109 protein-coding genes and 1 pseudogene (1 of these 110 cut by a window edge) are annotated in these 110,596 nt (G+C 59.9%); 52 read left to right on the forward strand and 58 right to left on the reverse strand.

Annotated features, from left to right (window positions below; translation table 11 throughout):
- Positions 1-107 precede the first annotated feature (107 nt).
- Positions 108-1,232, reverse strand: a complete 1,125-nt coding sequence (aroB, locus tag NW808_RS07985; protein ID WP_414420849.1) for a 3-dehydroquinate synthase — start codon at positions 1,230-1,232, stop codon at positions 108-110.
- 167 nt (positions 1,233-1,399) lie between these two features.
- Between aroB and psbE the strand changes: the two genes are divergently transcribed.
- The 6 genes from psbE to NW808_RS08015 all read left to right on the forward strand — a co-directional run bounded on the left by psbE (position 1,400) and on the right by NW808_RS08015 (position 3,343).
- Positions 1,400-1,645: a cytochrome b559 subunit alpha gene (gene psbE / locus NW808_RS07990; protein WP_414360519.1), complete on the forward strand. Its 246-nt coding sequence runs from the start codon at positions 1,400-1,402 to the stop codon at positions 1,643-1,645.
- Between the two features lie 62 nt (positions 1,646-1,707).
- On the forward strand, positions 1,708-1,857 hold the full coding sequence (psbF, locus tag NW808_RS07995; RefSeq protein ID WP_414395558.1) for a cytochrome b559 subunit beta: 150 nt from the start codon (positions 1,708-1,710) through the stop codon (positions 1,855-1,857).
- A 6-nt stretch (positions 1,858-1,863) separates the two neighbouring features.
- On the forward strand, positions 1,864-1,989 hold the full coding sequence (locus NW808_RS08000; RefSeq protein ID WP_414395556.1) for a photosystem II reaction center protein L: 126 nt from the start codon (positions 1,864-1,866) through the stop codon (positions 1,987-1,989).
- 118 nt (positions 1,990-2,107) lie between these two features.
- Complete coding sequence (locus tag NW808_RS08005; protein ID WP_414410832.1) at positions 2,108-2,227, forward strand: photosystem II reaction center protein J; 120 nt, start codon at positions 2,108-2,110, stop codon at positions 2,225-2,227.
- A gap of 493 nt (positions 2,228-2,720) precedes the next feature.
- The gene (locus NW808_RS08010) at positions 2,721-3,191 is read left to right on the forward strand and encodes a photosystem I reaction center protein subunit XI (RefSeq protein WP_414395552.1); all 471 of its coding nucleotides are present in this window, start codon (positions 2,721-2,723) and stop codon (positions 3,189-3,191) included.
- 38 nt (positions 3,192-3,229) lie between these two features.
- Positions 3,230-3,343 carry a photosystem I reaction center subunit VIII gene (locus NW808_RS08015; RefSeq protein ID WP_414395550.1) on the forward strand — a complete coding sequence of 38 codons (114 nt, stop codon included), beginning with the start codon at positions 3,230-3,232 and terminating at the stop codon, positions 3,341-3,343.
- Positions 3,344-3,617: 274 nt separating this feature from the next.
- On the opposite strand, the gene NW808_RS08020 is transcribed toward NW808_RS08015, so the two are convergent.
- From NW808_RS08020 to NW808_RS08030, 3 genes are read right to left on the reverse strand one after another with little or no spacing between them, the layout of a single operon-like run.
- Positions 3,618-5,183 (reverse strand): Hsp70 family protein, encoded by a 1,566-nt coding sequence (locus tag NW808_RS08020; protein ID WP_414420850.1) that lies wholly within the window; start codon positions 5,181-5,183, stop codon positions 3,618-3,620.
- The gene (locus tag NW808_RS08025) at positions 5,183-5,746 is read right to left on the reverse strand and encodes a helix-turn-helix domain-containing protein (protein ID WP_414420851.1); all 564 of its coding nucleotides are present in this window, start codon (positions 5,744-5,746) and stop codon (positions 5,183-5,185) included. Before NW808_RS08025 ends, NW808_RS08020 begins: the two co-directional genes overlap by 1 nt.
- A 49-nt stretch (positions 5,747-5,795) precedes the next feature.
- Positions 5,796-6,080, reverse strand: coding sequence for a hypothetical protein (locus NW808_RS08030; protein ID WP_414420852.1), 285 nt, complete (start codon positions 6,078-6,080; stop codon positions 5,796-5,798).
- A gap of 418 nt (positions 6,081-6,498) precedes the next feature.
- Here NW808_RS08030 and trpB point away from each other — a divergent pair, with 418 nt between their 5' ends.
- The 8 genes from trpB to NW808_RS08070 all read left to right on the forward strand — a co-directional run bounded on the left by trpB (position 6,499) and on the right by NW808_RS08070 (position 16,038).
- Complete coding sequence (trpB, locus tag NW808_RS08035; RefSeq protein ID WP_414420853.1) at positions 6,499-7,761, forward strand: tryptophan synthase subunit beta; 1,263 nt, start codon at positions 6,499-6,501, stop codon at positions 7,759-7,761.
- A 74-nt stretch (positions 7,762-7,835) separates the two neighbouring features.
- On the forward strand, positions 7,836-8,576 hold the full coding sequence (locus NW808_RS08040; protein WP_414420854.1) for a pantothenate kinase: 741 nt from the start codon (positions 7,836-7,838) through the stop codon (positions 8,574-8,576).
- Positions 8,577-8,611: 35 nt separating this feature from the next.
- The gene (gene aroC / locus NW808_RS08045) at positions 8,612-9,748 is read left to right on the forward strand and encodes a chorismate synthase (protein WP_414410827.1); all 1,137 of its coding nucleotides are present in this window, start codon (positions 8,612-8,614) and stop codon (positions 9,746-9,748) included.
- 12 nt (positions 9,749-9,760) lie between these two features.
- Positions 9,761-11,197 (forward strand): DNA repair protein RadA, encoded by a 1,437-nt coding sequence (radA, locus tag NW808_RS08050; protein WP_414420855.1) that lies wholly within the window; start codon positions 9,761-9,763, stop codon positions 11,195-11,197.
- 374 nt (positions 11,198-11,571) lie between these two features.
- On the forward strand, positions 11,572-12,642 hold the full coding sequence (plsX, locus tag NW808_RS08055; RefSeq protein WP_414420856.1) for a phosphate acyltransferase PlsX: 1,071 nt from the start codon (positions 11,572-11,574) through the stop codon (positions 12,640-12,642).
- 5 nt (positions 12,643-12,647) lie between these two features.
- A complete protein-coding gene (locus tag NW808_RS08060; RefSeq protein ID WP_414420857.1) occupies positions 12,648-13,655 on the forward strand; it encodes a beta-ketoacyl-ACP synthase III in 1,008 nt (335 codons plus the stop codon).
- Positions 13,656-13,672: 17 nt separating this feature from the next.
- A complete protein-coding gene (fabD, locus tag NW808_RS08065) occupies positions 13,673-14,554 on the forward strand; it encodes an ACP S-malonyltransferase (RefSeq protein WP_414406145.1) in 882 nt (293 codons plus the stop codon).
- A 71-nt stretch (positions 14,555-14,625) separates the two neighbouring features.
- A complete protein-coding gene (locus NW808_RS08070; RefSeq protein ID WP_414420858.1) occupies positions 14,626-16,038 on the forward strand; it encodes a phosphoglucomutase/phosphomannomutase family protein in 1,413 nt (470 codons plus the stop codon).
- A 41-nt stretch (positions 16,039-16,079) separates the two neighbouring features.
- Here NW808_RS08070 and NW808_RS08075 read toward each other — a convergent pair whose 3' ends face one another.
- The 10 genes from NW808_RS08075 to NW808_RS08120 form a co-directional block, all read right to left on the reverse strand.
- A complete protein-coding gene (locus tag NW808_RS08075) occupies positions 16,080-16,472 on the reverse strand; it encodes a VOC family protein (protein ID WP_414406132.1) in 393 nt (130 codons plus the stop codon).
- Positions 16,473-16,595: 123 nt separating this feature from the next.
- Positions 16,596-17,963: a phosphomethylpyrimidine synthase gene (gene thiC / locus NW808_RS08080; protein WP_414395526.1), complete on the reverse strand. Its 1,368-nt coding sequence runs from the start codon at positions 17,961-17,963 to the stop codon at positions 16,596-16,598.
- A 160-nt stretch (positions 17,964-18,123) separates the two neighbouring features.
- Positions 18,124-19,452, reverse strand: coding sequence for a nitrate/sulfonate/bicarbonate ABC transporter ATP-binding protein (locus NW808_RS08085; RefSeq protein ID WP_414406133.1), 1,329 nt, complete (start codon positions 19,450-19,452; stop codon positions 18,124-18,126).
- 25 nt (positions 19,453-19,477) lie between these two features.
- Complete coding sequence (locus NW808_RS08090; RefSeq protein ID WP_414420859.1) at positions 19,478-21,205, reverse strand: ABC transporter permease; 1,728 nt, start codon at positions 21,203-21,205, stop codon at positions 19,478-19,480.
- Between the two features lie 79 nt (positions 21,206-21,284).
- Positions 21,285-22,079, reverse strand: a complete 795-nt coding sequence (cobM, locus tag NW808_RS08095) for a precorrin-4 C(11)-methyltransferase (protein WP_414420860.1) — start codon at positions 22,077-22,079, stop codon at positions 21,285-21,287.
- 46 nt (positions 22,080-22,125) lie between these two features.
- Positions 22,126-22,833, reverse strand: coding sequence for a 2-C-methyl-D-erythritol 4-phosphate cytidylyltransferase (ispD, locus tag NW808_RS08100; protein ID WP_414420861.1), 708 nt, complete (start codon positions 22,831-22,833; stop codon positions 22,126-22,128).
- A 99-nt stretch (positions 22,834-22,932) separates the two neighbouring features.
- Positions 22,933-24,339, reverse strand: a complete 1,407-nt coding sequence (locus tag NW808_RS08105) for an ammonium transporter (protein WP_414420862.1) — start codon at positions 24,337-24,339, stop codon at positions 22,933-22,935.
- Positions 24,340-24,458: 119 nt separating this feature from the next.
- Positions 24,459-24,797, reverse strand: a complete 339-nt coding sequence (locus NW808_RS08110; protein ID WP_414420863.1) for a P-II family nitrogen regulator — start codon at positions 24,795-24,797, stop codon at positions 24,459-24,461.
- Positions 24,798-24,862: 65 nt separating this feature from the next.
- The gene (locus tag NW808_RS08115; RefSeq protein ID WP_414420864.1) at positions 24,863-26,287 is read right to left on the reverse strand and encodes an IctB family putative bicarbonate transporter; all 1,425 of its coding nucleotides are present in this window, start codon (positions 26,285-26,287) and stop codon (positions 24,863-24,865) included.
- 252 nt (positions 26,288-26,539) lie between these two features.
- Positions 26,540-26,710: a hypothetical protein gene (locus NW808_RS08120; protein ID WP_414420865.1), complete on the reverse strand. Its 171-nt coding sequence runs from the start codon at positions 26,708-26,710 to the stop codon at positions 26,540-26,542.
- A gap of 258 nt (positions 26,711-26,968) precedes the next feature.
- On the opposite strand from NW808_RS08120, the gene holA reads away from it, so the two are divergent.
- Positions 26,969-27,946, forward strand: coding sequence for a DNA polymerase III subunit delta (gene holA, locus NW808_RS08125; RefSeq protein ID WP_414420866.1), 978 nt, complete (start codon positions 26,969-26,971; stop codon positions 27,944-27,946).
- Positions 27,947-28,007: 61 nt separating this feature from the next.
- On the opposite strand, the gene NW808_RS08130 is transcribed toward holA, so the two are convergent.
- From NW808_RS08130 to NW808_RS08140, 3 genes are all read right to left on the reverse strand, one after another.
- The gene (locus NW808_RS08130) at positions 28,008-28,619 is read right to left on the reverse strand and encodes a cytochrome c oxidase subunit 3 (RefSeq protein WP_414410814.1); all 612 of its coding nucleotides are present in this window, start codon (positions 28,617-28,619) and stop codon (positions 28,008-28,010) included.
- 128 nt (positions 28,620-28,747) lie between these two features.
- Positions 28,748-30,454 carry a cytochrome c oxidase subunit I gene (gene ctaD / locus NW808_RS08135; protein ID WP_414420867.1) on the reverse strand — a complete coding sequence of 569 codons (1,707 nt, stop codon included), beginning with the start codon at positions 30,452-30,454 and terminating at the stop codon, positions 28,748-28,750.
- Between the two features lie 19 nt (positions 30,455-30,473).
- Positions 30,474-31,487, reverse strand: coding sequence for a cytochrome c oxidase subunit II (locus NW808_RS08140; protein ID WP_414420868.1), 1,014 nt, complete (start codon positions 31,485-31,487; stop codon positions 30,474-30,476).
- 423 nt (positions 31,488-31,910) lie between these two features.
- Here NW808_RS08140 and NW808_RS08145 point away from each other — a divergent pair, with 423 nt between their 5' ends.
- The 3 genes from NW808_RS08145 (at position 31,911) to NW808_RS08155 (ending at position 35,659) form a co-directional block, all read left to right on the forward strand.
- Positions 31,911-32,960, forward strand: a complete 1,050-nt coding sequence (locus NW808_RS08145) for a COX15/CtaA family protein (protein ID WP_414420869.1) — start codon at positions 31,911-31,913, stop codon at positions 32,958-32,960.
- A gap of 4 nt (positions 32,961-32,964) precedes the next feature.
- Positions 32,965-33,981: a heme o synthase gene (locus NW808_RS08150; protein WP_414420870.1), complete on the forward strand. Its 1,017-nt coding sequence runs from the start codon at positions 32,965-32,967 to the stop codon at positions 33,979-33,981.
- Positions 33,982-34,405: 424 nt separating this feature from the next.
- A complete protein-coding gene (locus NW808_RS08155; protein WP_414420871.1) occupies positions 34,406-35,659 on the forward strand; it encodes a TolC family protein in 1,254 nt (417 codons plus the stop codon).
- Between the two features lie 6 nt (positions 35,660-35,665).
- Here NW808_RS08155 and rpsD read toward each other — a convergent pair whose 3' ends face one another.
- The 3 genes from rpsD to NW808_RS08170 form a co-directional block, all read right to left on the reverse strand.
- Positions 35,666-36,277 (reverse strand): 30S ribosomal protein S4, encoded by a 612-nt coding sequence (gene rpsD, locus NW808_RS08160; RefSeq protein WP_414395495.1) that lies wholly within the window; start codon positions 36,275-36,277, stop codon positions 35,666-35,668.
- Between the two features lie 109 nt (positions 36,278-36,386).
- Positions 36,387-37,523: a GDP-mannose 4,6-dehydratase gene (gene gmd, locus NW808_RS08165; RefSeq protein ID WP_414395493.1), complete on the reverse strand. Its 1,137-nt coding sequence runs from the start codon at positions 37,521-37,523 to the stop codon at positions 36,387-36,389.
- A 103-nt stretch (positions 37,524-37,626) separates the two neighbouring features.
- On the reverse strand, positions 37,627-38,991 hold the full coding sequence (locus NW808_RS08170; RefSeq protein ID WP_414420872.1) for a nicotinate phosphoribosyltransferase: 1,365 nt from the start codon (positions 38,989-38,991) through the stop codon (positions 37,627-37,629).
- 110 nt (positions 38,992-39,101) lie between these two features.
- On the opposite strand from NW808_RS08170, the gene NW808_RS08175 reads away from it, so the two are divergent.
- Together NW808_RS08175 and NW808_RS08180 are read left to right on the forward strand one after the other, a co-directional pair.
- Positions 39,102-40,175, forward strand: a complete 1,074-nt coding sequence (locus NW808_RS08175) for an isochorismatase (RefSeq protein ID WP_414420963.1) — start codon at positions 39,102-39,104, stop codon at positions 40,173-40,175.
- A 1-nt stretch (position 40,176) separates the two neighbouring features.
- On the forward strand, positions 40,177-41,406 hold the full coding sequence (locus NW808_RS08180; protein ID WP_414410807.1) for an ATP phosphoribosyltransferase regulatory subunit: 1,230 nt from the start codon (positions 40,177-40,179) through the stop codon (positions 41,404-41,406).
- On the opposite strand, the gene gyrB is transcribed toward NW808_RS08180, so the two are convergent.
- From gyrB to menA, 8 genes are all read right to left on the reverse strand, one after another.
- Positions 41,403-43,331, reverse strand: a complete 1,929-nt coding sequence (gene gyrB, locus NW808_RS08185; RefSeq protein ID WP_414411600.1) for a DNA topoisomerase (ATP-hydrolyzing) subunit B — start codon at positions 43,329-43,331, stop codon at positions 41,403-41,405. The genes NW808_RS08180 and gyrB overlap by 4 nt on opposite strands.
- Positions 43,332-43,488: 157 nt before the next feature.
- Positions 43,489-44,034, reverse strand: coding sequence for a ribosome maturation factor RimM (rimM, locus tag NW808_RS08190; protein ID WP_414420873.1), 546 nt, complete (start codon positions 44,032-44,034; stop codon positions 43,489-43,491).
- 33 nt (positions 44,035-44,067) lie between these two features.
- Positions 44,068-45,075, reverse strand: a complete 1,008-nt coding sequence (locus NW808_RS08195; RefSeq protein ID WP_414420874.1) for a Gfo/Idh/MocA family protein — start codon at positions 45,073-45,075, stop codon at positions 44,068-44,070.
- 82 nt (positions 45,076-45,157) lie between these two features.
- On the reverse strand, positions 45,158-46,393 hold the full coding sequence (locus NW808_RS08200; protein WP_414395482.1) for an LL-diaminopimelate aminotransferase: 1,236 nt from the start codon (positions 46,391-46,393) through the stop codon (positions 45,158-45,160).
- 71 nt (positions 46,394-46,464) lie between these two features.
- On the reverse strand, positions 46,465-49,557 hold the full coding sequence (locus NW808_RS08205; RefSeq protein ID WP_414420875.1) for a hypothetical protein: 3,093 nt from the start codon (positions 49,555-49,557) through the stop codon (positions 46,465-46,467).
- 74 nt (positions 49,558-49,631) lie between these two features.
- Positions 49,632-50,810, reverse strand: coding sequence for an LptF/LptG family permease (locus NW808_RS08210; RefSeq protein ID WP_414420876.1), 1,179 nt, complete (start codon positions 50,808-50,810; stop codon positions 49,632-49,634).
- A gap of 81 nt (positions 50,811-50,891) precedes the next feature.
- Entirely contained in the window at positions 50,892-52,634 is a 1,743-nt protein-coding gene (locus NW808_RS08215) for a hypothetical protein (RefSeq protein ID WP_414420877.1), read from the reverse strand.
- A 169-nt stretch (positions 52,635-52,803) separates the two neighbouring features.
- On the reverse strand, positions 52,804-53,670 hold the full coding sequence (gene menA, locus NW808_RS08220; protein ID WP_414410834.1) for a 2-carboxy-1,4-naphthoquinone phytyltransferase: 867 nt from the start codon (positions 53,668-53,670) through the stop codon (positions 52,804-52,806).
- A gap of 329 nt (positions 53,671-53,999) precedes the next feature.
- Here menA and NW808_RS08225 point away from each other — a divergent pair, with 329 nt between their 5' ends.
- On the forward strand, positions 54,000-55,499 hold the full coding sequence (locus NW808_RS08225; protein WP_414420878.1) for an isochorismate synthase: 1,500 nt from the start codon (positions 54,000-54,002) through the stop codon (positions 55,497-55,499).
- Positions 55,500-55,584: 85 nt separating this feature from the next.
- The gene (gene thrC, locus NW808_RS08230) at positions 55,585-56,697 is read left to right on the forward strand and encodes a threonine synthase (protein ID WP_414410798.1); all 1,113 of its coding nucleotides are present in this window, start codon (positions 55,585-55,587) and stop codon (positions 56,695-56,697) included.
- A gap of 86 nt (positions 56,698-56,783) precedes the next feature.
- Here thrC and NW808_RS08235 read toward each other — a convergent pair whose 3' ends face one another.
- From NW808_RS08235 to NW808_RS08245, 3 genes are all read right to left on the reverse strand, one after another.
- On the reverse strand, positions 56,784-57,434 hold the full coding sequence (locus NW808_RS08235) for a (2Fe-2S) ferredoxin domain-containing protein (protein ID WP_414410797.1): 651 nt from the start codon (positions 57,432-57,434) through the stop codon (positions 56,784-56,786).
- Entirely contained in the window at positions 57,418-57,690 is a 273-nt protein-coding gene (locus NW808_RS08240) for an Asr1405/Asl0597 family protein (protein WP_414410796.1), read from the reverse strand. The genes NW808_RS08235 and NW808_RS08240 overlap by 17 nt, the downstream gene beginning before the upstream one ends.
- A gap of 140 nt (positions 57,691-57,830) precedes the next feature.
- The gene (locus NW808_RS08245; protein ID WP_414410795.1) at positions 57,831-58,382 is read right to left on the reverse strand and encodes a Dps family protein; all 552 of its coding nucleotides are present in this window, start codon (positions 58,380-58,382) and stop codon (positions 57,831-57,833) included.
- Between the two features lie 257 nt (positions 58,383-58,639).
- Here NW808_RS08245 and NW808_RS08250 point away from each other — a divergent pair, with 257 nt between their 5' ends.
- Positions 58,640-59,845, forward strand: a complete 1,206-nt coding sequence (locus NW808_RS08250; protein ID WP_414420879.1) for a YcjF family protein — start codon at positions 58,640-58,642, stop codon at positions 59,843-59,845.
- 9 nt (positions 59,846-59,854) lie between these two features.
- Here NW808_RS08250 and NW808_RS08255 read toward each other — a convergent pair whose 3' ends face one another.
- Complete coding sequence (locus tag NW808_RS08255; protein WP_414420880.1) at positions 59,855-60,862, reverse strand: glycosyltransferase family 2 protein; 1,008 nt, start codon at positions 60,860-60,862, stop codon at positions 59,855-59,857.
- Positions 60,863-61,075: 213 nt separating this feature from the next.
- Positions 61,076-62,035, reverse strand: coding sequence for an Hsp33 family molecular chaperone HslO (gene hslO / locus NW808_RS08260; RefSeq protein WP_414410793.1), 960 nt, complete (start codon positions 62,033-62,035; stop codon positions 61,076-61,078).
- Between the two features lie 219 nt (positions 62,036-62,254).
- Between hslO and NW808_RS08265 the strand changes: the two genes are divergently transcribed.
- From NW808_RS08265 to NW808_RS08290, 6 genes and pseudogenes are all read left to right on the forward strand, one after another.
- Complete coding sequence (locus tag NW808_RS08265; RefSeq protein ID WP_414395459.1) at positions 62,255-62,542, forward strand: DUF6464 family protein; 288 nt, start codon at positions 62,255-62,257, stop codon at positions 62,540-62,542.
- A 137-nt stretch (positions 62,543-62,679) separates the two neighbouring features.
- A complete protein-coding gene (locus NW808_RS08270) occupies positions 62,680-63,153 on the forward strand; it encodes a M67 family metallopeptidase (RefSeq protein WP_414420881.1) in 474 nt (157 codons plus the stop codon).
- Between the two features lie 111 nt (positions 63,154-63,264).
- On the forward strand, positions 63,265-63,546 hold the full coding sequence (locus NW808_RS08275) for a MoaD/ThiS family protein (protein ID WP_414395455.1): 282 nt from the start codon (positions 63,265-63,267) through the stop codon (positions 63,544-63,546).
- A 2-nt stretch (positions 63,547-63,548) separates the two neighbouring features.
- Complete coding sequence (moeB, locus tag NW808_RS08280) at positions 63,549-64,709, forward strand: molybdopterin-synthase adenylyltransferase MoeB (RefSeq protein WP_414405129.1); 1,161 nt, start codon at positions 63,549-63,551, stop codon at positions 64,707-64,709.
- A gap of 66 nt (positions 64,710-64,775) precedes the next feature.
- Positions 64,776-65,939, forward strand: a pseudogene (gene ribB / locus NW808_RS08285) (3,4-dihydroxy-2-butanone-4-phosphate synthase); the annotation flags it as partial.
- Between the two features lie 391 nt (positions 65,940-66,330).
- Entirely contained in the window at positions 66,331-66,912 is a 582-nt protein-coding gene (locus NW808_RS08290; protein ID WP_414395451.1) for a DoxX family protein, read from the forward strand.
- 33 nt (positions 66,913-66,945) lie between these two features.
- On the opposite strand, the gene NW808_RS08295 is transcribed toward NW808_RS08290, so the two are convergent.
- Genes NW808_RS08295 through NW808_RS08305 form a run of 3 tightly spaced genes read right to left on the reverse strand, consistent with a single transcriptional unit; the run spans position 66,946 to position 70,975 of the window.
- Positions 66,946-69,117, reverse strand: a complete 2,172-nt coding sequence (locus tag NW808_RS08295) for an RNA degradosome polyphosphate kinase (protein WP_414420882.1) — start codon at positions 69,115-69,117, stop codon at positions 66,946-66,948.
- Positions 69,118-69,152: 35 nt separating this feature from the next.
- On the reverse strand, positions 69,153-70,130 hold the full coding sequence (locus tag NW808_RS08300) for a branched-chain amino acid ABC transporter permease (RefSeq protein WP_414395449.1): 978 nt from the start codon (positions 70,128-70,130) through the stop codon (positions 69,153-69,155).
- Complete coding sequence (locus tag NW808_RS08305) at positions 70,130-70,975, reverse strand: branched-chain amino acid ABC transporter permease (protein WP_414420883.1); 846 nt, start codon at positions 70,973-70,975, stop codon at positions 70,130-70,132. Before NW808_RS08305 ends, NW808_RS08300 begins: the two co-directional genes overlap by 1 nt.
- Before the next feature lie 123 nt (positions 70,976-71,098).
- Between NW808_RS08305 and lptC the strand changes: the two genes are divergently transcribed.
- A complete protein-coding gene (gene lptC, locus NW808_RS08310; protein WP_414420884.1) occupies positions 71,099-72,049 on the forward strand; it encodes an LPS export ABC transporter periplasmic protein LptC in 951 nt (316 codons plus the stop codon).
- A gap of 76 nt (positions 72,050-72,125) precedes the next feature.
- Positions 72,126-73,787, forward strand: coding sequence for a sulfatase (locus NW808_RS08315; RefSeq protein WP_414420885.1), 1,662 nt, complete (start codon positions 72,126-72,128; stop codon positions 73,785-73,787).
- A 3-nt stretch (positions 73,788-73,790) separates the two neighbouring features.
- Here the strand turns inward: NW808_RS08315 and NW808_RS08320 are convergent, their stop codons facing one another.
- Positions 73,791-74,276 carry a DUF3531 family protein gene (locus NW808_RS08320; RefSeq protein WP_414395441.1) on the reverse strand — a complete coding sequence of 162 codons (486 nt, stop codon included), beginning with the start codon at positions 74,274-74,276 and terminating at the stop codon, positions 73,791-73,793.
- 227 nt (positions 74,277-74,503) lie between these two features.
- Here NW808_RS08320 and fabG point away from each other — a divergent pair, with 227 nt between their 5' ends.
- Positions 74,504-75,247 (forward strand): 3-oxoacyl-[acyl-carrier-protein] reductase, encoded by a 744-nt coding sequence (gene fabG, locus NW808_RS08325; RefSeq protein WP_414395568.1) that lies wholly within the window; start codon positions 74,504-74,506, stop codon positions 75,245-75,247.
- A 44-nt stretch (positions 75,248-75,291) separates the two neighbouring features.
- Here the strand turns inward: fabG and NW808_RS08330 are convergent, their stop codons facing one another.
- The 7 genes from NW808_RS08330 to NW808_RS08360 form a co-directional block, all read right to left on the reverse strand.
- Entirely contained in the window at positions 75,292-75,990 is a 699-nt protein-coding gene (locus NW808_RS08330; RefSeq protein ID WP_414411581.1) for an HAD family hydrolase, read from the reverse strand.
- Between the two features lie 38 nt (positions 75,991-76,028).
- Positions 76,029-76,691: a YqiA/YcfP family alpha/beta fold hydrolase gene (locus NW808_RS08335; RefSeq protein ID WP_414395435.1), complete on the reverse strand. Its 663-nt coding sequence runs from the start codon at positions 76,689-76,691 to the stop codon at positions 76,029-76,031.
- Positions 76,692-76,696: 5 nt separating this feature from the next.
- Entirely contained in the window at positions 76,697-76,936 is a 240-nt protein-coding gene (secG, locus tag NW808_RS08340; protein ID WP_414395434.1) for a preprotein translocase subunit SecG, read from the reverse strand.
- Positions 76,937-77,014: 78 nt separating this feature from the next.
- Positions 77,015-77,323 carry a hypothetical protein gene (locus tag NW808_RS08345; protein WP_414410076.1) on the reverse strand — a complete coding sequence of 103 codons (309 nt, stop codon included), beginning with the start codon at positions 77,321-77,323 and terminating at the stop codon, positions 77,015-77,017.
- A gap of 154 nt (positions 77,324-77,477) precedes the next feature.
- Positions 77,478-77,609, reverse strand: coding sequence for a hypothetical protein (locus tag NW808_RS08350; RefSeq protein WP_414420886.1), 132 nt, complete (start codon positions 77,607-77,609; stop codon positions 77,478-77,480).
- Between the two features lie 44 nt (positions 77,610-77,653).
- Positions 77,654-78,193, reverse strand: coding sequence for a hypothetical protein (locus NW808_RS08355; protein ID WP_414420887.1), 540 nt, complete (start codon positions 78,191-78,193; stop codon positions 77,654-77,656).
- A 45-nt stretch (positions 78,194-78,238) separates the two neighbouring features.
- Entirely contained in the window at positions 78,239-79,537 is a 1,299-nt protein-coding gene (locus NW808_RS08360) for an FAD-dependent oxidoreductase (RefSeq protein ID WP_414420888.1), read from the reverse strand.
- Between the two features lie 173 nt (positions 79,538-79,710).
- Between NW808_RS08360 and NW808_RS08365 the strand changes: the two genes are divergently transcribed.
- Positions 79,711-80,064, forward strand: a complete 354-nt coding sequence (locus NW808_RS08365) for a DUF6464 family protein (RefSeq protein WP_414420889.1) — start codon at positions 79,711-79,713, stop codon at positions 80,062-80,064.
- Here NW808_RS08365 and NW808_RS08370 read toward each other — a convergent pair.
- Complete coding sequence (locus tag NW808_RS08370) at positions 80,061-81,515, reverse strand: BCD family MFS transporter (protein WP_414410079.1); 1,455 nt, start codon at positions 81,513-81,515, stop codon at positions 80,061-80,063. The genes NW808_RS08365 and NW808_RS08370 overlap by 4 nt on opposite strands.
- Positions 81,516-81,685: 170 nt before the next feature.
- Here NW808_RS08370 and NW808_RS08375 point away from each other — a divergent pair, with 170 nt between their 5' ends.
- Together NW808_RS08375 and NW808_RS08380 are read left to right on the forward strand one after the other, a co-directional pair.
- Positions 81,686-83,056, forward strand: a complete 1,371-nt coding sequence (locus NW808_RS08375; RefSeq protein WP_414420890.1) for a hypothetical protein — start codon at positions 81,686-81,688, stop codon at positions 83,054-83,056.
- Positions 83,057-83,291: 235 nt separating this feature from the next.
- Positions 83,292-84,758 carry a hypothetical protein gene (locus NW808_RS08380; RefSeq protein ID WP_414420891.1) on the forward strand — a complete coding sequence of 489 codons (1,467 nt, stop codon included), beginning with the start codon at positions 83,292-83,294 and terminating at the stop codon, positions 84,756-84,758.
- Here NW808_RS08380 and NW808_RS08385 read toward each other — a convergent pair.
- The 7 genes from NW808_RS08385 to NW808_RS08415 all read right to left on the reverse strand — a co-directional run bounded on the left by NW808_RS08385 (position 84,755) and on the right by NW808_RS08415 (position 90,834).
- Positions 84,755-85,474, reverse strand: a complete 720-nt coding sequence (locus NW808_RS08385; protein WP_414405111.1) for a class I SAM-dependent methyltransferase — start codon at positions 85,472-85,474, stop codon at positions 84,755-84,757. The genes NW808_RS08380 and NW808_RS08385 overlap by 4 nt on opposite strands.
- A gap of 108 nt (positions 85,475-85,582) precedes the next feature.
- Complete coding sequence (gene thyX / locus NW808_RS08390) at positions 85,583-86,314, reverse strand: FAD-dependent thymidylate synthase (RefSeq protein ID WP_414420892.1); 732 nt, start codon at positions 86,312-86,314, stop codon at positions 85,583-85,585.
- 31 nt (positions 86,315-86,345) lie between these two features.
- A complete protein-coding gene (locus NW808_RS08395; protein WP_414420893.1) occupies positions 86,346-87,059 on the reverse strand; it encodes a DUF4397 domain-containing protein in 714 nt (237 codons plus the stop codon).
- A gap of 176 nt (positions 87,060-87,235) precedes the next feature.
- On the reverse strand, positions 87,236-88,501 hold the full coding sequence (locus tag NW808_RS08400; protein WP_414420894.1) for a bifunctional sterol desaturase/short chain dehydrogenase: 1,266 nt from the start codon (positions 88,499-88,501) through the stop codon (positions 87,236-87,238).
- A 124-nt stretch (positions 88,502-88,625) separates the two neighbouring features.
- Complete coding sequence (locus NW808_RS08405) at positions 88,626-89,195, reverse strand: DUF192 domain-containing protein (protein WP_414420895.1); 570 nt, start codon at positions 89,193-89,195, stop codon at positions 88,626-88,628.
- Positions 89,196-89,568: 373 nt separating this feature from the next.
- Positions 89,569-89,931, reverse strand: coding sequence for an FHA domain-containing protein (locus tag NW808_RS08410; RefSeq protein ID WP_414395404.1), 363 nt, complete (start codon positions 89,929-89,931; stop codon positions 89,569-89,571).
- 84 nt (positions 89,932-90,015) lie between these two features.
- Positions 90,016-90,834, reverse strand: coding sequence for an SDR family oxidoreductase (locus NW808_RS08415; protein ID WP_414420896.1), 819 nt, complete (start codon positions 90,832-90,834; stop codon positions 90,016-90,018).
- A 119-nt stretch (positions 90,835-90,953) separates the two neighbouring features.
- On the opposite strand from NW808_RS08415, the gene NW808_RS08420 reads away from it, so the two are divergent.
- Both NW808_RS08420 and NW808_RS08425 read left to right on the forward strand, forming a co-directional pair.
- Positions 90,954-91,445, forward strand: a complete 492-nt coding sequence (locus tag NW808_RS08420) for a YajQ family cyclic di-GMP-binding protein (protein WP_414395400.1) — start codon at positions 90,954-90,956, stop codon at positions 91,443-91,445.
- A gap of 133 nt (positions 91,446-91,578) precedes the next feature.
- Positions 91,579-92,259, forward strand: a complete 681-nt coding sequence (locus NW808_RS08425; RefSeq protein ID WP_414420897.1) for a DUF3318 domain-containing protein — start codon at positions 91,579-91,581, stop codon at positions 92,257-92,259.
- A gap of 4 nt (positions 92,260-92,263) precedes the next feature.
- Here NW808_RS08425 and NW808_RS08430 read toward each other — a convergent pair whose 3' ends face one another.
- Positions 92,264-93,217, reverse strand: coding sequence for an asparaginase (locus tag NW808_RS08430; RefSeq protein WP_414395391.1), 954 nt, complete (start codon positions 93,215-93,217; stop codon positions 92,264-92,266).
- 136 nt (positions 93,218-93,353) lie between these two features.
- On the opposite strand from NW808_RS08430, the gene NW808_RS08435 reads away from it, so the two are divergent.
- The 4 genes from NW808_RS08435 (at position 93,354) to NW808_RS08450 (ending at position 96,512) form a co-directional block, all read left to right on the forward strand.
- A complete protein-coding gene (locus NW808_RS08435; protein WP_414395389.1) occupies positions 93,354-94,112 on the forward strand; it encodes a sirohydrochlorin chelatase in 759 nt (252 codons plus the stop codon).
- A 66-nt stretch (positions 94,113-94,178) separates the two neighbouring features.
- Positions 94,179-94,943, forward strand: a complete 765-nt coding sequence (gene cobA / locus NW808_RS08440) for a uroporphyrinogen-III C-methyltransferase (protein ID WP_414420898.1) — start codon at positions 94,179-94,181, stop codon at positions 94,941-94,943.
- Complete coding sequence (locus NW808_RS08445) at positions 94,940-95,728, forward strand: ABC transporter permease (protein WP_414420899.1); 789 nt, start codon at positions 94,940-94,942, stop codon at positions 95,726-95,728. The genes cobA and NW808_RS08445 overlap by 4 nt, the downstream gene beginning before the upstream one ends.
- Before the next feature lie 85 nt (positions 95,729-95,813).
- Positions 95,814-96,512 (forward strand): response regulator transcription factor, encoded by a 699-nt coding sequence (locus NW808_RS08450; RefSeq protein WP_414420900.1) that lies wholly within the window; start codon positions 95,814-95,816, stop codon positions 96,510-96,512.
- On the opposite strand, the gene NW808_RS08455 is transcribed toward NW808_RS08450, so the two are convergent.
- Positions 96,492-96,755, reverse strand: a complete 264-nt coding sequence (locus NW808_RS08455; protein ID WP_414420901.1) for a sulfiredoxin — start codon at positions 96,753-96,755, stop codon at positions 96,492-96,494. The genes NW808_RS08450 and NW808_RS08455 overlap by 21 nt on opposite strands.
- Before the next feature lie 212 nt (positions 96,756-96,967).
- On the opposite strand from NW808_RS08455, the gene NW808_RS08460 reads away from it, so the two are divergent.
- From NW808_RS08460 to NW808_RS08485, 6 genes are all read left to right on the forward strand, one after another.
- A complete protein-coding gene (locus tag NW808_RS08460) occupies positions 96,968-97,309 on the forward strand; it encodes a hypothetical protein (protein ID WP_414420902.1) in 342 nt (113 codons plus the stop codon).
- Between the two features lie 17 nt (positions 97,310-97,326).
- A complete protein-coding gene (locus tag NW808_RS08465) occupies positions 97,327-97,803 on the forward strand; it encodes an ABA4-like family protein (RefSeq protein ID WP_414420903.1) in 477 nt (158 codons plus the stop codon).
- A gap of 114 nt (positions 97,804-97,917) precedes the next feature.
- On the forward strand, positions 97,918-98,688 hold the full coding sequence (locus tag NW808_RS08470; protein WP_414420904.1) for a hypothetical protein: 771 nt from the start codon (positions 97,918-97,920) through the stop codon (positions 98,686-98,688).
- 66 nt (positions 98,689-98,754) lie between these two features.
- Positions 98,755-99,177 carry an archease gene (locus tag NW808_RS08475; protein WP_414405098.1) on the forward strand — a complete coding sequence of 141 codons (423 nt, stop codon included), beginning with the start codon at positions 98,755-98,757 and terminating at the stop codon, positions 99,175-99,177.
- A 13-nt stretch (positions 99,178-99,190) separates the two neighbouring features.
- Positions 99,191-100,621, forward strand: a complete 1,431-nt coding sequence (locus NW808_RS08480) for an RtcB family protein (protein ID WP_414420905.1) — start codon at positions 99,191-99,193, stop codon at positions 100,619-100,621.
- Between the two features lie 212 nt (positions 100,622-100,833).
- A complete protein-coding gene (locus NW808_RS08485) occupies positions 100,834-101,481 on the forward strand; it encodes a biotin transporter BioY (RefSeq protein ID WP_414420906.1) in 648 nt (215 codons plus the stop codon).
- A gap of 207 nt (positions 101,482-101,688) precedes the next feature.
- On the opposite strand, the gene gshB is transcribed toward NW808_RS08485, so the two are convergent.
- Entirely contained in the window at positions 101,689-102,636 is a 948-nt protein-coding gene (gene gshB / locus NW808_RS08490) for a glutathione synthase (RefSeq protein WP_414405096.1), read from the reverse strand.
- A 173-nt stretch (positions 102,637-102,809) separates the two neighbouring features.
- On the opposite strand from gshB, the gene NW808_RS08495 reads away from it, so the two are divergent.
- Positions 102,810-103,538 (forward strand): pentapeptide repeat-containing protein, encoded by a 729-nt coding sequence (locus NW808_RS08495; RefSeq protein WP_414420907.1) that lies wholly within the window; start codon positions 102,810-102,812, stop codon positions 103,536-103,538.
- 67 nt (positions 103,539-103,605) lie between these two features.
- On the opposite strand, the gene rpmB is transcribed toward NW808_RS08495, so the two are convergent.
- Entirely contained in the window at positions 103,606-103,842 is a 237-nt protein-coding gene (gene rpmB / locus NW808_RS08500; RefSeq protein WP_414395357.1) for a 50S ribosomal protein L28, read from the reverse strand.
- Positions 103,843-103,865: 23 nt separating this feature from the next.
- Positions 103,866-104,222 carry a hypothetical protein gene (locus NW808_RS08505; protein ID WP_414405094.1) on the reverse strand — a complete coding sequence of 119 codons (357 nt, stop codon included), beginning with the start codon at positions 104,220-104,222 and terminating at the stop codon, positions 103,866-103,868.
- A gap of 179 nt (positions 104,223-104,401) precedes the next feature.
- Between NW808_RS08505 and NW808_RS08510 the strand changes: the two genes are divergently transcribed.
- The 4 genes from NW808_RS08510 (at position 104,402) to cobN (ending at position 109,854) form a co-directional block, all read left to right on the forward strand.
- Positions 104,402-105,508, forward strand: a complete 1,107-nt coding sequence (locus NW808_RS08510) for a dockerin type I domain-containing protein (protein WP_414420908.1) — start codon at positions 104,402-104,404, stop codon at positions 105,506-105,508.
- Between the two features lie 358 nt (positions 105,509-105,866).
- Positions 105,867-107,060 (forward strand): SBBP repeat-containing protein, encoded by a 1,194-nt coding sequence (locus NW808_RS08515; RefSeq protein ID WP_414420909.1) that lies wholly within the window; start codon positions 105,867-105,869, stop codon positions 107,058-107,060.
- Positions 107,061-107,308: 248 nt separating this feature from the next.
- Positions 107,309-107,563, forward strand: coding sequence for an SBBP repeat-containing protein (locus NW808_RS08520; protein ID WP_414420910.1), 255 nt, complete (start codon positions 107,309-107,311; stop codon positions 107,561-107,563).
- An 80-nt stretch (positions 107,564-107,643) separates the two neighbouring features.
- Complete coding sequence (cobN, locus tag NW808_RS08525; protein ID WP_414420911.1) at positions 107,644-109,854, forward strand: cobaltochelatase subunit CobN; 2,211 nt, start codon at positions 107,644-107,646, stop codon at positions 109,852-109,854.
- Here the strand turns inward: cobN and NW808_RS08530 are convergent.
- A protein-coding gene (locus NW808_RS08530) for a valine--tRNA ligase (protein WP_414420912.1) crosses the window boundary here: on the reverse strand, positions 109,851-110,596 show its 3' end. Its footprint extends 1,993 nt past the window's final position; only the last 746 of its 2,739 coding nucleotides appear in the window; the start codon falls outside the window, past its right edge; it ends in the stop codon at positions 109,851-109,853. The two genes, cobN and NW808_RS08530, sit on opposite strands and share 4 nt — an antisense overlap.

A 110,596-nucleotide genomic window follows, 5' to 3' on the forward strand; every position in this document is an offset into this window, starting at 1 on the left:
AGGGGTAAGCTCTGCCACTAGCTACGGGTCGTGGAAGCAGGAAGAAAGCGTCAACTTGGAGCAAAAGTCCGCTTTTGTCCAGCGTTGTATAAGTCTTTCAGAGCGGTTCAAGAGGTTTCCGTCATCGAAGCCAGAGCAGCCTGCACATCGGCTAGCTCAACTTGATCGGTCAGCTCCGCTTGGCCAATCCGGCGCGGCAAGACAAAGCGGATCCGTCCTTGTTTAACTTTTTTGTCGGCCTGCATGACCTGCAAGACAGCCTCCCAAGGGATCCCGGCAGGCCAGTGGCTGGGCAGCCCTGCCCTCTCGATCAGGTGCCGCTGCCGTTCGGCTTCGGTGGCACTCCACCAGCCTAAGCGACGGGCAATCTCCCCGGCAGCTACCATGCCGATGGCGACAGCCTCCCCGTGTAGGTAGCGGCGGTAGCCGGTAACGGTTTCTAGGGCATGGCCAAGGGTGTGGCCGTAGTTGAGAATGGCCCGCAAGCCCCCTTCGCGTTCGTCCTGCTGCACCACCCAGGCTTTGCACTCGGCACAACGCCGCAGCAGATAGTGCAAGTCTGAGGGGGCAAAATCGGTGTAGCGGCCTAGCCTGGGCTGCTTTTCCAGAAACTCAAACAGGTCGGCGGCCTGGATGACACCGTATTTGATCACTTCGGCCAGGGCAGAGGTAAACTCCCGCCGGGGCAGGGTCTGCAACACCGTTGGATCCATCCACACCAGGCGCGGCTGGTAGAAGGCCCCAATGAGATTTTTCCCACCAGGATGGTTGACGCCGGTCTTGCCGCCAATGGCCGCATCCACCATGGCCAAAAGCGAAGTGGGCACCTGCACCCAAGGGATCCCGCGCAGCCAAGTGGCAGCGGCAAACCCAACCATATCCCCGATGACCCCGCCTCCCAGGGCAATGAGAGTGGAAGAGCGCTCCAGGCCAAAGCTCAAGGCGGCGTCGTAGATCCTGGCCACCGAGCGCAGGGTTTTGTAGCGCTCGCCAGCAGGCAAAAGAAAAAGATGGGCAGCAAATCCTGCTTGTTGCAGGCCCTGCATCAACTTTTCGGCAAAGTGCTTGGCAATGCCCGGATGGCTCACCACCAGCGCCTTGCCGGCAAGTCCTCTGGCTCGCATCTGCGATCCCAAGTGGATGAGGTTGTGGCCCCTAGGGCCTTCTGGAGATTGGATGACGATGTCGTAGGAGCCGTGGGGAAGCTTGACAGGAATCAGACAGGGATCCATGGGCGGGGAATCCAGGGTGGCACGCTCTGTTACTTCACCTTCTCCCACCTGCAGGTTAGGACGGGATCCGGCTTTAACTTGTAGTTGTGTCTCGAAGTCCTTATGATTGAGGTATAGCCTCAAAAAGTTCAAAAAGCGCTTTTGCCCCTACCGCAGGGAGGAGTTTCATGGCTGGCAACACCGGGGAACGACCTTTTGTTGACATTATTACCAGTGTCCGCTACTGGGTCATTCACGCCCTGACCATTCCCGCCTTGTTTTTGGCAGGCTGGCTTTTTGTGAGCACGGGCCTAGCCTATGATATTTTTGGCACGCCGCGCCCCAATGAGTATTTCACTGCAGAGCGTCAGGAGTTGCCCATTGTAAGCGACCGCTTCAACGCTCTTGAGCAGCTGGAGAGGTTGACGCGCTAGAACGGGGTGAGGGCAGCAACTTCGCAACTGTTACAGTTTGTAAAAGAGGCAAGGTCTGAGCGATGGCAACTAAACCAGTTACTAAACCTGATGCTGACGAGCCTGTTTTTTACCCTGTTTTTACTGTCCGCTGGCTGGCAGTGCATACTTTGGCCATCCCAACTGTTTTCTTTCTGGGAGCCATTGCGGCAATGCAGTTTATTCAACGGTGAACCCCTATGGCTGATCAACCTGAAAAGAACCCTAATACCCAGCCGGTAGAGCTAAACCGCACCTCCCTATACCTGGGCTTGTTGTTGGTGTTTGTGCTTGGCCTGTTGTTTTCTAGCTACTTTCTCAACTGAAGCGAGGGTCATCCCTACTTCTAACAGTTGAGGAAGGACTGCAGGGATCAGTGCAAACCCGTTTTTGCTGGAAGCTAGGAGTGTAATCTCCTTTCGGTTCTTTTGGAGGTCAGTTGCTATGACCAGTCAAGCAAGGATCCCCCTGTGGATAGTGGCTGTGGTTGTTGGGCTGGGGGTGATTACGGTGGTTGGACTCTTCTTCTACGGCTCCTATACCGGTCTTGGATCGTCGGTGTAGTTTAGATTAGAGAAATAGGGAAGGGCGAGGAGCAGTAAGCCTCGCTCTGTCTCCTTCTACCTCGCGTGAAGGGGAAGAGTGGCCGTGCGGCGCAGCTCGCCGTCCTGTCTTATCCAGTGGGGTGGCACGGCGTCGTTAGACCAGAGCGCAAAGGTCAACCTTTGCGTACCTTTATTTTGGAGTGCCCCTTGGCTTGATTTATGGAGGGGAGGATCTCGCGGTAGGAGCCGTATTCTTTTGACCTAGCTGCACTTCAGCTAGGTTTTTTTACAGGATCCTAGAAACACCTGGGCAGCAGTGGTGCTGGGAAAAGCTATTTGCCTAGGAAAAAGTCAAGGACTGGGGAGGCGCAGGCAAAAACGGATCCCTTGATGAGGGTCTATATCTCTGTTAAGCGAGCATGAACTTTTTTAACGATCCGGACGGCGGCTGCTAGGAGGAGAGCTGAGGCCCCGTAGAATGAATCCCAAAATTCCAGGCAGGATCTTCGGACATGGATTACGTTCGCACCTTCAATGACGATCCCTGCGAGGGGCATCTTTCAACGCCCATTAGCGATTCTCCTGTCACCCGTCTGTTTATCAACAATCTTGCCATTAACCGCCGCGGCCTCTCTCCTCTGCTGCGGGGGCTGGAGATTGGCTTGGCCCACGGCTACTTCCTGGTGGGGCCGGAGATTCTTCTAGGCCCGCTTCGCGATTATCCTGGGGCAGCCAATTTGGGCGGACTGGTTACGGCAATGGCCATTGTGCTGTTGGGAACCGCCTGTATGTCGGCCTATGGCAGCGTTACCTTTGGAAACAAGCCAGAAACGCCAGGAGCTAATCCTTTGTCCACAGCCCGCGGCTGGGGGGATCTAACAGCGGGGTTCTTCCTGGGAGGTATGGGTGGTGCCTTTGCTGCCTACTTCCTTTTGGAGAACTTTGCCGGGATCGATGCCATCTTCCGAGGACTGGTGAATTAGTTGTCAAGCTTGTCAAGGCACTGGAGGGGAGCAAGACTATGACCGGTTCTTACGCTGCCGCTTACCTTCCTTGGATTTTCATCCCCATTGTTGGTTGGCTGCTGCCGGCAGTAGCCATGGCTGTGCTCTTTTTGTACGTTGAGCGCGACTAACTCTAGTCTCGGTGGGTCTTGGAAGAGGGATCCCTAGCTAGGGATCCCTCCCTTTTTGGCAGGAGGGTGGACTTTGGCAAAACGGCTGTTTCACCATGGAAAAGTTGCTGCTGGTAGAAGGCCAAAAGCTAAAACTGGGTTCTCAACACCATCGTCCTAACCAAGCCAAAAAGCAAGGTTACAATACCCGTTTTCTGGGCGGCCTTGGCGGCGCTGGCGTTCCCACCGCTGGCTCACCAGGAAACCCAGGCAAGTCCGGGCCGGGTAGAATTCTCTAACTCAAGGTGGCTACGGGCTGAGCTTCTACCAAAAGCTGCTGAGTCTGCAAGTCGATAATGGTGGCTAGCAGGCGTCGCGAGGCGTCGATGGCAAATTCTACCCGCAGGCGGTCTTCCCCGACTCGCCCAGGGGGCTGCAGGCGGGCCAGGCAAGCTGGCTCAGTACCAGGGGTCAGGGATCGGAAATCGGTTTGCCGGGTAAGTTGGCGGCTGCTCATGCGCCCCAGCTCGTCGTAAACCACCTCGGCTTGGGCCACTTGGGCCACTTCCCCCACATCGAGGCGAACTTCGGTCTGGCCGTCGTTGGCCACCTGCAAGATCAAGGGCTCGGAGCGCCGGCAGGGGTAGGGGCTGCCCCGCTCGAACAAAGGGTAGTAGATATAGCTTTTTTGCAAGGGATCCCAGAGGCGGATGGCGTAGCTGTGGTGGAGGCGATCCTCCAGCTTCACCTGGCAGCCCACCTGCAGGGCGCCCAGGGCCACGGCATCGAAGGGGCGTTCGCAGCGGACTTTCTTTTTGCCGAAGTAGGAGCGGAGCAGCTCTTGGACTGCCGGCAGTTGGGAGCTCCCTCCCACCAGAAGCACTTGCTCAATTTGGCTTTTGGCCAACCCCCTTGCTTGGGCGGTGAGGAGGACATCGTCTAGGGACTGGCGGATTTGATCCAAGAGCTGGTGGGCTTCTAAAATCTCCTCTAGCGCCTGCCGATCCAAGCGCAGCTCATAGGCGGTCAGGGCCTCGTCGTCAAACCAACTGCTCACGGCCTCGGGCTGAGTGGAAAGGGCAATCTTGAGCTGCTCTGCCTGCTCCAAAAGCGTAATCCAGCTCAGGGCCCCAAGCTGCTGTCGGCTCAACCCCAGTTGTCCCAGCAGGTATTCGGCAATCCAGATGTCGATGTCCACCCCGCCTACGTAGGCATCGGCTTTGGCAATCACCTCCGCCTTGAGAACGGAGTTACCTGCCTGGGGGGCCAGGGTGCGCACTAGGCTGAGATCCAAGGTGCCGCCGCCGAAATCCACCACTAGCACCACGGATCCCGGCTGGCCGACCGCATAGCCCAGGGCAGCGGCAGTGGCCTCGTCCACGATTTGAATGGGATCCCAGCCACAGGCGCCGGCCACCCTCCGCAGCCAGTTCAAGTAGCGCTCAAAGGAGCCGACAGGGGCTGTAAACACCACCTGTTGCGGCTGCAGGCCCTCCTTCTGGACAGCTTCCATCACCGCCTGCAAAAAAGCCTGGGCCACCCTCTCAGCGTCGTAGCGCTCCCCATCCAGAACTCGCGGCGGAGGCACAAACTCTGCTACCAACTCCCGCTTGAAGCCCTGAAACAGCCGCTGCGGATCCACCGCTCCCCAACGACCAGCGCGCACGGTTTCCCCTACGAGGAGCTGGTTTTTGCCCTTCACATAGACCAAGCTGGGAATGGCCGAGTGGGCTTGCTCCTGCCGGGAAAGACCGGGAAAGCTGAGCAGGCGGGGCGCTGCTTGGACGGGATCCCAAACTGCCACCACCGTATTGCTGGTCCCAAAGTCAATGGCTAGCGTCGCTTTGGAGACAGGTGCCATCAGCTCCATCCTCCGGGCAGAGAGCGGCTGACTTTGGCAGGGCAGAGAATATAGTCTCCCCGGCGATAGCCAACAAAGCGGATGTAGACGGGATCCCCTGGCCGAATATCCGGCTGATCCGGCTGGTGCAGTTGCGGGTCGAAGGGGACAGATTCAAGAGGGCTGCCGATGGGCTCATACCCCCAGTGCTGCAGCAGGGCATCCAAGGAGCGAAAGAGAGCCGTTACGTTTTGGGCCGGCCAATCGGGCTTGCGGCGGGCGATTTCGCGAACGGTGGGGTAGCTAGTAAGCAGCGGCTGCAGCAGGGAGAAGAGGACTTCTGGGGAATCGGTGGATCCCATTTTGTCATGTCCGTTTAGGCGCAGCAGGAATCCCAAATCCCACTGCAGGGCGGCAGCCAGCTTTTGTAGTTGCTCCAGACGCAGGGATCCCCACTTCCCCTGGCGCACTTGATCGAGGGCACGGCGGCTGATCCCTGCCCGTGCTTGCAAGGCCCGCCATGAGAAGAGGCCAACGGCCTGCATGCGTTCCTGCAGCCAATTGTCCAGCGGTCTCTCGGCCATTGAATTTTGCCAGGGATCCCTACGATCATGCCGCAACTTGGGTTTGGGCTCAGGGATCCACAAGGCTCAGGGAACGGCTTATAGCTTCCACATCCCGGTCGTAGCGCTCGCGCCGGTTGGCCGGGTACACGAATTCAAAGCCGGCTTGCAGGGAAGGTCGGACAAGCTTTTTGAGGTAAAAAATCCGCTGACCGTCTGGTTCGTAGCCAGAGATCACCAAGAAATCCCGACCGGCAACTTGGTAGGTAACCCGGCGTCGGATGATCGGCTGCGGCGCAGCTCTTCTTGCAAGGCGCTGGCAGGCGTTGCTTGAAAGACGTTGTAGCCGCCCCAAGCGCGCAGCTCAGCTCCCGATTCCCGATAAATACCTGGCCGTCGCTGTTGTCAGCTTCCCCTTGGGGGATAAAGTCTGCCGGGTAGTCGATGCGGTAGCCAAAGCGGGCATTGATGTAGGGTTGAAAACCTAACTGGGCTGAGATTCCCTCACCAAGCTGAGCCCAGCAAGCAGACAGGCTAGGCACGCGGCAGATCTTCTTAACAAGGACTCCGTCCCGCTAACGCGATCGGTAGCCCTCTCCATACCCCTAAGTGTAGGCTGCTCTTGGAGAAGGCTGCGCCCAAAACCAAAATCCGAGGACTCCGGAAATCTTTTCCCTACAAAGAGGTCGGCCCATCTCCTTCCTGAGAGTTCTGTAGAATTGGGGAAGTTTATCTCCTATTGCCGGCTGCCAAACTCCTGCTAACCCTCTGCCATGACCACGACTTCCCCAGCTACTGCTGCCCATCCTGCTGCTTTGGATCCCCTTGACCCGAGGGTGCGTCCGGATCCCCAGGGCCGGTTTGGGCCGTTTGGGGGCCGGTTTGTGCCGGAAACCCTGATGAGTGCCCTCACAGAGCTGGAGGAAGCCTTTGAGCGGCATTGGCGGGATCCCGACTTTCGCGCCGAGTTTCACAGCCTACTGCGGGACTTTGTCGGGCGGCCCAGCCCCCTTTACTTTGCCCAGCGGCTTACCGAGCACTACGGCGGCCCCCAGATCTACCTGAAGCGGGAGGATCTCAACCACACCGGTGCCCACAAGATCAACAACGCCCTTGGCCAAGTGCTGCTGGCGGTGCGCATGGGCAAGCGAAGGATCATTGCCGAGACTGGCGCTGGCCAGCATGGGGTGGCCACGGCAACGGTGTGTGCTCGTTTTGGGCTGGAATGCGTCATCTACATGGGGGCAGTGGACATGGAGCGGCAGGCCCCCAATGTGCAGCGGATGCGCCTGCTGGGCGCTGAGGTAAGGGGGGTCGAATCAGGCACAGCCACCCTCAAAGACGCCCTCTCCGAGGCCATCCGCGACTGGGTAACCAACGTGGAGACCACCCACTACGTCATCGGCACGGTGGCCGGACCCCACCCCTACCCGAAGCTGGTGCGGACCTTTCACGATATCATCGGCCAGGAGACGCGGCAGCAGTGTCAAGAGAAATGGGGAAGCCTGCCGGACGTGCTGCTGGCCTGTGTAGGCGGCGGCTCCAATGCCCTGGGGTTGTTCAACGAGTTTGTTCAGGATCCCCAGGTGCGGCTTATCGGCATCGAGGCTGCCGGGGAGGGCTTGCACACCTCCCGCCATGCCGCGACCCTCAGCCGCGGTCGCATTGGGGTCTTGCACGGGGCCATGAGCTACCTGCTGCAAGATGAAGAGGGCCAGGTGCAGGAGGCCCATTCCATCAGCGCTGGCTTGGATTACCCCGGTGTGGGGCCGGAGCACAGCTACTTAAAGGAGATTGGGCGGGCTGAGTACTACGCAGTTACCGACGACGAGGCGGTGGAGGCGCTGCTATTGCTGTCGCGCCTGGAGGGAATCATCCCCGCCCTAGAGACGGCCCACGCCCTGGCCTACCTGAAGACCCTAGCCCCTCAACTTGGCCCCCAGCAGCGGGTAGTGGTCAATTGCTCTGGGCGGGGCGACAAAGATTTGAACACCGTTTTCAAGTACTTGCAGCAGCGGGGGCGCAGCCTAGCCTAGGGTCTCGCCTAGAGGGACTCAAGGCGCCTACTGAAAATGGCAGCTTGCCGGGCCAATGGAAGCAGAGCCGTTGCATGAGTTCTAAGGCCCAAGCAGACTTGTGGCTAGCCGCCGTGCTGGGCAACACCCATGTGCGCTGGGGCTGGTTTGCCGGAGAGAACCTAGTCAAGGTAGAGCAGTTTCCCACCCACCAGCCCTTGGCCTGGCCAGAAGAGACGGAGCTGTGGCTAGCTGCTGTCGGCTCTGCCCCTTTGCCGCCGGCATCTCCTTGGGTGCATTGCCTGGAGTTGTCGCAGGTGCCGCTGCGGGATCCCTACCCAAGCCTGGGGCTGGATCGGGCACTAGCTCTGTGGGCCGCTGGGATCCGCTACGGCTGGCCCTGTTTGGTCATCGACGCCGGCACTGCTTTAACCCTGACGGGAGCTGACCCTGAGGGATCCCTGGTGGGAGGGGCAATCCTGCCTGGCCTAGGGCTGCAGGCGCAAGCCCTAGCCGACCACACCGCCCGACTGCCCAAAGTGCAGTGGGATCCGGCAGATCCCTTGCCCCCCCGCTGGGCCAGGGACACCGTGGCCGCCATCCACAGCGGCATCCTTCATACGCTGCTAGCGGGATTGCGGGAGTTCCTTGCCGACTGGCGCCGCCGCTTTCCCCAAGGCCCGCTGCTGCTAACTGGCGGCGATGGCAAGCTGCTCTATCCCCACCTGCGCCCCCTCGACCCAGAGCTGCGCTGGGATCCTCACCTGGTGTTGTGGGGAATTGCCAGCTGCCGTCAGTTGCACCGCGCCGCCCAGCAGTTGCCTAGGGCAGAATAAAGCTATCAGCACAGGGGGATTTTCAACGGGATCCCATGGCCAACGGCAACACCTTCGGCGTCCTGTTTTCTGTCACCACCTACGGGGAGTCCCACGGTGGGGCGGTGGGGGTGGTGGTGGACGGCTGCCCACCGCGGCTGCCCCTGAGCGAGGCCGACATTCAGGCAGAGCTGGATCGGCGCCGTCCCGGCCAGAGCCAAATCACAACTCCCCGCCAGGAAGCCGACCGCTGCGAGATCCTCTCTGGCGTTTTTCAGGGCTTTACCCTGGGCACGCCCATCCACATCCTGGTGCGCAACCAGGACGCCCGCCCCCAGGACTACAGCGAAATGGCCACCACCTTTCGCCCTTCCCATGCCGATGCCACCTACCAGGCCAAGTACGGCATCCGCAACTGGCAGGGGGGAGGACGGGCCTCAGCGCGGGAGACCATTGGCCGGGTGGCTGCCGGAGCCATTGCCAAGAAGATCCTGCGCCTGGCGGCAGGGGTGGAGATCCTGGCCTACGTGCAACGGGTCAAAGACGTGGAGGCCCAGGTGGATCCCAGCTCAGTAACAGCCGAGCAGGTGGAAGCCAACATTGTCCGCTGCCCCGACCCAGAAGCAGCGGCGGCCATGATCCAGAAAATTGAAGCAGCAGCACGGGAAGGGGATTCCCTGGGGGGAGTGGTGGAGTGCGTGGCCCGCCATGTGCCCCGCGGCCTGGGCTGCCCGGTGTTTGACAAATTGGAAGCCGACCTGGCCAAGGCGGTGATGTCCCTGCCCGCCAGCAAGGGGTTTGAGATTGGGTCGGGATTTGCCGGCACCTACCTGACCGGCAAGCAGCACAACGACGAGTTTTACATGACTCCCAGCGGCTGGCGCACCCGCAGCAACCGCTCCGGCGGCATCCAAGGGGGCATCAGCAATGGCGAAGACATCGTCCTGCGGGTGGCCTTCAAGCCCACTGCCACTATTCGCCAGCCCCAAAACACCGTTACCCTCGACGGCCGGGAGACTGTCTTGGCGGCGCGGGGACGCCACGATCCCTGTGTCTTGCCGCGGGCAGTGCCGATGGTGGAGGCGATGGTAGCCATAGTTCTCTGCGACCATCTGCTGCGCCACCACGCCCAGTGTGGATCCCTGGTCTTGCCGGAGGTGCCCCTTCCTGTCACCGCCGCTTCCCAAGGCTAGGAGTTGCCAGCCATGGCCAAGACCAAAACCGTCTGGGAGTGCAGCCAGTGCGGCGAGCGCTATCCTAGGTTTTTTGGCCGCTGCGACAACTGTGGCGCCTGGAACACGCTGACGGAGGTAGTCGTCACCTCCTCCCCCAAGTCTAGGCCCCTGCAGCGTCTTGTTCCCCCGCCTAGCCGCACCAACGGGATCCCCCAGTTAGCTCTCCCCATCACCCAGGTGTGCTCGGATCGCCACCCTCGCCTTTCCTCTGGCTTTGGCGAGTTTGATCGGGTGCTGGGGGGTGGCATTGTGCCGGGATCCCTGGTGCTCATCGGCGGGGAGCCAGGCATTGGCAAGAGCACCCTCCTGCTGCAGACTGCCGCGCATCTAGCCAAGCACAAGCCCACCCTGTATGTGTCGGGGGAGGAGTCAGCCCAGCAGATTAAGCTGCGCGCCGAGCGGCTGGGGGTAGAAAGCGAGCAGCTCTACCTCTTGGCCGAGACCGAGCTGGAGGCCATTGTGGCCGAGATCCAGGCCCTACAGCCGCAGGTGGCGATCATCGACAGCATTCAGGCCATCTTCTGGGGGCAGCTCAGCTCAGCACCGGGATCCGTTTCCCAGGTGCGGGAATGCGCCGGCCTGTTGATGCGAGTGGCCAAGAAGCTGGGGGTGGCCCTGCTCATCGTTGGCCATGTAACCAAGGATGGATCCCTGGCCGGGCCCAAGGTGTTGGAGCACCTGGTGGATACAGTTTTGTACTTTGAGGGGGATCGCTTCCAGAGCCACCGCCTGTTGCGCGCCGTCAAAAATCGCTTTGGGGCAGCCCAGGAAATTGGCGTTTTCGAGATGACTGCCTCTGGCTTGGTGGAGGTGGACAATCCCTCGCAGCTTTTTTTAAGCAGTCGGGATCAGGTTACGCCGGGAACAGCTACTATCGTCGCCTGGGAGGGCACTCGCCCCTTGGTGGTAGAGGTGCAAGCCCTAGTCAGCCCCACCAGCTACAGCTCCCCCCGCCGCACTGCTACGGGCATCGAGCTCAACCGCTTCCTACAGATCTTGGCAGTGCTAGAAAAACGGGTAGGGATCCCGCTTTCCAAGTACGATGCCTACGTCGCCTCCGCCGGGGGCATCCAGGTGGCCGAGCCCGCTGCCGACTTGGGGGTGGCCGTGGCGGTGGCCGCTAGCTTCCGGGATCGCCAGGTGGATCCCTTCACCGTCGTGATTGGCGAAGTGGGCCTGGGAGGACAGGTGCGCCCGGTGGCCCAGTTGGAGCAGCGCCTCAAGGAAGCGAGCAAGCTGGGCTTCCGCCACGCCATCATCCCCAACAGCCCCGTCTTGGCCGATGCGGGCCTGCGCCTGAGCCGAGTGCAGCGGCTGCTGGAGGCTCTGCTGGTGGCTCTGCCTAGCTCCGAGTCCGAAGCCCCACCTTGCCTTGTTGCTGAAGCCAGCTATGGGAGAACGTCCTAGAATGGAGGTTTACGAACGGCAACCAGATCCCTGGGCAGGTGGGCACACGATTAGCGTTGGCGAGGGATCGAGCTATAGCGCTGGTAGCCCTGTTTCTCTTCGTGGTGTACCTCATCGTCTCCAGCGTGAACGCCTAGGCAGAGCGATAGCTGCTCTTCCTAGGAAATCTGACCAAGAGGCTCCGAGTTAGCAGCCTGTAGGTGACTGCCCTATCGCTGTAGGGGGCAAAGCCGCCCTGGGGCAGGTGGCCAGGGGGCAGGGCTTTGGATCCAGTTTTTTGGTAGAATTCGGTAGCCCCTTGCGGCTGACGGGATCTAGAGAGCGGCGATCCGCAAGGTCGGCTGACTAAAAGGGTTGCAGGGTGAGGTCAACTCGTGCGAATTGCGGTTGATGCCATGGGGGGCGACTACGCTCCCGCGGAGATTGTCAAGGGCGCCCTACTGGCCCAACAGCAGCTGCAAGTGGAGATTGCACTGGTAGGTCGGCTAGAGGCCCTCGAGCCTTTTTTACCCCGGCCCCTGCCGCCTAAAGTTGCCCTCGTGCCTGCTGAGGAAGAGGTGGGCATGGCCGAAGAGCCTCTGGCGGTGCGCAGAAAGCCGAAAGCCTCCATCAACATTTGCATGCAGCAGGTGCGCGCTGGGCAGGCGGATGCAGTGGTGGCTGCCGGCAACACGGGTGCGGCAATGGCGGCCGCTTATCTCCACTTGGGTCGCCTGGCAGGGATCGACCGCCCAGCCATCGCCGCCCTTTTGCCTACCCTCAAAGGAAAGCCGGTGCTGTTGCTGGATGTGGGTGCCAACGTGGATTGCCGGCCCCGCTTTTTGGAACAGTTTGCCCGCATGGGATCCCTCTACTGCCAGTGCGTCCTGGGGATTGAGAAGCCGCGGGTCGGCCTGCTCAACATCGGCGAGGAACCCAACAAGGGCAACGATCTAGCCCTAGCCACCCACCAGCGCCTGGCCCAGTTGCCAGGGATCCACTTTGCCGGCAATGCGGAGGGGCGAGACGTGTTGACCGGGGACTTTGACGTGGTGGTCTGCGACGGCTTTGTCGGCAACGCCCTGCTCAAGTTTGCTGAAAGCGTCGGCCAGGTGATCACTCAGGTGCTGCGGGAAGAGCTGCCCCGGGGCTGGCGCGGCAAGCTGGGTTGCTGGCTGCTCCAGCCTAACCTCCAGCAGGTAAAGCGGCGCATGGACTACGTGGAGTATGGGGGCGCCTTGCTCCTGGGGGTTAACGGCATCTGCGTCATTACCCACGGCAGCTCCAAGGCGCCAATGGTGTACCACGCCATTCGTCTAGCCAAAGAGGCGGCAGAGCAGAAAGTCTTGCAGCGACTGCAGGCGGAAATGGTTGACCCTCGCGAACCTGAAGCCAGCACCGAGCAGCGCCCTGGGAACACCTCCGGTCCCTTGCCGTTGGGATCCCTAGAGCGAGGGGAAGGGTAGTGCCCATGCCCAACAACCGCCTCCCCAGCGTACGCCTAGTGGGGGTAGGGGCTGCTCTTCCGGATCCCTGCCTGAGCAACGATGACCTGAGCCAGATTGTTGCCACTTCTGATGAGTGGATTTGGCCTCGCACCGGCATTCGCCAGCGGCGCATTCTGCCCCCGGAGCTGAGTGTAGTGGATCTGGCGGCCCAGGCGGCAAGAGCTGCTCTGGATCAAGCTGGGATCCTGCCGCAGGAGCTGGACTTACTTCTGCTAGCCACTTCCACCGCTGTCGATCGCTTTGGCTCGGCCCCGCGGGTGCAGGCAGCCCTGGGGGCAAGTCGGGCAGTGGCCTTTGACCTAACGGCAGCTTGTACGGGGTTTGTGTTTGCGGTGGCCACGGCGGCCCAGTTTCTGCAAACTGGGCTGTACCGGCGGGCGCTGGTGGTGGCAGCCGATGTGCTCTCTCGCGCCGTCGACTGGACAGACCGCGCCACCTGCGTTTTGTTTGGGGATGGAGCAGGGGCAGTGGTGCTGGAAGCGGGAGAGGTGGGAGCCGATGGGATCCTCAGCATTGAGCTGCGCAGCGATGGCAAGGGCAGCGAGCTACTTAGCTTGGCCATGGCCACTGAAGCTAAGCCCCTGGTGGGATCCCTGCGGGTGGGGCAGTACCGCTGTTGCCCCATCGTCATGAACGGCCGCGAGGTCTATAAGTTTGCCGTCCAGGCGGTGCCGGAGATTATCGAGAAAGCCCTCCTTCAGGCTGGGATTCCAGCCGAGGCAGTCCAGGGCTACTTCATCCACCAGGCCAACCAGCGCATCCTCGATGCCGTGGCCAAGCGCTTGCAGCTGCAGACCCAGCAGGTGGCCAGCGTCCTGGAGCGCTACGGCAACACCTCAGGCGCCTCGATCCCCATTGCTCTAGCCGAATGGATTGGTCAAGGGCGGTTTGGCCATGGAGATCTGGGGGTGATGGCGGGCTTTGGCGCCGGCCTCACCTGGGGGGCCATTGTCTTTCGCTGGGGCCGATGAGCTCGGGAGGGGTGGTGATGACCATTGCCTGGATCTATCCTGGTCAGGGATCCCAAGTGGTGGGCATGGGAAGGGATCTCCAAGACTGGCCAGGAGCTGCCCAGAAGTTGGCTTTGGCGCGGGAGGTGCTGGGGTGGGATCCCTTGGCCCTTTCCGAAGAGCAGATCCACCAGACCCGCTATACGCAGCCAGCCTTGTTTACCGTGTCGGCCCTCTTGAGCGACTACCTCTATGCCCAGGGCCAGACGCCTGGCTGCACTGCTGGCCACAGCCTGGGGGAGTACAGTGCCCTCTATGCCGCTGGAGTGTTTGATTTTGAAACCGGCCTGCGGCTGGTGAGCCTACGAGGCCAACTGATGGAGCGGGCAGGGGATCCCCCTGGCAGCATGGCAGCGGTGATTGGGTTTGATCGCACCAAGCTGGAGCACCTCTGCCAGATGACCCCCAACGTTACCATTGCCAACGACAACAGCCCAGAGCAGGTGGTAATCAGCGGCTCGGTGGAGGGGGTGCAGGCTGTCTGTGAGCAGTTGCAGGCCAAGCGCACCGTTCCCCTCAAAGTCAGCGGCGCCTTCCACTCCCCTTTTATGCAGGCAGCAGCAGAAGAGTTTGCCCACCGGTTGCGGGAAGTTGAGTTTCAGACACCCCGGGTGCCGGTCTATAGCAATTGCACCGCCACGGCCAGCCGCGATCCCCAAGCCCTCAAACAGGCGCTGCTGGCCCAGATGACAGCCCCTGTGCGGTGGCGAGAAACGGTGCTGCAGATGGCTGCCGACGGCGTTCAAGAGGTGTGGGAGATTGGCCCTGGCAACGTGCTGACGGGCTTGGTGAGGCGGACAGCGCCCAGCTTGCGACGGCGCAACATCAGCAGCCTCAGCGACTACCCAGCGGGCAGCTAGAGCCCAAAGCGTTGGGATAGAGGCGGCTACTTCTGTGCTATGTGTAGTCGAGGGGGACGTTAGGGGCAACCATGGCAGGCAACTCCATTCGCTTTGGCACCGACGGCTGGCGAGCAGTCATTGCCGAGGGCTTTACGTTTCAGAACTTGGCCCTTGCCGCCCAAGCCAGCGCCCAGGTGTTGGCCCGCACCTATCCTGGGGAAGGGATCCTCATTGGCTACGACAACCGTTTTCTCTCTGAACGCTTTGCGGCCCACGCAGCTGAGGTGGTGGCTCGACTGGGGATCCCCGTCTACCTCTCCGCCTGTGCGGCCCCAACGCCGGCCTTTAGTTGGGGAGCCAAAGAGCAGGGCTGCCATGGCGCCCTGGTAATTACCGCCAGCCACAACCCACCCCACTATTCCGGCCTTAAGGTCAAAGGTGGCTTTGGCGGCTCTGTGCCCCCGGAGGTCACCGCTGCCATTGAGCGGGAGCTGAGTAGCCTGCAGCCCCTGGGATCCACCCGCGCCCCTATTCACACCTGGGATCCCTGGCCCGGCTACCTGGCTCAGCTTAGTCGCTTTGTGGATCTAGAAAAGCTTAGAAGCTCCCCAGCCAAGATCTGGGTGGATGTCATGTTTGGTTCCGGCGCCGGTGGCCTCAAGCGGCTGTTGGGGGAGAAGGTGATTGAATTGCAGGCGCGGCGGGATCCCTTGTTTGGCGGAGTCTCACCGGAGCCGCTGCCGCAAAACCTGCAGGCTTCTGCCCAGCTCATTGCCGCCGATCCTGCCCCCTTGAAAATCGGCTTGGTCTTCGATGGCGACGCCGACCGCATTGCCGCCCTCGACGGACAAGGCCATTTTCTCAGCCCCCAGGTGCTCATCCCCATCCTCATCGACCACTTGGCAGGGCGGCGCGGGCTGCGGGGGGAAGTCGTCAAAACCCTCAGTGGCTCGGAGCTGTTTGTCAAGGTGGCCGGGCGCTATGGCCTGCCGGTTACGGAAACACCCGTGGGCTTCAAGTACATTGCCGAGCGCATGCTGAGCACCCAGGTGTTGCTGGGGGGAGAGGAATCGGGTGGCATTGGCTACCTGGGCCACATCCCCGAGCGGGATGCCCTGCTTTCGGCGCTGTACTTGATCGAAGCCGTTACCGAAACCGGGCAAGACCTGAGCGCCCTCTACAGAGCTTTGCAGGAACGAGAGAGGTTTAGCTCGGTTTACCAGCGCCGCGACCTGCCCCTAGGGGATCAAAGTCAACAAACCCAGCTATTCCAACGGCTGCAGAGGGATCCCCCGTCTGAGATTTTGGGACAGAAGGTGATCAAGCATTTCGACAAAGACGGCCACAAGTTTACGCTTGCCGACGGCAGTTGGGTGATGATCCGCGGCAGCGGCACTGAGCCCCTGCTGCGGCTGTATGCGGAAGCCCAAACCGCGGAAGCAGTGAACCATCTTTTGGATTGGGCGGCTGGGCTGCTCAGCAAAAAGGTGGGAGAAAACTGAGGCCTCCCACCATCTCTACTTCCAGAGTTTGCGCCACCGTTTCAAGCAGTTGCTTCCGTTGTCTTGGCCTTGGCTCGGTCAAAAGTGCCTGGCGGCTCGTAGACAAATTCAAACAGGTTGCCATCGGGATCCTTGCCATAGAAGGAGGCGGTGCCATCTCGGTGGGTGTGGATCTCGCCCACCGGGATCCCCTGGGATTGCAGGCGCCGATGGTGCTCCTCCAGCTCCTCCCTAGTGCTGAAGACAAAGCCAAAGTGGGGCCCTGCCGCCCGGTAGCCTGGACCCAACAGCGCCAGCCCGTCGTCCCCAGCTTTCATGTAGGCCCAGTCGGGATCCTTCCAGACATTGACCATCCCCAACTTTTCGTAGAACTCTACCGCTTTGGAGACGTCTCCGACACGGATGGCAACATGTCCCAGTTGCCTAAGTGCCATATCCTCCTCCCTGCTCAATCCCTATAGCCCAGCATAGCCTGCGCAGGGGATCCCCTTCTCCCCAGGAACGGGGAACTCTGTTTGATACAGAGCTAACCTTGCTCCTATGCAGATAACCGGCGCTTATCCCATTGGCTGCTTGGCCAAGAAGCGCTCTAGTTCGTCTAAGGCCTCTGCATCCATTTTGGTTTGCATGGGGCAGAACTTAGGCCCGCACATCGAGCAAAACTCTGCCGTTTTGTAGATATCTGCCGGCAAGGTCTCGTCGTGGTATTCGCGAGCTCGCTCTGGATCTAGGGACAACTCAAATTGTCGATTCCAATCAAAGTTATAGCGGGCTCTAGCCATCTCATCGTCGCGATCCCTGGCCCCAGGCCGATGGCGGGCAATATCCGCAGCGTGGGCGGCAATCTTGTAGGCAATGAGGCCATTGCGCACGTCCTCTGCATTGGGTAAACCCAAGTGTTCTTTGGGGGTGACGTAGCAAAGCATTGCCGCCCCATACCAACCGGCCAAGGCCGCCCCAATAGCAGAGCTGATGTGGTCGTAGCCGGCAGCAATATCAGTAACCAAAGGTCCCAAGACGTAGAAGGGAGCCTCGTCGCATTCCTCCATTTGCTTGCGCACGTTAAACTCAATTTGATCCATCGGCACGTGCCCTGGCCCTTCCACCATCACCTGCACATCGTGCTCCCAGGCCATGCGGGTCAACTGGCCCAGGGTTTTTAGCTCGGCCATCTGGGCCTCGTCAGAGGCATCGTGCAAGCATCCTGGTCGCAAGGCATCGCCCAGGCTAAAGGAAACGTCGTATTTCTTGAAGATCTCGATGATGTCGCGGAAGCGAGTATAAAGCGGATTTTGCTTGTGGTGGACCAACATCCAACGGGCTAGGATCCCGCCGCCGCGAGAAACAATGCCCGTTAGCCGGTTGCGCACCAGCGGCAAATGTTGAATGAGGATCCCAGCATGGATGGTCATGTAGTCCACCCCTTGCTGAGCCTGCTTTTCGATAATGTGCAAAATATCCTCTTCTGAAAGCTTTTCGACATTGCCATGGACGCTTTCTAGAGCTTGGTAGATGGGTACCGTGCCGACAGGAATCGGCGAGGCTTGGATAATGGCCGTGCGAATTTCATCCAAATTGCCGCCGCCGGTAGACAGATCCATAACCGTGTCGGCGCCGTATTTGATGGCCAACTTTAGCTTTTCCAGTTCCTCAGCCAAGCTGGAAGAGGTGGGGGAAGCGCCGATGTTGACGTTGACTTTGCAGCGGGAAGCAATCCCAATGCACATCGGCTCGAGGTTGGTGTGGTTGATGTTGGCGGGGATGATCATGCGACCCCGAGCTACTTCCGAGCGGATGAGTTCCGGGGGCAGCTGCTCCCGGCGAGCCACATACTCCATCTCTTCGGTAATGATGCCCTGGCGGGCATAGTGCATCTGAGTAACGTTTGCTTGCCCACGACGGCGGGCCACCCATTCGCTGCGCATGGCCTAACTCCGGTGCTTGCTTGCCTACGCTGGTACGAATCAGATCAGGTTCTGAGGAGGGGAGCCCCCAGATACCTCTAGCGTGCTGTGATCCTATCACCGAATTTCGGGACTTTCCGAAATCTAACAAAGGCTCAGAGGGAACGTTGAGGCCAACGGGCTATTGCGCAGAGGAACTCTCGCCTGGCTCCGGCAGGTAGAGTCGGTCTTCTGAGGCATCGTATTCAAAGAGCTCTGCATAGCGGCCCCAGTCAATGGCAGTGGCAAACTGCCGCTCGGCCTCTTCATGCGGGAAATGCTCGTCCCAGAGATCCAAGAAGAAGTCCGCCCGCATGGAGCGGCTGTTTTTTTCTTCCAGAGTCTGCAGGATGCTGCGGAACACGGGCACCCGTGCCAGTAGCTGTTGCCGGAAGAGATCCTTGCTGCGCAGGATGGTGGTGTTGGCAAAGTCTTGGCCAATCTCGGTGAGTTGGACCACCCTGCCGGTTACCTCGGCAAAGCCCAACAGCACTGCTGCATCCAGAATCGGCAGCAGGTCGTCTACTGCCAGTTGCAGCCGTTCAGCCAGCTCGGCAATTTCCACTCTTGCCTGCGGCCATTCCACAATGAGCTCCAGCAGACCGCTGATGCCGCCCACCCGCGCGTGGGGTAGGGGCAAGGCGTAGGGAGAGGGGGCCCTGGGGACAGCCACCTCACTGGTTACCGGGATCTCCGGATTGGTCATGATCTCGTAGATGTAGTCCACCAGGGACTTAAATCGGGGATCCGTACGTTCATGGGGTCGCGGCAGGTCGATTTTCACCTCTCCCCGGATCCGCCCTGGTTTGGAGCCCAGGATCACTACCCGATCCGCCAAAAACACCGCCTCTTCGATGTTGTGGGTCACGATGAGAATGCTCTGAGAAGGAAAGGCGTGGGTGTTCCACAGCTCGTCGATCTCCCCCCGCAGGTTCTCCGCTGTCAGCACGTCCAGGGCGCTGAAGGGCTCGTCCATGAAAAGCACCTTCGGCTCCAAGACAAAGGCGCGGGCAAAGCCCACTCGCTGCTTCATGCCCCCCGAGAGTTCCTTGGGGTAGGCATTCTCAAATCCATCCAGCCCCACCAGGTCGATGGCCTTGAGAGCCTTTTGCCGCCGGATCTCGCGCGGGATCCCTTGCGCTTTTAGCCCCAGCTCCACATTTTCTTGTACTGTCAGCCACGGCAGAAGGGCAAAGCTTTGAAACACCATGGCCACGTCGGGGTTGGGGCCGCGCAGGGGTCGGCCATTGCTCCACACCTGCCCTTGGCTAGGGGGGATCAAGCCTGCCATGATGCGCAGCAGGGTACTCTTGCCGCTGCCGCTGCGGCCCAGCAGAGCCAAGACTTCCCCTGCCCGCACCTCCAAATCAATCTGGCTTAAGACTGTAAACTCTCCCTTGCCCTCGGGCAAAGGAAAGCGCTTGTAGACGTTCTCAACCTTAATCAAAACAGGGGAAGTTGCCGAGCTCATAGATTGATAAAGAGATTGATAAAGACTAAAGGTGATATTTTTCCTCTGCCAATTGATACAACCGCCGCCAGAAGAGGCGATTGATGCCTACCACAAACAGACTCATCATGCCAATGCCCAAGGTAATGCGGGGCCAATCTCCCCCTGCAGTTGCTTCGGCAATGTAGGTGCCTAGGCCCGTAGCTTTTAGAGTTTTCGCTCCCCAGGTTACAATCTCGGAGACAATGCTGGCATTCCAAGCACCGCCGCTAGCTGTTATTCCTCCAGTGACCCAGGCGGAGAAGATCCCTGGGATGATCAGCTTTTGCCAGAGCTTCCATCCCCGCAGACCCAAATTCATAGCCATTTCTCGCAAATCGGTGGGGATGCTCTGGGCGCCGGCAATGGAGTTAAAGAGAATGTACCACTGCGCTCCCAGAGACATCAGCAAAATGCTGCCCCACTCAATGCTGATCTGGGCGCGGATGAAAAGCAATGTGACAAAGGGAAAAAGAAAATTGGCCGGAAAAGCTGCTAGAAACTGCACCACTGGCTGCAGCAGCTTCGCTAGGCGTGGATTAAAGCCAATGGCCACCCCAATTGGCGTCCAGACCACAGTGGCTAAAGCCAAGAGCACGCTAACCCGCAGCAGCGTGAGGATCCCCAGGCCAAAGACTAGCATCACCTCCCCAAAGCCGACGGTGGTGGATACGAAATAGACAATCCAAACCCCAAGGCCGCCAACAGCCAACCAGGAGAGCCGGGTCAATAGCCGCTCACGGCGCCGCTCAGCCTCGGGGCTGAGGGGATCTCCCCAGCGGGGGCGGGTCAGGTAGGCCAACAGCCGATCCACCCCCTCTGCCAAAGGGGAAAACCCCCTGCCAATTAGCCGCGGGATCCGGGCGGTGGTGAGCAGATCATACAGCCAGGACTCCGGCACAGCCGCCCCGGCGCTCTGTTCCAGGCGAAACTTGTCTGACCAAGCAACCAGAGGCCGCCAGAAGAGCTGATCCACCAGCAGGATCACCACTGCCATGGTTAGGATCGCCCACCCCAGTTTGGGCAAGTCCTCGGCTTGAATGGCGGCTTCCACGTAGGATCCCAGGCCCGGCAGCGTATACTCCTGGTTGAGCACGCTAATGGCCTCGCTAGCGGCCACAAAGAACCACCCCCCGCCAAAGCTCATCATGGCGTTCCAGATGAGACCGACCATTGCCGCCGGCAGCTCCAACTGGGTAAAGCGCTGCCAGCCTGAGAGGCGATACAGGGTAGCAGCTTCCACGAGCTCTTGCGGCAAAGTGCGCAGGGACTGGTAGAAGGAAAAGGTCATGTTCCAGACCTGGCTGGTGAAGATGGCAAAGATAGAAGCCGCCTCCAGTCCCAGCAAGCTGCCAGGAAAAAGGGCAATGAAGCCAGTGACAGTAATGGAGAGGAACCCCAACACCGGCACTGATTGCAGGATGTCTAGCAAGGGGATCAAAATTCGCTCTGCCCAGCGACTTTTCGCAGCTACGTACCCGTAGATCAGGGTGAAAAGAGTGGAGAAGGCGAGGGCAATGAACATGCGCAAGGTGGAGCGGGCGGCATAGTAGGGCAGCTTGCGCGGATCCAAGTCGATTCGGGGCACCACAGCTGGCGGCTGAAACTGCTCAAAAGCCCCTGCCCCCACCTGGGCCACTACCGCCAGGAGAACCAACGTGCCGAGAATGATGGCTCCATCGGCAGCCCCTGCTGGCAGCCGTCGAAGCACCTCCGGCGAAGGAAAAGTCCGCATCTCCCTCGAGGCAGCCTACGCCCGCACCCAGTGTACACCTTCCCGCCTAGCCAGAGCGGGAAGCTACCTGACTGGGAGTCTAGTGGCGAAGCTTGGGGCGGAAGAGGTGGGCGTGGTCAGGGCTGTAGAGCCGCGAGCGAGCCGAGCCACCTCCTGCCAGGCCCCGCAGCACTGGGCTGATGAGATAGAGCACCGTGCGCTCTAGGCCAGCTTGGCGGCTAAGGGCAGCCATCTCCGCCAGGGATCCCAGCCAGATCTGCTCGTCCGGCCACCCCAAACGGTAGCAGATGGCAACGGGGGTATCGGCGGGATAGTGGGCTAGGAGATCCGCCTGGGCCCGTTCCACGTGGCGGGCGCTCAGGTACAGACACAAAGAGGCGCGGTGAGCCGCTAGACTGGCTAAAGCTTCTGCTTCCGGCACGCGCGTCCGGCCGCTGGCACGGGTGAGAATGATGGTCTGCACCAGTTCCGGCACCGTCAGCTCTACCCCTAGACGAGCCGCTGCTAGCTGAAAGGCGCTCACCCCCGGCACGATCTCAAAGGGGATCCCTGCCTCAGCCAACCGAACCAGCAGCTCGTGTAGAGCGCCGTAAAGACAGGGATCCCCATCCTGCAGCCGCACCACCCGCAGCCCTGCCTTGACCCGTTCCACAATTTGCGGCAGCAACGTCTCTAGGGTAAGGGAGCGCGTGTCGATGGCCTCAACCCCAGGGCGACAGTGGGCTAGCATTCCCTCTGGCACCAAAGATCCGGCGTAGAAGACTACATCTGCTTGCGAGAGGACTCTCTGGCCGCGCAGGGTTATGAGCTCTGGATCCCCGGGGCCAGCGCCAACAATGTGGACAGGCCAGTAGGGCGAAGGTGACTTGGGCATTGACTCTCTTTCTTTACTCTCGCAGCGTGCCTCCTAACAGTAGGAGCTAGGGGGCTGGGACGAGACGCTGCTGGAGGATTTGGGCTGCCAGCAGCATATCCAAGGGAGTGGTCAGCTTGAGATTGGACTCCTCCCCTTCCACGATGTAAACCGGCCAACCCAGCTTCTCGAATAGAGCCGCATCATCAGTTACCTGCCAACCTTGGGCCAGGGCCTCCCGATGGGCTTGCCACAGCAACGGCAGGCGAAAGCCCTGGGGCGTTTGCGCTGCCCACAGTCGACTGCGCTCTGGCGTCGCTTGGATTTGGATCCCCTTGGGGCCGCTCTCGGTCACTTTAATCGTGTCTTTGACAGGGATCGCCGCAACCAAGCCATCCACCTGCTGTAGGGCAGCGCTGCAGCGATCAAAGAGCGCCGGCGTAGCCAGGCAGCGGGCTCCATCGTGGATCAGCAGCCGTTCTACCGTTCCCAGGCTATAGAGATACTCAACTCCCCTGTAAACCGACTCCTGCCGCGTGGCCCCTCCCACCAGAAGCTGTACTGGCTTGGCCGGAGCAACTGCCGCTACGATGGCCTCGATGGCTGGCCAGTCGTGGGGCTGGCAGAGAATGCCAATCCACTCAATGGAGCAGGCCCGAGCTGCAGCTTCCAGCGTCCAAGCCAAAATTGGCCGGCCCAAAAGCGGCAACAGCAGCTTGTTGACTGTCGCCCCCATCCGCTTGCCACTGCCGGCCGCCGGGATCAAGAGGTGCATGAAGTTGCAAGAACATCGAGCCGCCTTCCAGTTTAAAGCAAGGGGGGGCCTCCCTTGGCCCCCTTCAGGATTGCCGGCACAGCAACCCTCGGCCCCGCCTCAAGGCTGCTCCAAATTGGCTGCAGCGCTTACAAAATCCGGGTAGGCCACGTTACCGTGCTCGCCCACATCCAAGCCGGCCAGCTCCTCTTCGGCACTGGTGCGCAGGCCAACGGTTGCCTTGAGGATCAAAAACAGGATCAAGCAGGTGATAAAGGGCCAAAAGAAATAGGCTAGAGCCCCCACGACCTGCACCCCAAATTGCGCCCAGGTCACTCCTGACTCGGCATGGGCAAACCAAGGGATCCCTGCCGCCAACAGCCCCCAGAGGCCACAGGTAGCGTGTACTGAAATGGCGCCCACCGGGTCGTCAACTTTCAGCACCGTATCCAAGATCACCACCGAGATCACCACCAGAATCCCGGCAACCGACCCAATGATCAAAGCTCCCAGCGGGTGGACGGTGTTGCAAGGAGCGGTGATCCCTACCAAGCCAGCCAGCACGCCGTTAGCGGCAAAGGTCATGTCTGGCTTGCCAAAATGCACCCAGCAGGTGATCATCGCGCCAATGGCTCCTGCCGAAGCTGCCAGCAGCGTGTTCATAGCAATCCAGCCAACATCAGGGCTGGCAGCGGTGGTCGAGCCAGCGTTGAATCCAATCCAACCAAAGGTGAGGATGAACACCCCCAGCATCCCCAGGGGCAGGTTGTGCCCAGGAATTGCCCGCGGCTCCCCGTCAGGGCCATACTTGCCAATGCGAGGGCCAACCACCATTGCCCCGGCCAATGCGGCAGCGCCTCCCACCAGGTGCACCACCCCTGACCCGGCAAAGTCGATAAAGCCCAGGTTTTCCAACCAGCCCTTGGTGCCGCCGTTGTAGTCGCCGAACAGGCCATTCCAGGCCCAGCTCCCCGAGATGGGGTAGATCAGCCCAGAGATGACGACAGAGTAGATGAGGTAGGCCACGAACTTGGTGCGCTCCGCCATGGCCCCGGAAACGATGGTGGCAGAGGAGGCGGCAAAGACCATCTGAAAGACGAAGAACGTAAAAGGCCAGTCCCCTGCTTCGTGGGCTTGCTGCCAGCTAAAAGCAAACCAGCTCCTGCCGAAGAAGCCGCCACTCTGGCCAAACATCAGGCCAAACCCAATGAACCAGAAGGCGCAGCAGCCCATGCAGAAGTCCATTAGGTTTTTCATCATGATGTTGGCAGCATTTTTGGAGCGGGTAAAGCCCGTCTCCACCATGGCAAAGCCAGCTTGCATGAAGAACACTAAGGCTGCCCCCACCAGTGTCCAGATGGTGTTGGCGTTTTTCTGGACAGCTTCGGCCTCCTGAGCGAAGGCGCTCTCCTGACCAAGTAGAAAAACCAGGGAAATCGTCAGCGCAGCAGCTAAGCCCCACTGGGCTGGTCGCCAGAGCCGCTGCACTACTTGGCCTTTGAGCCTTTGGATCATCATTGTAGACATGTTTTTCGACTCACCTAGCAAGACGGTACTTTTGGCAACGCCATTACAACAAAAAGATACGCCCTGCCACCTCCCAAGCCAAGATGAGGCTGAGGTGAGAGACTGCAAAAACAGCTCCTTCACAGGGCGTCTTGGTTCATTTCACCGGTGCGGATGCGGATGGTTTTCTCGACAGGGCTGATGAAAATCTTGCCGTCCCCAATTTCGCCCGTGCGAGCTGCTGCAATTAGCTTCTCCACCACCGTATCCACCAGGTCATCCTCGACCACGATCTCCACCTTTAGCTTCTGCAGGAACTCGACGGTGTACTCGGATCCCCGATAGCGCTCAGTCTGTCCTTTCTGCCGACCAAACCCCCGCACCTCGGTTACGGTCATGCCGACAATTCCGGCATTAACCAGGGCTATCTTCACCTCATCAAGCTTGAAGGGCCGAATGATAGCTTCAATCTTCTTCATTTGCTTTCTCTGCCCCAGATAGCTCGGCTCACTTCTAGCATCGCTATCCCCCGCAAGTTGTAACTTCAGATACAGTCTTGGGACGGCGAGAGGAGCTTCCCTCTGGGACTATTAGACGAAGGCTGAGTCCTGGAGGAAGCCAGCTTGGCTGTAACGAGAGCCACCGCCAGCCACCACAGCATCTGCACCTGAGGGCGGTACCAGATGGTGTCCACCAGCCCGTGGGCCATCATGCCAGTGCAAGCCGCTAAGCCTGCGGCCACCCACAGGCCCTCGGGATCCCGGGAGCTAAGCAACCTGTTCCAGCATCTCCAGCCGTGATCCCAGAGCACCAGCAAAAACCAGGCAAAAGCCAGGGATCCAAGCAAGCCAGTCTCCACGGTAAGTTGCAGCGGCACGGAATAGGCCCCGAGGGCGCTGAAGTTGCCCCGCTGGTAAAGGGGATAGACGCGGCTAAAGGCAACATTGCCGGGGCCGATCCCCAAGATGGGAAAGTCGCGGATCATGTCCAACACTGCCGCCCAGACGTTGAGACGAAAATTGTTGCTGGTATCCAGCCTTCCCCAAAAGAGACTCCGAACCCTTAGCCGCAGGGGGCGTACCGTCAAGATCGCAAGCAGCAGCGCAGCTGCGCCCCCTCCCAACAAGGTCGGCACTGTCCATCGTCGCCAGCGGGCCGGCAGGCGGGGGGTGTGCCATTGCGCCAGCAGCACCGCCATCATTCCCAGCGCTGCTAGGCCGCCAATCCAGGCGCCGCGACTGTAGGTCAGGACCAAGCAGAGGAGGTTGACGGCTGTTGTAAAACCAACTAGGAGCTTTACTCCCCAGCCTGGCCAGAGGAAAACTGCGGCTAGACCTAGAGGAACAAGCGGAACCAGGTAGCCCCCATACAGATTGGGGTTGCGCAGATAGCTGTACACCCGCGTCAGGCCCGCCAAGCCTGACTCCGGATCTACCCAGGTGGCCAGTTCTGCTGCCCCGTAAAAGTACTGCCGCAGGCCATAGACCCCCATCGCCAAGCTGACCAAAAGCAGGGATCCGACAATCCAATCCCGGAACTGGGGCTTGCGCAGCAGACGATGCAACAACAAATAGCCGGCTAGGTAAAGTGTCAGTTTCAGCCAGCCCTTCAGTGCTGCGTAGGAAACCGGGGAGAGAATGGTTGCCAAGGTGGCAATTCCCCAGAAAAGGCCCAGGGGCAGGTGCAGCGGCAGACCCATCGGCATTTCCACCAAAGCGCCCAGGCCCACCAGAGCGGCCATGGCCAGCAAAATTAGCCCCAGGATGCCAGTGGAGCTCTGCGCAGAAAAGACCCAGTAGAGCAGCACCAAGCCCAAGCCAATCCAGTCGGAGGTTTGTACAAGTAGGCTACTCTTGCCCCAACTCCGTAGGGAGCCCGACAAACGACCCAAGAAGCTGCCCTGCCACCAGGACTCGATAGGGAAATCCCGCAGTAGAAAACCCTGCCAAGCTCGCTTTGCTCGATCCATAGCTCCCTGCTGTGTTGAGCAGGTAGGCACCCCTACCCCAAGTTTTGTTCCGAGTTTATAGCTCCGGGAGTTGGGACTGGGAAGCTGAGTGCTAGATCTTGCTCCTAGAACTTTAGGAAACCAAGCAGTATGGGGTGCGCGCTAGACCAAGCAGGAAGTGGCTTCTGGAGCTACTACCGCCTCCCTCTGTGAAAGGGCGATCTGCCGCTTAGACAGGGGAGACTACGGGCTGAAGCTGCGATCCCTTCACTTTTAGGTAACCAGGAAACCAACTCCAGCCTCCAGCTTACCTTCATTCAATTGCTCTCGGTAGAGATCGCGATAGTGGATCTGAACGCGAAGAGGCCTGCCTAGCCCCAAAGCAGATCCCAGGCAGCGGGCCAAAACCTGTACCTTAAACTCCAGATCACCAGTGTTTTTCATCGCCCTCGACACACTCCTGCGGCCTCAATTTAGTATGAGGACCTTTGAGATTTCCTCAGTGGGAACACAGAATTTGCTGCTTTACAGAAATGGCTGGCACAGCCTACTTATACGCATGTTGCATCGACGAGAATGTAGCATTAGCTACTCTTTCCTAAAGATAGGGGTGAGTTCTACTCATTCCCAAACTTGGACAAGCTCCCCCCATCGAATGCAGGCTGTCGGTTAGGTTGAACACAGGCGTGGAAATCTGCGGGCATGCCCGTTTACCTTTACTGGGGGGATGACAGCTATCGCTTGATGCAGGCGGTGCAAGCGCTGCGCGATCAAGTGCTGGATCCCAACTGGGCAGCCTTTAACTACGATCGCCTGCCTCCGGAAGCCACGCTTGCTGGGTTTAACCAGGCCATGACGCCGCCTCTGGGATCCAATGCCCGCTTGGTTTGGCTGGAAGAGACAACGCTTACCCAGCATTGCCCGGAAGAGCTATCCAAAGAACTGGAGCGGACGTTAGCCTATTTGCCTCCCACCACCCATTTGCTCTTGACCACTAGCAGCAAGCCGGATGGGCGGCTCAAATCTACCCAGCTCCTAAAAAAAGTGGCCATTGTCCGCGAGTTTTCCCAACTGGCCCCCTGGGATGAAGAGGGCATTCTCAAGCAGGTACACAGCGAGGCCCAGCAGCGGGATCTCAAGCTCAGCCCAGAGGCAGCCCAGAAGTTAGCTGAGGCGGTGGGCAACGATAGTCGCCGATTGGCAATGGAATTGGAAAAGCTGGCTTTGTTTACGGCAGGCCAACGGGATCCCATCTCCCCTGAGCAAATCGAGGCCCTGGTTCCTGCTAGCGCCTACAACAGCTTTCAACTGGCCGCCTCCCTGCGCCAGGGCAACTTGGATCGGGCCCTGCAGATCCTGACCCATCTGCTGGATTCCAACGAGCCAGCCCTGAAGATTCTAGCGGTTTTGGTGGGCCAATTCCGCACCTGGCTGTGGGTGCGGCTGCTGCTTGAAGAAGGAGAACGGGATCCCAAAGTCATCGCCCAAAAAGCAGAGATCGCCAATCCCAACCGGGTTTACTTCTTACAGAAAGAGGTGGGATCCCTAAAAAGCTCGGCGCTGCTGGGGGTGATGGAGCAACTTTTACAACTGGAATATCAGCTCAAGCAAGGTCAGCCAGAGCGAGAAGTGTTTCAAGAGGCTCTGATTCAGATCGTGGCTATTCTCCAGAAATCTTGAACTTCTCCGCCCTTGTTGCTCAGTCTAGGGACAGTTCTGACAATTCTCTGAGCTTCGGTACTCAAAGCAGATAGAGCAGGATAAATAGCACAATCCACACCCCATCCACAAAGTGCCAATAGATCTCAGCGGCCTCGACGCCAAAGTGATGTTGGGCACTGTAGTGCCCTGGCTTCAGGGAGCGCCAAAGCACCGCCAAAATAAACAGCAACCCTGCTGCCACGTGCAGCCCGTGAAACCCGGTCAAGACATAGAAGGTGCTGGCAAACAAATTGGTGGTGAGGCCAAACTCCAGGTGGCTGTACTCGTAGAGCTGCCCAGCCAGGAAGATGGCACCCATCAGGGCAGTGAGAGTAAACCACAGTCTCAGGCCCTTGACATCATCGGCCTTGATGGCCAACCCGGCTTTGTGAATAACCAAGCTGCTGGATAGCAAAATCACCGTGTTGATGCTGGGCAAAAGCAACTCCAACTCCGGCGTCCCTTCCGGTGGCCAGACTGGGGCGGTAAGGCTGTAGGCCAAGTAGGCCATGAACAGGCCCAAGAATAGACAGCCTTCCGCTACCAGGAACATCAATAGACCAAAAACGCGATGATCTGGGTGCTCAGCATGAGCGGCGTGAGCCTGAGGGTGACCGAGCATCACAGCATCAGAACTGAGGGATCCTTGCATATTCTTGCCCAATCAAACCGTTCGCGTTAGCGGGACGTAGTCCTTTTCTTGAATTCCTCCCAAGACCATGGGGGCAGGCCAGCCGAGATCAAGACAGGAATAGGGATACCCAGCCAGCAAGCCACTGGCTAAGAAGAGGTAGTCTCCGCTTCTGCCAACGCCAGCTCCCGCAAGCTCTTCAACTGGGCAGCAAAGTAATCCAGGGTTTCCTTGCTGTGCAGGCCGTAGTCGTAGGGACCAGTCAGCAGAATGGGATCCCCGTAGAAGTTGTGGGGGGGCGGTGGGGAAGAGGTCGTCCACTCCAGCGTCAAGGCCTGCCAGGGGTTGTCTCCGGCCTTGGGACCGGCCACCCAGGAGTAGATGGCGTTAACCAAGAAGGGCAGCGTGGAAATGGCAAGAATAAAGGCCCCCACGGAGCTAATCCAGTTGAGGTCGGCAAATTGGGGATCGTACTGGGCCACGCGGCGGGGCATCCCCATCAGGCCCAGCTTGTGCATTGGCAAAAAGCACATGTTGAAGCCGACAAAGGTTAGCGCAAAATGCACCCGCCCCCAAAACTCGTTCAGCAGCCGCCCGGTCATCTTGGGGAACCAGTGGTAGATGCCGGCATAGATCCCGAACACGCTGCCACCAAACAACACGTAGTGCAGGTGGGCCACCACAAAGTAGGTATCGTGGACGTGAATATCCAGGGGCACTGAAGCGAGGATAATGCCGCTCAACCCCCCAATGACAAACATCGAGATAAAGCCAAGGCCAAACAGCATGGCCGACCGGAAGTGGATTTTGCCGCCCCACAGAGTGGCTAGCCAGCTAAACACCTTGATCCCCGTGGGAACAGCAACGGACATAGTAGCAATCATGAAGAACACCCGCATCCAGTCCGGGGTGCCGCTGGTAAACATGTGGTGCGCCCAGACGATCAACCCCAAAAAGCAAATAGCCAAGCTGGAATAGGCGATGGCCTTGTAGGCAAAGATAGGTCTGCGGGCATGCACCGGCAAAATCTCGGAGATGATACCGAAGACCGGCAAGATCATGATGTAAACCGCCGGGTGGGAGTAAAACCAGAACATGTGCTGGTACACCACCGGATCCCCGCCACCGCTGGGGTTAAAAAAGGACGTGCCCGCCAACAGGTCAAAACTCAGCAAGATCAACGCGCCGGCCAAAACTGGTGTTGCAATGAGGGTGAGAACAGACGCTGCTAGCATGGCCCAGCAAAACAGCGGCATGTCCTGCATCCTCATGCCGGGCATGCGCATTTTCAGGATGGTGGTGATGAAGTTAACTGCGCCTAGGATTGAAGACGTCCCCGCCAGCAAGATACTCAGGATCCAGAGCTCTTCCCCCACCTTGCCGCTAACTAAACTCAGAGGCGGGTAGGAAGTCCAGCCAGCAGATGGGGGTTCTAGAAACAAGCTAGCCAAGAGCAAGATCCCAGTAGGCGGAACCAGCCAAAAGGCCACTGCATTGAGCTTGGGAAAGGCCATGTCCCGCGCCCCAATCATCAGCGGCACGAGGTAATTGCCGAAGCCCCCCACCAAAGCCGGCACAATCCACAAAAAGATCATGATCGTGGCGTGCAGGGTAAAGGCGCCATTGTACCGCTCAAAGCCAAGAAAGTCCGCCTCTGGGGTAGCCAGCTCGGCTCGTACTGCTACAGCCAGCGCTCCCCCCACCAAGTAGAAGAAAAAGGTGGTCACCAAATACTGGATCCCGATGACCTTGTGATCCGTAGAGAAGGTAAAGAAGCGCCACCAAGGTTCTGCAGGCGGATCCAGGCTGCCCCTGGGGGCAGCAACGAGGCTAGGATTGTCCTGTAGCTGAGTCATGGCAAAAAAGCTCCTAGTTTCAGCCTGTTCCCGTTCGCGTCAGCGGGACGGAGTCCTTGTGGAGTTTGAGAGAGGTCAAATCCGCAGGCGAGACCCCCAAACGCTGGTGGTGGACTTGGGCAAAAGCCGAAGCAGCCGCAGGGGAATCAGCCGGAGGGTGATGGTGAGTGGGGGGAGAATCTGCAGCAAGAGCTAGGGCACTGCTATCGCCGCGAGCGGCTAAAAGTTGCTCCTGCTGCCAGCGCTCGAAGTCTTCTGGTCTTTCCACAATCAATTGCGTAGCCATCACCCCGTGGTAGGGGCCGCACAGCTCCGCACAAATGATGGGGTAAGTCCCCAACTGGGTAGGCACAAACTCCAGGTGGGTCTCTCGGCCTGGAATGAGATCCTGCTTTAGGCGAAATTGCGGCACCCAGAAGGCATGGTTGACATCAAGGGCCGTCATATTCAAGCGCACCCGCCTGTTGAGGGGAAGGTGCAGCTCACTAGTCACCAAGCCCGATTCATAGGTAAACAGCCAACCGTATTGCATGCCCTGCACCTGAACGACCAGATCCGGCTGGCCCATCTCTTTCCCAGGTAGCACCACAGGGGTATAGGCATAGCCCGGCTCCCCTGCCTTGGCTTCCTCGGAAGAGCCCATCCCCATGGCCGTGTGCATATGCCCGCCCACATTGGTGCCTCCGTAAATAGCCTGGTAGACATCTATGCTGGCTAGGCCCAACCAAAGGATGATCAGAGCCGGCACTGCTGTCCACACGATCTCCAACAGCACATTGCCGTGACTGGGATCCCCGTCGCCGTGCTCCCCCCGTCGCTTGCGGTAGCGGATGACACAGTAGAGGAGCACCCCTTCCACCACTAGAAAGATGCCGGTGGCGATGGTGATGGTGCTGTTGAAGAGGCTATCGAAGAGGGGAGCTGAGTTGGCTGCCGCTTCGGGGAGGAGATGGTGATTCTGGCCATACCAGAGGCTGGCTAGGGCTAACAGAACCCCAATCCCCACCAAAAGGATATTTTTGAGGGCACTCACAGCTGCTTTTCCCCCTGCTACTGCCTGCCCACTCCAGCAGATTCTGTCAGCAGAGCCAGAGCAGGCTTGTACTCATTTCCATTCAACTTGCAGGAGCTGGAGAGAAGGGTCTGTCCTTAGGGATCTTTTCGGGATCTCGGTCGGAGCGCCGGATCCCTAGCTTCACAGCGGCCGTCTACTGAGGAAGCGTAGCTCAGCACAAAGAAATTCTTAAAAAGCCTTCGCCAACCGCAAAGCCGCATTTAGAATCCGTTGCAGAAAGACCTCCCCTCTGCCTCTGAGTGGCTACTAACCCAGCTAGTGGGCAGCTAGATAGGCTGAATTCGGTAACTGAAATTACCATTGGCTGTTGGTCTTGACTTTTTAGTGCAGAGTGTTGACCTCTCTAGAGGCAGATCTGATTGAAGTATTTTTTCAGCTGCAATGGACCCCTCAATTCCTCGATCTCACCTCCTCTCTTCTTGTCCCGTTCGCGCCAGCGGGCCGGAGGCCTTTCCCTTGCCAGGGAGGGAGCTTTCTCTGCGCATGGGGCGAGCTCTGCTGGGTCTAGCAGCGGCCACTTGGCTGTTGATGGGGCTAGGCAGTGCCACTCGAGTCATGAATGCTGGACTTGCCTGTCCAGACTGGCCTCTCTGCTATGGGGAGCTGCTGCCCACCGAGCAGATGAACCTGCAAGTGTTTCTGGAGTGGTTTCACCGCCTGGTGGCTGCCGGTGTGGGCTTGGCCACGCTGGTGCTAGTGGGGTTTGCCTGGCTGAAGCGCAAGGCCTTGCCCAATTGGCTGCCCTGGGGTCTGAGCTGGGCTTTTGTCTTGGTCGTGACCCAAGGGATCCTGGGCGGGCTGACAGTGACGGAGCTGTTGCGTTTTGACATTGTGACGGCTCACCTGGGCACAGGCCTGCTATTTTTTGCCACGCTGCTCACCCTCGGGTTGCTCGTTTTGCCGCGCTTTGCTTCTTCCATTCGCGCTACTCGGCCGGAGGCCTTGGAGGGGAGAGCTGCAGTTGGCTATTTGCCTTGGCTGGGTTTGGTGGCGGTGTTGCTGGTGTATGTCCAGAGTCTTTTGGGGGCCTTGGTGGCCTCGCGATGGGCTCTGCACCAGTGCTTGGCTGCGGGCGAGTTGTGTGGGGTCATGAACAGCCACTTGCTGGGAGTAGCTCCAGCCACGCTAGCGGTGGTGGGGGTGGCGGCGGCCACAGGTCGGCGGCGGGTCTCAAAGATTCTCAAGCTGCTGGGCTATGGGTCGGTGGGGCTTTTGCTCGCCCAGGTGGGGGTTGGTGTTCTCACCTATCGCTACCGGCTGCAGGTGGAGCCCTTGACAGTAGCCCACCAGATGGTTGGGGCAGCTTTGCTGGGGTGTTTGCTGGGCTTTACGGTGCTGGCCTGGCGCCTGCGCAACAGTGCCCCTAGGCAGGGAGAAGACAGGGCTGGCACTCAGCCAGGGGCTGCGGCTGTAGCAATGACTGGTGAGTAGTTCCATGGCAGAGATCCTTCAAAGCTACCGCCCAGCCGCTTGCCAAAACGCCACGCCAGGGGCTAGTCAGTGCCCAAGCCTAGGCCAACTTTTGCGCAGCTATAGCCAGTTGGTGAAGCCGAAGATCATCGCCTTGCTGTTGGTGACCACGGCTGGCGCCATGTGGATGGCAGGCAATACGGATCCGTTCAAGTTTGGCGTCACCCTCCTAGGGGGTGGGATGGCGGCAGCAGCAGCCAATGTCCTCAACATGGTGTACGACGCCGATATCGACCGGCTGATGGAGCGAACCTGCCACCGTCCTCTGCCTGCTGGCCGCATTCAGGCGCGCCACGCTCTGGTGTTTGCCGGGATCCTTGCTCTGGTCTCCTTCAGCTTACTGGCCTATTTCACCAACCTCCTAGCCGCTGGTCTGGCCATGGCAGGGATCCTAGTGTACGTAGGGGTCTATACCCACTGGCTGAAGCGCTCCAGCCCCCAGAACATCGTGATCGGCGGAGCTGCGGGGGCGATCCCACCTTTGGTGGGGTGGGCAGCAGCTACGGGCAAGCTGAGCTGGGCCGCCTGGGTGATGTTTGCCATCATCTTTCTGTGGACCCCGCCCCACTTCTGGGCTTTGGCGATTTTAAAGCGAGAAGACTATGCCCGCGCCGGCGTGCCCATGCTGCCGGTGGTAGCAGGAGAAGGGCCAACTGCCGCTCAAATTCTTCTCTACGCGCTGCTGGTGGTTCCGGTTAGTTTGTTGTTGGTCTACCCCTTGCACGTACTGGGATCCTTGTACCTAAGCGCGGCAGTGCTGCTGGGATCCCTTTTGGTTTGGAAAGCCATGCAGCTGTTGCGGAGGCCGCAGGATCGGGAGCGGGCAGCCTCTCTCTTCACCTTTGCCAACCTCTACTTGCTGCTGTTGTGCGGCGCCATGGGCTTGGACAGGTGGTCGTTGACCCACGCCCTCTGGGAGCAAGCCCTTGCCTCCCTCCAGGGGATCTATGCCCCTCTAGTGCGCTGGCCGGCCAGCTTGTAGAAGGGGGATCCCTGGGTTGACAACTCACCGATTACCCTAGTTGGCTCAGCCGGCAGCATTGCGGGGCTTGCGAAAAACTGTTCTGTTGCCCACCCTTTTTTTGCGATACTGCTTGCTACGGGTGGGTATGTTTGAGAGCAACAGCACGATAGCGATGCAGCCTCTGGTCAAAGGGCGGCCTCAACGTCTTCGAGGCCAGCCAAGCTTAGCAGGGTTCCACCTCTCCTGGGGCCTCCTAGTCAACTTGCTCTGGGCTCTGCCTGCCCTTGCCCAAGCGGAAGTGCCTGACTCTGCCCCCTCCCTCCTCTTAGATAGCCGAGCCATCCGCACTCCCAACCTGCCTCCCACCCTCTCTGTTCCTCCCGGAGCCCGCCCTGCTACTCCCCCCCCAGTCCCGCAGGGGGCCACCAGAGCGGAAGAATTAGTGGCGCCTCAATCCCCTTTGGAGGTGCGTATTGAGCGGAGGGAGGGCCTATCTCTCCAAGAGGCGCTGGAGATTGCCGTTGCCCAAAACCCGGCAGTACAGCAAGCAAGGCTAGCCGTCAAACGGGCTGAAGCCGGCGTGGCCTTGGCGCAAGCAGCCTTTGCCCCTACCCTCTCCACGCGCGTCAACTACCAGTACAGCGAACCTCCTGCCCCCGGCAGCGGGCCCAGCCGCCCATCCCATACCCTCTCGGCCAGCGTGTTGCGGCTAGACTACACAGCCTTCGACAACGGGGTCAGGGCGCAAAACCTGAAGCTTGCTGAGGAAGCTCTGCGCGTTGCCCAACTGCAGCTCGAGCAAACCCTGCAGACAGTGAAACAAGCGGTGGCCAACGCCTACTACGACCTGCAGAGCGCTGATGCCCGCGTGGCCATTAGCCAGGCTGCGGTTGCTAGTTCTGAAGCCACCCTGCGGGATGCCCAAGCCCGCGAACGGGCCGGTGTGGGTACCCGCTTCGAGATCCTCCAGGCAGAGACTGAATTGGCCAACAACCGACAAGCCCTGCTGGCAGCCCAAAACGACCAACAACTGAGTCGTCGCCGCCTGGCCGAACTGCTGAACTTTCCCAGTCCCACCGATGTGCTGGCTGAAGAGCCTGTCGAGCCGATGGGAGAGTGGGATCTGAGCCTAGAGGAAACCATTGTTGCTGCCTTTGCCAAGCGTCAAGAGCTGGAGCGCCAGCGCCGAGAGCTGGAGCAAGCCCAAGCTCGGCTGCGCCTAGCCCAAGCCAGCAACGGTCCCCAAATTAGTTTGTTCGCCAGTCTCGACGCGGCAAACGATTTTAGGGCCGACCGCAACAGTTTCGATGTCGGCTATTCGGTTGGCGCTAACTTTAACTTGACCTGGTTTGATGGGGGAAGGGCGGAGGCCCAGGCTCGCCAAGCCGAGATCGACAGGCAGGCGGCTGTGAGCAATTTCGTTGGCACTCGGAATGAAATTCAACGCAGCGTAGAAGAGGCCTTCCTCACCCTCAGCTCTAGCCGGGAACGGATTGAGACGGCCAAAGTGGCAATCGCCTCGGCAGAAGAAAGTTTGCGGCTAGCACGGCTGCGCCTTCAGGCTGGTGTAGGCACACAGACAGAGGTGATCAACGCCGAGGCCGCCCTCACGACTGCTCGGGGCAATCTTGCCAATGCGGTGATTGCCTACAACCGTGCTCTGACCCAGCTGCGGCGGGCCATCGGCAGCCTCTAGGGATCCCTAGAGCTTGCGGGAGTAGTACTCAACTACCAACAGCTCGTTGACGGGCGCGCAGATTTGCTCGCGCGAAGGCAGATCCTTAATGCGGCCGCGCAGCTTCTCCTTGTCAAACTCCAGGTAATCCGGCAAAAACAGCCCTGGGTACTCGGCGTAGGCAGCCACCAGCCTGCGGGAGGACTCCTTGTTCCTAACTGTAATCACATCGCCCACCTTGCACTCATAGCTGGGAATGGTTACCTTGCGGCCGTTAACTTCAATGTGGCCGTGGGTCACCAACTGCCGCGCCGCCGGAATCGTCGGGGCCATGCCAAGGCGAAACACAATGCAGTCCAGACGCATCTCTAGAAGCTGCAGCAGAGCTAGCCCCGTAGATCCCTTGGAGCGGCGTGCCTTGCGCATGTAGCGGATCATCTGCCGCTCGCTTACCCCGTAGTTAAAGCGGACTTTTTGCTTTTCTTCTAGGCGGATGGCGTATTCAGACTTTTTCTTGCGCTCCGCCCCATGCACACCTGGGGGGTTGGTGTTTTTGGGGCGCTTGCGAGTCAGGCCAGGCAGGTCAAGCCCTCCGAAACGGCGAATGATCCTCAAGCGGGGTCCTGTGTAGCGAGACATGCAGGCTTTCTCCAAAAGCAGCAGATAAAAGTTAAGTGAAGCGCCAAAAAATTGGCGATCTCCTATGTTAAGCTCTCAGCCCCTTTTTAGGGCAAGGGAGCCGCTGCCATCAGTCGCGGCGAAGCTTCAATTGGGTGCGGATGAAGGCGCGATCCTCGCTGAGCAGGCCGTTGAGGGTGCGCCGCTCCCCCAAGATGGGATCCGGATCCAAGCCAATGGCCTCTAGATCTGCCAGCACCATCAGCTCCACCAGTTGGGCAAAGGTTACCTTGGGCTGCCACCCCAGCACCCGCTTGGCCTTGGAGGCGTCCCCCAAGAGCAGATCCACCTCCGTTGGGCGGTAGTAGCGGGGATCGATCTCAATGAGCACGCGATCCTTGTAGACTCCCTGTTCTTCCAGTCCGGATCCCCGCCAGGTAATGGGCATGCCCACCAAAGCAAAAGCCCGTTCTGCAAACTCCCGCACGCTGTGGGTTTCGCCAGTAGCCAGCACGTAGTCATCTGGCTGGGGCTGCTGCAGCATCATCCACATTCCCTCGACGTAGTCTTTGGCGTAGCCCCAGTCCCGCTTGGCATCTAGGTTGCCTAGATAAAGCTTGTCCTGCTTGCCGGCTACAATACGGCTGACGGCACGAGTGATCTTGCGAGTAACAAAGGTCTCGCCTCGCCGCGGGCTTTCGTGGTTAAACAAAATGCCGTTGCAAGCAAAGAGGTTGTAGGCTTCGCGGTAGTTGACCGTCTGCCAGTAGGCGTAGACCTTAGCACAGGCGTAGGGACTGCGGGGATAGAAGGGGGTGGTCTCTTTTTGCGGGATCTCCTGCACCAGACCAAACATCTCCGAGGAGCCGGCCTGGTAAAACTTCACCCGGATCCCAGTGCGCTGTTGGTAGTCGCGGATGGCCTCCAGGAGGCGTAGGGTGCCCATGGCTACTGAATCAACAGTATATTCCGGGGCATCGAAACTCACCCGCACGTGGGATTGGGCCCCCAGGTTGTACACCTCCGTCGGCTGCACCTGCTCCAAGATCCTGCGCAGGGTGGTGCCATCGGTGAGATCCCCGTAGTGGAGAAACAGCCTAGCCGTGGGATCGTGGGCGTCCACGTAGAGGTGGTCAATACGGTCGGTATTGAAGGTGCTGGCCCGGCGGATAATGCCGTGGACTTCGTAGCCTTTTTGCAACAACAGCTCGGCCAGGTAGGAGCCATCCTGGCCAGTAATGCCAGTAATCAAGGCACGTTGGGTCATGGGGTTAGCACCCGTAGGACAGCAAATTGCCCAGCTTAAAACCTAGAGCTGCAGCTCCTAAGGCAAAAATTATAAGGCACGCCTCCTCTAGGGGAACTAACGCCTAGGAAGAGCCAAGCTGACGCTCTTTAACCTGCTGCAGGGCTGGGCTCAGGGCCACCGGCCACGGATCCGGCTGGCGCAGTTGCCGCACCCCTGGCGGTAAGCGCAGCACCGAGGCGCGGCTAGTGCGGGCGATGGCTTCTAGATCAGGCAGAGGCTCCAGCAGCACGCCCCGGCGCATGATCTGGCGCAGCAGCGGTTCGTAGCCAGGGGGTGAGGTCTCGTCAGCGTGGCCGAGCAAGTCTCCCTCTGGGCCGCGGAAGATTTGCTTACGTCCTGGCAGGGTGGCTTTGGCAAAGGAGGCCTTAGCCACGGGAATCCCGTTGATCTCCACCAATTTGTACACTCCGTTCACCCCCTCGCCGGTAACCAGGCGGGTGCCAACCCCATAGCCGCTAATCGGTGCCTGGGAGCGGTGCAACCGCTCGATCTCGTATTCATCCAGATCGCCACTGACAAATACCGGCGCCCCCTGGGGCAGGATGGCCTTGACCTGGCGGGAGAGGACTTCCAGATCTCCGGAGTCGATACGCACGCCACCAATTTCGCCTCGGGATCCCAGTTGATCCGGCTGGGTGGCTGCAAAGAGCTGGGCGGCGGTGCGCGCCCCTTGGATGGGATCGTAGGTGTCAATCAGCAGAACCGCTTGGGGAAAGTAGCGCCGGAAAGCTTGAAAGGCGCGGGTCTCATCTCCCCCCGAGAGGGCGGCAATGGCCATCACGAGAGAATGGGCCATCGTGCCCGCTGGCTTGCGTCTCAATTTCAGGGCTGCCAAGACATTGGAGGTGGCATTGAACCCCGCCGCCAGAGCTGCCCGCGCTGCCCACAGGCCTGCTTGGGGGCTGAAGGCCCGCCGTGTGCCAAACTCCAGCAAAATGGCCTCATCTCCAGCAGCATCGCGCATGCGGGCCGCCTTGGTGGCAATTAGGGTTTGGTAGTTGAAGGTCGTCAGCAGATAGGTTTCCACCAGTTGCGCTTGCCAGAGAGGAGCCTCCACCCGCAGCAGGGGCTCGTTGGCAAAGACGGCTGTTCCCTCGGGTACCGCCCACACATCCCCCTCAAAGCGGCAGCTAGCCAGCAGCTCCCAAAAGCGTTGCGGTGCCTCGGCAAAAATGCCCGTCTCCTGTAGTGCCTGCAGGGCTTCCGGCGGAAAGTGCAACTGCTGTAGGTATTCCACCGCTTGGGCTAGCCCCATGGCGATGAGGTAGCCATAGTCCGTGGGCAAGCGCCGCACAAATAGCTCAAAGGCCGCTGGCTGATTCTCCAGGCCCTCCCCCACGTAGCAGGCGGCCATGGTGAACTGGTAGAGATCTGTCAGCAGGCCATAGTCTTGAGGCTGTAGGGGGGAAAAGTCTGGGCTGACCATGGAACCCTCAAGCAAGCCAGGGAGGCAGCATGCAAAAAGCGGTTGCCCAAGTTGGAGCTACCATGGTAGCAAGTTCAGCCTGCCAGGGATCCCTAGAAACGGGAAGCGCCATGGACACCTCTGCGCCGCAGTTGACAACTCCGGTGCCGTCACCTCTGCCTCTCCCCTCCCACTTTGATCCCGGGCGGGTGGGGGAAATTTGGCGGGTGTCCTACCAACAGCGGGCGCTGGAGGCGGAGCAGTGGGCCCGGGAGTACCGCATCCCACCAGCGGCAGCAGATCGAGTACGGGTGGGCCTGTTGCTGATTGATGTGCAAAACACCTTCTGCATTCCTGGCTTTGAGCTGTTTGTGGGGGGGCCCAGCGGCCTGGGGGCCGTGGAGGACAATCGCCGCCTGTGCGAGTTTATCTATCGCAACCTGGCCCACATCACTCAGATCGTGGCCACCTTGGACACCCACACCGCTATGCAGATCTTCCACCCCATCTTTTGGGTGGATGCCCAGGGATCCCACCCCGAGCCAGCTACAGCCATCTCGGCAGATGAGATCCGCTCGGGCCGCTGGCAAGTCAACCCTGCCATGGCCGCCAACCTCACCCAGGGGGATCTGAGGCGGCTGCAGGCCTATGTCCTCCACTATGCTGAGCAACTGGAGAAAGGGGGAAAATATCCCCTCGTGGTCTGGCCCTACCATTCCATGCTTGGCGGGATTGGCCATGCGCTGGTGCCGGCAGTAGAAGAGGCAATCTTTTTCCACGCCATTGCCCGCTGCAGCCAGCCCCGCTTAGAGCTCAAGGGATCCAACCCTTTGACGGAAAATTACTCTGCCCTCAGCCCGGAGGTCTTGACAGGGCCGGAGGGGGATCCCATCGATGAGAAAAATGCATCCCTTATCCACCACCTCCTGGAATTTGACGCCCTGATTGTCGCTGGCCAAGCCAAAAGCCACTGCGTCGCCTGGACGGTGAGCGACTTGCTGCAGGAGATCCAAGCTAGGGATCCCAGCCTGGCCAAGAAGGTCTACCTTCTGGAAGATTGCACCTCGCCGGTAGTGATCCCTGGCTTGGTCGATTTTAGTGAACAGGCGGAGGCAGCCTTTGCCCGCTTTGCTGCAGCGGGGATGCGGCGAGTGCGCTCTACCGAGCCCCTCTGGAGTTGGCCTGACTTTCCCCGGCCTCTTTAGGATGCGGCAGGACAGCCTGTACGATCGCGTCGGCGGTGATCCCCGCCCCGAAGCCAGTTCCCTGCGCCCCCCCACTGGCGCTCGCGACTTTCTACCGCGGGAGGTCCAGCGGCGGGAAAGGCTGGAGGCGCAGCTAACTCAGGTTTTTCGCCGCTACGGCTATCAACGCATCATCACACCCACCCTGGAGCGGCTGGAGACGCTGCTGGCTGGAGGATCCATCCGCGGCGAGGCCGTGCTGCAACTGCGGGATGGGGAAGGAACGATGCTGGGGCTGCGCCCCGAGTTTACCGCTTCTATTGTGCGGGCGGCGGCTACTCGGCTGGCGGGCGGGCCCCTGCCCCTGCGGCTTTACTATCACGGCAACGTCTTCCGCAATAGCCGGCGGGAGGAGGGATCCTACACTAGCCAAGAGTTTTTCCAGTCTGGAGTGGAGCTCATCGGTGCAGGCGGGTGGCTAGCAGATGCCGAGATCTTGCTGCTTTTGGCCGATTGCGTGCGCGCTGTCGGCCTCAGCAACTGGACGTTACTTTTGGGAGATGTGGGCTTGACCGAGAGCCTGCTCAACCCTGTTGCTCCCAAGGCCCAGGCGGCAGTGCGCCGCGCCATAGCCCAGCTTGACTACGTCTACCTGGAGTCCGCCCCTTTGCCAGAAGCAGCCCGCCAAATTGGCTTGCAGATTCTGGGGCTGCGCGGCCAGCCTGACCAGGTTCTACCTCAGCTTGCCCAGCTTCCGGTGCCGTCGGAGCGGCTGCGGGATCTGCGGCAGTTGTGCCAGATCCTAGAGGCCCATCAGGTGCGGGTGGTGCTAGACCTTAGCTTGCTGCAGACTCTAGCCTACTACACCGGCATTGTCTTCCAGGCAGTGGTGGGGGGAGAGGTCATCGCCCTGGGCGGGCGCTACGACCGGCTCTATGCCCTCTATAGCCCGCAGCAACTCGAGCAGCCAGGGATTGGTTTTACCCTCCTGCCGGATACCCTGCTGCGGCTTTTGCCCCCCGATCCTCAGGCCGAGGCTGCAGCCTGCAAGCGGTTGGTGGTGCCGCTGGTGCCGGCAGGGATCCCGGCAGCCCTAGCCTTGGCTGCCCGCTGGCGGGAGTCAGAGGCGGTGGAGCTGGAGTTGCTGGATCGGACGCCCGAAGAGATCGAGGCCTACGCCCGCCAGTGCCGGATCCCCGAGATTGCCTGGGTGCAGGCTGATGGCAGCTACCACATCTCCCACGTGGACTAAATATCCAGAGCCGCCAGATCCAACTGGCCGCTGTGGGCTTCAATAAATTCCCGCCTGGGGCCGACGGCATCGCCCATCAAGATGGTGAAGATGCGATCCGCCTCGGCGGCATCCTCGATGGTGATTTGCTTGAGGACGCGCGTTGCCGGGTTCATGGTGGTTTCCCAGAGCTGCTCCGGCATCATTTCCCCCAAGCCCTTGAAGCGCTGGATGGTGTACTTGGCGTTGGCCGGCAGGCTGCGCAGAACTTGCTCCTTTTCCGCCTCGTTGTAGCAGTAGCGCACATTGTTGCGGCCCCACTCAATCTTGTAGAGGGGCGGACAGGCAATGTAGACGTAGCCCTGCTCCAAGAGCGCCTTCTGATAGCGGTAAAAGAAGGTAAGCAGCAGGGTGCGAATGTGGCTGCCGTCCACGTCGGCGTCGGTCATGAGGATGATGCGGTGGTAGCGCAGCTGGCTGGGATCAAACTCTTCCCCCTTGACCCCCAAGCCCAGCGCCGTGATCATGGCCTGAATCTCAGCGTTTTTGTAGATCTTGGCGGGATCGGCCTTCTCGATGTTGAGGATCTTGCCGCGCAAGGGCAGCACTGCCTGGAACTGGCGATCCCGGCCCTGCTTGGCGCTGCCCCCTGCCGAGTCGCCCTCGACCAAATACACCTCCGACTCTGCGGGATCGCGGCAACTGCAGTCGGCCAGTTTCCCCGGCAGCGTGGAGGACTCCAAAGCCGACTTGCGGCGCACCAATTCCCGGGCCCGGCGGGCCGCCTCGGCGGCGTTGAAGGACTGGATGGCCTTGTCGACAATCCCCCTAGCCACGTTGGGGTTGAACTCGAGGTACTCCGTGAGGGCCTCCGAGACAATGGTCTGGACAATGCCCCGCACCTCGGTGTTGCCCAACTTGGTTTTGGTCTGCCCCTCAAACTCGGGGTTGGGCACCTTGACCGAGACAATGGCCGTCAACCCCTCCCGCACGTTTTCGCCCGCCAGGTTGGGATCAGAATCTTTGAGTTTGTTGAGCTTGCGGGCTTGGCTGTTGATGGTGAGGGTGAGGGCAGTCTTCAATCCCTCCAGGTGGGTGCCCCCTTCGGTGGTGCGGATGTTGTTGGCAAAGCCAATGACCGTATCGGTGTAGACATCTCCACACCACTGCAGGGCGGCTTCTACCTCAACCCCATCCCGCTCCCCGTGGATGTAGATAACGTCGGCGTGGAGGGGGGTTTTCTCGTGGTTAATAAAAGCCACGTATTCCTTAATGCCACCCGTAAATTGATAGACTTCGCAGTGAACGGGATCCCGCCGCAGATCGCTGAAGGTAATCTTCAAGCCGGCATTGAGATAGGCCAGCTCCCGAAAACGGCTTGCTAGCAGATCGTAGTCAAACTCCCGCTCGGGGAAAATCAGGGCATCTGGCTTAAAGCGTACCTCTGTGCCTCGCTGGTGAGATCCCGGAGGCTGCGGCTCAGCCTTTAGGGATCCCACGACTGCCCCCCGCTCAAAGCGCTGAAAGTAAACCTTGCCATCTCTCCAGACTCTGGCCTCTAGCCACTCCGAGAGGGCATTTACTACTGAGACGCCAACGCCGTGCAGCCCCCCGGAGACTTTGTAGCCGCCTCCCCCAAACTTGCCGCCGGCATGCAACACGGTCATGACCGTCACTAGCGCCGGCTGCCCTGTTTTTGGGTGGATGTCTACCGGGATGCCGCGGCCATTGTCCAGCACCGCCACTGAACCGTCGGGGTAGAGGGTAACCTGGATCTCGTTGCAGTAGCCGGCCAGGGCCTCGTCGACCGAGTTGTCCACCACCTCATGCACCAAGTGGTGCAATCCCTTTGGCCCCGTGGAGCCAATGTACATACCAGGCCGCCTGCGCACAGCCTCCAAGCCCTCTAGAACTTGGATCTGCTCTGCACCGTAGTTTTCTGTCATTGCAATCGCAGCCTCGCTAGCACAAGTCCGGAAAAATTGACTCTTGAGGCCAGAGAAGAGGCCATTACCCAAAACACTGCCGCCATGATAGCACAAAAGCCTAGAAGGGCAAAACAGCGGCCTTCGAGGGCTGACTTAGCCAGGGGATGCAGGAGGGCTAGCTGTCTGGGCCAAGAAAGCTCTCCACCAGGCCCGGTGGCGGCTGCACCTGCAGTTGGCCTTTTTCCAGATCCACCACTGGCACCAGAGCTTTCACGAAGGGGATCAACACCTGCCGCTTGTCGGGAGTAGAGATCTCCAAGACATCTTGGCCACCAGCCCAGATGGCCGAAACATGCCCCAGCAGCCGCCCTTGATGGTAGACGGCTAGACCAATGAGATCGCGGTAGTGGTACTCCTCCGGCCCCAGGGAGGGGCGCTGGGAAGCAGGCACCAGCACCTTAGCGCCCACCCAAGCCTCTGCCGCTGTGCGATCCGGGATCCCTTCTAGCCGCACCAGGTACAGGCCCTTGTTCGGAAAAAACCGCCCCTCAACTAGAGAATGCAGGAGGGGCTCGGGGTCGCTATCCCGCTGCAGCCAGCGGGGCCCTGGCTGGGTGAGGCGCTCCGGAAAATCCGACCAACACTTAACTCGCAGCCAGCCCCGTAGACCGTGGGCCGCCACCACCTGTCCCACCAGCAGCCAAGCGCGATCCCTAGACATGGCGCTAACCAAAGCCAGGCCGCCACAAGAATACTAATCCTGGACGCAGACGACCTGCTGCGTCTGGGCAGATTGCTCAGCAGCTTCGGCCACAGCAAGGGCGTGGAGCATTTTCTCAGTATCCACGTAAAGAGGGCTGCCCTGCCGTAGGTGATCCAACACCAGGCGGGTATCTTGCTCAAACAGGCCGCGGCGGGAGCCGGTCTCCAGGGGGTGGGCGCTGCCGGGACGCAACAGCGTCGCCTCTTCGCCATTGATTAACAGGCCACCGCGCTGGCCATGGAACTCCAGTAGGCGCTGGGAACACCACAGCGAATCCCCTTTGCCGTAGGTCAACACCGCCAGCAGCCCGTTGGCAAAACTCAGTTGGGCCGTGCAGTAGCAACTGCTGTAGCGGTGGGGCAGGTCTGGACCGTCGTAGCGCAGTTGACAGCTCACCCGCTCTACTTTCCCCAACAGGTCCACCAGGCGGTGGATGCGGGAGACAGCCCCCGTGAGAGGAAAGCCGAAGAGGTCGGGCCGATAAGTCCAGCGGTCAGGGGCAGGGTGGGTGGCAGTGAGGGTAATGTAGCGAACGGCAAACAACTTGCCCAGCCCTGCCAGCTCCCGTCTCAGCAACTGGTGAACGCCGCTGAGGAGCTCGATGTGCTCCACATGCAACAGCAACCGCCGTTCCGCGGCCAATTGCACCAGCGAACGAGCTTCGGCAGCGCTGAAGGCCAGGGGATATTCCACAACGGTGTGGATCCCGGCTTCCAGGGCGGCACGGGCGATGGCTGCATGATCCCGATTGATGGTGCTAACAAACACCAAATCCAGCCGCTGCTCGCAAAACAGGGAAGACCAGTCGGAATAGGCAGTAGCCCCAAACTCAGCAGCAAAGGCGGCACTTCGCTGGGGCGTTCGGCCAGCAACAGCCACAATTTGCACCTGCTCATCTTTGCGCAAGGCCTCTGCCCGTGAGCGAGCTGCGTAGCCAGTGCCGATGATCCCCACCCGCAAGGTCTGTCTCCTCTCGTAGCCTGTTTCTGTCTGTAGCATCCCATAGAGCCCCACACTAGGGATCTTGCCCTCTCCAGCTTGTCCGGGAAGATCCCTGCTCCCCCGCCAAAGCTCTAGCCCCTTAGCTTCCAAACACGCTGACAATGCGGCGCATCGCCTCCTCCACGTTGGCGCGGCTGTTAAAAGCCGACAGGCGCAGATAGCCCTCGCCAGCGCTGCCAAAGCCAGATCCGGGGGTGCCCACCACATGGCAGGTGTGCAGCAGCTTGTCGAAAAACTCCCAACTACTTAGCCCCTCCGGGGCTTTTACCCAAACGTAGGGAGCGTTGACGCCGCCGTAGGCCTGGAGGCCGGCTTTGGCCAACTGCTCACGAATGATGCGGGCATTCTCCAGGTAAAACTGCACCAGAGCCCGCACCTGCGCCTGCCCCTCCTCAGAGTAGACAGCCTCAGCCCCTCGCTGCACAATGTAGGCTACACCGTTGAACTTGGTGGACTGGCGGCGATACCACAGGCTCCACAGATCCACCCAGGAGCCGTCGGCAGCCTGGCCTCGCAGCGACTTGGGCACCACCGTAAAGGCGCAGCGGGTGCCGGTAAAGCCAGCCGTTTTGGAGAAGGAGCGAAACTCGATGGCACATTCCCTGGCCCCTGGGATCTCGTAGATGGAGTGCGGGATCCCGGGCTCGGTAATGTAGGCCTCGTAGGCGGCATCAAAGAGGATGAGCGAGTTGTGGGCGCGGGCATAGTCCACCCAGGCCTGCAGATGCTCCCGCGTGGCGACTGCACCAGTGGGGTTGTTGGGAAAGCAGAGGTAGATGACGTCCACCTTTTGCTCGGGCAGGCTGGCGGTGAAGTGGTTTTCCGCCGTCAGCGGCAGATAGACCAGGCCCTCGTATTCGCCCCGCTCGTTGGCTGGCCCCGTATGGCCCGCCATCACATTGGTGTCCACGTAAACCGGATAGACAGGATCCGTGATGGCAATGGTGTTGTCGTGGCCGAGAATATCCAGAATGTTGCCGCAGTCGCACTTGGAGCCATCAGAGATGAAGATCTCGGAAGCGTCGATGTCGCAGCCGCGGGCCTGAAAGTCGTGCTGGGCAATGGCCTGGCGCAGCCACTCGTAGCCCTGTTCCGGTCCATAGCCGCGGAAGGTAGCCCGATCCCCCATCTCCTCCACGGCCCGGATCATGGCGGCTCGACAGGCTGCCGGCAGCGGCTCGGTGACATCGCCAATGCCCATCTTGATGATCTGAGCTTCGGGATGGGCGGCGGCGAAGGCCTGCACGCGCCGGGCAATTTCGGGAAAGAGATAGCCAGCCTTGAGCTTGAGGAAATGGTCGTTGATCCTGGCCATAGGAGTTGAGCGCTGCAAAGAACCGTCGGCCCTCCAGTGTAGCCGAAGCCAATTCCCCGCTGCTTACCAGCTCACAGCCCCAGCCTCTCCAAGCTGAAGGCGCCCACTGGTGAAGTCAGTTGAAACTCCCCCCGCTCCTGCGTCAGGCCCACCGGGCGACTGGGGAAGGCCACCAGGATCCCTTCCAGGCGCAGCGAGCCCGCCAGGGGATCGTAGGCCAAGCGCAGCTCCAAGTCCCGCAGGTCGCGGCGCACCTCAAGGCGGCGGATCCCTGCCTCCGTCAGGCCCAGGCGGAGCCGCCAGTGGTTTTGCCACTGCGTGCCAAGGGTGGCATCCAGGTCAAGGCCGTAGGTGGAAATTCCTCCCGACCGGGGATCGTAAACTGCCTGCAGCGCGTAGCTAATCCCCGGCTCATAGCTGTCTAGACCCGAGCGTTGATCCCGGTTGAAGGTGGTGCTGCTGCGCCCCCGATACTCCAGCCGAATGGGTTGCCATTGCCCCTTGTTGAGGTCGTAGGAAGTTTGCACCTGGACGTTGAACAGCTCGGGCACGGTGTTCCAGGTAAAGTTGGCGTTGAGGGTATCCCACCTTTGGGCAACGAAATCATAGCCAAGGGTGGTGTCAAAGCGCAGCAGGTTCCTCACTTGCGCCTGCAGCTCCTGCAGGTTGCGGGAGGCAATCGCTTCCAAGTCCTCCGGCGTGTCGTCGGGAAAAGTCAGGGCTATGGGCAGCTCGCCGGGCAGGTCATCTTCAAAGGCAAGGTAGCCGGGAGGCACGTTGGGCAAGAAATTGCGCGGGGTGAAGAAGCTAATGCTGGCGTTGAGGCGATCCACATCTCGGGGGCTGGCGGAAAGGGTTTGAAAGGGAGCGGAATTGTTGCCGTAGAAGGTGCGGCTGTAGCGCAGGTCGATGGTGTTCCATTCAGCAGGCTTGAAGCTAAGGCGGGGGTTGAGGCTGACGGTGGACTCCTGGTTGGGAGTGGAGTACAGGACTTGAGTGTAGTCAATGGAGCCGGGCACGAAGGTGATCCAGGGGGCAGGTTGAATGTCGTTGAACTGAAGGCTGGAGCGCAGCTCGTAGCGATTGAAAAAGTTGAGGCCAGATCCCCCTTCTCGATTCGGCTGTTGCTCTTGGGTCAGGGTGAGGGCGCTGCTGAGGAAGATATCGGGACTGAGGCGGAGGGGATCGGGGTTGAAGGCCAGCTCGAAATTGCGGCGCGGCTCGGTGTCGCCGTTGGAGCTGCTGTAGGCGCGGTAGGCCAGGCGGTAGGTGCCACCCCAGCCAGGGGGGGTGAGCTGGGTGCCCAGCGTCAGCCGTGTGTCGGCAAAATCTGGCCCGTCTTTGACGCTTACCCGCTGGTTGTAGTCCAAGCGCAGATCCGACTGCAGCCAGGGCACGCCCCCATAGCGCTGCAGGTGACTGAGGGTGAGGGGAAAGGTGTAGGTGCCGTTCTCCTGGGATCCGCTGCGGTTGATGTTGAGGGTGGTGGTCGAGAGATCCCCCTGGAAGGTGGCATTGAGGCGGAGATCGGCATTGTCGTTGCGCCCGCCGGCAGGGCGGTAGGTGTTGTCCAGGTTGAGGTTAAGCTGTCCCCGCAGTTGGCCTTCTTGGCCGAAGATGTTGGCGGCGTAGAAGTCGAAATTGTGGTCAAGGCGGAGGCGGCTAGAAAAGCGCTGCTCGTCGGCCTCGGTTACCAGGTAAAACTGGGCCCGCCCATAGTTGACGCTGTCGGGGATGGGGAGGATGTAGTCGTGGACAAAGCCAAGGCCCAGGCCTTTCTTCTGCAAGACATCCAGCCGCAGGCCGCCAAAGTTGTACTCGTTGAAGCGGTAGGCCCAACTGGACTTGACAAACACTCCTTCCGCCTTGCTCCGCCCTGGCAGCACCCACTGGTGATCTCGCAGGCTGTAAATGAAAAGGGGCAGGTAGGCAATCTGCAGCCCCGCCCGCAGTTCGCCCTCCTTGCTCAGCTCGCCGCCAGCAAAGACGCGGGCATTGTAAACGATAACCTGGTTGTCGGGAAACACCTCCACCCGATCCCCTTGCACGTAGTGGGTGATGGGCGGCTCTGGTGAGGTGGTGAGGGTTGCCTTCTCAAGGAAGATCTGATCCCCCAGCAGGGCGGTGGTCTTTTGGCTGCGCACAAAGATCTTGGTGCCCGGCTCCTCCCCAGGCAGGATCACCAGCGAGTTTTCAAATTGAGCCCTGCGACCGGGAATATCCAAGTCCAGGTTTTGCCCTTCAATTTGCCGGATCCCGCGCCCCTGCGGCCCAGGAGGCCACTCCATGCGAAAAGGGCCCTCGCTGCGCAGGCGCCGTTCCCGCCGGTAAAACACCAGCCGCTCGCCGCTGATGCGGGTGCCGTCAGCCAGCTGGATCTGGGCGTTCCCCTCGGCAATGCCCACATCTTGTTCAGCAAGGTAGCTGAGCACATCCCCGCTGACATTGACTTGATCCGGGTCAAGAGGGATCTGCCGTTGGACAGTGGTGGCCAGTTGCTGGCGAATTTGGGATCCCTGGCCGGCAGGGGGAGCAGCTTCTGGGCTTAGGTCCCGCAGCAGGGGGAACCGCTCCAACAACTGGGGAGCTAGGAGGGATCCGGCAGTGGGGGTGAATACCTCCGTCCCGCTTTGAGCTGTTCTCTGAGGGCTAGTATTCAAGTTCCCACCGGCTGGCGAGGTCAATGCCGTCTTTTGCCCTTGAGCAGTGGCCAGGCCCTCGACAGGGGAGAAGCCCCTTGCTTCGTTGGGCTGCTCTTCTACCTGCAAGTCAGCAGCTCGGGAAGTTATAGGCCAAAAGGAGCGAAGGGAGTCCAGAGTAGGAATAGCTGCAGTAGGCCGGGAAGACGGTGTTGCCTGGGCCTGTTGCGCCTGCTGCCGTGCATGGGCTGCTGTCCCCTCGGCCAAGAGCCGCTGTAGCCGCTGCCGGCTGAGCTCTTCTGGCGTGAGGGCCTTTTCAGGAGGGGTGCTAGACGGCGGGGAGGATGGAGCGATGGGATCCCCCAACAGGCTGGCGCCGGTGGGAGCAGCCGGTTCTGGATTGGGAGCTCGGTGAGCCAGTTGTAGCTGCTGGGCCGAGGTTTGCGCTGCCCAAAAGCGCTGATAGCCCTCTAGGTTGGTAGGCAGGGGATCCGGCTGGGCAAAGACCGCCCTCCCCGTTCCCACCCACAGGGAGCTGCCCCAGCAAAGGGCTAGCCACCTTGCCCATGGGCTGAAGCCTTGCAAGAAGCTACCAGATCTCACCGCAAAAACCGCCACAGCAGACCGAGGCTTACCCCACCGAAAATCATGTTCGGCAGCCAGGCAGCTAGCCAGGGATCAATATACCCAACTCGACCCATCGCACGTCCCAGGCTCATCAGTACATAGTAAACAAACACCAGAACAATCGCTAGCGCCACACTGCCGTAGCGGCCAGTCTGCCGCACCGTCTGCAAGCCCAGGGGCGCCGCTACCAAGATGGCAAAAAAGCTGGCCAAAGGAATGGCGAACTTGAGGTGGTATTCCGTCAGGCAGCGAGCCACATCGGCAGCAGGACGTTGCTCCTTCCGGTATCGCTGACATTGCTCCCACAGCTCTGCTGCCCGTTGCTCCTGGGGCACTCTTTCGGCATACACCAGGCCCACCAACTGGTTGACAATGTTGAGCTCCATCTCTGCCACGTGGCCTTCGTAGTAGGTGCGCCCCTGCTCGTCATAGCGACGGATCACCACCCCTTGCAAATGCCACACCTGGCCCACCCGTTGGGCCCTTTGGGCTGAGATCACTTGCGGGTAGCGCAGATGGCCCGTCTCAGCCTTGCGATCCAAAATCAACAAGTCCTGCATCAAGCCTGTCTTTGGGTCCATCGAGCCAACGTGAAACCAGAGGTCGCTGTCCACCCGGACCACCTCTCCGGGGTTGAAGGGAAGAGCATCCTGGGCCAGGATGAGGTTGGTGTTGAGGGTCTTCACCTTTTGGTTGGTCTGGGGCACAATCACCTCATGGGTAAAGAGCGCTAGGCCGCTAATCAGCAGGCCAATGCAGAGCAGGGGAATTAACACTTTGCGGTAGGGGATCCCAGCCGCCCGCAGCGCCGTCATCTCGCTATCAGCTCCCATCCTGCCCAGGGTAAGCAGGGTGGCAAAGAGGGCAGCAATGGGAAAGGTAACCACCAAAATAGCGGGCAAGTTGAGGAGGAGAATGTGCAAAATTGTTAGAGGAGGAGCTCCTTTTTTCACCAGCAAATCGGCATAGATAAAAAGCTGGTTGCCCAGCATCATCACTGCGCCCCCCGCCACTCCCAGGAAGAAGGGGCGGATCATCTCCTTAAAAAGATAAAACTCCAAAAAAAAGCCTCCAAGCCTCAGGGATCCCCAAAAGCTCCCCTCCCCCGCAGCAGCTTTGCGCCGTTTACCCTTGGTCAATTGGGTGGGCATTTGCCTTGACCACCTCGGACTGGAGTGCAACTTTGGCCGCCCCAGCCGGCACAGACGACGGAAGGCAAGGGCTGGATCCCTTCAGAGGGCATCGGTGAGGCGAAATTGAACCATCCCCTGCCGCTCTCCGTCCCCTTCGACGGTGTACTCATCCTGCTTTATATTCAGGGTGACCAGCTTGCCGCTGAGGCGGTTGGCGCCTCGGCACAGGTGATCCAAAGCATCGCGGCCGGGCAGCCCCTCGGTAGTTTTGCGGGGAATTGGATTGAGCTCGCCGCGATCGCAAAGCAGAACAGGAGCCCGCTCAGCGGTAATTCTGAAAATCTGCTCTTGGTCGGAGTACTCCGCCCGATCCCCTTCGACAGCGCGGTTGGCTTGCACAATGACCACCTGACCAAAGAAACGGGCGTTGCCGCTGGCTTGCTCAATTTCCACGTGGTTGGCGTAGATCACCGTCGGTTGATCCACATCCGCTTGAGTCTGGGGGTTTTGGAGGCGCCGCGCCAGCCAGTCTCCCTCGATCTGCTCGATCACCACCTCTCCCCGCAGCTCCACCTTCTCAGGGGTGATGATGGCCTGGTTGGCCTTGGCTTTCCGCCCCCGCTGGATAAACTCGACGGCCCCACTGAACTCCGAGGTGCCGGTGCGGGAGTTGTAAACCAGGCGGGCAGCCCGCACCTCCGTTTCAGCCTGGCGCAGCTCCTCCGTCAGGGATCCGCTGCCGCCAGCCGGCGTGGAGGTGGCCATCTGCCGGTAGAGCACATTCTCTTCAAAGACGAAGATCTTGTCGCGGTGGTTGCCCTCCAAACGAGCAGCCGTGAGCACCCGCCCAGGCTCGCGCAGGGTAACTCCCCCTGTCAACAGGCTTTGGGACTCGCGACGGCGGTAGATGCCCTGAGCTGCCTGGATGGTGGTTTCCCCCTGTTGAACTTCCAGGTTGCCTTCCCCGCGGGCAACTTGCGTGTTGCGGTCGTAGGTGAGGCGGTCGGCAATGATGGTAACTTCCTGGTTCTGGGGGTTTGGAGTTGCCGCGGAAGCGGGAGCAGCCTGGGCCAAGCGCAGGTCGGCCAGGAGGGGATCCCGGCTGCTCCCAGCAGCCACCTCCTGCAACACCACGCCACCCGAGAGAATGCTTTGCGCCTGTTGGCGTAGGTAAGTGCCTTGGGGAGCGCGAATCTCAAGACCCCCTTCGCGGATGCGCAGGTTGCCCTTCCCCTCGGCCACCTGCTGGGTGCGGTCGTAGGTGAGCTGGTCAGCGGTAATGGTGGTGGAGGTGGCGCCGTCCAGACCCTCCCCCGGCAGGACAACGAGCTTGCCCTGCTCGGCCCTGAGGAGGGCAAAGGGAAAGTTAAACGAGCCGGAGCGGCCTTGCAGCACCATTTCTTGCCCTTTGACGGTAAACGCTGCTGGCACTTCTATGCGCTCTGCAGGGGTAATCCTCAAGGCGCTAGTCAGGAGCAAGCTGCCGTCGTCACTTCTAACCTCCACTTCTTCCTCCAGGTACAGCTCGTCGGCAGTGGCATCGTAGCGGGCTCGCTTGGCCCGCCAAGTCACCTGCTTGCTGCTGGCAAAAAACGGACTCGGCGCGCCTTCCCCGGCATCGACACCGTCTCCATAGAAGTAGCCCCGCGCTCCCTGCTCGAACACCTGTTGCCCGGCAGCCAGCTTTACCTGTTCGGCGATGAGTCGCCAACGACGGCGTCCCCCCTGCTGTCCGACAATGTCCACCTTGCGGCTGACTGAAAGAGGCTGATCTGGGGGAAAAGGCTCCACTTTCACTTCTTCAATTTCAAGAGCCAAGGCCCAGGCAACCAAAGCCGCCAAGAGCCCGCTCCCCAAGAGCGCTACCCCTAGATTGGAATGGAAAAATTGCCGCATCCTTACGACTTCTCCGCTTTGATCCCCAGCTCCTCAACCTGGCAGTTAGGCTGTAGCTTAGCGCAGTTTGCCAGCAGCAGGAGGATCTAGATCACAACCCCCGTCTTCCCCTTAACTAACCCAAGCGGCTGAGGATAAAGCCCAGCCCCAGAAACAGCCCCAGCCAAAAGTGGAGGCCAACAGCAATGAACTTGGAATGACTAATCCGCTGCGGCTGATTGTGATAGGTGCCCAGCAGCCGGGAAAGCCGCACGGCAGACGGGATCCCGGCACAACCCAGAAGCGTCCAAGCTGGGAAAATCCCCAGCCCCACAAACAGCAGCAGCAGGCCAAAAACACTGCCGCAGATCCAGGGGACGAGGCGGGCGGAGCGGCGGGTGCCCAGGCGAACCACTGGCGAGCGCTTGCCGGCAGCGCGATCATCTTCCACTTGATGGAAATGGGAGCAAAACAGGATCAAGCTGGTTGCTATCCCCACCACCACCGAGGCTGCCAAGGCCGGCAGCGACCAAGTCCGACTTTGGCTGTAGTGGGCAGCCAAAACCGCCAGTGGCCCAAAGCTCAAAAAGCAGAGGATCTCCCCAAGCCCTTGGTAGCCCAGGCGCAGCGGCGGCCCCTGGTAGGCGTAGCCTAGCCCGCAGGCCAGCAGCACCAACAGCAACACCGTGGGATCCCCCTGCCGCCAGCTCAGCCAGAGGATCCCGGCTAGCCCCAGGGCCAGAAAGGCGTTGCCGACCCAGAACACCTGCGCCGGCTTGCCCGTCAGGTTGACTAGCGAGTGGAGCTTGTTTTTGTCCACTCCTGTCTGGGCATCGAACACGTCATTGCTGAGGTTGACCCAAGCCAGGAGGCAAACGGCCGCCCCCAAAAACACCAGCAAAATCTCCACGTCCATTGCACCCACCTGGGCGTAGGCAATGGCGGATCCCACCCAAATGGGCATGATGGCCACGCTGTAGATGGGGGGCTTGAGGGCGGCCATCCACAGCTGTCGCCGCAAGGAAGAATCGCGGCTGCTCTCTTCCCCAAGCTGGCCTTGGCTAGCCTTTGGATTTGTCTTAGGCGGCTGCGGCTGGGCAGGCATGGTGGCATTGGCTTGGTTCCGTACTTTTAGGTTAGGGGGCTCCTGTTCCCATCTCCAAAGATCTAAGGAACTTTGCAATCTGTGAAGAAGCTCCTCAAGTTTCGCCCCTGGCTCCTCTCCTTGTCTTGTTCGCGGAAGCGAACCGTAGGTTCAAGCGCCCTGCCAAGTCTCTATCGACGCTTGTCTTGTTTTCGGCCAAGGTGAGATTATCCCCCTCTTTTTTGCGCATGACTTCCTCTCTTTTCCCCTGGAATGTCCACGGCGCGGCAAGAGCCGGGCGGCCGCCGCTAAGCCCTGCTGATTGGCCAGAGAAGGAAAAGCCCCTCCTAGAAGCCTGCCAACAGCTAGCGCGGGCAACGGGGGTTCCTCAGATTCTCAGCTTGGCCTGGCCCTTCCCCGGGCTCAATCCCCTGGCGGCCCTGGCCCAAGAGTTGAGCTTGCTTCCTCTCCAGCACTTTCCTAGCTATTGCTACTTTGCCCACACGGTGCAGGGGGAACGGGTGCAAGTGCTGGGGTGGGGATCCCTGCGGCGGGCTGATCTTGCCGGAGAGAAGCGATTCCAGGTGGCGCGAGACTTTGTGCAAGCCCTGCAGCCTCATGTTCACACCGCTCCGGCTCCAAGTAGCCCCCAGGAGCGCCTATTGTGCTTCTGCCGTTTTGGCTTTGCCCCCCACAGTGGCGGCGGAGCAGCGCTGGTTCTGCCGCGCTGGCAGCTACTGCAGGTGCAGGGGGAGGTGACGGTGGCGCGGCTCAACCTAGAAATTGGCCCCGACAGCGACTTGGCAGCCTTAGCTGGCCAGATCGCCACCTTTTTTGCCCACATGCAGCGCCTTGCCCAGGCCCCCTTGCCCGCCTGGAGGCCCCAGCCCCCTCTGGAGGTGGCCCTGGCAGAAGAGGCCCTCTTGGCGCGAATTGAAAAGGCCCTGCAAGTCATTTGGGCGGGATCCCTTGAGAAAGTGGTGCTGGCGGAAGCGGTAGACCTGGCGTTGCCCTCTCCCCCTGCCATCCCTTCGCTGCTGGCCTACCTGGAGGCCCATCATCCCGACTGCAGCGTCTTTGCCTTTGCCTCAGAAAGCAAGGGGGATTTTCCTCCCCAAGTCTTTTTGGGAGCTAGCCCGGAGCGGCTGCTTTCGGTGTGGCAAGGCCGGGTGCAGATCGATGCCTTGGCAGGCTCGGTTGCCCGCGGCTCTACCGGGCCCCAGGATTGCCGCTTGGCCGAGGAGCTGCTCCGCAGCCCCAAAAACCGCCGCGAACACCAGTGGGTGGTGCGCTCAATTCAGGAGGCTCTGGGCTGGCTGGGGATGGATCCCTGGATCTCCCCTCAGCCACGGCTGCGCCGTTTGGCCCACATCCAGCACCTGCAAACTGTTATCGAAGCGGAACTTCCCGACCACGTCCACCTGTTTGACCTGTTGGCCCAACTCCACCCCACTGCTGCTGTAGGAGGCTACCCCCAGCAGGCAGCACTGCAGTGGCTGGCGCAGCTAGAGCCCTTTGATCGGGCAAGCTATGCCGCCCCCTTGGGCTGGGTGGACTTACAGGGCAATGGCGAGTTGGTGGTCGGGATCCGCTCAGCCCTGATTGAGGGAAAGCGGGCCCGCCTGTATGCTGGCGCTGGCATCGTAGCCGACTCCAAGCCCGAGCAGGAGGTGGCTGAGATCCGCCTCAAGCTGCACGCGCTGGTCCAGGCCCTGGCCCTCCGGCCGCCAGATCCCCTGGGTCCTTAGCCGAGAGCTTGCCAAGCCGCTACAACGGTCTTCGAACAGTTAAATTAGAGAGCTGGCCCTCCAACGGCCTCGACTTGTCGGCAGCATGGTTACCCTCAATCCCACCTATTCCCTGCCCAGGGCCGGATCCCGCGCCCAAGTGGGTCTCTGGCCCGGCGTTATCGAGCATTACCGGGAGTGGCTCCCCGTCAGTCCCAACACCCCCGTAGTGACGCTGCATGAGGGCAATACCCCTTTGATCCCTGCTCCTGCGCTGAGCCAACGGCTGGGGCGAGACTGCCAGGTTTACCTGAAGCTGGAAGGCCTCAATCCCACGGGCAGCTTCAAGGATCGGGGCATGACCCTGGCGGTGTCCAAAGCCAAAGAGGCGGGGGCAGAGGCCATCATCTGTGCCAGCACCGGCAATACCTCGGCAGCAGCCGCTGCCTATGCAGCCAAAGGGGGCTTGCGGGCCTACGTGCTGATCCCTGATGGCTATGTGGCCAAGGGCAAGCTGGCCCAAACCCTGATGTATGGGGCGGAGATCATTGCCATTCGGGGCAACTTTGACCAGGCACTGGCCATGGTGCGGCAACTGGCGGAAGCCTACCCGGTGGCACTGGTCAATTCTGTCAACCGCTTTCGGCTGGAGGGGCAGAAAACTGCCGCCTTTGAGGTGGTGGATGCCTTGGGAGATGCCCCCGATTGGCTCTGTATCCCGGTAGGCAACGCCGGCAATATCACCGCTTATTGGATGGGCTTTTGCCACTACTACCAGCGAGGCAAGGCCAGCCGTCGCCCACGGCTCTACGGCTTTGAGGCTGCTGGCGCCGCCCCCATCGTCCTCAACCGTGTCGTGGAGCACCCAGAAACGGTGGCCACGGCCATCCGCATTGGCAACCCTGCCAGTTGGGCGAAGGCCAAGGCGGCCGTCCAGGTCAGCGGTGGCCGGGTGGACAGTGTAACTGACGAGGAGATCTTGGCCGCCTATCATCTGTTGGCAAGAGAGGAAGGGATCTTCTGCGAGCCGGCCAGTGCCGCTGCGGTGGCTGGATTGTTGAAATGGCGGGATCAGGTGCCTGCCGGCGCCCAGGTGGTGTGCGTGCTCACCGGCAACGGCCTTAAGGATCCCGACACGGCCGCCCAACAGGGATCTGCTCCCATCCACACGGGGGTTGTCCCCGATTTGGCTGCTGTGGCCCGCTTGATGGGCTTTTAGGGCTGCCGGATTCGGGTAGCGGGAGCATGACCCCCTTGCCCAACACACTCCTAGGCAAATGAACTTGCCGCTGTTGCGAACGGGGACTACCAGTACAGCGCCAAGGCCCGCTTGCGCTCTTCGGGCTGTACACCTTGGCTTGCAGCAGCCTGGCTTTGGTCAGCCTGCTGAACTAGCGGAAAGTGCCGCTCTAGCAAGGCAGGGACAGCTTGCGGAGAAACACCGCTGTAGCAAACTTTGTCGGGCAGGAACACCAGGTTTGGACCCCGCTGGCAATCTTTCAGACAGCCCACCCCCTCCACGCAAATTGAGCCAGAGTAGGCAGCCAAGTGGAAGTTCAGGGCCTGCATAACCGCTCCGGCTCCGCGCCGATAACAGTTGGATTTTTGGCAGACCAGCACCTTACCTTTAGCCTTTGGAGCACCTGGCTCAGGATCTGCCTCGGCCCCGGAAGCTATACACCCTGCCCTCTCCCCGAGCGGAACCACGCGGTAGAGCACCCATTTCTCCCGCTCCTTGAGCAGATCGACTTCCCGCTCCCCCGCAATCTGCACCCTATCCCCTGGCTTGAGGGTACGGTAGAGGGCGGAACGCAGCGGCTGGGGGATCTTGCCGACAAACACTTCTGCTTCGGCCTGCCAGCGCAAGTACTTGAGCTTGCCATCCTTGTCGGGAAGAAATCCCAGGAACTGGCCCTCTACCTCAAACGGGATCCTTTGCTTAGCAAACTTGCTCATCTTGTCCGCCAGCCTCTGCGTTGAGGCGCCAACAAGCCTCTAGGCTGTCCAACAACTCCTGCCGCCGCGCCGTGTATTGGCGGATCACGCTGCGCACCTGCACCACAGCCAAAGGCGAGTCCACCTGCACCTGCAAATAGCCCTCTCCCGTACAGGTTGCTGGGATCCCCAACTCCACCAGCCGCCGCCGAATGCGCCAGCGCTCCCCTAGCGGGATCTGCAAGCAATAGCCACTTTCATAGGGCAGGGGGTTCATGGCCAGAAGCAAAGCCTCGGCAAATAAGTCTAAATGCAGCTAGGCAATAGTGATATAAGTTTTCAACAAGACGTTGCAAAAATGAGGCCTGCCTGCAAGCAGCAGGCCCCCTTGACCGGCAAGCCTGCTCTGGATCTAGGCTAGGCTCTGGCGTCCATCAAGCCAAACACTAGGCTGTCATTGGCCAGGAAGTGATTGAGGTGAAAGGCCCGATCCTCCGTCTTCAGCAAGATCTGCTCGTAGAGGTAGCGGGTGGCGCGATCCCCTAAGCTCTCCGCCTGAGCAGCCTGGCGCCGCAGCAGATCGATGATGGCCTGCTCCGCAGCCAGATCGTTCTTCAACATTTGCCGGGCCTCGAAAGCGCCATCGGGCTCAGGGGTAAAGCAGCAGAGCTTGGCCAAGCTGCTAAAGGTAGCCACTGGCACACCCCCCAAACCAGCAAGGCGCTCTCCCAGGTCGTGGACGTGTTCCCTCACCTGCTCGCAGTGATCCTTGAACAGTTGGTGTAGGGGGTAGAACTCAGTGCCCTCCACCACAAAGTGGTGCTTTTGGTATTGCAAGTACAGCCCTTGGAAGCTGGCCAGAAGGGCGTTCATCCCCTCGCAGATTGGCTGGGTGACCTCCGGGCCGAGCAGGACAGCGTTGTTGCGGACGGTGTTGAAGGCCTGACGCAAGGTTGAGGTTTCAGACATAGGGCAGGGTTCTCCAAAGTGAGGATACAGCTATCTACCCAGACTACCCAATGGAGTTGATTGAGTCGACGCAGGGGTTTTCGGTGTTGACTTTTCCCCAGCATAGGGCACACCAGTAGCTCTTGTGAATAGCTCTCAATAAAGCTTCTTGAACAAGCGCCAGGGGCGGAAACTGTGGGGGAGAGGATGGCACACTGGATTAGGGATCCCGTACCGACCCTCACTGGGGAAAGATCATGTCGCGGACGGAGGCGAGAATGCCCTCCTGGATTGAAAGACTTATTCACGTGACCCAGCGGGCTGTTGCGCGTGCTCGGGGGCAAGAGGGGAACCCAGAAGGTTGGGCCGGCTATCTGCTCCAAGAGAGTCTGCTAGAGGCGGAGGCCGAAATGGGCCATTGCAACATCCTGGTGATTGGCAAAAGCGGGGTGGGCAAAAGCACTTTAGTGAACGCAGTGTTTAAAGACGAGCTGGCCCGCACTGGAGTTGGCAGCCCTGTTACCCGCCACATTCGCAAGTACTCGAAGCAGGGTTGCCCAATTACCATCTACGACACACCTGGCCTGGAATTGGCGGGAGAACAAAATACCCAAATCCGTCTCGAGGTGGCCCAACTCATCGACGAGCTGCGCTTTAAGGATCCCAAACATCACATTCACATTGTTTGGTATTGCATCCACCACGAGCTAAAGCGGCTGGAGGAAACCGAGCGCGAGTGGCTAAGAGAGTTAGAACTCAAAGATGTGCCAGTCATCCTGGTCTTGACCCAATGCCTGGAATACCCAAATCCCGAAGAGAGCGAGTTTTTCCAGTACTTGCAGCGCCAAAATCTGCCCGTTCGCTACATCGTTCCTGTTTTGGCCCGGGACAAGGTCATTAACCGACACCTCACCATACCCGCCCATGGGCTGGAGCACCTGATTGGCTGTACGTCGGAGCTACTGCCGGAAGCCGCTCGCCTTGCTTTCATCCGGCAGCAGTTGTTGCGGGTAGATCTCAAAGCTGATGCTGCTTTTAAGTATGTGTCGGCCTATGTGGCTAGCGCAGCGTTCATCGGGGCCGCACCCCTTCCTTTTGCGGATGCCCCTCTACTGGTAGCGTCACAAGTGGGCATGATTGCCAATATTAGCTTTATCTTTGGCTACAAAGCTTCTCCTTCTTTTTACTACTCTCTGATAGCGAGTCTGGCGGGCATTGGGGGCGCAGTGGTCACTGGGCGGGCGATTGTCTCCAACTTGCTAAAGATGATTCCTGGCGCGGGATCCCTTGCAGGCGGCATTATCCAATCCACCACAGCAGCCACCCTCACCCTTTCCCTGGGCTTGGCTTACATTGAGCTGATGAAAGCCATTGCTCGCGCTGAAATTCGAGGGATCCAGCTCTCCCAAAAGGAAGTGCAGGAGATCTTTGTGCGCGAGTACCGACAATATGCGGCCTCTAGGCGCACTGCTCTAAAAGAGTGAGGGCCGCTCCTATTGGCTAGGCAGCGAGCTGGAGCTATAGACGGATTGGGACTCTGCTGCAGGCAAAGGGGGGGAGCTCTCCAGCCCAAAGGTGCCATTGACTAGGTACAAAGGGCGGCCCTTGACCTCTTCAAAAACGCGGCCCAAGTACTCTCCAATCACGCCTAGACTAATCAACTGGATCCCGCCCAAAAACAAGATCATCACGGCCAAAGAGGCGTAGCCAGGCACATCGGATCCAAACAGCAAGGTACGGACGACGAGGAAAAGGCCATACAGCAGAGCGGCTAGCGAGATCCCCAAGCCCAGATAGCTCCACACCCGCAGCGGCCAAGAGCTAAAAGAGGTGATGCCTTCTATAGCCAAGTTCCACAGCCGCCAGTAATTCCACTGGCTTTTGCCGCGAAAACGGGGGGCGCGGTCGTAAAAAATGGCCACCTGGCGGTAGCCCACCCAGGCGAAGATCCCCTTCATGAAGCGGGTGCGCTCCCGCAGTTGCTTGATAGCATCCACCACCTGCCGATCCAAGAGGCGAAAATCCCCCGTATTGCGCGGGATCGGCACCTGGCTCAGCTGCTCGATCACCCAGTAAAACCCGTTGGCCGTTAGGCGTTTTAGCCAGCTTTCCCCTTGGCGACTGCGGCGCACAGCGTAGACCACCTGGTACCCTTGCCGCCATAGCTGCAGCATCTGGGGGATCAGCTCGGGTGGGTCTTGCAGGTCAGCGTCGATGGGAACAACAGCCCTGCCGGAGGCATAATCCAGACCCGCCGTGAGGGCAATCTCCTTGCCAAAACAGCGGGAAAGGTTGACCACCTTGATGCGAGGATCGCGGCGATGGAAAGCAATGAGCTTTTCTAGGGTGTCGTCCTGGCTGCCGTCGTTGACACAGATAACCTCGTAGGGGATCCCCAGGGGATCCAAGGTGAGCTGCAAGCGCTCAAACAGGGACTCTAGGTTGTCTGCCTCATTCTTGCAGGGGATGACAACCGAGAGCTCAGGAGTAAGGGGAGACATCGGAAAAAAAGTAGGGATTCTTTCTCTAGCAACTCTTGTGTTGAGCGCTGGGCCAGGGGGGACTTTAAGCCACTGTTGCCGCTTTTGGCCTCCCACCTAATTGAGCCTTTGACCCGCCCACGAGATTGGCTCTTGCCATCGGCCTGGTAAGTAATCTAGGACAAGGATGAAAGCTTGTCCACCAAGATTTGTCGACAAACTCAATCCTTACCCTCACTGGCTGGCCGACATCTCAGCCACAATCGAGCGCAGCTCGCCTTCGGAAAGGCGGTAGACCTTGTTGCAGAATTGGCAAACCACCTCCGCCCCCCCATCGGTTTGGATCATCTCCAGGAGCTCATCCCGCTCTAGCATGCGCAGTGCCCCCTTCACCCGCTCGGAATTGCAGGGGCAATGGAAGCGGACAGGGAGCACCTCTGGCGCTAGCTTGAGATCCAAGTCACCTAGCCAAATTTCTAGCAGCTCCTGCAAAGCTTTACCGCGGGCCAGTTGGGGGGTGAATTCCTCCACCTGGCTTAGCCGAGACTCTATCTCCGAGATCAAGTTGGCCGGCGCGCCTGGCAGGAGCTGCACCAGCACTCCACCGGCAGCACGGACTCGCTGGGAATCGAGGCTCACCCCCAGCAGAACCGCTGAGGGGATCTGCTCAGAGGAAGTGAGGTAGTAGCTGACGTCATCTCCCACTTCTCCCGAAACCAGCTCCACAGTGCTGGTGTAGGGCTGGCCGTAGCCTAAGTCCCGCACGACGTGCAAATAGCCGTAGCGCCCAACCGCCTGGCCCACATCCAACTTGCCCTCAGGGGTGAGGGGAAGTTCAATAGCCGGGTTGCTCACGTAGCCGCGCACTGTACCGTCCACGCCGGCATCGACGTGAATGCCACCAAGGGGGCCATTGCCCCTAATTTGCAGGCCAATCCGGGCTTGGGGTTCCTTCAGGTCAGCCGCCAGCAGTAGAGCTGCACTCATGGCTCGCCCCAGCGCCACTGTTGCTACATAGGAGAGCTGGTGCCGCTCCCGCGCTTCCTGGACTGCCTGAGTGGAAACAACGCTCACCACGCGAATGTTGTCTTCTGCCGCCGTACCTCGGATTAGGTAATCCGGAGGAGAGGGGGGAAGGCTTTCAGAGATGGCTTTTGGGTTTTGCCATTGCTCTGAGCCGCAGGCGCCTTTCATCACAACCTCGATACTCCTCTCAGAAGCCAGCTTGCCGGGATCTCCTAGCGGCTTGGGCTTGCTGCAACTTCCTAAAATCAAAGCTAGCTTGCCCCATACCATCATAGGCAGCTTATCCCCAGGGCAAAGAGAGTTTGCAATTTTTCCCTCCCCTTACTAAGGTGTGCCATCCTGAGGATCCAGGCCAATCCAACACAACTCCTCGCCTTTTGGCCTTTTATGGTGGATCACCTCACCGCCCAACTCTTACAACATGCAGCCAAGCGCCGCTGGCAAGAACACGCCTATAGCCGATTTTTGCGGGACTGGCGCCGACAAGTGGTATTGCTGCGCCGCCAGCGTGCTGGAGAGTTTGGCCAACCGCTAGGGGATCCCTCCTGTGCCTTTAGCGCTCGCTCGGCATGGTTGCGCTGCGCGGTCAATCCCCAGGGGCCCTGTCAGGGCTGCCCCCACTACCTGCCTCTTATCCCTCCAGCGCCGGCCTCCCGCCACAGCGGCTCGGAGTAGCTGCAGGATAACCCCAGGGCGCGACAAGCGGCGTTTTCCGTGCTCTACACCGCTGGCGCAAGCAGAGGGGGGAGATACGCCCGGGCCCATTTGTGCCAGAATAAAGGACGATAATTCCATCGGCAAAGGCGGGATTCATGGCCCTCTACCTTTCGGCAGAGCACCTCCACGCCATCCGCCAACACGGCGAACAGGCCTTCCCCTACGAGGGCTGCGGCATTCTAATTGGCGAGCTCAAGGGATCTGACAAGCTCGTCCACGAGCTTTGGCCGGTGGCCAACAGCTGGGATCAGGCTGAAAACCCCTTGGCGGATGGGGAGTCCAGCCGCCGTCGTTTCTTGATCGAGCCAGCTGACTTCAAGCGAGCCAGCGACTATGCTCGTGGCAAGGGCCTAGGGATCCTAGGCACCTACCATTCCCATCCCAACCACCCTGCCCTCCCCTCCGAGTTCGACCGGCAGCATGCCTTCCCCTGGGGCTTTTCCTGCGTGATCGTCAGCGTGCGCGAGGGCAAGGCAGAAGAGGTGGCCAGCTGGGTTTTGGACGAGCAGGAACAACTGCAGCGGGAGCCCATCCAGGTTTGGGTGGAGGCATCCCCTGCCTTGCTCTAAGCCTCTCTTTGGCTGGGGAGCAAAGCGGTAGTCTGGACTGGAGAGTTGGCCAGAGGATCCCAGAGCCTCAAGTGTTCCCTCAAGATCGCTAGACTCTTTTCCCGAACCCCTATGGCAACCAAGATCTTGATCCCTGCCCCCTTGCGGCCTTACACCGACAATCTGGAAGCGGTCGAAATCGAAGGTAGCAGCGTTGGCGAGGTGATGCGCAACCTAGTTACCCGCTACAGTGAGCTCAAGCGGCACCTCTACACGGAGGATGGCAAGCTGCGCAACTTCGTCAACGTCTACCTCAATGACGAGGACGTGCGCAACTTGGCCCAGGGCGATGACACCCCTGTAGGCGAAGAGGCTGTCATTAGCATCGTCCCTGCCATTGCCGGAGGGTGGTGACCATGTTGAACCTAGACACCAGCCAAGTCACGCTCTCCCGCGAGGAGATGGAGCGATTTTCCCGCCACTTGATCCTGCCGGAGGTGGGCCTGGAAGGGCAGAAGCGGCTAAAGGCGGGCAAGGTGTTGTGCATTGGCACAGGCGGCCTTGGCTCGCCCCTGCTGCTTTACTTGGCCGCAGCCGGCGTGGGGCGGATTGGCATTGTTGACTTTGATGTGGTTGATGTGTCCAACCTGCAGCGGCAGGTCATCCACGGCACCTCCTGGGTGGGCAAGCCCAAGGTGGAATCGGCCAAAAACCGCATCCTGGAGATCAACCCCTACTGCCAGGTGGATGTCTACAACACCGCCCTGAAGGCTGACAATGCCCTAGAGCTGTTTGCCAACTACGACGTGATTGTCGATGGCACCGACAATTTCCCCACCCGCTACCTGGTCAACGATGCCTGTGTTTTAACGGGCAAGCCCAACGTCTACGGCTCCATCTTCCGTTTCGAGGGGCAGGCAACGGTTTTCAACTACGAGGGCGGTCCCAACTACCGCGACCTCTACCCCGAGCCACCCCCGCCAGGCTTGGTGCCCTCCTGTGCCGAGGGGGGGGTGTTGGGGATCCTCCCGGGCATCATCGGCCTCATCCAGGCAACTGAGACCGTGAAAATCCTGCTGGGCATCGGCACGACGCTAAGTGGGCGGCTGCTCCTTTACGATGCCCTGAAGATGAGCTTCCGCGAGCTAAAGCTGCGCAAGAATCCTGACACCCCGCCCATTACCCGGCTCATCGACTACGAGCAGTTCTGCGGCATCCCGCAAGCGCGGGCTGGAGAGCAGGCAGAAATCCCCGAGATTACAGTAGACGAGCTGAAAGCATGGATGGATGCCGGCAAGGAGTTTGTGCTTGTCGATGTGCGCAATCCCAACGAGTGGGAGCTTGGCCGGATTCCAGGTGCTCACTTGATCCCGTTGCCCCAGATTGAAAATGGAGATGGAGTGGAGCAGGTGCGGCGGCTCCTCAACGGCTCAGAGCTAGTCGTCCACTGCAAAAGTGGGGTGCGATCGGCCAAAGCCTTGAAGATCCTGAAGGCAGCCGGGATCGAGGGGAAAAACCTGCGCGGTGGTATCCTTGCCTGGGCTGAAGCCTACGATCCCTCCATTCCCAAATACTAGTAGTCCATAGCTCTGGCCCTCCCTGGTGGTTCGCTTAGGATAAACCGGAGGGCTCTTTCTACCCCCATGAGCGCCATTTTGCCAGCGGAGACGGAAACCCTCTTCCACTCCATCCCCGAAGCCCTGGAAGACCTTAGGGGTGGCCGCATGGTCATCGTGGTCGATGACGAGAATCGGGAAAACGAAGGGGATCTCATCTGTGCTGCCCAGTTTGCCACGCCAGAGGTGATCAACTTCATGGCCACCCATGGGCGGGGTCTTATCTGTCTAGCCATGCAGGGATCCCGCCTCGACGAGCTGAAGATCCCGCTGATGGTGGGGCAGAACACCGACAGCAACCAGACTGCCTTTACGGTCAGCATCGATGCCGGGCCAGAGTTAGGGGTTTCCACGGGCATTTCCGCTGCCGATCGCGCTCGTACCATCCAGGCGGCCATCCATCCCCATACGCGGCCGGAAGACCTGCGCCGACCGGGGCATGTCTTTCCCTTGCGGGCAAGAGAAGGTGGGGTGCTCAAGCGGGCCGGGCACACCGAAGCAGCGGTGGATTTGGCCTTATTGGCAGGGCTTTACCCGGCAGGCGTGCTCTGCGAGATCCAAAACCCGGATGGCTCCATGGCTCGCTTGCCCCAGTTGGTTGAGTTTGCTCGCAAGCACAATCTTAAGATCATCACCATTGCCCATCTCATCGAGTACCGGCTGCGCACGGAGCGGTTGGTCCATCGTGGGGCTACCGCCACCCTGCCGACGGAGTTTGGCCAGTTTCAGGTCTACGGCTACCGCGACACCCTCAACCAGGTAGAACACCTAGCGCTTGTGAAGGGGGATCCGACCCAATTTGCCGCCGAGCCTGTCCTGGTGCGTGTGCAAGCGGAGTGCCCCCTGGGGGATGCATTGGGATCCCTGCGCTGCGACTGTCGTCGCCAACTGACTGCTGCCCTGAAGATGATCGACCACCAGGGCAAGGGAGTGCTGGTGTACCTGCGGCGCCCAGAGCTTAGCCTCATCGAGCAAATTCAGTCCTATGCCCGGCAGGATCTAGGTCTTGCCGAGACGGTGCCAGCAGGGGCAATGGACCTGCGCGATTACGGCATTGGCGCCCAGATTTTGCGGGATGTGGGGGTGCGAAAGATGCGTCTTATCAGCAACACCTCCCGCCACATCAGCGGCTTGAGGGGATTTGGCCTGGAAGTAGCCGAGCGGGTGCCCCTGCTACTGGAAGAGTCGGATCTCAGTTTGCAGATGGAGCCCTCCTGCTCTCTTACCGGAAAGTTTGAACCGCAGCTCCACTCCGGTCTAGGACGGTAGGGCAGTGGAGAGTCGAGGGCCCTAGCCCAAAGACGGCGCAGGATCTGCTCTCGACGCCGGAAGCGCTAGAAGAGCTCCTTGCGGCAGCAGGTGCTGTGCCAGAACGGGGACTTCGGACTGCAGTCGCAAGAAGCGAACGAAGACAGGGATCGCTGGCCAGGAAAGCCGCGCCAGTACCCCTTGGGAACTGCTCCGGCAAACCTTAGGGGATCTCCTCTCCTAGCGGGAGTGGCGACGCTCCGGCTTCGTCTTGCTGCAGACCATTCAGAATCGTTACAGTAGTTTACGTTCCTTAGCAGAGCAGGTTTCCCCTATGGCCCTCCTTCAGCGGTTTCTCGGGCTGCTGACTTCTGTCCTGCGTCACGACAGCGTTGGCCCGCGGTGGTCTCAGGTGGGCTGGACAATCCTGCGGGGGGTGGCAGGGCTCTTCATGATCCACAACGGCCTCGATAAACTGGCGGATGTCGAAGGGTTTGCAGCGGCTTACGTAGAAGTCATCGGCTTGCCCTTCCCAATCTTTTTCTCCTATGTAGCTGCCTACACTGAACTGATCGCGGCCCCCCTGGTAGCCCTCGGCCTGTTCACCCGGCCTGCCGCGTTGAGCTTGGTAGCAACAATGGCGGTGGCCATGTTTCACCACATCAAGGTGGCTGGTTTCAGCGTTTCCTACCTGGAGCTATCAGCTATCTACGCGGCCATCTTCTTGGCCTTTGCTGTGAATGGTGGCGGCTGGTTTTCGGGGGATCAGCTTTTGGTGAACGCCATCGAATCGTGGCTAAACCGCGCTAGCCGAGAAAAGCTGGAGAGCTTGCAGTCTTCTTTGCAAGCGGCTACAGAGCAGGTTAGGGCAGCGGAGAAAGAAGCGGCCGAAGCCCCTCCGCCGCCTCCCTCCTGAGCTGGTCCCTTCCCTCAGGTCTGCGGGTGAGGGCTAAGCGCGACCAGCAGCCCGCTCCATCAGGCGTTGATGGGTGGAGCGCACAGGCTCTCCCGGCCTAGGCCGTCGCTGCACGTAAGTGCCGTCAGGACGCAGCTCCCAAGCCTGCCGGTTGTCTGTCAGGCAGATGTCCAGAATAACCTTCAGCTCCTGCTTCAACACCGGATCCTCCACGGGGGCAACCACCTCGACGCGGCGATCCAGGTTGCGGGTCATGTAGTCGGCGCTGCCGATGAAGTACTCCTCCTGGCCGTTGTTGTAGAAGTAAAAAATGCGGGAGTGCTCCAAAAAGCGCCCAATGATGCTGATGACGCGGATGCGCTCGCTCAAGCCTGGGATCCCTGGCCTTAGGCAGCACATGCCGCGCACAATGAGGTCAATCTCCACCCCTGCCTGGCTAGCCTCGTAGAGCAGCCGGATCATTTCCGGGTCAGTGAGGGAGTTGATCTTGACGATGATCCGCCCCTGACCCCCTGCCTGAGCGTGGCGCATCTCGCGGCGAATGAGAGCTTCCATCCCCTGGCGCAGCGTGCGGGGAGCTACCAGGAGCTTGCGGAAGTGCCGCTGCCGCGAGTAGCCAGTGAGCACGTTAAACAACTCGGTAACATCGTGGCAGAGCGTCTCGTTGCAGGTAAACAGGCCTAGGTCGGTGTAGATACGGGCAGTTTTGGGGTTGTAGTTGCCGGTGCCGATGTGGACGTAGCGGCGCAGGGATCCCTCCTCTTCTCGCACCACCAAAGCCAGTTTGCAGTGGATCTTCAGCCCTGGCAGGCCATAGGCCACGTGAACCCCGGCTTTTTCCAGCTTCTTGGCCCAGAGGATGTTGTTTTCTTCGTCAAATCGAGCCTTCAGCTCCACCAAAGCGGCCACCTGCTTGCCATTTTCGGCAGCTTGGATGAGGGATCCCACCACTGAGGAGTCTCCGGAGGTGCGGTAGAGGGTTTGCTTAATGGTGAGCACCTGGGGATCGTTGGCCGCTTCCTCCAAAAATCGCTCTACGCTGGCGGCAAAAGACTCGTAGGGGTGGTGCACCAGCAGATCCCCTTCCCGAATGACGGCAAAAATATCCACCGGCTCCTCGCTCACCGAAGCAGTGCGCAGGCGGGGCGGTGTGACGGGCCCCCAAGGCGGATCCTTCAAGTCGGGCCGGTCTAGGTTGAGGAACGCCATGAGCCCGCCCAGGTTCAGAAGGCCATCCACTTCGTACACCAAGTCGGCATCCAGGTGGAGTTCCTCACACAGCCGCTGGCGGATGGCAGGGGGCATCGACTTGGCAACCTCCATGCGCACCACCGAGCCGAAGCGGCGCTTGCGCAGCTCTTCCTGAATGGCGGCAAGCAGATCGTCGGCCTCGTCCTCCTGGATGGCTAGATCAGCGTCGCGGGTGATGCGGAAGGGATGGTACTCCAGCACCTCCATGCCCACAAACAGCGCCTCCAGGTGGTGGGCAATCACCTGCTCCAGCGGCACAAAGCTCACCCCATCCCGCAGGGGCACAAAGCGGGGCAGGGTGTTGGGCACTTTGACGCGGGCAAAATGCTCCTTGCCCGTTTCTGGATCCCGCACCACCACCGCCAGGTTAAGGCTGAGGTTGGAAATATAGGGGAAAGGATGGCCCGGATCCACCGCCAGGGGGGTGAGCAGGGGAAACAGGCGGCGATCGAAATACTCCCGCAGTTCCTGCCGCTCTGCCTCCGTCAGGTCGCTAAAGTTGCGGATGTGAATGCCTTGCTCTGCCAGCTTAGGCACCAGCTCTTGCCGAAAGCACTCGTGCAACTTTTGAATCAGGGGCCGTAGGTGCTGGGAAATCTGGCGCAATTGCTGCTGGGGGGTGAGGCCATCGGGGGTTGGCAGCAGCACGCCTGTTTCCAACTGGCGGCGGATCACTGCTACCCGCACCATAAAGAATTCGTCCAGGTTGCTCTCGAAAATAGCCAGAAACTTCAGCCGCTCCAGCAAGGGAGTGCGCTCGTCCAGGGCCTCGTGCAACACCCGGGCGTTGAACTCAATCCAACTGAGCTCGCGGTTAAAGTAATGCTCGGGCAGGGCATAGCCCTCTTTGATGGGGGCAGTCGGGATCCCACCCGGGTCAACCCCAACTTCCGCTGGACAATTGCCCGGGCCAGGGTTAGAGGAAGGAGTGTTTCCTGGAGGCAACATCGTCATAAGGCGGGATTGGCGAGGGGGCAGCCGACCCCATCCTATCCTGCTGACTCTCCCTCAGGGGTTCTGCTCGCCCTGGACAAAGAAGAGGCATCCCCAACCGGCTGGGGCGGACGTTCCGGCAGCAGACCCTGTGGACGAGTGAGGAGAATAACCTGCAGGAGGAGCCCGATGAGCAGAATGCGCAAGGGGCCGGCCCGCGTGGCCCACTGGGGCGGCAGACGATTGGTGAACAGTTCACTGGCCGACCACACCCCCCAAATGGCCAGCGCCCCCAGCAAAGCGCCACGGTTGTTGCCACTGCCCCCGGCAATCAACATCACCCAGACAATGAAGGTGGCAAACTCGGGCTGAAAGGCTTCCGGGCTGATGAAGTTGACAAAATGGGCATAGAGGGCCCCTGCCAACCCCATGAGCATGGATCCCAGGACAAATGCCTGGAGACGAAACTGGAGGACATCTTTGCCCGCAGCTAGGGCTGCCGGCTCGTCCTCCCGAATGGCCCGCAGCACCCGTCCCCAAGGGGAGCGATAGGCCCGCTCGCTTAGCCAGTAAACGCCTGCCAAAACCAAGAGCACCAAGCCCAGGTACAGCAGCGTATCCTGCCCTGGGATCCAACCGCGAAAGGGCCGCGGGATGCGAGTGATACCGCGTACGCCGTTGGTTAGCCAGCCCTCGTTTTTCAGGATTTGGCTGATGATCTCGGCAATGCCAATGGTGGCGATGGCCAGGTAGTCAGAGCGCAGGTTTAGGGTAATCAAGCCAATCAAAAAAGCAATGGCTCCCGCCACTACCGCTGCCACCGCAAAGCCCACCCAAAAAGGCAGCGCAAAGCCCCCCAGATGTTCAGGGCTCGGCGGCGTCGTAACAATAGCGCTGGCGTAGGCCCCCAGGGCAAAAAAGGCCCCCACGCCAATGTTGAACATACCGGCGTAGCCCCACTGGATGTTGAGGCCCAGCGCCAGTACGCTGTAGATCCCAACCAAAATCAAGAAGAAAATGGCATAGCTCAGCATCAGGCTCGCCCCCCCACTAGCCCAGTAGGCCGGAAGATCAGCAGGAGGACCAGGATGGCAAAGGCCACCCCCGTCTTGTAGGCTGGGCTAATCACCAAGGTCGAGAACTCCTCCGCTAGGCCAATCACCAACCCCCCAGCAATGGCTCCGTAAGGACGACCAATGCCGCCGAGGATGGCAGCAGCGAAAACGGGCAGCAACAGCCGCCAGCCCATCGTAGGGTGCAGCCGGGTATCTAGGCCGAGGAAGATGCCCGCCAGACAGGCCAAAGCCGCCCCGAGGGTCCAGGTCCAGAGAATGATCTGCTCCGTATCGATGCCGGTCACCTTGGCCAAGTCAAAGTTGTCGGCCATGGCCCGCATGGCTTTCCCCACCCGCGTGTGCTGCAAAAACAGGTGCAGCGCCACCACCAGCAGCGCCGTTCCCGCCAAAATCACCACCCAGTCCGGCTTCATGCGCAGCCCACCCACCTCCCAGGGGATCTGGATGCCCTGGCGGTACACCTGGTTGTCGGGTCCCCAGAGAATCTGCACCAGGCTGCGCAAAATCAGGGCCGTGCCAAAGGAGGAAATGAGCAAAATAACGGGGGCCTCCCGGCGCAGGCGGCGATAGACCCATCGGTCGATCCCCACCGCACACACTGCCGTTGCCAAGGCTGCCGGGATCCAACTGACCCCTAAGGGCCAGCCCCAGCTGACAAAGGTCAGGGCAAAATAGGCCCCCAAGGTCATCAGATCCCCGTGGGCGAAGTTGGCAAAGCGCAAAATGCCAAAGGTCAGGGACACGCCAATGGCCCCCAGGGCGTAGATGCTGCCCAACACAAGGCCGTAAATGAACAGTTGCAACAGTTGCTCCACAGCTGTGCCGCCATCTCTTGCCTGATGATGCCACAGGCGGATCTCAGTAGGATAGCGCTAGGGTATGGGGAGGGCGCCCAAGAGAGATCCATGCAGCCTCATTCTCTTTGGATGCTAGGGTGGCTTGTGGCTTTCGCTCTGCTGGGCCCTGCCTGTAGTGGGCCAGAGCTGACGGCAAGCAGGGATCCCACACCTGCAGCCTCCCTTCCCACCCCCCAGTTACTCTACGAAGACATCACCCTTACCCAGGCCAAGCCCGACGGTGGTCTGCTCTGGCGCTTGAAGGCACGCCTAGCCAAGTACGAGCCGCCGCCGTCAGAGGCTACCCCCGTGCAGTTGGGATCCGCCCATTTGGAGGCCATCGAGGGAGAGTTTTTTGACGAAGACGACCGCGCCGTTCGCGTCCGGGCCAAGCAGGGATCCGCTTACCCCAGCCAACGGCGGCTGGAATTGAGGGGGCAAGTCGAGGTGGAGTCCGAGCGGGATAACCTGCGCCTACAGGCCCAGCGGCTGGAGTGGCTGCCAGCCCAGCGCCTGCTCAAGGCCGAAGGCGAGGTAAAAGTGGAGCTGTTGGAGGATCAGGGCTTCCTGCAGGGGGATCGCCTGCTGATGGACTTTGGCCAAGGTCAGATGCAGGTGGAGAACTTGGATCCCACGCAACCAGTACGGGCGGGGTATCGGGAGCTGGAGCTGGCTGCTAGGCGCTTCCTGTGGCAGTTTGGCGCGAGGAAAGTGCAGGCGGTGGGAGCAGTAGAGGTGTATGCCCCCCAGCAAAGCGTGCGCCTTAGTGGCGAGGAGTTGCGAGCTCCCCTGCCTCTAGCTGAGTTGCGCCTGGTGGGCAATGCGAAAGCCGAAACCGCCCGCGTCAGCGGGACAGCGTCCCTCGAGGCCCAGGAGATCCGGTGGCGCATCGGCTCCACCCGACTGCAGGCTCTGGGCCAGGTGCGCTACCGCCAGCCTAGTCAGGCTTTGACCGTGAGTGGCGACAGGGGCCTCCTCGACTGGCAGAGCAACACCATCCGGATCCAAGGCAACAGCCAAACCCATCTCACCCTGCCCTAGGGGCCAAAAGGCAGGTGGGAGCATGTCAAGATAGTTTAAGAACCCTCTGCGGTGGGTTGTGGTGAGGTTTCCAGAAATGGCAGAGATCCCGAAGGGGGAGCGCCCCAATATCCTGTTGATTGTGCTCGATACCCAGCGGGCGGATCGTCTCTCTTGCTACTGGTCGGAGGAAGAGCGGGCCCGCCAAGTCCCCACCAGCCCCAACCTGGATCGGCTGGCTGCAGAATCCACTCTCTTCGAACGGGCCATTGCCCCTGCCCAGTGGACGATCCCCTCCCACGCCTCCCTGTTTACAGGAGAGTACCCCAGCACCCACCAGACCATTCAGGCAGACCTAGAGCTGAGTCCTACCCTACCCACCCTGGCAGAGCTGCTGAAGCTGGTTGGCTACACCACCGTTGGCTTCTGCAACAATCCCCTAGTCGGGATCTTGAAAAATGGCCTGCGGCGCGGCTTTGACACCTTCTACAACTACGGCGGGGCTCTGCCCACCCGCCCCCCTGAGGGCAACCCTCTGCCGCCTCCCCTCAACCGCTGGCTGGCCGCCTACACCCAGTTTTGGCGCCGCCTCTCCTACCCCGTGCAAAATGCCTTTGCTCGCTCCGACACCCTTTTTCAGTTGGCCCTGCACCCCTGGTTTGCCTCCCTCTGGACCTGCTTGATGAACTTTAAGGGCAACACCGCTGCCTCCATTGCCGACCTCAATCGCTACCTCCAGCAAATGGCCCGCCGCCCTGCGGGGGCGCCTCCTTTTTTTTGCTTTGTCAACCTAATGGAGACGCACCTGCCCTACTGGCCGCCAGAGCCTTTTGTGCAGAAATACGCTCCCTACTTTAAGAACAGCCGAGAGGCCCGGGATTTCCTGCGCCAGTACAACGCTGAGCCCTACCGCTGGATGGCACCCCTACCGCAGCCGCTTTCTCCCCTGCAGGCGCGGGTGCTGCGGGACATCTACGATGCAGAAGTAGCCTACCAGGATCACCTGCTGGGATCTGTCTTTGCCACCTTGCGCCACACTGGCCTGGAGCAAAACACTCTGCTGGCCATCGTCGCCGATCACGGCGAAGGCTTAGGAGAGCACGATTTCGTCGGCCACGCCTTTGTGGTTTACGAAGAGCTCATCCGCGTGCCCCTGATCCTGCACTACCCCGGCCACTTTCCTGCAGGAAAGCGGGTGGCCACCCCCGTTTCCACCCGCCGCCTCTTCCACACTCTCCTGGAGGCTGCCGGCTTTGGCCCCAGCCTTTCTCTAGCCGACGGCACCCCTCGGGTTAGCCTCCGGCTCCGCCGCGAAGTTGCCCGCCTTAGCCTAAGCCGTACCCTGGCTGGGGAGGATCCCGAGCAAGGCGTAGTGCTTAGCGAGGCCTTCCCGCCGCAGATTCTCTTGCGGGCCATGGAAAGCCGCAACGACAGCCTCTTGCAGGCCCGCGCCTGCTACGCCACCCGCCGCGCCCTCTACGAGGGAGGGATCAAACTCATCCAAACTGGGGAGAGCCCTAGCCTCTACAACCTAGAGCAGGATCCGGCGGAGCAGCGGGATCTGCTCTTGGCTGAGCCTGGGGATTCGGCGTTGGGATCCCTTTCTCCCCAAGCTTGGCTAATTCGCCTGCAACAAGGGCTAAGGCGGTGGCTGGAGTGGGCTGAATCGCGCCGCCCCAGCTTGGCTCCTCGCAAGGTGGATGTGGAAAGCGATGCAGACTTGCTGCGGCGGATGCAGGAGCTGGGCTACCTAGAGTAGAAGCTACTCCAGCTCTCCTTCTTCCCCCCAGTGATCCTGGAGGTAGCTGTGGAGATCGTAGGCGTCAGTCTCCTCGAGATCCGGCGCTGGCCAATCCTCGTTTTGCCCGCCGATGATGACGCGGGTAAGGCCAATGTACTCTAAGCTAAGGGTGCGCAGGGCATTGATCAACACGTCCAGCGCCATTGCGTCGGCAGTGCCCAGGTCAAACCAGCAGCGGGCCCAGTTGCCCTTCTCCTCGAGGGATCCCATGTTGTGCATGAGCGAGGTGACGGGAGGCAAGTCACTGGGGTACTCCAGGTAGCTGAGATCCGCCTCAGCCTCCTGAACCACCAAGCGCTCGGCGTTAAATCCTCCCAGCTTGCCCAGCACATACCACGATTCCAGCACTTCCCTGAGGTACTCCAGCTCTGCCGGCACGGGCGGCTCGGCAAACTCAAACCAAATCCAGAGGTTGCCTGGATCGCACTCCCGAAACTCCACTTGCATGGACGGTTTCTCTGCCAGAAGCCAACTTTCTATCGTGACATACTCCCGCTCCAAGCGCTCCGCGCCGCCAGCGCGAACACCCTGTCGGGTAGAGGGCGGGGCTTCCCGGCGGGGCTAGCTAACGGGCCGTGGCCGACGGCAAGGCTCCAAAGGAAGCCAAAGCGTCCTATACTAGTGCGGCTATCGCCCTTGCATGGAGGCTGCTGCCTATGTCTGAACTCCTCCCCTTGCCCTCGCTCCACAACCAGGTGGCCGTGGTTACGGGAGCCAGCCGAGGCATTGGCCGGGCCATTGCCCTGCATCTAGGAGCCATTGGTGCCAAGGTAGTCGTCAACTACGCCCACTCTGCCGCCGAGGCCGAAGCGCTAGTGCAGGAGATTGCCGCCGTGGGAGGGGAGGGGATGGCCCTGGCCGCCGATGTCTCCCAGCCCCTAGAAGTGGAGCGGCTCTTTGAGCAGGTGATGGAGCGGTGGGGCCGGGTGGACGTGCTGGTTAACAATGCTGGCATTACCCGCGATGCCCTCTTGTTGCGCCTAAAGCCGGAAGACTGGCAGGCAGTGCTGGATCTCAACCTTACGGGAGTCTTCCTCTGCCTGAAAGCAGCCGCCAAGATCATGGTCAAGCAGCGGCAGGGACGCATCATCAACATCACCTCAGTGGTGGGCTTGGTGGGCAACGCCGGCCAGGCCAACTACAGCGCTGCCAAAGCGGGGGTAATTGGTCTAACCAAGACAGCAGCCCGCGAGCTGGCCAGCCGCAACATCACCGTCAACGCTGTCGCCCCTGGCTTTATCACTACCCAGATGACGGAAAAGCTGGATCCTGGCCCCATCCTGGCCCAAATTCCTCTGGGGCGACTGGGATCCCCGGCGGAAGTGGCGGGGCTAGTGCGCTTTTTGGCGGCTGACCCGGCGGCGGCCTACATCACCGGCCAAGTCTTTGCCATCGACGGCGGCATGACGATGGGCTAAAGCTTTCCGCTTCTGGAAGACTTGTCCTGCCTCCACGATTCTTCCTACTCCAGCTCCAGAAGTTCTGCCAATTCGGCAAAGCTGTCCACCACAGCATCGGCGCCTGCCTGACGCAGCTCTAGTGGCGTAAAGGCAGTGGTGAGGCCCACCGCAAGGCAGCCTGCCCCCTTAGCCGCGCGGATCCCGTGGGCAGAGTCTTCAACCACCAAACACAAGCTGGGATCCAAGCCCACTTTGGCAGCTGTTTTCAAATAGGGCTCGGGGTCGGGCTTGGCTCGCTGGATGTCTTCAGCGGTAATCACGGCGTCAAACCAGCGGCCTAGGTCAAAGCGTTGGAAAATCTGCTCCTGATCCCGACGGGTAGCAGAGGTGGTGAGGGCAAGGGCCGAAAAGCGACGGCGGCTGAGCTCCAGAAACTCCAACACCCCCGGCACCAAGAGCACCTCTTCCAACAGCTCCCCGAAGGCCCTGGCCTTTTCCTCAATCAAGCGCTGCACCAGCAGGGGCCGCTCTGCGGGCGGGGTGTCCGTCAAGTGTTCCACGAGATACTCAAACATGTCCCGGTCAGTGCGCCCCTTAAACTGCAGGGAGACAGGAGCCAGATCTAGAGCAAGCCGGCAGCGCTCCAAGGCAATAGCGCCGGCACGGGCGTGGATTGGCTCCGAATCCACGATTACCCCGTCCATATCCAAAAAGAGGCCGGCAGTTGCCTCAGCGGCACGGAGCACTTTGGGGGGCAGCATGGGGCTGAAGGATGTTAGGAGCCAAAACGGCAGATAGGCTAGGAGGGCGTTTCCGAAGGCAACTGGGACCAGCCACAGAAGCGGCTGACCACCTCCCAGAGGGTTTCTAGAACATCGGTGAGGGCATGGTCACTCTCCACAGCTACCAGTTGCGCCCAGGGGCGATGGGCGACGTAGTTGCGGCTGGCTTGGATGGGGATGACTTCGTCGCGGGTCCCATGCACAATCAGGGTGGGCACAGGCCGGCGCAGTGCCTCCTCGGGGTAGCGCTGGGCATCGGTAACAAAGTCATAGGCCAAGGGCAGCGGCCGCCCTTCTTGGTGGTGAAAGACCAGCATTTGCCCGCTGCGTTGCCAAGCTTCCACGGCTTCAGCCCCTAGCCGCGGCAGCCAATGTTGCAAGAAGCCAAAGGCCGGTGCCAGCAACACCAGCCGTTCCACGCAAGACTGCTGCTCAGCTACCCAGGCAGCCACTACACCTCCCAGGCTAGAGCCAATCAGGGTAACAGGAGGATGCCCCATGGCAGCCAACTGTTCAGAAACTTGCCGGATCTGGCGAGAGAGAGTGAGCTGGGTAAAGTTGCCTTGGTTGAGATCCGGCACCTCCAGAGGGATCCCAAGCCGCTGCAGCCGCTGGCGGAAAAAGGCAGCCTTGGCTGATTGCGGCCCCGAGCCAAAGCCGTGCAAGTAGATGACTGCCACGCTACTTATTGCCCTGCGCCTGTGGAGAGCCAGCCTGCTCCCAGCACCACACTGATGGAGAGAAAAAGGGTAGCCACCGTCCAGGTGAGGCGGTTCAGATTTTGCTCAGCGCTCTTGGGGCTGGCAAACAACTGGGCTTGCCCGCTAATAGCCGCCAGGCCATCTCCCTTGGGGCTGTGCAACAGCACCAAGATCACCAGCAAAATAGCCGAGGCAGACCAGAGAAACTCGAAAAAAGCTTCCATTGCCGAGGATCCCACTAGGGCACATTGCTGGAGTTATTATCACTCGGATTCCAACTCTAATGCACCCTGGGCCTTCCCCTAGCTAACTTTAGGGTTGTGCGCTCGACTCAGCTCGCAAGGTTGGAGCTGAGCCTCCTCGACTTTGTCGGTCACTAGAGGGGCGCCAAAGCAACCCCTGGCTACTGGGTTGAGCAAGCTTGGCACTTGACGGATGGATCCCTGGCGCAAGCAGGAGTGCAGGCGACGCAGCAGGAAGAAATCCGCCTCGGAACAGCCATCTTGAAATAGCCTCAGGTTCAGCTCGTGTTCTTGAGCAGCGGTAAGCAGACCAGTCCTCATAGCTGCTTGGATGATCTGCTGGATGGCGGTTGCCCTAGCTTCGCTCACAGCAGAGGTGCTCCCAGGGGAGGTCTTTGTCTATTCTCGACAAGAGTTCCTGCTCTGGGCTCCGCTAAATGGCGGATTGAACGTCTGCTCACAGGGGCTGCCCTTGTAAGCTCCAGGGTTACGAAAAGCCCCCGGCTTGAGCGGCGGGGCAAAACTAGGCCGCCTGCCCCTTCAACTGCTGCAGGGATCGGAACAGAAGAACCACATAGACCCAGAAGATGGGCACAGCGGCTGTGGCAGCGGCAGCCGCAACCATGCTCACCCCAAAGTCGCCAACATCAGCCACAACTATGACAAATCCAACTATCAATCCACCCGCAAAACCAAGAATCAAGCCCAGGACCAGAAGGGCCCAAAACACGCCCCACCAACGACCTTTGACGAGATTCCAACTGTAGCGCGCAGCCCTCCTGTAGTTCCTTGATTTTCTAGAGCAATGGCACAAGGTGTGAGGGCCAGCTTAACCCCTACATAAATGCCTGGGATGATCAGAAAGATGGAGGCAAGGGAAGAGAGGAGTGCTGCTAAGAGGGTGCCCAGAACTAGAGGCACTGCCTTCGAGACAGCTCGGTCGAGGCTGTTGCCCAGCAGGGGAGCTTGCCGCTTCAGGCGCTGATCCACCAGCCACAAGGCTGCTCCGCCTAGGATCGGTGCAACAACAATGCCATAGGCCAGTTGGAGGATCCCCCCGAGAAGTGGGGTCAGCTCCGGGACGATGGGCAGAATAAAGTTTGGAGAGGCCAGGATCAGCAGCGGCCAGTAGATGGGACCTACCAACTCAAACGACCGCTGCAGGAGCGGGATTGGGCTAAGGGTGGCGTTTTGCATGGCGGAGGGATCCCTGTGGGCGATTAAGTCCACCCCCTTCATACCACGGGATCCCAGCTTTGGTTCCGGGAGTAGAGTTAAGAAAGTCTACAAGGCCGATTTTTGCAGGATCCAGGCTGCTGCCTGTTCGCCGCTGCGCAGGGATCCCTCGATGCTGCTCTGGTGAGTGTACTCTCCAGCCCAGAGAAGGCCTGGCAGGCCGCTATGGGTGGGAACCAAATGCTGCTGGAAGCTAGGCGGCTGCACAAACTGGGCAAAAGGGATGCGATACACCCGCAGCAGGCGCAACTGTTTCAAGGGGGCTTTGGGAAAATAGACCTGCAGCTCGGCCCGACAGGTTTGGGCCAGCTCCTCGTCGCTCAAGGGGGGATCCCCCAATACCGTCACCGAATAGAGGTGTTGGCCAGGAGGAGCTAGTGCCGGGCTGATGCGGGTGAGCTGAACCCAGTGGTTGATCCAGCCTTGGCCGCTGGCGTTGAGGTACAAGTAGGCGCCGCGGGCCAGAGAAAAGGGAGCGCAGAAGTAGAGACAGGTAACCGACCGTCCCTGGGTGGGGATGGGCACAGTGGCGTGGGGACAGAGCTCGGCTTGCCAGGCCCGCGCCTGAGGGGCCTCGGTGGCGCAGACTACCCACTCGGCAGGGATCTCCTCTCCGCCGGCGGTGCGGATCCCGCGCACTCTTCCTTCCTCCACCAGGATGCGCTCCACCGGGGTTTGGTAGCGGATCTGCTCTGGGGAAAGGTAGCTGGCCAGTTGGCGGGCAAGTTCTCCCATGCCCAGTGCTGGGGTGACAATGGCCCCCTCGGCCATCATCTTGAAATAGAACGCCAAGAGACGGGCACTACTGGCCAGCTCTGGATCCAGAAGAATGCCGCGGAAAAAGGGGTAGAAGAAGTGCTGGCAGATCTTGGCGGAGAACCCGTACCCCTCTAGGAACTCTCGCACCGAGCCATCGGATCCCCCCAGCCCTTCCTGGAAGACCTGCTCCGGCGTGCGCTGCGCCAGCTCCGCTCGCAACTGCAGCACCTTGAGCTTGTCCCCAAAGCTAGCCAGGGGGTTGAATAGGGAAGAGACGAGGCTGGCTGGATCCCGCAGCGGATCCCCTAACAGCCAGCAGCGACCGGATCGGGCCAGGATAGCTCCCGGACGGTAGGGGCAGGGGTTAAGTCTGCTCAGATCCAGATGCCGCCGCACCTGAGGGTAGGCCGTAAACAGCACCTGAAAGCCGCGATCCAGGCGAAAGCCCTCCACCTCGTCGGTGCGCACCCGGCCCCCGGGGCCGTCGCTTTTTTCCAAGACTAGGACATCCCTCCACCCCGCCTGACTCAGCACCTTGGCGCAGGTTAAGCCGGCCAGCCCCGCCCCGATAACCACTACTTTGCCCATGCTCTGCCGGGATCCTTTCTCGCCCACGTATTCTAGCTGCCTCCTTCTCTCACCTGAGCCGTCCAGCCACCCCGGGAAATCCACTACACTGAGTAAAGCTGGTAGTACAAGCCAGCCTGCGTCCATCCCTTCGTTTGCCGAGCTGTTCTCCAGGCTGGCCGCCGCTGTGCCCTATGGCTTCTGTCAACCCAACCTTGCCCATTCAGTGGATCGATGCCGATTCGGGAGAGGTGGTGGACGAATGCCCCTGGGAAACCAGCCCCCATCCGGGCACCTACGTTCAACTAGCCGAGCAGCACTACCTGGTTTTAGAAAAGCGCCACTCCTACCAGTTGCGGCAGGGCAAATATCACCTCTGTGGCATCCGCGCCCTCGTTCGCCCAGTGAGCCCACCCCCTGAAGCAGGCCAGTTTTTGGGGGATCCCTCCTGTCGCTTCAATGCCCGCTCGCCCCTGTTGCGCTGCGCCGTTAACCCCACTGGGCCCTGCCAGGGTTGCCCGCACTACGAGCCGGTGCCACGGCGTTAGCCCTCTAACTCAAGCGCTAGCACTTTGGTGAGAGCGCGGCTGGTGTTTTCCCGAAACTCCGCTACGCTCACCCGGCCCAGCAGATACACTGCCAGCAACATCACCCCTGCCTCCACTCCAAAGACGGTGGCATAGGCCAGCACCGAGGAAGTGGGGAAAAGTAGCCGCCCCAGATCGAGCAAAGCGCCGCCAATGAGGGTAGAAAGCGCCTGCGACATCGCCTGGGCCAAGCCCCACGCGCCGATGAAGGTGCCGGCGGTCTCTGCTGCTGTCAAATCCAACATTAGGCTAATGGCGCCGTTGGTGGTGATCCCCGAGGCTAAGCCGAACAGGATCATACATAGCTGCAGCAGCTGCGGCTTGCCTGTAAACCCTGCGGCAATGGTCAGCCCAAAAGAAAGGGCCACCAGCAGGCAGCCCAAGCGGGCAGTCGTCTGCTTGCCCAGCCTAGGCACGATGAGAAAGCCAGTCACCACAATCCCTACCAAGACGCCTATACTCCAAAAGGCGTTGAGCTGGGTGCTCTGGGCTACCGTCATGCCAAAGACCTCGCCGCCATAGGGCTCGAGAACCGGCTGTTGGATGAACAGGCCCATGGTCATCAGGGTCAAAAAGCTAAAGAAGATCAGGGTTTGGCGGCTGGCGGTGAGCACCTTGAGGGCCGTGCCCAGGGTAATCTGATCCTCCCGCCCGGCCAAGGTGGAACGGGATCCATAGCGGGAATAGCGCTTTTCTACCCCCCAGGTAGCGATGACCCCCAGCAGGATCACCACGGCAGGAATGACGATAAAGAGGCGGTTAATCGTACTCTGGAGATTCTCTAGATCCAGGCCGCGCAGCAGCACCGCCGAGCCAATCGCTCCCCCGGCAATGCCCAACATCAGCATCGACCAGACGATCCCCACCAACTGGGAGCGGTTGTGCTCATCGGAAACGTCCACCAGCAGCGCCGCAAAGGGCGTGGAGCAGGCACTGAGGCAAAGCCCGTAAAGAGCAAACATGAAGGCGGCCAGAGCAATCCAGCCATAGGTGGCCAGCGACCAGCCACTTCTAGCAAAGCTCTGCCCCAAACCCCACACCACCTGCACTGCCAAAAAGATGCACAGGGCAAAGAGCACCGATCCCAGGCGTACATAGCCGCTGCGGTGCGTCCCAAACAAAGGCTTGGCATCGGAAAGCTGCCCAAACCAGACGCGGGCCGGAGACACCAACTGGTGCATGGCCAGGGATCCCCCTGCTACCGTGGCCGGGATGGCCAAGAGATTGGGGTCGATCATGACCCGGTTGAGCACCCCCAGCGTCAGCAGCGACATCATCCCCAAGCCCATCTGAAATAGGCCCAAGCGAAACATGACGTGCAACGGCAAGGAGGGGATTGCCGGCTGGGGGTTTTGGGCAAGAGCCGAAGCAGCCGACAAGTTGACCTCAGGATCCCGTTGAAGATTGGCCATGATCTGGGAAAGTTGGCAGGAGCGCTACGATTTCTATATGGTAGCCCAGGTGGCTTGGGATCCCGGCAAAAGCATGGGGTTGCCAAAAGTGAAACCGCCACGTCCTCTCCCCTTTTGGGAGCTATTGTCAGGGTATAGTCCCCCAATTTCCAATCCTCAGGAGTATTGCTATGCGCGCCCCCATCCCCTGGCTGCTGAGTTCACTGAGCTGGGTGGGCATTTCCCTGGCCGGAGCAGCCCTCGTCCCTACACTGATGGTGTCCACCTCGCAGGCAACCCCTATGGATTTTCCGCTCCACCAGTCCCTTTCTTCCCCCACTCCTTCAGAGTGGGCGGAATACTTGGCTTACAGGCAGGTCATCGACCGGACGATCTCCATGACCTGGGATCCGCAAGCGCGAGCCTTGGCAAAGCAGTATGGGCTGGATATCGTCAACATCACCTGGGAAGATACCGGACGCCACAAGGGATCTGCCCTTGGCCCCAACATCAGCGACATGACCATCCAGGTACAACAGCTCAACCCCAGAACGGGTCACTACGAGCTGAGCTTGATGCCGGTGATCCGCTACCCCAACTTTGCCGATCTGTCTGCCGACCTGCCCCTCGACAGCCTACAGGTGCTGGTGGGCAACGAAAAAGGAAAACCCCTGCAACCCGTGTCGTTGCGAGAGCTGCTGGGGAATCTGCGCCGCTACTTACATGATCCCGGCTCTTGGGCCGGCAACCGGAACTCCCTGCTGGCTCCACGGGATAGCCATGTGTTGGTGAGCGCCCAAGCTGCCTTTTTGCCTATCCCTGCCGGGGGCTCTGCCCAATTCAACCCGGTGTTGTTCAACTACCAATCCTATCCCGGTAACCCAGCCGTGCTGGCAATCTTGGCCACCCGCGAGGGCACCAGCATTACGGTGATCGAGAACCGCACCGAAGATAGGGTGGGCGGGGCTATTTGGGGCCAGCGCCTTTTCTTCAATCAGAACGGTGAACGGGCCAGCCTCACCGGGCAGCGCCTCAGCGATTTTCGGGCCGAGCAAGCCGCCAACCCAACCCCCAGAGATCCCCATTCGGCGGAAGTAGCAGAAGAAGCCCTGAACCTGGTGATGGTGATCCAAGTACCTCTCCAGCAGCGGCAGCCGCCGCGAAGGGAAGTTGAGGATATCTCTGTCAATTTCGGACCCGCAGCCGGCCTGGCCGGCCTCAGCAATGTAGAAGCCGCCGTCATCGGACATGGGCCGGTGGAAGGCCCCTTCACCGAGATCAACAACCTGGACATCGAGCGAGATCCCCGCTTTCCCATTCGGGTCACGATCCAGTTCTACAAAGCCACCGACAATGGTGTGGTCTCTGCTGAAGACATGGCCCAAATTCACCATCAAATTGCCCGCGTCTATCGAGAGGCCGACTATGTGGGCAGCTTGGTGATTCAGCGGGATACAGGCCGACCTACGGAGTACGACCGCGACGCAGAGACAGAGCGCCCCTTTCCCTTTCCTTGGTTTCCTTGGCGGCTTCCTTGGTTTCCTTGGTGGCCGCGACGCTAGGGCCTGCTGCGCATTTTTCCCACAACCTGCCGCCAGGTAGCAACATCTTCTCGCGCCTGGGTTTCTCCACTACACTGACTACTGACCTGACGCCAAGGGGAATGGGTGTCGGCCCGATATCCTCGGCAAGGTCAGGGTCTGCAGAGACAGTTGCCAAGGTCTCATTTCTTGAGGCCATGGCGCTTGTCTGTGCCAGCTCTTGCCCAAGGCAGTGGGGAGTTTTTCCTGCAACCCTATGGCTGAGGCAGTTCCCGTTCGGCGCTACGACCTGTTTGTGCAGGCTTCCCGGCTGCTGCAGCGCTACCGGCAGCTCACGCCGGAACTGCGTCCCATAGGGCTGGAGGTGGCCCTGGCCATCCAGTATCACCGCGCTCAGGCCGGATCGGGATCCCTTTTGCCGCCGGTGGGATCTCCCCATGGCCTGCCCCTGGAGCAGGTGGCCCAGCGCATTTGTGACCCGTTTTACACCAAAGCCCACCCTCTCTTACCTACGCTGCCAGAGACAGGGGAGCCCCTGGTGTGGCCGCTGTTTAACCAAGGGGAAAATGGCCTTGTTCGGCCTCTGGCGCCAAGCAAAGTGGGGGGCAAATTGGTCGAACGCCGCTGGCTCAAAGCCTGCAACAGCCAGGAAGGCATTGGCTGTCATGCCCTGGCCGCCCACTTGTGGCAGGACGAGCGTTTTTTAGCAGCAGACCGGGATCTGTGTCCCTTTCGCCTCTACGACGGGCGCTACCCCCTAAGCGTGGACCAAGGGCGGCAAACCTGTGGCTTCGACGACCATCCCTGTGGTTGGCAGCCCGGCCACCCCAAAATGCTGCAGGTGGTGGGCAAGGGCAGACAGGCCGAGATCCTGCTTCCCCACTGGACTGACGCGATGTGGGCCATGCTTATCCCACCCCATCGCCCTCTACCCATCTATCCTCTTCTGGTGATGCTCTACTTTGGCCAGGAGACTCTGCAAAAGGGGCGGGATCGCCTTTCTGTGGAACAGTTCCGTCTAGATTTTCAGTTTAGCCACTCCCAACTCAAGCTGTTGTTTGCCACCCACCCGGAACACCCTCTCAACCGCCCTCTGCTTGCCCTGGCTGCGCAGCCGGAGGTGGAGGGGGGAGCCGTCGAGCTGTTGCCCTCTATGCCACCCCTCTTGCACCAACCTGCAGGGGGTAGGGTGGTTTTAGATCCCGACGAGCCGCCCCAGTTTTGCAGCAGTGGTATCCCTTCCTCTGCCGGAACAGACCCGCTGATGGCAGAGCGCCGCCGCCGGCGTCAGTTGGAGCGCAGCGAGCGCCACAACGAAATCTTGCACCAGTTTCGCCGCTGGTTCCGTCTGGCTGGCTTGGAAGTGCGCGAAGACCAGCACACCTTTGACTTCTTAGCAGTTGCAGACGGGCAGCTGCTTTTGGCCGAGGTGAAATTGCTACACCACAAAGATGCAGCAGAGGTCATGCAGGAGGTGGTGGGGCAGTTGCTCTACTACGAGCGTTTTGCCCTCACGCCTTGGCTAGAACAGGGCTTTTCCGTCCAAAAAGCCGCCGTTTTTGACGGGCCGCCGCCGGATCCTTACATCCGCTTTCTTGAGGACCTGGGCATTGCCACCTACTGGATCAACGAGCAGCAGATGATCGATGGGCCGGAAAGCTCGCTGCGGCTGCTGCGCCAAATGGAAGTGCGGGTACGGCCGGATCCCGAGTTGGGAGACTAGGCCAACGCATCTTTCCTAGGACTAGCTACTGCCAACAGAGACAGGCCAAAGGGCAGGGGGAACTTGGGGATCAAATAGGCTTCTGCAGCAAAGATCTCAGCTAAAAGCCAGTTGACCCAGGGCAAGGGCATCTTCAGATCCTGGCTCTCCCTGAGACGTAGGCCCTTTTGGGCTAGGCGGATCCCTGCTGCCAATGGAAAGAGAAAGCTGTTGAAAAAGGTAAAGATATAAGTTTCCAAGCCGACGCTTTTAAGTAGGGAGCGAAGTTGTTCCGGCGTGTAGCGTCTCTTGTGGTGATTGAGTTCGTCGTGGGTACTCCATAGCCAGGGGTAGGCCGGTACCGTAATCACCATGTAGCCAGGGGGCTTTAGCCTCTTGGTAAGGGCTTCCAGAGCCGCTTTGTCTTCCTCCAAATGCTCTAGGACATCCAGCAGAGCAATCAAATCAAATTGTTGAGAACCAAAAGGGATCCGATGTGGCAATTCCCCTTCGGCCACAACTCCGATTCCACGGGCCCGGGCAATAGGCAATGCTATCTCGCTTCTTTCCACTGCGAAGACCTGGCCAAATTGAGACAACATTTCCAGGTTGCCACCGCTGCCACAGCCGACTTCCAAAATACAAGCTGCGGGAGGAAGAGGGATCCTTGCAATAACCTGGCGGAGAATGCGGCGACGGCCCAGAAACCACCAATGCCGATCTTCTAGGCTCGCCATTTGTTCATAAGCTTTGGGATCCATAAACCCCTAGCCAAAAGGCGAGGTTAAAGCTCAGGGAATTCTAAGCCTTGACTCTAGGCTTTGTAGGGCGTTCTCATCCAATTTCTAAGGAGATAGCCTAGCCTTGCCCCAGCGGTTTTTGCGGTACCACGCCGCAATGTGCGGGCACCACGCTTCAAAGTGGGGCCAAATCAGGTCGCACAACTCCCGAATTTCACGCTGCGCATCTGCCTTGGCACGTAGATCCAAAAAATGCATCAAGCTACGGCAGTTAAAACTCACCACGAAGTGCTGCCGAATGCCGTAGCCTAAAACGCAGCGAGCATCCTCAGGTGGTACACCGCACTCGGTTACCAAGCGGCGGTAGGCGGCCACTTGGCTGCGGTATTGCTCTAGCACAATGCCTAGCGCCTCTGGGGAGATGGGGCAAACTCCCTCGCGAGTCTTGGCCTGCCCCTCCTTGATGTTGGCGGGGACATAGAACACCCGCTCCAGTTGGTCAGGGCTGGGATCGGATCCCAGTTCCAGAAGCTGCTTCCCAGTGTACCGAAACGACTGCACATCGAACGACACCCCAATACGGTGCGTGCGCGCCTGCTGCACCACTAAGTGCGGAAAATACCCCACAGCAAACGTAATCTGCGGATGCTCCAAAGGCCCATAATGCCCACGGTCACCCTCCAATAGGTGCCGCACCACCGCCTCACCGTAATTGGCCGGGACGCGACTGGCAGCCGTAACGTACTCCGCACTGTAGTCCTGGTGCATCGCCAGCCAGATCACCCGCTCGGGATCTGGGGTTTGGCTGAGCACCTCCACCCGGAATAGGGTATCCACTGTTACTTCCCGAAGGGTAGGAGGAAGACACCTAGAGAAGGCGACGAGCCCGCGTTTCTTCCGCTAGCACCCCACTCAAGCTTGGATTGCTACGCAGCAACCCTGCCACATAAAGGGTATAGACTTTGCCTGCCTCCAATTGCAGGTCAAAGCGTTGCAGGGGGATCCTGGGAGCGACGGTGAACACCTGGACTTGGGTAAAGCCGGGGCGCATCACCTGAAAGGTAGAAGCCTGCCCAAAGGCCAACTGGGGTATCAGCACTCGTCCCCGCTCCCCTTGCCATTGCAGAGGGGGCGCGTCGGGGGCAGCGTGGACAAACCGCACCAGGGCCTGATCGAACAGGGGGTTAATATTGTCTTCTAGTACCAAGGCCGTCACGCGATTGGGCTCGTCAGCGGCCACCACTGAGAATACTCCCCCACCTCTAAAGTTGGCCACCGTTTTGGCCACCACCTGAGAAGCCGAGGACGTCTCGGGCGTTGCAAGCAACAGGATGTCGTACTCTCCTGTCGGCAAGCGGGTATACTCGCTCACCAAGCCATAGGCTACACTGCGCGCTACTTTGACGCCCCCCACTTCCAAGTCAAGGGGAGGGGTATTGGGGGCCACATGTACCAGGCGCACCTGAACCTCGGCGACCCCTGCAGCGGTTATGGGAATGGCACAGCCGGACAAAAGCCCCGGTATCCAGGCGCCACCCACTAGGCAAAGCACTGCGCGCGCCCATTGTTGCGCAATTTTCATCGCTCACTCCTACTCCTCACACCCAACGTTCATTTGGAGAGCGAGCTGCTGAATTCTCCAAAAGGGCATTTTCGCTCCCCGAAGGGATCCCATCCTGCTGACGCCAAAGAACCTGCTTTTGTCTTACTCCACCTTTGCGCCCAATGCCATAAGCTGGCTAGGACTTGCCCGACTCCCTAGATTGGGATCCCAGCGCTGGGATCGGGGACGGCTAGTGGAGAAGAGCGGCGGCTGAAGAGCCGGAAATAGGTGCTGACGGCCAACTCTTTCAGCGGGAAAAGTAGGTAGGTGAGGGGGTTGATGGTGACGATGATGTTGCGGCAGTCGCGTTTGGCCTGGGCCAGGATTTGGGCGGCCACCCAATCCCCCGACATAACTCCAATCGGGTTGAGCTGGCTCTTGAAAGGGCCAAGGATAAGCTTGCGCACCACGCAGGGAGCATCGAGACGGCGCAGGGTCACCAGGTCGCCCAGGGCCCGTTTGGAGAGCTCGTAGAGGGGGCTAAAAGCAGGGCTGGCCTCGGCTTCGGAGGTGTTCACCCAGACCTCTTTGGTGGCCATTTCCCGATTGCTGCGCACCGTCTGGAAAAATAGCTCCATCAGGCGCCATGCCGAGAAGGTGTTGACGGCATAGGACTGGCGAACCGATTCGGGATCCCGTTGCCTATGGACGTTTAGGCCGTGGTTGATTACCAGGATATCGACCTCCTCCAGGAGCTCGGCCAGGGATCCCTCCTGCCCCACCTGCCAGCGAACAGTCGGCACCGGCTGAAGTTGTCCGTCCACTTCGATGGAAACCGAATCCGCATGGGAGCTGAGGGCGATGACTTGGGCCCCATGGCGGGAAAAGTGCTTCAAGAGGGCCCGGCCCAGGGTGCCAGAGGCGCCAGTGATGGCCACGCGCTTGCCTTTAAAAGAGAGACTGCTGCCCATGATCCGATCCAGCAAGGTTAGGGTGCCGCAGAAGTAGGCGTTGGTGTCGTCGAAGTGGTGCCGCCAGTGGTAGGCGCGGTTAACATGCCACTGGCTGGGAGGAGCAGGGAAAGGCCCCGGCTGGTGGGTAATATCCGTTTGCAGAGCTAGCCCGCAGCCCCGCAGCAGGCCAGCAGCTAAGAAACTGGCCGAGTAGACCACTCCCACCGCCGCCGCCAGGCCGTACAGCCAGGATCCCTGTCCCAACAGCACCACCCAGGGGATCCCAGCCAGAAGCATCGTCGCCGCTTCCGGGACGTCGTGGTGCCACTGGGATTCCCGGTATAACTTTGGGTCTACCACGCTGAGATCGGGGCGAAACAGGCGGTGGTGCAGGGTGTGTTTGGGCATCAGCCAGGGCCACTGGTGAGCTAGCCAATGGCGCACATCCCGCACAATCTCGGCCCAAAGCACAGAAGCCAGGGCCACAGCCCCGACCCCCAGCCACTGGGCTACGCTGCTAACCTCCATAGGGCTTTGCTGGCAGTAGCCGAACCATCCTGAGCTCGCCGTCGCCTCTTTGCATCAGCGACCCCTAGGAAGAATCATCGCAAAGAGGCCATCCCAATCGCAATCAAGACGGCCAACAGGACCCTCAAGGAGCTTTGGGCGAGAGCTCGCGGATCTCAACCGTATCTCCAACTTGCAAGCCCAAGGCCGCTGCCGTCCCGCCACGGAACTCCAGCACGCTGTCCACTAGCTGGCTGGGGGGAGGCCCATAGGCGGGGCAGGGCAGGGCGGGACAGCCGGGCACATTGGCGGCGATGTACACCACCCGGCCTTGGTGGAGAAAGATAATGTCCAGGTTCAGCGGTGTGTTGAACATCCAGAAGGCAGCCGGCTGGGGTGGGTCGAAGGGGAACCACATGCCGCGATTGGGCGGCAAATCGGTACGGAACATCAGGCCCAGCCGCTGTTGCTCAGGGGTGCGAGCCACCTCCAGCTCAAAGCGCCGACCGGCAAGGGTTACTTCTGCTTCCACGGGCAGGCGCTGGGGCTCTCCTTTGGCGGGGGCAGCGTTGGCAACAGCTGCCGTCCCCTGGGCTTCCAAGGATGAGGATCCCCCAGCGGCACATCCCAGCAGCAGCAGAGCCAGGCCCAAGGCAATCCCGCCCACGGGGACAACCTGGTAGGAGCGCCGACCCCTCTGTGACTGCCAACTCATCCGCTCTGAGAGACCTACGAAACGCTAACAAACACTCCCATGATCCATGACCGGTAGCAGGCTCAACGCCTACCGCGCCGCCAGAGGGATCTCCACAGCCCCCACCTCCCGTCGAGCTGACAGTGGTTGCTCCTTGCCCTGGATAGAGCCCACAGGCTAGAGACGGAGCCAACTTTAGCCCAGGCAAAATGCCTAGAAAAAAGGCACCTGCCAGCTTACTAGCTTAGCTAGTCCACGTCAAGGCAGAAGGTGCGTTGGCGAAATTGCACATTGTGCCACAAGGTAGCGAATTGTCCGGCAACTCCGCACCGCTGTCGCGAACGAGGACTAGAGGAAAACCCTCAAGAAGAAGGCAAACCCAATAAAGGTCAAGCTAGGGGTTCTTGACGATGTAGGTAGCCTTGGCGTCTGGACCAAAGCTGATGACATCTCCCGACTTAAGCTGGTGGGTAGAGACTTTCTGGCCGTTGATCAACAGGCCGTTGGTGCTGGGCCGGCCCTCCAGATCCCCGTCCAGTATGCGATAGGAGTATTCTCCCTCCTTTTCAGCAGGGATGCGCAACAGCATGGCATGGTGGCGGGAGGCGTACTGAGAGTTGAGACAGATATCGTTGGCCAGGTCGCGACCGATAAAGTACTTTGCAGCCGTCAGCACCTGCGTGCGGCGTCCATCTCGATCTTCCACGATGAGAAGATGCTGCTGAGCACTTGGAGGAGAAGGCACAGGGTCTACCATAGATCCTCAGGATCCTTCCGCTGCAACTGGCAGGGCCTACCATACACTATACCCGCCTCTGAACTGGCGAAGTTGAGCCTAGGATCAGTCGGGCAAACTTTGCAGCAACAGACCAACCCAGCCAGGAAAGAGAGTGTAGGCTGCTACTGCCCACTGGGCCATACCGACAACCACTTCTGACTTGGAGTGGCAGACAGCCTCCCAGATGGCTGCGGCCACATCTTCCGGCTGGCTAACCCAAAAGCTCTCCAAGGCCTGCTGCATTCGCTGCCGTGCCCTGCTTGGGTGGGTCAAGTTGTCCTCTCCCGGCTCCTCGAGAAAAATGGCCCGCTTGAGAAAGTTGCTGTTGACCAGGCCCGGATGGACACCGATGACCTGGATGCCGTGGGGTTGCAGCTCTAGACGCAGCGCCTCCGTCAGCCCGCTAACTGCATACTTGCTGGCACAATAGGCAGCCATCTGAGGCAGGGGCATTTTGCCACCTATAGAGCCGACGTTGACAATCTGGCCTCTTTTGCGCTTCAGCATGTCGGGGAGCACTGCCCGGATGGTGTGCAAATAGCCCCAGAAGTTAACTGCCATCAGCGCCTGCCAGTGTTCCAACGTCGTCTGCAGGAAAGGGCCACTCAGACAGATGCCGGCGTTGTTGATCAGGCAGTCGATGCGACCATAGCGCTCCAGGGTAGCCTCGACCAGCTTTTGCACCTGATCCGGCTGCGTCACATCGGTGGGGACAGCCAATACTTCCGCATTGAGCCTTTGCTCCAGCTCGATAGCTGTTTGCTTCAGGGTTTCGGCCGTGCGGGCAGCCAGTGCCAGGCGGTAGCCACCGCGGGCAAAGGTAAAGGCAGTTGCCCTGCCGATACCCTCGGAAGCGCCTGTAATTAAAACAACATCGCCCATCTTGCTGCTTTGCTAACTTGAGGAGGAGCGGGAGTCTCCCTTCCTCTGTTGTAGCCTCTCCCGCACCTGCGAAGCCCTTGATAGGCTTAAACTACGGAACGCCAGTGAAGAGGAGGGCTATGGCCTCCACCCACTCGTTTGATATTGTCAGCGACTTCAACCGGCAGGAGTTGGTGAATGCGCTAGACCAGGTTCAGCGGGAGGTTAAGCAGCGCTACGACCTCAAGGATACCCAGACGGAAATTAAGCTGGAGGAGGGATCCCTGACCATCACCACCGCCAGCGAGATGGCTCTCAACTCCATTCGGGATCTTCTCCTAGCCAAAGCAGCTAAGCGGGGCCTCTCCCTGAAGATCTTCGACTTTCAAGCTCCGGAAAGTGCCGCTGGCAACCGGGTGCGTCAGGTAGTTCGCCTCAAAAGAGGCATTGACCCGGCGTTGGCCAAGCAGATTGCCAAGCAAATCCGCGACAACTTCAAGAAGGTGCAGCCTTCGATTCAGGGAGATCTGGTGCGGGTTTTCGGCAAAGACAAAGATGAGCTACAGGCGGTAATTCAAATGCTCAAGCAGCAGGATTACCCGGTGGCACTGCAGTTTGTCAATTACCGGTAGCAGGGCAACAGTCCCAGTTCGCGTAGCCCCTTGGCTCTAGGCTTTTTGGGAGCTAGCCCCCAGAGAAGACCAGAATCCTTTACCATAGGTAGGTAGTGATCTCCATCTCCAACTGCAGCTCTACTGCGCCAGTATGTACACCATTTCTGAGTTCGATCGCCTGATCCAGTTTCTCCCGGTGGAGATCCGACCTGAGGTGCAGATCGAGATTGGATCCCCTGACCAGTCTCGGGTTGTGCAGCCGCTCTGGCGCTTCCCCTGGCAGAAGTACACCCGCTTTGCCATCGACCTTAGCCGTTGGCAGAAGCTGAGCCCTGATCAACAGAAGATCTACTTTTTGCGGGAAGCCGTGATGGCCACCGAGCTGGCCTTGGGAGACAACTGGTCGGCGCTATTGCTGTATCCTGCTCTCATTGGAGCAGGCACGATGGGCATCCTGGTGGAGCTGCAGATGGGGGACAACCTTGGCGTGGCTCTGGCCTCTGGTTTGGCGGCGTCAGCAGTGTTCCTTCTGCGCAAAGCGGAGAAAGGCCAGAAGGCCCAGGTGGCAGCCGACGAGTTTGCCGTGCGCTATGCCTCCCAGAATGGCTACACCTCCGAACAGGCAGCTTCCATTTTGCTAAGTGCGCTGCAGCAGGTGGCTATTCTAGAAGATCGCGTTAAAACTGACTACGACACCACCATGCGCCACCGCAACCTGGAGTTTTTGGCGCAGCGAGGCCTGGGAGCTGGCACCCTGACCATCAACCCCAAGTACCGCAACAGAAGGCAAAGCTCCAGCCCGAATCCTTTCCAAAACCCTTTCCAGCGCTGAGGGCTCAGGGCATACGCAGTTCCCCTTCCACCTCAAGGCGGGTGTAAGGGCCAATGGAGAGGAAGCGCTCCCCTAACATTTCGGCAGCAGCAGGCTGAATCCAGCCCATACGCTGCAGCAGGTGCAAAGCCAAGGCATATTTGGCCCGCGCTGCCCCATCCTGGACCTTGATGGCCAGGCCCATCCCCTCTCCGACGCGTCCAATGCACTGGATCCCCTCGGCGCCGGACTTGCTGACCAGCTCGCCTTGGGCAGCTCGCATCAACTCGGTGTCGAAACATCCCTCGCCCGCCACCATTTCCGGACAGTGGGTCATGGCGCGGACAATGGCTTCCAGCTCAGGCCGCTCTCCTGCAGTTAGTTGAGCATACAGGTAAGCTAGCTGGTTAAGTTGCAACTGGTAGGTGGGCACGCCGCAGTCATCGCGGGCAAATAAAAACTCTTCCGAGGGCATTTGCAACAAGTCGGCCAACTTAGCCCGCACTAGCGCCTGAACGGGGTGTTGCCGCTGGGCGTAGTCCTGCAAAGTCCAGTTCTGGGCGCGGCTTGCTAGCAGCATGCCAGCGTGCTTGCCGGAGCAGTTGTGGCACAGTGGGCTAGGCTTGCCGGGTGGGGTGGGGCAGACCAGCAGCTCGGGGGAAAGATCGGCGCGCCAGAGCATGCTGAACACTTGCCGCGCATGGGCCGTAGTGCCCTGATGGGAGGCGCACATGATGGCGATGTCTTTCTCGCCAAGCCGATAGCGCTCGCGGATGCCCGTGGAGAGCATGGCCAGCGCCTGAAAGGGCTTGAGGGCAGAGCGGGCAAAGACGGGTGTGGTGCTTTTGCCGGCTACGGCCAGGGAGCGCCCGCGGCTATCGGCCACCACGGCTTGGCAATAATGGGTAGATTCGGTCAAGCCCTCCCGCAAAACGTGGATCAGCAGTTCGGGGGCAGTGGAGCGGTTCTCAAATGACATGAAACCCTGGGAAAGGGCCGGCGAGTCTAGAAAAGGGGCGTGTACATTATCTCAAATCATACGTCCAGATCTGGCGCGAAACCTTGCCAGTAGGGAGCAAAATGGAACAAGTGCGTCTGGATCCCTAAGCTCTGTCATGTCTTCACCTCCCCTGGTGTTTTTGGTCTGTCACGGCAGCCGGGATCCGGAATACCAGCAGGCAGCAGCGGACTTGCTGGCGAGGGTGCGGCAGCAGCTAGCTCCTCAAGTGGTGGAGCTGGTTCAGTTGGAAGGCAAGTCCCTGGGCCTGGCGGAGCAGATTCACAGGTACTTGGCGGCTCGGCTGCCCAGGTGCGACAACCCAGTGGTGTTGGTATCGCTCTTCATGGGGAGGGGAGCCCATGTGGAGGAGGATCTGCCAGCGGTGCTGGAGGAGCTTCGGGCTCGCTGGCCCTGCCTAAAGCTGCTGTTGACACCGCCGATTGGCCAGCATCCAGCCCTGCTTGATCTGGTGGCAGCGCGCGTAGCAGCGGCGCAGCAGTTGGGGGAGTTGATCCACGCCTGGATCCTGTTCGGCCATGGCAGCCGTCTGCCCGAGTTTGCCGCCCAGCTGCAAGCTGAGATCCAAGCTTTAAAACAGCACCTGCTTGGGATCCCGATTCACCTGGCTTTTGCCGCCCAGCCTCCTACGCTAGAGACCACCGTCGTTCACTGCTTGCGCCTTAGCCAGTACCGCCTGCGGGTGCTGCCCTTTTTCCTCTTCCCGGGCAGCTTGCTGCGCTCCTTACAAGACCAGGTTCAGCGGTTGCGGCGGCAGTGGCCCTTGTTGCAGCTTGAGCTGGAGCCACCCCTCTGGCGCGATCCTCAACTGCTGCAGGCCATTGTTGAGACGGTGCGGACGGCCTGTTCTCGCTAGATGGGCTGGTCAAAGCTGTCTTGCTTAAGCAAGATGGATCTTTCCAAGAGGCTGTTGGGAGACAAGATGGGCAAAGTGTATCTGGTGGGGGCAGGGCCCGGAGATCCAGGACTGCTGACCGTTAAGGGCAAGACCCTGCTTGCCCATGCGGATGTAGTCATCTACGATGCCCTGGTGGGATCTCCCATCCTGGATCTGATCCCCCCCACAGCAGAGCGCATCTATGCTGGCAAACAGCGGGGGGCTCACACCTTGCCCCAGGAGCAGATCACGGCCCTGCTGATTGAAAAAGCGCAGACACGAGCTGTAGTGGTGCGGCTCAAGGGCGGGGATCCTTTCATCTTCGGCCGGGGGGGCGAGGAGATGCTGGCCCTAGTCCAGGCGGGGATCCCCGTGGAAGTGGTGCCCGGGGTTACTGCAGGCATTGCCGCCAGCGCCTATGCCGGGATCCCTCTCACCCATCGGGAGTTCAGCTCCTCAGTTGCCTTTGTTACCGGCCATGAGGCGGCAGGGAAATACCGCCCCCGAGTCAACTGGCGCGCCTTGGCAGGAGCGGTGGAAACGCTGGTGATCTACATGGGCATCCACAACCTCGGCCATATTGCCGCTGAACTGTTGGCTGGGGGGAAAGCTCCCGATACGCCGGTGGCCTTGATCCGCTGGGGTACCACCCCAGAGCAGGAGGTTCACCTGCTGCGTTTGGACAGCCTGGTTGTGCAGCCGCCGCCGGTGTTGCCCCCAGCCATTGTGGTTGTCGGAGCGGTAGTTACTCTTGCCAACTTCTTGCCTGCCTTGCGTCCACCAGATCCCTTGCCAGCAGGGTCTTCATGAAGGCTTTTTTGCGCAAACTGGCTGCCCTCTGCTCCGCCTACTACGCCTATATGCTGGAGTACCGGGCGGAACTTCTTTTGTGGGCGCTGGCTGGATCTCTGCCTCTGATCATGATGGGGCTCTGGAGCGAGGCTGCTCGCGCAGGGAACTTCTCGCTCTCTTCCCTGGAGTTCATCCGCTATTTCCTAGCGGTGTTCCTGGTGCGCCAGTTTAGCATCATCTGGGTCATCTGGGACTTTGAGCAGGAGGTGGTCGAGGGCAAGTTGTCTCCCCGCCTACTACAGCCTCTGGATCCCGCCTGGCACCACGTGGCCAGCCACCTGATGGAACGCCTCGCCCGCCTCCCCTTTACTGTGGCTTTAATGGCCCTCTTTTTCCTACTCTATCCCCGCGCTTTTTGGATCCCCTCTTGGCAACAAGTGGCGCTGGGATCCTTGGCTGTTCTCTTGGCTTTTGCCCTGCGTTTTCTTATGCAGTACACGCTGGCGCTGCTGGCCTTTTGGGTAGAAAGGATATCAGCCCTGGAGCAATTTCACTTTTTGGTGTACTTGTTCCTCTCGGGGGTGATCGCCCCCTTAGAAGTGTTTCCGCCAGCAGTGCGCCAGGTCTTAGGCTGGACGCCCTTTCCCTACTTGGTGCATTTTCCCGCCAGTCTCTGGGTAGGGCTCCCCCAGGACATCCTGCGCGGCTTTGCCATGGGCCTGGCCTGGCTGGGGCTATTTTGGCTGGTCAACCGTTGGCTCTGGTGGAAGGGTCTGCAGCGCTACTCGGGAATGGGGGCTTAAGAACTGCCTTGAGCCGCCGCAGCTATTATCATGGGCTAGGGATCTCCAGCTTGGCTGCCAGTCTTCGGCTCCCCCTCAGGTCATTATGAAGCGCGTCCTAGTCGTAGATGACGATCCCATTTCCCTCAAGGTTCTGAGCCGCCATCTCAGCCAGCATGGCTATCGGGTTCGCACAGCCACTTCCGGCAGAGAAGGATTGCGCCTGTTTGCTGAAGAGCAGCCGGATGTGGTGGTGTCAGATGTGGTGATGCCGGAAATGAATGGTTTCGAGTTCTGCCGGCAGCTACGCCAACAGCGAGGCGGCGAGCTTGTTCCTTTTATCTTTCTCTCTTCCCGTGGCGAACTGGGCGACCGCATTCAGGGGTATGAGTGGGGAGCCGACGACTACATCATCAAGCCCTTTGAGCCCCTGGAATTGGTGGCCAAGATTGAGGCGCAGATTGAACGATCCCGCCGCACGCAATTGGAGATCCTCCGTCTCATCCAGCAGCAGAACTCCGCTAAGGCTGATGTTGCCCCTCGCCCCCGCTTGAAGGAGCTCAACCTAACCCCTGCCGAAGAGCGGGTGTTCCGGGAGGTTATCCAGGGCTACACCAACAAGCAGATTGGCGAAAGGCTATGCATTAGCCCGCGCACTGTCCAGACCCACTTGACCAATATTCTCAGCAAGCTTTCTCTGGAAAACCGCTCCCAGCTGGTGCGCTTTGCCTATGAGCAGGGCTACGTTTCTCGAGAGGAAGGAGGCAACGAAAGGATCCCTCCCTCAGGCCAAATGAAGTCTTAAAACAGCAGGCGTGGCCCTACGCACTCGACACGGGATCCGATCCCTGCCCAGGCGGACAAAGGCCTCGTAGCGGTGGCAGCCCGAGAAGCTGTAGTACTTTCCCTCCACCTCTAAAACCTCAATTGGCTCCTGCAGGCCTATTTCCTGGATGGAAGCCATCAGCGCCCGCACCTTCCCCGGATCCGTCTGCCGCGGCAGCGGACGGCGAATCTGAGCCAGGGGAATCTCGCGAATCTCCACCATGGTGGGTCTCTTCTCAGTTCGGCTTCTTCATCATACTCGTTATGAGTTTATCTTGTCAGCCCTTGGCGGAGAGATAGACTCTGAGAGCAAGGCATGGCAGGATAGCACCAGCCTGGACTTATGAGTTGCGCTGGAAGCTAAGCCATATGTGGCAACTCCTCAAAGTTCTGTGGGGAAAGGTTGCGGGTCAACTTCCCTCTGCCCCATCCAAGATGCTGCCAGATCTGCTTGGCAAAGTGCCGGTTCAGCAGCCTTCTCCCCAGAAGGACCCTGCTGCGGAGACTACCCCCAAGCCCACCTGGGAACCTGCTGCCCCCAAGGTCATGGCAGCCCAGCGGGTTGAGGAACCCAGGGAGTTGCTGAGATCCCCCGACGCGGAGGCAGGAGAATCCGGCATCGGCCCAGCTCAACCTACCTCCACAGCCAAAAGCATCAGCAATCTTTGGGGCATGGGCGATAGCGGATCCCGGATTTCCCGCATTGCTGCCGCCAGCAACAGTAGCCTTGCTGTCAGCTCTATTGCCAGGGCTGCTGGGCCGATAATAGACAGGTAATGCTGGGGGTTCCAAGCATGCTGGAGATAGTCTTTAACGCAGCCAACTGGTTTGCGCTTCCTTTTTGGGCCTTGATGATCCTGTTGCCGGGTTGGAAAGTAACCCGCAGGGTGATGGAATCGCTCTTGCCCATTGCCCTTTTGGCAGCAGTCTATCTCTACCTTCTGGCTGGCGGGTTTAGCGCAGCGACTCTTAGAGAGTTTTTCAATCCCCAGCTATCTCTGAGCAATCTAACAGCTCTATTCAGCCAGCCCTCGGTGATGGCGACGGGGTGGGTTCACTACATCGTCATGGATTTGTTTGTAGGACGATGGATCTTCCTGGAGGGGTGGGAAAAGCGGGTTTGGACAACCCATTCCCTGCTGCTGTGCTTGTTTGCCGGGCCAGTGGGCTTGCTCTCCCATTTGCTTACGGTGGCAGTTGTCCAGGCACGCCGGCAAAACCGGTCGGGGGGGAAGGACTCAAGAGACAGAAGTGCCGCAAGAGTTGGCTAACTCCTAGGGATAGGCTCCATCGAAAGGGATCCAGGCTCGCATAGCAGGAGGAAGTCCTAAGAGGCTAGGATCAGGGGTAGGAGCCCTCGGCCTTGAGGCCAGAGGAACTGCTTGATGAGGAGTGGAGGCGTAGCTTGGTTTTTGCGTCCTCAGCGGTGGCTGTGGAGCGGCCTTGGAGCAGCAGCCCTTGTGGCCCTCACGGCTGGGGCTAGCTGGGCACGGCTTTTGTTGGAAGTGCGCATGACCCTGGGCCTGCCCATTAGCCCTAACTACTGGTACATGGTGGCCCTTAGCCGAGCCGGTAGCCCTGGTCCCACTGCCAACCTGGTAGATCCCAATGTCCGGGTCGGGCCCAACGAGTACACCTTTGTGCGTGACTGGGACTACCTGATTCGGGTTACCCCCCTCAACGAGGAGTCCGTTTTGCAAGCTACCATCCAGCGCTTTGGTGAGCAGGAGCGAGAGTTTGCCGTTGGCTTTAACCAGGTGCGGGTGGAGCGCGTTAACCGGGATCGCGACACCCTTAGGTTCCGGATTGACCTTTCGGAGCTCCAAGGTCTGGACGGGCAAAACCAGGATATCCAGGTGGCTTTGCTCACTGCCCGCGCCCCTTTTCGCGTGGCTCCTGAAGAGACCAATCTGGCCATTGATGCCACCCGCGGCGAACTGCCCAACTACTATCGCCTTAGTCTCTCCAACCAGCGGCAGGTGATTGTCGACAATCCCCAGCGCCAAGAGACCATGCGCCGCAGCCGTGAGTTACTCCAGCAAAGTGGATCTGGAAGCGGCCTCACCCGCGAGCTCATTGAGGGAGGAGCCCTAGAGATTTTGGCTGCCAACATCCTCACCTTTGAGCTACGCCTTCTTTCCTCTTCCAGTTTCTAGAGAGAAACCTTAATCTATCCAGGTGGCCTCTGGCTTTGGCCTGAGAATGAGAGCAGGGGGACTGCCGTGGTGCGGGCAAGATGGGAGCACTTTGAACACATGGCCGACATTGGTGTGCGCGGCTATGGGGCAACGCCGGAGGAAGCCTTTGCCCAGGCAGCTTTGGCCCTGACTGCGGTGGTCACTAGCGTGGATGAAGTAGCTCCCAGAGAACACCTAGAGATCGAGCTAGGAAATGCAGGCGATCTGGAACTGTTGTTGGTGGATTTCCTGAACGCAGTGATCTACGAGATGGCCGTCAGAGGCATGCTCTTTGGAAAAGTCGAAGTGCACCTGGCAAAAGAGCATCTCAAGGCCAGCCTGTGGGGGGAAAGAGTTGACCCTGCCAGACACCGACCGGCGGTAGAAGTTAAGGGGGCAACTTACACGGAACTCAAGGTAGCCCGAGAGGGTGAGCTTTGGGTGGCCCAGTGCGTGGTGGACGTGTAAGGGGAGGCAACCTATGGATATCAAGAAACTCGAGCGTGTAGATGAGACGGTCTGGCGCATTCCTCCAAAAGGCAGAATGCGTGTCCCGGTCTTGATCTTTGCCGACGAGGAGTTAATCCGGGAAATGGACGACAAAGTGGCCGAGCAGGCCAGCAACGTGACCACCTTGCCAGGGATCGTTGGAGCCTGCTACGTGATGCCAGACGCCCACTGGGGTTATGGCTTTCCCATCGGTGGGGTGGCGGCCTTTGATGCGGAAGAAGGGGGGGTGATTTCCGCCGGCGGCGTGGGATTTGACATCTCCTGCGGCGTGAGAACCTTGCGAACCGGGCTAAAGCGCGAGGAAGTGGAGGAGATGGCAGAGCCCCTAGCCAATGCCCTGTACGCGAGCGTACCGGTAGGGCTCGGCAGCCGCAGCAAGATCTCGTTGAGCGACAAAGAGATGGAAGCTATGCTCGAAGGCGGAGCAGAATGGGCTGTTGCTCAAGGCTACGGCAAGAAAGAGGATCTGGAGCGCATCGAAGAACATGGCCGCATGCGCGGAGCAATGCCGAGCGAAGTCTCCGCCTACGCCCGTGAGCGCCAGCGGCGCGAGATGGGAACCCTCGGTTCGGGTAACCACTACCTCGAAGTCCAAGTTGTTGACGAGATCTACGATCCCGAGATTGCCAAGGGCTTTGGCCTTAAGTCGGGGGAAGTGGTGATTACTATCCACTGCGGCTCCCGTGGCTTGGGTCACCAGATCGGCACTGAGTACTTGAAGAAGATGCAACAGGCGGCTAAAGAACACGGCATAGAGCTACCTGATCGCGAGCTGGCCTGTGCGCCCTTGAAGTCCAAAGTGGGGCAAAGCTACCTGGGAGCGATGCGGGCGGCAACCAACTGCGCTTTGGCTAACCGCCAGATCATCACCCACTGGGTGCGCGAGGTGTTCGCTGAGCTTTTCCCCAAGGCTGAACTCGACCTTATTTACGATGTCTCCCACAACACCTGTAAGGAGGAAATCCACGAGATAGAGGGGAAAAAGCGCCGCCTGTTCGTTCACCGCAAAGGGGCAACGCGCGCTTTTGGGCCTGGCCACCCAGAGCTTCCTCAAGCTTTTCGCTCTATCGGTCAGCCCGTCATCATCGGTGGCTCCATGGGCACGGCTTCCTACATTCTGGTCGGCACCGCGCAAGGGGAGGCCCTTTCCCTCTCCTCAGCCTGCCACGGCGCTGGGAGGGCGATGAGTCGCAACCAGGCCCTCAAAGCCTGGACAGGGCAGGAGATTATCGAACAACTGAGACGGCGCGGCGTCATCGTGCGCAGTCCTTCTTTGCGGGGGGTAGCTGAAGAAGCGCCCCAGGCCTACAAAAACGTCGACAAAGTGGTGCGCGCTGCCGAACAAGCCAAGATTGCGAAACTTGTAGCGCGCTTAAAGCCAATTCTGTGTATCAAAGGCTAGCTATTTGCTGAAAGGGGAAGCTATTTTTAGGGGCTTAATGCCCTTTTTTTGTTGCTTCCAAGTGATGCTTTGCTGCGTTTGTGAGTTATTCCCCAAGCTGTGCTTGCCCAAGCGCGAATGCCTTAGGAAAGGGTTAGTGTGTACTTGCCCTCTTCTTTGCATTCCCCTATACTGATACACTAACCTTCATGTCTCGACACTGCAGGTGTTCTATGACTGCAAGTTACCTACCCTTGGCCCAGACTTTTCTGGCCCGTTCTGATCACATTCGCCGTTCTGCTCGCATTCGCGATCTACTGCTGGTGGTGGGAGGAAGCCTATTCGTAGCAGCTCTGGCGCAGGTGAGGATCCCTCTGCCTTTTACACCGGTGCCCATCACTGGACAAACCTTTGGGGTAATGCTGGTGGGAGCAGGCTTTGGGGCCAGGCTGGGCTTTCTCGCCTTGCTGCTGTATCTGCTGGAGGGGCTCTTGGGATTGCCCTTCTTCAGCGGCGGCGGCTCTGGGCTCAGACACCTAGCGGGGGCAACAGGAGGCTACCTGCTGGCTTTTCCCTTGGCCGCAGGGCTAATGGGCTGGTTTGTGGAGCGCTGGGGGGTAGATCGCAGTCCCTGGAAGATGGCCGCGGCAATGCTCTCCTGCTCGGCTTTGATCTACGCTCTGGGAGCTACTTGGCTGGGGGTGTGGCTGAACGAGAATGTTGGACCCACCTCCGCCTTGGCGGTGCTCAGCAAGGGGGTGTTTCCCTTCATTCCTGGGGATCTATTGAAGTGTGCGCTGGCCGCAGCCCTGCTGCCCACTACTTGGCGCTGGCTGGGGCGGGGGCAGTCGGCAGCTGATCCCAAGTCACCCTCCCCCTAGGAGCAGAATCTAAAAAAAAGATGATGTTTGCTGGGACCGAGTTTTTTTTCTGGGATCCTAGGACTTGATCAAAGCGGTGTTCAAAGCCACCCATTAATGGAGCGCGTCTTATATTGCTCTAGGGTTTTGTAGGTCGCTGGCCGGTCGCGACATGCCCCCCTTGGGGGCCCTTTTTATTGGCCCTACAACGTTGAAGGGCACGCTAGCTTAGGTTTTAACAGGTACCTTTTTCTCCAGCCACTCGGCCACTTGGTTAGCCAGATCAACTCCCTGCAACTGACTGATCTCCCGCAACATGGTTGGGCTAGTAACGTTAACCTCCGTCAGCCGCTCGCCAATCACGTCAATGCCTACAAAATAGAGTTTCTCCTGGCGCAGTACTGGCGCCAAGGCTGCGCAGAGAGCCCGTTCCTTTTCGGTAATCTCAGTTTTCTCCACCCGACCCCCAGCAGCCACATTGCCCCGGAAATCTTCCTCGCTGGGGACGCGGTTGACTGCACCTAAAGGTTCTCCCTCTAGCAACAAAATGCGCTTATCTCCCGCTGCTGCCTGGGGCAAATACTCTTGCACCATCACGGGCAGCCGGCCAAATTGAGTGCTCAGCTCGATGAGGGAATTGAGGTTGGGATCCCCGGCAGTGAGCCGTAGGATCCCTTCTCCCCCTTTGCCGCCCAGAGGCTTAAGCACTGCCTGCCCTACCTGCTCGACAAATTGGCGGAGCAAGGCCTTATTGCTGCTAACACAGGTGCGCGGGATCCACTCCTTAAATTGCAGGGCGTAGAGCTTTTCGTTGGCCGAGCGGATGCCAGCGGGGTGGTTGAGCACTAGGGTACGGCTGGGAGGGAGGTGATCCAAGAGGTAGGTGGCGTAGAGATAGGCCGTATCCACCGGCGGATCCTTGCGCATCCATACCGCCTGCATATGACTCAAGGGCACCAGGCGCCGTTCTTTGACCTCATACCAGGGATCCGCCTTTAGATCCAGCACGATTTCGGATACCGACCCCCACGTTTCCCCTTGATCCCAGTAGAGATCGCCCAATTCCAGACAGAAAACGCGGTGTCCTCGTCGCTGTAGCGCCTCCATCAGGGCAATGCTGGTGTCGTGGTTTACCTGCAACTGGGACAGCGGATCGACGATAAAGGCTACCTGCATGGGTGGTTAGGGTTCGCAAACAAAAGGCTGCCCCGAGTATGCAATAAATCCGAGCGAATTCAGCAGGGCTAGCTTTGTTAACATCCTCTTAACCTCAGCAAGCGGCGCAAACGCTAGCTTGGTAATTAGCCCTCCGTCCTCAGCTAGGTTGGTTGGTGAGGAACGTCCCACCCGTGAATGATCCTTCTTCTCAACCCTTGGAGCCGGTTCGCATTGAAACTACGCGGGATCTGCTGGAAGCCCTGCGGCAAGGACATTCCCTAGTGGGTGCCAACCTCGAAGGCGCTTACCTTTCGCGGGGCCTGTTCGACCGCATTCGGATGCCCAAGGCCAACTTGACGCGGGCCAACCTGCGCTCGCTCAGCATGCAGCAGGCGGATCTGCGGCTGTGCAACTTTCGCCGCGCCGAGATGGAGCGGGCCAATTTTGCTGCCTCAGATTTGCGGGGATCCAGCTTTAGCCAGGCTCTAGGGGACTATAGCAACTTCACCGCTGCCAAGCTGGACAAAAGCAGCTTTCAGGAAGGCCACTTCAGCCACTCCATCTTTCATAAGGCCAGCTTGGTGGCTGCTAACCTAACGGGAGGCGACTTTTTTGCCGCTGACTTTCGCCAAGCCAACCTATTTCGCTGCAACCTCTCGCAGGCAGTCCTGGCTTGTTGTCAGCTACAACAGGCTAACTTCGACCAAGCCCTCTTGGTGGGAGCCAACCTGCAAGAAGCCCAAATCGAAGGGGCCAGCTTTGTCGGCGCCGACTTTACCAACGCCAAGCTCTCCGAGGAAATGCGCAAGTTCTTGATTGAGCACGCCAGCGGCACCAACGAGCTGACCCAGCGGGACACTCTCACCACGCTGCTGGCAGGGCTAAGACCTAAGTCGCGCAAGCTGTTTGGGCTGCTGTAGGCTGTTGCCGGTACAAATCCTAGGTCGGCCTAGGGGCCTAGTTCTGTAGAGGTCGGAATCCCAAGCCTTAAAATTGGTTGAGGTCGATGCCAGCCTCGCGGGCCATAGCTCCTAGCCCTTTGGTCTTAAGGGTTTTCAGGGCCTTGGTGGAGACACGCAGACGAACGAACCGCTTACCTTCTTCCCACCAGATGCGCTTCCACTGCAGGTTTACTTCCTGCAAGCGCTTGGTGCGTCGGTGAGAGTGGGAGATGGCAAAGGCGTTGTTGCGCTTTTTGTTGGTCAGTTGGCAGCGACGTGCCATAGGAGGCAAGCAACTCAGCCCCGCTATTGTATAGCGCCTTTCCGCTGGGCAGCAAGTTGGGCTTGCAACTGGGCTAGCTCTGCCCTCAATTGGGCAAAGGTTTGTTGGCAGTGGTTGACGCTTCTCAGGGGCAGCTCTTCGTTTTTGGCAATGCAAGTTATCTGAACAGGCCCGTCGGGGCCTTGGCCAGTGCGATCCACCAACACTTCCACGGTTACCAGCTTGGTGTAGGGGTTTTTTCCGGGGGGCTCGCCAGCCACCCAGTAGTCAGGACTGTGGTGGAGGATGGTGAGCTGGCAACGCTCCAGAAGGGCGCGGATGGCTTCGCTCAACTGCTCGGCCGAGCCCGTAAGCTGGGCAGTGCAAGAATATCGAGCCATAGGACGGCAAGTCACCACGGCTATCCTACCATCAAGTTTTTGGCTCCTGCAGCCAAAGGCAAGCAAAATTGGGCTCGAGAGTACTCTGCTCCGGCTCTGCCAGTTCTAACTGGGAGAAAATGAACTGGGCTAAAAAAACATAAGGAGCCCCTTCCAGAGCTCTCGCCGGGGAAGTTGCGATGTCTAGGGTTTCCCCTCTAGCCCCTTCTCTCTTGCTGCTGGGATCCCTTGCTCTAGCTTGGACAGGCGTGGCTTCTGCCCAAGCGCGGCCTTTTCAACCGGGCGATCTGGATGGGGATGGCCGTTTGACGGTGCAGGATCGCAACCTGTTGGGGGCCTATTTGCGGGGAGAGCAGGGGTTGACCGACAACCAGATCCTGGCTGCCGATGTCGATCAGGACGGGCGGATTACGGAAGCCGATTGGCAGGTTCTGCAGCAGCGCCTTCAGACAGCTACGGAAGCTCCCACCGGACAGGTGCAGTTGGATTCTGCCTACTCTGGGCAGGTGGTGGACCGCCTCACAGGGCAGCCCTTGGCTGGGGTGGAGGTAGCCATCCCAGGGGCAGGGATTGCAGTGCGCACCGATGCCCAGGGGCGGTTTCGCCTGCCAGGGCCGCTGCCGGCAGAAGAGATTTTGGTGGCGCGGCTGGAGAACTATTTGCCCTATTCCCAGAGCACAGGCAACGGAGAGATCGGCCGGGATCGACCTCTGCAGTTGCAGTTGGAGCGCTGGGATCCCAACACTACGCTGGTGCTGGAGGCCAATGTCATTCGCCTCGGCGATAACCGGTATTCGCCTGAGTCGGCGGCTGCCAGCCAGTTTCTAGGGCCTGCCCAAGCGGTAGAGATGACCCGCTCCTTCACCTTGGAACGCCTGCCGCCTCGCCCACCGGTTTTGCGGATTGGATCCCTGATTGGGTTGGATACTGCCGCTGCCTATCGGGCTGGCCAATCTCGGATCCCCACCGCCGATATGTCCCCTCTACAAGTCCTTCTGAATGGGGTGGAAGTTGAGCAAGTTCAGCTAGGAGGAGACGACCTGCGCATCCCTCTGCCGCTACAGCACTTGCGCCTAGGTTCAAACACCGTAACGCTGCGCACTGGCAAAACTTGGGTTCAGACAGGCGGGATCGTCAGCGGCCCCCGTGTCAGTATTCCTCTTTTTGGTGGATCCCTGCAAATTCTACTGCCGCTAGGAGGTAACCCCCTCAGCCAGCAGGGTGGAGCGTGGGTGGATTACGACGATGTGCAGTTAGCCAACGTCACGATTGAGCTCCGCAACTAACCTAACTTGCGCTGGCTAGGGATCCTGGCCAAAGCCCTTCCGAAAGGGCAGATGGCCTGCTGTTACCTCTGCCCCAGCACCTATGGAGAGGATTCCCAACATTTGCGGGTGCGTTATGTCAGCGTCGAAGGGGATGCTTCGAGGACGTGTCTGCAGGTCGCAAGCCCATTCGCCATAGCTTCATCCGACCCACCCGCCCATCGAACGTGAAACCCACCCTTGGGCCGTGGCCGTACGGCGGCATCCGGAGTTCACCTGCCCCAGCTTGCCCAGACATGCCACGGCTGTTGCGGGGAGAGAGGCGGATAGCTACCCTATCGAGAGGACAGGTTCCTTTGCCGACGGCCAGCCTGGGCCTATGGGCAGGAAGCAAGCGCTGAGTAAGGTGGTTCTCTCTGGTGTGGCTCTTGCCAGCTCAGCGCTTCTAGCTGCCTGTGGCCGGGATCCTGGTCCTTGGTCTCGCCAGTTTGGCACCCCTTCCTCCGACGAGGCGCGCGCCCTTGCTGAGGACGGGCAGGGGAATGTCTGGGTGGCAGGGATCACCGAAGGAAGCCTTCCTGGCCAAAGTTCTGCGGGGGGCAGTGACGTTTTCTTGCGCAAGTACAACGCCCAGGGCCGAGAGCTCTGGACGCGGCAGTTTGGTACCCCTGCCTCGGACGAGGTTGTTGCCCTGGCAGTGGACAGGAGGGGGAATGCCTGGGTGGCAGGGATGACCCACGGTGCCTTCCCTGGCTACAGCAATGCCGGCGAAGAAGACATCTTCCTGCGCAAGTACGATCCCCAAGGCAGAGAGCTCTGGACGCAGCAGTTGGGTAGCGCTGGGCCTGACCAGGTCATCGCCATCGCTGTGGATGGCAAGAGCAACGTCTGGGTTGCAGGAACAGGGGCAGGCAAGAGCTTTGTGCGCCAGTACAACGCCAACGGCAAGCCGCTTTGGGTCCGCGAGTTGGGAGCCCACCAGCAGGTCGCTGCCCTGGCTGCCGATGGGGCAGGAAACCTCTGGATAGCCGGATTTGTCCGCGACCGCGCAAGAACCGGTGGCTTTGTCTGCAAGTACGATCCCAGTGGCAACCAGGTTTGGATGCGCCAGTTTTCCCACCGAGGAGGCGACGGCGCTCTTTCCGTGGCCGTGGGAGGGGAGGGGAAGGTTTGGGTGGCAGGCTACGCCCAGGGCAAGAATCCGTCCAAGGCCTATGAGGTCTTCGCCCATCAGTACGATCTGTACGGCAACGAGCTCTGGAGCCGCCAATTTGCAGGTGGGCAAGGGGAGCGCGTCCTAGCCATTGCTGTGGATGGGAGTGGAAGGATTTGGGTAGCAGGCCACACGCAGGGGTCTTCCTCGAGGCGCAGCGACGCCTTCGTCCGCCTTTACGAGGCCAACGGCGGCGAGCTCTGGCGCCATCAGTTTGGCAGCGCCGACTTCGACTGGATCCAGGCCATTGCTGTAGGCCAAGAGGGCAACCTCGTGGTGGCAGGCGTAACCTGGGGATCCCTTGCCGACCAGTCCCATGCTGGGATGAAGGATGTCTTTGTGCGCAAGTACGGTCGTTAGTCCGGGGTTATTTTTCTGGAGCAGGATCCGGCTCCCCTGGTTGTTCTTTCGGCAGCCGATACGGATCTCACCGCCTTGAGCGCGGCTCTTTCGCTTCTGCCCCAAGACTTCCCGGAGGTGCGGGCTGCCAATTTTGATGGCTTAGAGGTGGCCAAATAGGTGGCAGCCGTAGAAAGCTACGCCGTGCTAAGCTTTGGGCGGTGCGGCTTTGGCCGGAAGGAAGGATTTGGAAGAGATGAAAAAAAAGGGTGTTTAGGATAGCTCTTTTAGGAGCCTTGACTTCTTTTGCCGGTTCAATTTTTCTGGGAGCCTGCGGTCCTCGTTCAACCGATTCAGATCCAGTCGACCGTCCAATCGATTCGGATTCAGTCGGTTGGCTCCGCCAGTTCGGAACTTCTGAGCATGGCGAGGCCACTTCCGTTGCTGTTGATGGCCAGGGGAACGTTTGGATAGCGGGATCCACTGAGGGAGCCCTTCCCAGCCAGTCGAGCGCTGGCGGTTAAGATGCCTTTGTGCTCAAGTACAGTCGCTAGTCAGGACATACCTTGAGAAAGGTTGCATGAGGGTCACCTAGCGCTAGGCCATGCACCGAATAGCAGCTTTGCCCGGAGGATGGGATCCCACCCAGTCCGGGGTTATTTTTCTGGAGCAGGATCCGGCTCCCCTTGTGGTTCTTTCGGCAGCCGATACGGATCTCACCGCCCTGAGCGCGGCTCTTTCGCTTCTGCCCCAAGACTTCCCGGAGGTGCGGGCTGCCAATCTCTTGCACTTGCAGCAGCCCCTGAGCATTGACGACTACGCCGAGAAGGTATTGCAGCAAGCTCAAGTTATCCTCATTCGCCTGTTGGGGGGAAGGGCCTACTGGAGCTACGGCCTAGAGGTGGCCAAACAGGTGGCAGCCGACGCGGGATCCACCCTAATTGTCATTCCCGGCGATGACCGCCCTGATTGGGATCTGGTGAGCCATTCCACTGTGCCTCTAGGGGTGGCGGATCGGGTGTGGCGGTACTGGCTGGAGGGGGGAGCGGAGAATGTGGCGGCCTGTCTGCTGTTTCTAGCCAGGGAATTTTTGGGGCGCCAATATCCCGTGCCGGATCCTCAAGTGTTGCCTCGCCTGGGGGTCTACCACCCTCCTGTCGCTCTGCCGGCTCCTTCCCCAGCTCCCAAGGTGGGGATTTTGCTCTACCGGGCCCATGTGCTGGCGGGAAACACCCAGCCCATCGATGCTTTGGCCAGAGCCCTGCTGGAGCGGGGGTTGCAGCCCTTTTGCCTTTACACCTATAGCCTTCAAGACCCGGACTTGCCTCAAGCCCTTCGGGATCACTTTGGCGGCCAGATTGAGGTGTTGCTCAATACCACCAGTTTTTCGCTAGCGCGCTTGGACAGCCAGCAGCTCGATGTGAAACTATGGCAGGAGTTGGATGTGCCCGTTTTGCAGGTCATCCTCAGCAGTGGACCCCGGCAGAGCTGGCAGGACTCGACGCGGGGCTTGGGGGCGCGGGATCTGGCCATGAATGTGGCTTTGCCCGAGGTGGATGGGCGCATTATTAGCCGCGCCATTTCCTTTAAAGCTGTTCAACAGCGGGATCCCCGCTTGCAAACGGAAGTCGTGGCCTATGAGGCGGTGCCGGATCGGGTGGAGTTTGTAGCCGATCTAGCAGCCAACTGGGTAAAACTGCGGCGCACTCCCCCTTCCCAGCGGCGACTGGCTTTGATTTTGGCCAACTACCCCAGTCGGGATGGACGCCTGGCCAATGGAGTTGGGTTGGATACGCCAGCTAGCTGCGTCGAGATCCTCAAGGCCCTGAAGGAAAACGGCTACCAAGTGGGCCCCCTGCCCCAGAGCGGCGATGAGTTGATTGGCTGGCTAACCCAAAGCCAAACCTATGACCCGCTGGGATCCCTGCGCCCGGCTCGGCAATGCCTTTCCGCTGACCTTTACCGCGAGTGGTTTGCCTGCTTGCCGGAGCCCATCCAAACCGATCTCATCCGGCAATGGGGGGATCCGCCCTCTCAGGATATTCCCGTAGTGGGACTGCAGCTAGGGCACGTTTTTGTCGGCATCCAGCCGCCGCGAGGCTACGACCGGGATCCTTCTTTGAACTACCACGCCCCAGATCTGGTGCCCCCCCACGAGTACTTGGCCTTTTACCTGTGGCTGCGGCAGGTCTTTGGCGTGCAGGCGGTGGTGCATGTGGGCAAGCACGGCAACTTAGAATGGCTGCCCGGCAAGGGATCCGCCCTTTCCTCTACCTGCTACCCGGAGATTGCCCTGGGGCCCCTGCCCCACTTTTACCCTTTTATCGTCAACGATCCAGGGGAAGGATCCCAGGCCAAGCGGCGAGCCCAAGCCGTAATTATCGACCACCTCACCCCGCCCCTCACGCGCGCCGAGCTGTACGGCCCCTTGGCAGAGTTGGAGCGGCTGATGGATGAGTACGTGCAGGCCCAACAGTTGGATCCCAGCCGCTGTCCCCTCATTCGCGCCCAGATTGAGGAGCTGGTCCGCTCAGAGCACCTGGATCAGCAGTTCAACCTGGAAAAAGAGGAAGATTGGAACCGCCTGGATGGCTATCTCTGCGAGCTCAAAGAATCCCAAATCCGGGACGGGCTGCACATCTTTGGCCGCATGCCCAGCGGCGAGCAACTGGTAGATCTTCTGGTGTCCCTAGCCCGCTACCCCGGCCATGGACAGCTGGGCCTTACCCAAGCCATTGCCCGCGACTGGGGATGGGACTGGGATCCCTTGACCGCCGACCTGACGGATCCCTGGCCGGACAAGCCCTACCCCTAGCCCAGCTTCTCCAGGCGGGCCTGCAAGAGCTGCCTCTGGGCCTCCAGCTCCGCCAGTTGCTTGCGGCTAGCCTGCACCACGTCAGAGTTGGCGCGGCTCAAGAAGTTGGGGTTTTCCAGGCGAGTGCGGATCCCTTGGGCCTCTTTTTCCAGTTTGGCTAGGTCTTTCTGCAGCTTGGCCCGCAGCGCTTCCACGTCCACCAGCCCTGCCAGGGGCACCAGCACCTGCACCGTGCCCACCACGGCCGCCGCCACCTGCCTGGGCTCCGTGGCTAGGGATCCTGCAATCTCCAGCGACTCAACCTTGGCCAGCTCGCGGATATAGGCCTGGGCGGCGGTGAGAATCTGCTGCTCTTCAGGATCCTCGGTAACCAGCAGCGCGGCGATGGTTTGATGGGGCTTGAGGCCAGCTTCCGCTCGCAGGTTGCGCAGGCTGGTGATGACTTGGGTGACCAAGCCAAACTCCCGCTCCAGTTGGGGGTTAACCCAGCTGGGGTCAGGGGTGGGATAGGGCTGCACCGAGATGGAAGTGGTTTGGTTAGCCTGGGTGAGGAGTTGCCAGACTTCCTCGGTGACGTGGGGCATCCAGGGGTGGAGCAGCCGCAGAATGGTCTCCAGCACGGTGGCCAGTACCTGCTGCGCCGTGCGCTTGGAGGCCAGGTCTTCTCCCCGCAGCCGGGGTTTAGCCAGCTCGATGTACCAGTCACAAAAGTCGTCCCAAATTAGGGAATACAGAAGCCGCG

The sequence above is a fragment of the Synechococcus sp. W70.1 genome, from assembly GCF_047461515.1.
Taxonomy (GTDB): Bacteria; Cyanobacteriota; Cyanobacteriia; order Thermostichales; family Thermostichaceae; genus Thermostichus.

What these genes read in the sequence shown, in the direction of transcription:
- aroB (WP_414420849.1), bottom strand. Translation starts at nt 1,232, where the DNA reads ATGGATCCCTGTCTGATTCCTGTCAAGCTTCCCCACGGCTCCTACGAC.
- psbE (WP_414360519.1), top strand. Translation starts at nt 1,400, where the DNA reads ATGGCTGGCAACACCGGGGAACGACCTTTTGTTGACATTATTACCAGT.
- psbF (WP_414395558.1), top strand. Translation starts at nt 1,708, where the DNA reads ATGGCAACTAAACCAGTTACTAAACCTGATGCTGACGAGCCTGTTTTT.
- NW808_RS08000 (WP_414395556.1), top strand. Translation starts at nt 1,864, where the DNA reads ATGGCTGATCAACCTGAAAAGAACCCTAATACCCAGCCGGTAGAGCTA.
- NW808_RS08005 (WP_414410832.1), top strand. Translation starts at nt 2,108, where the DNA reads ATGACCAGTCAAGCAAGGATCCCCCTGTGGATAGTGGCTGTGGTTGTT.
- NW808_RS08010 (WP_414395552.1), top strand. Translation starts at nt 2,721, where the DNA reads ATGGATTACGTTCGCACCTTCAATGACGATCCCTGCGAGGGGCATCTT.
- NW808_RS08015 (WP_414395550.1), top strand. Translation starts at nt 3,230, where the DNA reads ATGACCGGTTCTTACGCTGCCGCTTACCTTCCTTGGATTTTCATCCCC.
- NW808_RS08020 (WP_414420850.1), bottom strand. Translation starts at nt 5,183, where the DNA reads ATGGCACCTGTCTCCAAAGCGACGCTAGCCATTGACTTTGGGACCAGC.
- NW808_RS08025 (WP_414420851.1), bottom strand. Translation starts at nt 5,746, where the DNA reads ATGGCCGAGAGACCGCTGGACAATTGGCTGCAGGAACGCATGCAGGCC.
- trpB (WP_414420853.1), top strand. Translation starts at nt 6,499, where the DNA reads ATGACCACGACTTCCCCAGCTACTGCTGCCCATCCTGCTGCTTTGGAT.
- NW808_RS08040 (WP_414420854.1), top strand. Translation starts at nt 7,836, where the DNA reads ATGAGTTCTAAGGCCCAAGCAGACTTGTGGCTAGCCGCCGTGCTGGGC.
- aroC (WP_414410827.1), top strand. Translation starts at nt 8,612, where the DNA reads ATGGCCAACGGCAACACCTTCGGCGTCCTGTTTTCTGTCACCACCTAC.
- radA (WP_414420855.1), top strand. Translation starts at nt 9,761, where the DNA reads ATGGCCAAGACCAAAACCGTCTGGGAGTGCAGCCAGTGCGGCGAGCGC.
- NW808_RS08060 (WP_414420857.1), top strand. Translation starts at nt 12,648, where the DNA reads ATGCCCAACAACCGCCTCCCCAGCGTACGCCTAGTGGGGGTAGGGGCT.
- fabD (WP_414406145.1), top strand. Translation starts at nt 13,673, where the DNA reads ATGACCATTGCCTGGATCTATCCTGGTCAGGGATCCCAAGTGGTGGGC.
- NW808_RS08070 (WP_414420858.1), top strand. Translation starts at nt 14,626, where the DNA reads ATGGCAGGCAACTCCATTCGCTTTGGCACCGACGGCTGGCGAGCAGTC.
- NW808_RS08075 (WP_414406132.1), bottom strand. Translation starts at nt 16,472, where the DNA reads ATGGCACTTAGGCAACTGGGACATGTTGCCATCCGTGTCGGAGACGTC.
- thiC (WP_414395526.1), bottom strand. Translation starts at nt 17,963, where the DNA reads ATGCGCAGCGAATGGGTGGCCCGCCGTCGTGGGCAAGCAAACGTTACT.
- NW808_RS08085 (WP_414406133.1), bottom strand. Translation starts at nt 19,452, where the DNA reads ATGAGCTCGGCAACTTCCCCTGTTTTGATTAAGGTTGAGAACGTCTAC.
- NW808_RS08090 (WP_414420859.1), bottom strand. Translation starts at nt 21,205, where the DNA reads ATGCGGACTTTTCCTTCGCCGGAGGTGCTTCGACGGCTGCCAGCAGGG.
- cobM (WP_414420860.1), bottom strand. Translation starts at nt 22,079, where the DNA reads ATGCCCAAGTCACCTTCGCCCTACTGGCCTGTCCACATTGTTGGCGCT.
- ispD (WP_414420861.1), bottom strand. Translation starts at nt 22,833, where the DNA reads ATGCACCTCTTGATCCCGGCGGCCGGCAGTGGCAAGCGGATGGGGGCG.
- NW808_RS08105 (WP_414420862.1), bottom strand. Translation starts at nt 24,339, where the DNA reads ATGTCTACAATGATGATCCAAAGGCTCAAAGGCCAAGTAGTGCAGCGG.
- NW808_RS08110 (WP_414420863.1), bottom strand. Translation starts at nt 24,797, where the DNA reads ATGAAGAAGATTGAAGCTATCATTCGGCCCTTCAAGCTTGATGAGGTG.
- NW808_RS08115 (WP_414420864.1), bottom strand. Translation starts at nt 26,287, where the DNA reads ATGGATCGAGCAAAGCGAGCTTGGCAGGGTTTTCTACTGCGGGATTTC.
- NW808_RS08120 (WP_414420865.1), bottom strand. Translation starts at nt 26,710, where the DNA reads ATGAAAAACACTGGTGATCTGGAGTTTAAGGTACAGGTTTTGGCCCGC.
- holA (WP_414420866.1), top strand. Translation starts at nt 26,969, where the DNA reads ATGCCCGTTTACCTTTACTGGGGGGATGACAGCTATCGCTTGATGCAG.
- NW808_RS08130 (WP_414410814.1), bottom strand. Translation starts at nt 28,619, where the DNA reads ATGCAAGGATCCCTCAGTTCTGATGCTGTGATGCTCGGTCACCCTCAG.
- ctaD (WP_414420867.1), bottom strand. Translation starts at nt 30,454, where the DNA reads ATGACTCAGCTACAGGACAATCCTAGCCTCGTTGCTGCCCCCAGGGGC.
- NW808_RS08145 (WP_414420869.1), top strand. Translation starts at nt 31,911, where the DNA reads ATGGACCCCTCAATTCCTCGATCTCACCTCCTCTCTTCTTGTCCCGTT.
- NW808_RS08150 (WP_414420870.1), top strand. Translation starts at nt 32,965, where the DNA reads ATGGCAGAGATCCTTCAAAGCTACCGCCCAGCCGCTTGCCAAAACGCC.
- rpsD (WP_414395495.1), bottom strand. Translation starts at nt 36,277, where the DNA reads ATGTCTCGCTACACAGGACCCCGCTTGAGGATCATTCGCCGTTTCGGA.
- gmd (WP_414395493.1), bottom strand. Translation starts at nt 37,523, where the DNA reads ATGACCCAACGTGCCTTGATTACTGGCATTACTGGCCAGGATGGCTCC.
- NW808_RS08170 (WP_414420872.1), bottom strand. Translation starts at nt 38,991, where the DNA reads ATGGTCAGCCCAGACTTTTCCCCCCTACAGCCTCAAGACTATGGCCTG.
- NW808_RS08175 (WP_414420963.1), top strand. Translation starts at nt 39,102, where the DNA reads ATGGACACCTCTGCGCCGCAGTTGACAACTCCGGTGCCGTCACCTCTG.
- NW808_RS08180 (WP_414410807.1), top strand. Translation starts at nt 40,177, where the DNA reads ATGCGGCAGGACAGCCTGTACGATCGCGTCGGCGGTGATCCCCGCCCC.
- gyrB (WP_414411600.1), bottom strand. Translation starts at nt 43,331, where the DNA reads ATGACAGAAAACTACGGTGCAGAGCAGATCCAAGTTCTAGAGGGCTTG.
- rimM (WP_414420873.1), bottom strand. Translation starts at nt 44,034, where the DNA reads ATGTCTAGGGATCGCGCTTGGCTGCTGGTGGGACAGGTGGTGGCGGCC.
- NW808_RS08195 (WP_414420874.1), bottom strand. Translation starts at nt 45,075, where the DNA reads ATGCTACAGACAGAAACAGGCTACGAGAGGAGACAGACCTTGCGGGTG.
- NW808_RS08200 (WP_414395482.1), bottom strand. Translation starts at nt 46,393, where the DNA reads ATGGCCAGGATCAACGACCATTTCCTCAAGCTCAAGGCTGGCTATCTC.
- NW808_RS08210 (WP_414420876.1), bottom strand. Translation starts at nt 50,810, where the DNA reads ATGCCCACCCAATTGACCAAGGGTAAACGGCGCAAAGCTGCTGCGGGG.
- menA (WP_414410834.1), bottom strand. Translation starts at nt 53,670, where the DNA reads ATGGCCGCCCTCAAGCCCCCCATCTACAGCGTGGCCATCATGCCCATT.
- NW808_RS08225 (WP_414420878.1), top strand. Translation starts at nt 54,000, where the DNA reads ATGACTTCCTCTCTTTTCCCCTGGAATGTCCACGGCGCGGCAAGAGCC.
- thrC (WP_414410798.1), top strand. Translation starts at nt 55,585, where the DNA reads ATGGTTACCCTCAATCCCACCTATTCCCTGCCCAGGGCCGGATCCCGC.
- NW808_RS08235 (WP_414410797.1), bottom strand. Translation starts at nt 57,434, where the DNA reads ATGAGCAAGTTTGCTAAGCAAAGGATCCCGTTTGAGGTAGAGGGCCAG.
- NW808_RS08240 (WP_414410796.1), bottom strand. Translation starts at nt 57,690, where the DNA reads ATGAACCCCCTGCCCTATGAAAGTGGCTATTGCTTGCAGATCCCGCTA.
- NW808_RS08245 (WP_414410795.1), bottom strand. Translation starts at nt 58,382, where the DNA reads ATGTCTGAAACCTCAACCTTGCGTCAGGCCTTCAACACCGTCCGCAAC.
- NW808_RS08250 (WP_414420879.1), top strand. Translation starts at nt 58,640, where the DNA reads ATGCCCTCCTGGATTGAAAGACTTATTCACGTGACCCAGCGGGCTGTT.
- NW808_RS08255 (WP_414420880.1), bottom strand. Translation starts at nt 60,862, where the DNA reads ATGTCTCCCCTTACTCCTGAGCTCTCGGTTGTCATCCCCTGCAAGAAT.
- hslO (WP_414410793.1), bottom strand. Translation starts at nt 62,035, where the DNA reads ATGAAAGGCGCCTGCGGCTCAGAGCAATGGCAAAACCCAAAAGCCATC.
- NW808_RS08265 (WP_414395459.1), top strand. Translation starts at nt 62,255, where the DNA reads ATGGTGGATCACCTCACCGCCCAACTCTTACAACATGCAGCCAAGCGC.
- NW808_RS08270 (WP_414420881.1), top strand. Translation starts at nt 62,680, where the DNA reads ATGGCCCTCTACCTTTCGGCAGAGCACCTCCACGCCATCCGCCAACAC.
- NW808_RS08275 (WP_414395455.1), top strand. Translation starts at nt 63,265, where the DNA reads ATGGCAACCAAGATCTTGATCCCTGCCCCCTTGCGGCCTTACACCGAC.
- moeB (WP_414405129.1), top strand. Translation starts at nt 63,549, where the DNA reads ATGTTGAACCTAGACACCAGCCAAGTCACGCTCTCCCGCGAGGAGATG.
- NW808_RS08290 (WP_414395451.1), top strand. Translation starts at nt 66,331, where the DNA reads ATGGCCCTCCTTCAGCGGTTTCTCGGGCTGCTGACTTCTGTCCTGCGT.
- NW808_RS08295 (WP_414420882.1), bottom strand. Translation starts at nt 69,117, where the DNA reads ATGACGATGTTGCCTCCAGGAAACACTCCTTCCTCTAACCCTGGCCCG.
- NW808_RS08300 (WP_414395449.1), bottom strand. Translation starts at nt 70,130, where the DNA reads ATGCTGAGCTATGCCATTTTCTTCTTGATTTTGGTTGGGATCTACAGC.
- lptC (WP_414420884.1), top strand. Translation starts at nt 71,099, where the DNA reads ATGCTAGGGTGGCTTGTGGCTTTCGCTCTGCTGGGCCCTGCCTGTAGT.
- NW808_RS08315 (WP_414420885.1), top strand. Translation starts at nt 72,126, where the DNA reads ATGGCAGAGATCCCGAAGGGGGAGCGCCCCAATATCCTGTTGATTGTG.
- NW808_RS08320 (WP_414395441.1), bottom strand. Translation starts at nt 74,276, where the DNA reads ATGCAAGTGGAGTTTCGGGAGTGCGATCCAGGCAACCTCTGGATTTGG.
- NW808_RS08330 (WP_414411581.1), bottom strand. Translation starts at nt 75,990, where the DNA reads ATGCTGCCCCCCAAAGTGCTCCGTGCCGCTGAGGCAACTGCCGGCCTC.
- secG (WP_414395434.1), bottom strand. Translation starts at nt 76,936, where the DNA reads ATGGAAGCTTTTTTCGAGTTTCTCTGGTCTGCCTCGGCTATTTTGCTG.
- NW808_RS08355 (WP_414420887.1), bottom strand. Translation starts at nt 78,193, where the DNA reads ATGAAGGGGGTGGACTTAATCGCCCACAGGGATCCCTCCGCCATGCAA.
- NW808_RS08360 (WP_414420888.1), bottom strand. Translation starts at nt 79,537, where the DNA reads ATGGGCAAAGTAGTGGTTATCGGGGCGGGGCTGGCCGGCTTAACCTGC.
- NW808_RS08365 (WP_414420889.1), top strand. Translation starts at nt 79,711, where the DNA reads ATGGCTTCTGTCAACCCAACCTTGCCCATTCAGTGGATCGATGCCGAT.
- NW808_RS08370 (WP_414410079.1), bottom strand. Translation starts at nt 81,515, where the DNA reads ATGGCCAATCTTCAACGGGATCCTGAGGTCAACTTGTCGGCTGCTTCG.
- NW808_RS08375 (WP_414420890.1), top strand. Translation starts at nt 81,686, where the DNA reads ATGCGCGCCCCCATCCCCTGGCTGCTGAGTTCACTGAGCTGGGTGGGC.
- NW808_RS08380 (WP_414420891.1), top strand. Translation starts at nt 83,292, where the DNA reads ATGGCTGAGGCAGTTCCCGTTCGGCGCTACGACCTGTTTGTGCAGGCT.
- NW808_RS08385 (WP_414405111.1), bottom strand. Translation starts at nt 85,474, where the DNA reads ATGGCGAGCCTAGAAGATCGGCATTGGTGGTTTCTGGGCCGTCGCCGC.
- NW808_RS08395 (WP_414420893.1), bottom strand. Translation starts at nt 87,059, where the DNA reads ATGAAAATTGCGCAACAATGGGCGCGCGCAGTGCTTTGCCTAGTGGGT.
- NW808_RS08400 (WP_414420894.1), bottom strand. Translation starts at nt 88,501, where the DNA reads ATGGAGGTTAGCAGCGTAGCCCAGTGGCTGGGGGTCGGGGCTGTGGCC.
- NW808_RS08405 (WP_414420895.1), bottom strand. Translation starts at nt 89,195, where the DNA reads ATGAGTTGGCAGTCACAGAGGGGTCGGCGCTCCTACCAGGTTGTCCCC.
- NW808_RS08410 (WP_414395404.1), bottom strand. Translation starts at nt 89,931, where the DNA reads ATGGTAGACCCTGTGCCTTCTCCTCCAAGTGCTCAGCAGCATCTTCTC.
- NW808_RS08415 (WP_414420896.1), bottom strand. Translation starts at nt 90,834, where the DNA reads ATGGGCGATGTTGTTTTAATTACAGGCGCTTCCGAGGGTATCGGCAGG.
- NW808_RS08420 (WP_414395400.1), top strand. Translation starts at nt 90,954, where the DNA reads ATGGCCTCCACCCACTCGTTTGATATTGTCAGCGACTTCAACCGGCAG.
- NW808_RS08425 (WP_414420897.1), top strand. Translation starts at nt 91,579, where the DNA reads ATGTACACCATTTCTGAGTTCGATCGCCTGATCCAGTTTCTCCCGGTG.
- NW808_RS08430 (WP_414395391.1), bottom strand. Translation starts at nt 93,217, where the DNA reads ATGTCATTTGAGAACCGCTCCACTGCCCCCGAACTGCTGATCCACGTT.
- NW808_RS08435 (WP_414395389.1), top strand. Translation starts at nt 93,354, where the DNA reads ATGTCTTCACCTCCCCTGGTGTTTTTGGTCTGTCACGGCAGCCGGGAT.
- cobA (WP_414420898.1), top strand. Translation starts at nt 94,179, where the DNA reads ATGGGCAAAGTGTATCTGGTGGGGGCAGGGCCCGGAGATCCAGGACTG.
- NW808_RS08445 (WP_414420899.1), top strand. Translation starts at nt 94,940, where the DNA reads ATGAAGGCTTTTTTGCGCAAACTGGCTGCCCTCTGCTCCGCCTACTAC.
- NW808_RS08450 (WP_414420900.1), top strand. Translation starts at nt 95,814, where the DNA reads ATGAAGCGCGTCCTAGTCGTAGATGACGATCCCATTTCCCTCAAGGTT.
- NW808_RS08455 (WP_414420901.1), bottom strand. Translation starts at nt 96,755, where the DNA reads ATGGTGGAGATTCGCGAGATTCCCCTGGCTCAGATTCGCCGTCCGCTG.
- NW808_RS08460 (WP_414420902.1), top strand. Translation starts at nt 96,968, where the DNA reads ATGCTGCCAGATCTGCTTGGCAAAGTGCCGGTTCAGCAGCCTTCTCCC.
- NW808_RS08465 (WP_414420903.1), top strand. Translation starts at nt 97,327, where the DNA reads ATGCTGGAGATAGTCTTTAACGCAGCCAACTGGTTTGCGCTTCCTTTT.
- NW808_RS08470 (WP_414420904.1), top strand. Translation starts at nt 97,918, where the DNA reads ATGAGGAGTGGAGGCGTAGCTTGGTTTTTGCGTCCTCAGCGGTGGCTG.
- NW808_RS08480 (WP_414420905.1), top strand. Translation starts at nt 99,191, where the DNA reads ATGGATATCAAGAAACTCGAGCGTGTAGATGAGACGGTCTGGCGCATT.
- NW808_RS08485 (WP_414420906.1), top strand. Translation starts at nt 100,834, where the DNA reads ATGACTGCAAGTTACCTACCCTTGGCCCAGACTTTTCTGGCCCGTTCT.
- gshB (WP_414405096.1), bottom strand. Translation starts at nt 102,636, where the DNA reads ATGCAGGTAGCCTTTATCGTCGATCCGCTGTCCCAGTTGCAGGTAAAC.
- rpmB (WP_414395357.1), bottom strand. Translation starts at nt 103,842, where the DNA reads ATGGCACGTCGCTGCCAACTGACCAACAAAAAGCGCAACAACGCCTTT.
- NW808_RS08505 (WP_414405094.1), bottom strand. Translation starts at nt 104,222, where the DNA reads ATGGCTCGATATTCTTGCACTGCCCAGCTTACGGGCTCGGCCGAGCAG.
- NW808_RS08510 (WP_414420908.1), top strand. Translation starts at nt 104,402, where the DNA reads ATGTCTAGGGTTTCCCCTCTAGCCCCTTCTCTCTTGCTGCTGGGATCC.
- NW808_RS08515 (WP_414420909.1), top strand. Translation starts at nt 105,867, where the DNA reads ATGGGCAGGAAGCAAGCGCTGAGTAAGGTGGTTCTCTCTGGTGTGGCT.
- cobN (WP_414420911.1), top strand. Translation starts at nt 107,644, where the DNA reads ATGCACCGAATAGCAGCTTTGCCCGGAGGATGGGATCCCACCCAGTCC.